At 71.1% G+C, this 113,401-nt stretch carries 95 protein-coding genes, 1 tRNA gene and 2 pseudogenes (2 of these 98 cut by a window edge); 38 read left to right on the top strand and 60 right to left on the bottom strand.

What is annotated here, in order from left to right; genetic code table 11:
- Positions 1-614 carry the 3' portion of a response regulator gene (locus tag ACQEU8_RS24240; protein WP_114020508.1) on the top strand. It extends 58 nt beyond the left edge of the window, so only the last 614 of its 672 coding nucleotides appear in the window; its start codon lies off the left edge, out of view; the stop codon is at positions 612-614.
- A gap of 127 nt (positions 615-741) precedes the next feature.
- Here the strand turns inward: ACQEU8_RS24240 and ACQEU8_RS24245 are convergent, their stop codons facing one another.
- The 3 genes from ACQEU8_RS24245 to metH all read right to left on the bottom strand — a co-directional run bounded on the left by ACQEU8_RS24245 (position 742) and on the right by metH (position 7,134).
- A complete protein-coding gene (locus ACQEU8_RS24245; protein WP_433104499.1) occupies positions 742-2,337 on the bottom strand; it encodes an ABC transporter substrate-binding protein in 1,596 nt (531 codons plus the stop codon).
- A gap of 417 nt (positions 2,338-2,754) precedes the next feature.
- Positions 2,755-3,456, bottom strand: a complete 702-nt coding sequence (locus ACQEU8_RS24250; protein WP_433104501.1) for an HAD family hydrolase — start codon at positions 3,454-3,456, stop codon at positions 2,755-2,757.
- Positions 3,457-3,612: 156 nt separating this feature from the next.
- Entirely contained in the window at positions 3,613-7,134 is a 3,522-nt protein-coding gene (gene metH / locus ACQEU8_RS24255; RefSeq protein ID WP_433104503.1) for a methionine synthase, read from the bottom strand.
- Positions 7,135-7,352: 218 nt separating this feature from the next.
- Here metH and ACQEU8_RS24260 point away from each other — a divergent pair, with 218 nt between their 5' ends.
- The 6 genes from ACQEU8_RS24260 (at position 7,353) to ACQEU8_RS24285 (ending at position 13,544) form a co-directional block, all read left to right on the top strand.
- On the top strand, positions 7,353-8,117 hold the full coding sequence (locus ACQEU8_RS24260) for an IclR family transcriptional regulator (protein ID WP_433104505.1): 765 nt from the start codon (positions 7,353-7,355) through the stop codon (positions 8,115-8,117).
- A gap of 352 nt (positions 8,118-8,469) precedes the next feature.
- On the top strand, positions 8,470-9,243 hold the full coding sequence (locus ACQEU8_RS24265) for an MIP/aquaporin family protein (RefSeq protein ID WP_433104507.1): 774 nt from the start codon (positions 8,470-8,472) through the stop codon (positions 9,241-9,243).
- A gap of 52 nt (positions 9,244-9,295) precedes the next feature.
- Positions 9,296-10,840, top strand: a complete 1,545-nt coding sequence (glpK, locus tag ACQEU8_RS24270; RefSeq protein WP_433104510.1) for a glycerol kinase GlpK — start codon at positions 9,296-9,298, stop codon at positions 10,838-10,840.
- Positions 10,841-10,845: 5 nt separating this feature from the next.
- Positions 10,846-12,453 carry an FAD-dependent oxidoreductase gene (locus tag ACQEU8_RS24275; protein WP_433104512.1) on the top strand — a complete coding sequence of 536 codons (1,608 nt, stop codon included), beginning with the start codon at positions 10,846-10,848 and terminating at the stop codon, positions 12,451-12,453.
- 240 nt (positions 12,454-12,693) lie between these two features.
- A complete protein-coding gene (locus tag ACQEU8_RS24280; protein ID WP_433104514.1) occupies positions 12,694-12,834 on the top strand; it encodes a hypothetical protein in 141 nt (46 codons plus the stop codon).
- A gap of 38 nt (positions 12,835-12,872) precedes the next feature.
- Positions 12,873-13,544 (top strand): FadR/GntR family transcriptional regulator, encoded by a 672-nt coding sequence (locus tag ACQEU8_RS24285; RefSeq protein ID WP_433104516.1) that lies wholly within the window; start codon positions 12,873-12,875, stop codon positions 13,542-13,544.
- A gap of 40 nt (positions 13,545-13,584) precedes the next feature.
- Here the strand turns inward: ACQEU8_RS24285 and ACQEU8_RS24290 are convergent.
- The 4 genes and pseudogenes from ACQEU8_RS24290 to ACQEU8_RS24305 form a co-directional block, all read right to left on the bottom strand.
- A pseudogene (locus tag ACQEU8_RS24290) lies at positions 13,585-14,151 on the bottom strand (amidohydrolase family protein); the annotation flags it as partial.
- Between the two features lie 33 nt (positions 14,152-14,184).
- Positions 14,185-15,213 carry an aldo/keto reductase gene (locus ACQEU8_RS24295; protein ID WP_433104518.1) on the bottom strand — a complete coding sequence of 343 codons (1,029 nt, stop codon included), beginning with the start codon at positions 15,211-15,213 and terminating at the stop codon, positions 14,185-14,187.
- Positions 15,210-16,001: an SDR family NAD(P)-dependent oxidoreductase gene (locus tag ACQEU8_RS24300; RefSeq protein ID WP_433104520.1), complete on the bottom strand. Its 792-nt coding sequence runs from the start codon at positions 15,999-16,001 to the stop codon at positions 15,210-15,212. The genes ACQEU8_RS24295 and ACQEU8_RS24300 overlap by 4 nt, the downstream gene beginning before the upstream one ends.
- A complete protein-coding gene (locus ACQEU8_RS24305) occupies positions 15,998-16,210 on the bottom strand; it encodes a hypothetical protein (protein ID WP_433104522.1) in 213 nt (70 codons plus the stop codon). The genes ACQEU8_RS24300 and ACQEU8_RS24305 overlap by 4 nt, the downstream gene beginning before the upstream one ends.
- Positions 16,211-16,468: 258 nt before the next feature.
- Here ACQEU8_RS24305 and ACQEU8_RS24310 point away from each other — a divergent pair, with 258 nt between their 5' ends.
- Positions 16,469-17,449 carry a PAC2 family protein gene (locus ACQEU8_RS24310; RefSeq protein ID WP_433104524.1) on the top strand — a complete coding sequence of 327 codons (981 nt, stop codon included), beginning with the start codon at positions 16,469-16,471 and terminating at the stop codon, positions 17,447-17,449.
- 87 nt (positions 17,450-17,536) lie between these two features.
- On the opposite strand, the gene mshC is transcribed toward ACQEU8_RS24310, so the two are convergent.
- From mshC to ACQEU8_RS24330, 4 genes are all read right to left on the bottom strand, one after another.
- The gene (mshC, locus tag ACQEU8_RS24315; protein WP_433104526.1) at positions 17,537-18,766 is read right to left on the bottom strand and encodes a cysteine--1-D-myo-inosityl 2-amino-2-deoxy-alpha-D-glucopyranoside ligase; all 1,230 of its coding nucleotides are present in this window, start codon (positions 18,764-18,766) and stop codon (positions 17,537-17,539) included.
- Positions 18,767-18,824: 58 nt separating this feature from the next.
- Complete coding sequence (locus ACQEU8_RS24320; protein ID WP_433104528.1) at positions 18,825-19,769, bottom strand: SCO1664 family protein; 945 nt, start codon at positions 19,767-19,769, stop codon at positions 18,825-18,827.
- Positions 19,733-20,323 (bottom strand): DUF3090 domain-containing protein, encoded by a 591-nt coding sequence (locus ACQEU8_RS24325; protein WP_433104530.1) that lies wholly within the window; start codon positions 20,321-20,323, stop codon positions 19,733-19,735. The genes ACQEU8_RS24320 and ACQEU8_RS24325 overlap by 37 nt, the downstream gene beginning before the upstream one ends.
- Positions 20,324-20,397: 74 nt before the next feature.
- Positions 20,398-21,114: a histidine phosphatase family protein gene (locus tag ACQEU8_RS24330; RefSeq protein WP_433104532.1), complete on the bottom strand. Its 717-nt coding sequence runs from the start codon at positions 21,112-21,114 to the stop codon at positions 20,398-20,400.
- 67 nt (positions 21,115-21,181) lie between these two features.
- On the opposite strand from ACQEU8_RS24330, the gene corA reads away from it, so the two are divergent.
- Positions 21,182-22,174 carry a magnesium/cobalt transporter CorA gene (corA, locus tag ACQEU8_RS24335; protein ID WP_433108679.1) on the top strand — a complete coding sequence of 331 codons (993 nt, stop codon included), beginning with the start codon at positions 21,182-21,184 and terminating at the stop codon, positions 22,172-22,174.
- 13 nt (positions 22,175-22,187) lie between these two features.
- On the opposite strand, the gene ACQEU8_RS24340 is transcribed toward corA, so the two are convergent.
- Together ACQEU8_RS24340 and ACQEU8_RS24345 are read right to left on the bottom strand one after the other, a co-directional pair.
- Positions 22,188-22,979: a ferritin-like domain-containing protein gene (locus tag ACQEU8_RS24340; RefSeq protein ID WP_433104534.1), complete on the bottom strand. Its 792-nt coding sequence runs from the start codon at positions 22,977-22,979 to the stop codon at positions 22,188-22,190.
- 334 nt (positions 22,980-23,313) lie between these two features.
- The gene (locus ACQEU8_RS24345) at positions 23,314-24,369 is read right to left on the bottom strand and encodes an LLM class F420-dependent oxidoreductase (protein ID WP_433108681.1); all 1,056 of its coding nucleotides are present in this window, start codon (positions 24,367-24,369) and stop codon (positions 23,314-23,316) included.
- Positions 24,370-24,455: 86 nt separating this feature from the next.
- Here ACQEU8_RS24345 and ACQEU8_RS24350 point away from each other — a divergent pair, with 86 nt between their 5' ends.
- Both ACQEU8_RS24350 and ACQEU8_RS24355 read left to right on the top strand, forming a co-directional pair.
- Positions 24,456-25,514, top strand: coding sequence for an aldo/keto reductase (locus tag ACQEU8_RS24350; RefSeq protein ID WP_433104536.1), 1,059 nt, complete (start codon positions 24,456-24,458; stop codon positions 25,512-25,514).
- Positions 25,511-27,640, top strand: a complete 2,130-nt coding sequence (locus tag ACQEU8_RS24355) for a helix-hairpin-helix domain-containing protein (RefSeq protein ID WP_433104538.1) — start codon at positions 25,511-25,513, stop codon at positions 27,638-27,640. The genes ACQEU8_RS24350 and ACQEU8_RS24355 overlap by 4 nt, the downstream gene beginning before the upstream one ends.
- A gap of 45 nt (positions 27,641-27,685) precedes the next feature.
- On the opposite strand, the gene ACQEU8_RS24360 is transcribed toward ACQEU8_RS24355, so the two are convergent.
- Complete coding sequence (locus ACQEU8_RS24360; RefSeq protein WP_433104540.1) at positions 27,686-28,549, bottom strand: hypothetical protein; 864 nt, start codon at positions 28,547-28,549, stop codon at positions 27,686-27,688.
- Positions 28,550-28,596: 47 nt separating this feature from the next.
- On the opposite strand from ACQEU8_RS24360, the gene ACQEU8_RS24365 reads away from it, so the two are divergent.
- Positions 28,597-28,785, top strand: coding sequence for a DUF5703 family protein (locus ACQEU8_RS24365; protein ID WP_055498790.1), 189 nt, complete (start codon positions 28,597-28,599; stop codon positions 28,783-28,785).
- Between the two features lie 162 nt (positions 28,786-28,947).
- On the opposite strand, the gene ACQEU8_RS24370 is transcribed toward ACQEU8_RS24365, so the two are convergent.
- The 3 genes from ACQEU8_RS24370 to ACQEU8_RS24380 all read right to left on the bottom strand — a co-directional run bounded on the left by ACQEU8_RS24370 (position 28,948) and on the right by ACQEU8_RS24380 (position 31,830).
- Positions 28,948-29,928, bottom strand: coding sequence for a chaplin (locus tag ACQEU8_RS24370; protein WP_433104542.1), 981 nt, complete (start codon positions 29,926-29,928; stop codon positions 28,948-28,950).
- A 169-nt stretch (positions 29,929-30,097) separates the two neighbouring features.
- Positions 30,098-30,331 carry a chaplin ChpH gene (gene chpH / locus ACQEU8_RS24375; RefSeq protein WP_433104544.1) on the bottom strand — a complete coding sequence of 78 codons (234 nt, stop codon included), beginning with the start codon at positions 30,329-30,331 and terminating at the stop codon, positions 30,098-30,100.
- 182 nt (positions 30,332-30,513) lie between these two features.
- Positions 30,514-31,830, bottom strand: coding sequence for a M20/M25/M40 family metallo-hydrolase (locus ACQEU8_RS24380; RefSeq protein ID WP_433104546.1), 1,317 nt, complete (start codon positions 31,828-31,830; stop codon positions 30,514-30,516).
- A gap of 139 nt (positions 31,831-31,969) precedes the next feature.
- Here ACQEU8_RS24380 and ACQEU8_RS24385 point away from each other — a divergent pair.
- A tRNA-Leu gene (locus ACQEU8_RS24385) sits at positions 31,970-32,054 on the top strand.
- Between the two features lie 641 nt (positions 32,055-32,695).
- Here ACQEU8_RS24385 and ACQEU8_RS24390 read toward each other — a convergent pair.
- From ACQEU8_RS24390 to ACQEU8_RS24410, 5 genes are all read right to left on the bottom strand, one after another.
- Positions 32,696-33,028, bottom strand: a complete 333-nt coding sequence (locus ACQEU8_RS24390) for an alpha-lytic protease prodomain-containing protein (RefSeq protein ID WP_433104548.1) — start codon at positions 33,026-33,028, stop codon at positions 32,696-32,698.
- Between the two features lie 370 nt (positions 33,029-33,398).
- Positions 33,399-35,042 (bottom strand): glycoside hydrolase family 13 protein, encoded by a 1,644-nt coding sequence (locus tag ACQEU8_RS24395; protein ID WP_433104550.1) that lies wholly within the window; start codon positions 35,040-35,042, stop codon positions 33,399-33,401.
- 52 nt (positions 35,043-35,094) lie between these two features.
- The gene (locus tag ACQEU8_RS24400) at positions 35,095-35,928 is read right to left on the bottom strand and encodes a carbohydrate ABC transporter permease (RefSeq protein ID WP_433104552.1); all 834 of its coding nucleotides are present in this window, start codon (positions 35,926-35,928) and stop codon (positions 35,095-35,097) included.
- Positions 35,925-36,992, bottom strand: coding sequence for a carbohydrate ABC transporter permease (locus tag ACQEU8_RS24405; RefSeq protein ID WP_433104554.1), 1,068 nt, complete (start codon positions 36,990-36,992; stop codon positions 35,925-35,927). The genes ACQEU8_RS24400 and ACQEU8_RS24405 overlap by 4 nt, the downstream gene beginning before the upstream one ends.
- Positions 36,993-37,003: 11 nt before the next feature.
- Complete coding sequence (locus tag ACQEU8_RS24410; protein ID WP_433104556.1) at positions 37,004-38,260, bottom strand: ABC transporter substrate-binding protein; 1,257 nt, start codon at positions 38,258-38,260, stop codon at positions 37,004-37,006.
- Positions 38,261-38,659: 399 nt separating this feature from the next.
- Here ACQEU8_RS24410 and ACQEU8_RS24415 point away from each other — a divergent pair, with 399 nt between their 5' ends.
- Complete coding sequence (locus ACQEU8_RS24415; RefSeq protein ID WP_433104558.1) at positions 38,660-39,727, top strand: LacI family DNA-binding transcriptional regulator; 1,068 nt, start codon at positions 38,660-38,662, stop codon at positions 39,725-39,727.
- 49 nt (positions 39,728-39,776) lie between these two features.
- Here ACQEU8_RS24415 and ACQEU8_RS24420 read toward each other — a convergent pair whose 3' ends face one another.
- Positions 39,777-41,912, bottom strand: a complete 2,136-nt coding sequence (locus ACQEU8_RS24420) for an amylo-alpha-1,6-glucosidase (RefSeq protein ID WP_433104560.1) — start codon at positions 41,910-41,912, stop codon at positions 39,777-39,779.
- A 133-nt stretch (positions 41,913-42,045) separates the two neighbouring features.
- Between ACQEU8_RS24420 and ACQEU8_RS24425 the strand changes: the two genes are divergently transcribed.
- Together ACQEU8_RS24425 and ACQEU8_RS24430 are read left to right on the top strand one after the other, a co-directional pair.
- Positions 42,046-43,098 (top strand): LacI family DNA-binding transcriptional regulator, encoded by a 1,053-nt coding sequence (locus ACQEU8_RS24425; RefSeq protein ID WP_433108683.1) that lies wholly within the window; start codon positions 42,046-42,048, stop codon positions 43,096-43,098.
- 321 nt (positions 43,099-43,419) lie between these two features.
- Positions 43,420-44,337, top strand: a complete 918-nt coding sequence (locus ACQEU8_RS24430; RefSeq protein WP_433104562.1) for a hypothetical protein — start codon at positions 43,420-43,422, stop codon at positions 44,335-44,337.
- A 116-nt stretch (positions 44,338-44,453) separates the two neighbouring features.
- On the opposite strand, the gene ACQEU8_RS24435 is transcribed toward ACQEU8_RS24430, so the two are convergent.
- Positions 44,454-46,745: a prolyl oligopeptidase family serine peptidase gene (locus ACQEU8_RS24435; RefSeq protein ID WP_433104564.1), complete on the bottom strand. Its 2,292-nt coding sequence runs from the start codon at positions 46,743-46,745 to the stop codon at positions 44,454-44,456.
- A 595-nt stretch (positions 46,746-47,340) separates the two neighbouring features.
- On the opposite strand from ACQEU8_RS24435, the gene ACQEU8_RS24440 reads away from it, so the two are divergent.
- Positions 47,341-48,192, top strand: coding sequence for a hypothetical protein (locus ACQEU8_RS24440; protein WP_433104566.1), 852 nt, complete (start codon positions 47,341-47,343; stop codon positions 48,190-48,192).
- 38 nt (positions 48,193-48,230) lie between these two features.
- Here the strand turns inward: ACQEU8_RS24440 and ACQEU8_RS24445 are convergent, their stop codons facing one another.
- The 3 genes and pseudogenes from ACQEU8_RS24445 to ACQEU8_RS24455 all read right to left on the bottom strand — a co-directional run.
- A complete protein-coding gene (locus ACQEU8_RS24445) occupies positions 48,231-48,953 on the bottom strand; it encodes an HAD-IA family hydrolase (protein ID WP_433104568.1) in 723 nt (240 codons plus the stop codon).
- A gap of 41 nt (positions 48,954-48,994) precedes the next feature.
- Positions 48,995-49,435 carry a zinc-binding dehydrogenase gene (locus tag ACQEU8_RS24450; protein WP_433104570.1) on the bottom strand — a complete coding sequence of 147 codons (441 nt, stop codon included), beginning with the start codon at positions 49,433-49,435 and terminating at the stop codon, positions 48,995-48,997.
- A gap of 230 nt (positions 49,436-49,665) precedes the next feature.
- Positions 49,666-50,220, bottom strand: a pseudogene (locus ACQEU8_RS24455) (alcohol dehydrogenase catalytic domain-containing protein); the annotation flags it as partial.
- Positions 50,221-50,328: 108 nt separating this feature from the next.
- On the opposite strand from ACQEU8_RS24455, the gene ACQEU8_RS24460 reads away from it, so the two are divergent.
- The 9 genes from ACQEU8_RS24460 (at position 50,329) to ACQEU8_RS24500 (ending at position 59,912) form a co-directional block, all read left to right on the top strand.
- Positions 50,329-51,408 (top strand): YncE family protein, encoded by a 1,080-nt coding sequence (locus tag ACQEU8_RS24460; RefSeq protein WP_433104573.1) that lies wholly within the window; start codon positions 50,329-50,331, stop codon positions 51,406-51,408.
- Between the two features lie 660 nt (positions 51,409-52,068).
- The gene (locus tag ACQEU8_RS24465; protein WP_433104575.1) at positions 52,069-53,616 is read left to right on the top strand and encodes a sensor histidine kinase; all 1,548 of its coding nucleotides are present in this window, start codon (positions 52,069-52,071) and stop codon (positions 53,614-53,616) included.
- 3 nt (positions 53,617-53,619) lie between these two features.
- Positions 53,620-54,021, top strand: coding sequence for a roadblock/LC7 domain-containing protein (locus ACQEU8_RS24470; protein ID WP_433104577.1), 402 nt, complete (start codon positions 53,620-53,622; stop codon positions 54,019-54,021).
- A complete protein-coding gene (locus ACQEU8_RS24475; protein WP_433104579.1) occupies positions 54,021-54,368 on the top strand; it encodes a DUF742 domain-containing protein in 348 nt (115 codons plus the stop codon). Before ACQEU8_RS24470 ends, ACQEU8_RS24475 begins: the two co-directional genes overlap by 1 nt.
- Positions 54,349-54,969: a GTP-binding protein gene (locus ACQEU8_RS24480; RefSeq protein WP_433104581.1), complete on the top strand. Its 621-nt coding sequence runs from the start codon at positions 54,349-54,351 to the stop codon at positions 54,967-54,969. Before ACQEU8_RS24475 ends, ACQEU8_RS24480 begins: the two co-directional genes overlap by 20 nt.
- Positions 54,966-56,510 (top strand): cytochrome P450, encoded by a 1,545-nt coding sequence (locus ACQEU8_RS24485; protein WP_433104583.1) that lies wholly within the window; start codon positions 54,966-54,968, stop codon positions 56,508-56,510. The genes ACQEU8_RS24480 and ACQEU8_RS24485 overlap by 4 nt, the downstream gene beginning before the upstream one ends.
- Before the next feature lie 370 nt (positions 56,511-56,880).
- Positions 56,881-58,056: a selina-4(15),7(11)-diene synthase gene (locus ACQEU8_RS24490; RefSeq protein ID WP_433104585.1), complete on the top strand. Its 1,176-nt coding sequence runs from the start codon at positions 56,881-56,883 to the stop codon at positions 58,054-58,056.
- Between the two features lie 37 nt (positions 58,057-58,093).
- Positions 58,094-59,440 carry a cytochrome P450 gene (locus ACQEU8_RS24495; protein WP_433104587.1) on the top strand — a complete coding sequence of 449 codons (1,347 nt, stop codon included), beginning with the start codon at positions 58,094-58,096 and terminating at the stop codon, positions 59,438-59,440.
- 190 nt (positions 59,441-59,630) lie between these two features.
- Complete coding sequence (locus ACQEU8_RS24500) at positions 59,631-59,912, top strand: hypothetical protein (protein WP_433104589.1); 282 nt, start codon at positions 59,631-59,633, stop codon at positions 59,910-59,912.
- Between the two features lie 286 nt (positions 59,913-60,198).
- On the opposite strand, the gene dnaK is transcribed toward ACQEU8_RS24500, so the two are convergent.
- From dnaK to ACQEU8_RS24515, 3 genes are all read right to left on the bottom strand, one after another.
- Positions 60,199-62,091, bottom strand: coding sequence for a molecular chaperone DnaK (dnaK, locus tag ACQEU8_RS24505; RefSeq protein ID WP_433104591.1), 1,893 nt, complete (start codon positions 62,089-62,091; stop codon positions 60,199-60,201).
- 150 nt (positions 62,092-62,241) lie between these two features.
- A complete protein-coding gene (locus ACQEU8_RS24510; protein WP_433104593.1) occupies positions 62,242-62,982 on the bottom strand; it encodes a L,D-transpeptidase family protein in 741 nt (246 codons plus the stop codon).
- Positions 62,983-63,173: 191 nt separating this feature from the next.
- Positions 63,174-65,234, bottom strand: coding sequence for a phosphocholine-specific phospholipase C (locus ACQEU8_RS24515; protein ID WP_433104596.1), 2,061 nt, complete (start codon positions 65,232-65,234; stop codon positions 63,174-63,176).
- 340 nt (positions 65,235-65,574) lie between these two features.
- Here ACQEU8_RS24515 and ACQEU8_RS24520 point away from each other — a divergent pair, with 340 nt between their 5' ends.
- Complete coding sequence (locus tag ACQEU8_RS24520) at positions 65,575-66,879, top strand: FUSC family protein (RefSeq protein WP_433104598.1); 1,305 nt, start codon at positions 65,575-65,577, stop codon at positions 66,877-66,879.
- 94 nt (positions 66,880-66,973) lie between these two features.
- On the opposite strand, the gene ACQEU8_RS24525 is transcribed toward ACQEU8_RS24520, so the two are convergent.
- Complete coding sequence (locus tag ACQEU8_RS24525) at positions 66,974-68,428, bottom strand: amidohydrolase family protein (protein ID WP_433108685.1); 1,455 nt, start codon at positions 68,426-68,428, stop codon at positions 66,974-66,976.
- A 234-nt stretch (positions 68,429-68,662) separates the two neighbouring features.
- Positions 68,663-70,408, bottom strand: a complete 1,746-nt coding sequence (locus ACQEU8_RS24530; protein ID WP_433104600.1) for an AMP-dependent synthetase/ligase — start codon at positions 70,406-70,408, stop codon at positions 68,663-68,665.
- 216 nt (positions 70,409-70,624) lie between these two features.
- Here ACQEU8_RS24530 and ACQEU8_RS24535 point away from each other — a divergent pair, with 216 nt between their 5' ends.
- Positions 70,625-71,734: an AraC family transcriptional regulator gene (locus ACQEU8_RS24535; RefSeq protein ID WP_433104602.1), complete on the top strand. Its 1,110-nt coding sequence runs from the start codon at positions 70,625-70,627 to the stop codon at positions 71,732-71,734.
- Positions 71,735-71,854: 120 nt separating this feature from the next.
- Entirely contained in the window at positions 71,855-73,051 is a 1,197-nt protein-coding gene (locus tag ACQEU8_RS24540; RefSeq protein ID WP_433104604.1) for a lipase family protein, read from the top strand.
- 108 nt (positions 73,052-73,159) lie between these two features.
- Here ACQEU8_RS24540 and ACQEU8_RS24545 read toward each other — a convergent pair whose 3' ends face one another.
- Both ACQEU8_RS24545 and ACQEU8_RS24550 read right to left on the bottom strand, forming a co-directional pair.
- Positions 73,160-73,669, bottom strand: a complete 510-nt coding sequence (locus tag ACQEU8_RS24545; RefSeq protein ID WP_433104606.1) for a phospholipase A2 — start codon at positions 73,667-73,669, stop codon at positions 73,160-73,162.
- 310 nt (positions 73,670-73,979) lie between these two features.
- Positions 73,980-74,498, bottom strand: a complete 519-nt coding sequence (locus ACQEU8_RS24550; RefSeq protein ID WP_433108687.1) for a TetR/AcrR family transcriptional regulator — start codon at positions 74,496-74,498, stop codon at positions 73,980-73,982.
- Between the two features lie 222 nt (positions 74,499-74,720).
- On the opposite strand from ACQEU8_RS24550, the gene ACQEU8_RS24555 reads away from it, so the two are divergent.
- Positions 74,721-75,881, top strand: a complete 1,161-nt coding sequence (locus tag ACQEU8_RS24555; protein ID WP_433104608.1) for an FAD-dependent monooxygenase — start codon at positions 74,721-74,723, stop codon at positions 75,879-75,881.
- A 105-nt stretch (positions 75,882-75,986) separates the two neighbouring features.
- On the opposite strand, the gene ACQEU8_RS24560 is transcribed toward ACQEU8_RS24555, so the two are convergent.
- The 3 genes from ACQEU8_RS24560 to ACQEU8_RS24570 all read right to left on the bottom strand — a co-directional run bounded on the left by ACQEU8_RS24560 (position 75,987) and on the right by ACQEU8_RS24570 (position 79,058).
- Positions 75,987-76,256 carry a hypothetical protein gene (locus tag ACQEU8_RS24560; protein ID WP_433104610.1) on the bottom strand — a complete coding sequence of 90 codons (270 nt, stop codon included), beginning with the start codon at positions 76,254-76,256 and terminating at the stop codon, positions 75,987-75,989.
- Between the two features lie 116 nt (positions 76,257-76,372).
- The gene (locus ACQEU8_RS24565; RefSeq protein WP_433108689.1) at positions 76,373-77,650 is read right to left on the bottom strand and encodes an APC family permease; all 1,278 of its coding nucleotides are present in this window, start codon (positions 77,648-77,650) and stop codon (positions 76,373-76,375) included.
- A 421-nt stretch (positions 77,651-78,071) separates the two neighbouring features.
- Entirely contained in the window at positions 78,072-79,058 is a 987-nt protein-coding gene (locus ACQEU8_RS24570) for an ATP-dependent DNA ligase (RefSeq protein ID WP_433104612.1), read from the bottom strand.
- Positions 79,059-79,351: 293 nt separating this feature from the next.
- Here ACQEU8_RS24570 and tdh point away from each other — a divergent pair, with 293 nt between their 5' ends.
- The 3 genes from tdh to ACQEU8_RS24585 are packed head-to-tail and all read left to right on the top strand — an operon-like array spanning position 79,352 to position 82,530.
- A complete protein-coding gene (tdh, locus tag ACQEU8_RS24575) occupies positions 79,352-80,380 on the top strand; it encodes an L-threonine 3-dehydrogenase (protein ID WP_433104614.1) in 1,029 nt (342 codons plus the stop codon).
- Positions 80,381-80,416: 36 nt separating this feature from the next.
- A complete protein-coding gene (locus tag ACQEU8_RS24580) occupies positions 80,417-81,634 on the top strand; it encodes a glycine C-acetyltransferase (protein ID WP_433104616.1) in 1,218 nt (405 codons plus the stop codon).
- Entirely contained in the window at positions 81,631-82,530 is a 900-nt protein-coding gene (locus tag ACQEU8_RS24585) for a LysR family transcriptional regulator (RefSeq protein ID WP_433104618.1), read from the top strand. Before ACQEU8_RS24580 ends, ACQEU8_RS24585 begins: the two co-directional genes overlap by 4 nt.
- Before the next feature lie 53 nt (positions 82,531-82,583).
- Here ACQEU8_RS24585 and ACQEU8_RS24590 read toward each other — a convergent pair whose 3' ends face one another.
- The 8 genes from ACQEU8_RS24590 to ACQEU8_RS24625 all read right to left on the bottom strand — a co-directional run bounded on the left by ACQEU8_RS24590 (position 82,584) and on the right by ACQEU8_RS24625 (position 92,510).
- Positions 82,584-83,327: a uracil-DNA glycosylase gene (locus ACQEU8_RS24590; RefSeq protein ID WP_433104620.1), complete on the bottom strand. Its 744-nt coding sequence runs from the start codon at positions 83,325-83,327 to the stop codon at positions 82,584-82,586.
- 283 nt (positions 83,328-83,610) lie between these two features.
- Positions 83,611-85,176, bottom strand: coding sequence for a serine/threonine-protein kinase (locus tag ACQEU8_RS24595; RefSeq protein ID WP_433104622.1), 1,566 nt, complete (start codon positions 85,174-85,176; stop codon positions 83,611-83,613).
- On the bottom strand, positions 85,169-85,954 hold the full coding sequence (locus ACQEU8_RS24600) for a serine/threonine protein kinase (RefSeq protein ID WP_433104624.1): 786 nt from the start codon (positions 85,952-85,954) through the stop codon (positions 85,169-85,171). The genes ACQEU8_RS24595 and ACQEU8_RS24600 overlap by 8 nt, the downstream gene beginning before the upstream one ends.
- A 136-nt stretch (positions 85,955-86,090) precedes the next feature.
- A complete protein-coding gene (gene dgoD / locus ACQEU8_RS24605; protein ID WP_433104626.1) occupies positions 86,091-87,239 on the bottom strand; it encodes a galactonate dehydratase in 1,149 nt (382 codons plus the stop codon).
- 3 nt (positions 87,240-87,242) lie between these two features.
- A complete protein-coding gene (locus ACQEU8_RS24610; RefSeq protein ID WP_433104628.1) occupies positions 87,243-88,085 on the bottom strand; it encodes a carbohydrate ABC transporter permease in 843 nt (280 codons plus the stop codon).
- Positions 88,082-89,014: a carbohydrate ABC transporter permease gene (locus tag ACQEU8_RS24615; RefSeq protein ID WP_433104630.1), complete on the bottom strand. Its 933-nt coding sequence runs from the start codon at positions 89,012-89,014 to the stop codon at positions 88,082-88,084. The genes ACQEU8_RS24610 and ACQEU8_RS24615 overlap by 4 nt, the downstream gene beginning before the upstream one ends.
- Complete coding sequence (locus ACQEU8_RS24620; RefSeq protein WP_433104632.1) at positions 89,014-90,339, bottom strand: ABC transporter substrate-binding protein; 1,326 nt, start codon at positions 90,337-90,339, stop codon at positions 89,014-89,016. The genes ACQEU8_RS24615 and ACQEU8_RS24620 overlap by 1 nt, the downstream gene beginning before the upstream one ends.
- A gap of 131 nt (positions 90,340-90,470) precedes the next feature.
- Positions 90,471-92,510 (bottom strand): beta-galactosidase, encoded by a 2,040-nt coding sequence (locus tag ACQEU8_RS24625; RefSeq protein ID WP_433104634.1) that lies wholly within the window; start codon positions 92,508-92,510, stop codon positions 90,471-90,473.
- 221 nt (positions 92,511-92,731) lie between these two features.
- On the opposite strand from ACQEU8_RS24625, the gene ACQEU8_RS24630 reads away from it, so the two are divergent.
- Positions 92,732-93,463: a FadR/GntR family transcriptional regulator gene (locus tag ACQEU8_RS24630; protein WP_433104636.1), complete on the top strand. Its 732-nt coding sequence runs from the start codon at positions 92,732-92,734 to the stop codon at positions 93,461-93,463.
- 19 nt (positions 93,464-93,482) lie between these two features.
- Here the strand turns inward: ACQEU8_RS24630 and ACQEU8_RS24635 are convergent, their stop codons facing one another.
- Positions 93,483-94,544, bottom strand: a complete 1,062-nt coding sequence (locus ACQEU8_RS24635) for an MBL fold metallo-hydrolase (protein WP_433104638.1) — start codon at positions 94,542-94,544, stop codon at positions 93,483-93,485.
- A 152-nt stretch (positions 94,545-94,696) separates the two neighbouring features.
- On the opposite strand from ACQEU8_RS24635, the gene ACQEU8_RS24640 reads away from it, so the two are divergent.
- Positions 94,697-95,671 carry a LysR family transcriptional regulator gene (locus ACQEU8_RS24640; RefSeq protein ID WP_433104640.1) on the top strand — a complete coding sequence of 325 codons (975 nt, stop codon included), beginning with the start codon at positions 94,697-94,699 and terminating at the stop codon, positions 95,669-95,671.
- Positions 95,668-96,576 carry a serine hydrolase gene (locus ACQEU8_RS24645; RefSeq protein ID WP_433104642.1) on the top strand — a complete coding sequence of 303 codons (909 nt, stop codon included), beginning with the start codon at positions 95,668-95,670 and terminating at the stop codon, positions 96,574-96,576. The genes ACQEU8_RS24640 and ACQEU8_RS24645 overlap by 4 nt, the downstream gene beginning before the upstream one ends.
- A gap of 14 nt (positions 96,577-96,590) precedes the next feature.
- On the opposite strand, the gene ACQEU8_RS24650 is transcribed toward ACQEU8_RS24645, so the two are convergent.
- From ACQEU8_RS24650 to ACQEU8_RS24660, 3 genes are all read right to left on the bottom strand, one after another.
- Positions 96,591-97,781 (bottom strand): cytochrome P450 family protein, encoded by a 1,191-nt coding sequence (locus ACQEU8_RS24650; RefSeq protein WP_433104644.1) that lies wholly within the window; start codon positions 97,779-97,781, stop codon positions 96,591-96,593.
- A gap of 228 nt (positions 97,782-98,009) precedes the next feature.
- On the bottom strand, positions 98,010-99,023 hold the full coding sequence (locus tag ACQEU8_RS24655) for a SigB/SigF/SigG family RNA polymerase sigma factor (protein WP_433104646.1): 1,014 nt from the start codon (positions 99,021-99,023) through the stop codon (positions 98,010-98,012).
- A gap of 247 nt (positions 99,024-99,270) precedes the next feature.
- The gene (locus ACQEU8_RS24660) at positions 99,271-99,501 is read right to left on the bottom strand and encodes a DUF6480 family protein (protein WP_433104648.1); all 231 of its coding nucleotides are present in this window, start codon (positions 99,499-99,501) and stop codon (positions 99,271-99,273) included.
- Between the two features lie 101 nt (positions 99,502-99,602).
- On the opposite strand from ACQEU8_RS24660, the gene ACQEU8_RS24665 reads away from it, so the two are divergent.
- Entirely contained in the window at positions 99,603-100,373 is a 771-nt protein-coding gene (locus ACQEU8_RS24665) for an IclR family transcriptional regulator (protein WP_433104650.1), read from the top strand.
- On the top strand, positions 100,373-101,230 hold the full coding sequence (locus ACQEU8_RS24670; RefSeq protein ID WP_433104652.1) for an SMP-30/gluconolactonase/LRE family protein: 858 nt from the start codon (positions 100,373-100,375) through the stop codon (positions 101,228-101,230). The genes ACQEU8_RS24665 and ACQEU8_RS24670 overlap by 1 nt, the downstream gene beginning before the upstream one ends.
- Before the next feature lie 125 nt (positions 101,231-101,355).
- Here ACQEU8_RS24670 and mmsB read toward each other — a convergent pair whose 3' ends face one another.
- The 11 genes from mmsB to ACQEU8_RS24725 form a co-directional block, all read right to left on the bottom strand.
- Positions 101,356-102,603: a multiple monosaccharide ABC transporter permease gene (gene mmsB, locus ACQEU8_RS24675; RefSeq protein WP_433104654.1), complete on the bottom strand. Its 1,248-nt coding sequence runs from the start codon at positions 102,601-102,603 to the stop codon at positions 101,356-101,358.
- A gap of 8 nt (positions 102,604-102,611) precedes the next feature.
- Positions 102,612-104,192 (bottom strand): multiple monosaccharide ABC transporter ATP-binding protein, encoded by a 1,581-nt coding sequence (gene mmsA / locus ACQEU8_RS24680; protein WP_433104656.1) that lies wholly within the window; start codon positions 104,190-104,192, stop codon positions 102,612-102,614.
- Positions 104,189-105,307 carry a multiple monosaccharide ABC transporter substrate-binding protein gene (gene chvE, locus ACQEU8_RS24685; protein ID WP_433104658.1) on the bottom strand — a complete coding sequence of 373 codons (1,119 nt, stop codon included), beginning with the start codon at positions 105,305-105,307 and terminating at the stop codon, positions 104,189-104,191. Before chvE ends, mmsA begins: the two co-directional genes overlap by 4 nt.
- Position 105,308: 1 nt before the next feature.
- Positions 105,309-106,283 (bottom strand): hypothetical protein, encoded by a 975-nt coding sequence (locus ACQEU8_RS24690; RefSeq protein ID WP_433104660.1) that lies wholly within the window; start codon positions 106,281-106,283, stop codon positions 105,309-105,311.
- A gap of 34 nt (positions 106,284-106,317) precedes the next feature.
- Positions 106,318-107,343 (bottom strand): zinc-dependent alcohol dehydrogenase, encoded by a 1,026-nt coding sequence (locus ACQEU8_RS24695; RefSeq protein WP_433104662.1) that lies wholly within the window; start codon positions 107,341-107,343, stop codon positions 106,318-106,320.
- The gene (locus tag ACQEU8_RS24700) at positions 107,340-108,506 is read right to left on the bottom strand and encodes a mandelate racemase/muconate lactonizing enzyme family protein (RefSeq protein ID WP_433104664.1); all 1,167 of its coding nucleotides are present in this window, start codon (positions 108,504-108,506) and stop codon (positions 107,340-107,342) included. The genes ACQEU8_RS24695 and ACQEU8_RS24700 overlap by 4 nt, the downstream gene beginning before the upstream one ends.
- A gap of 209 nt (positions 108,507-108,715) precedes the next feature.
- Complete coding sequence (locus ACQEU8_RS24705) at positions 108,716-109,096, bottom strand: FhaA domain-containing protein (RefSeq protein WP_433104666.1); 381 nt, start codon at positions 109,094-109,096, stop codon at positions 108,716-108,718.
- Between the two features lie 177 nt (positions 109,097-109,273).
- The gene (locus ACQEU8_RS24710; protein ID WP_433104668.1) at positions 109,274-109,669 is read right to left on the bottom strand and encodes a DUF2795 domain-containing protein; all 396 of its coding nucleotides are present in this window, start codon (positions 109,667-109,669) and stop codon (positions 109,274-109,276) included.
- A gap of 10 nt (positions 109,670-109,679) precedes the next feature.
- Complete coding sequence (locus tag ACQEU8_RS24715) at positions 109,680-110,405, bottom strand: VOC family protein (protein ID WP_433104670.1); 726 nt, start codon at positions 110,403-110,405, stop codon at positions 109,680-109,682.
- 255 nt (positions 110,406-110,660) lie between these two features.
- Positions 110,661-111,671 carry an NADP-dependent oxidoreductase gene (locus ACQEU8_RS24720; protein ID WP_433104672.1) on the bottom strand — a complete coding sequence of 337 codons (1,011 nt, stop codon included), beginning with the start codon at positions 111,669-111,671 and terminating at the stop codon, positions 110,661-110,663.
- Positions 111,672-111,885: 214 nt separating this feature from the next.
- Positions 111,886-113,401, bottom strand: the 3' portion of a protein-coding gene (locus tag ACQEU8_RS24725; protein WP_433104674.1) for an alpha-mannosidase. Its footprint extends 1,262 nt past the window's final position; only the last 1,516 of its 2,778 coding nucleotides appear in the window; its start codon lies beyond the right edge, outside the window — the gene reads right to left on this strand; it ends in the stop codon at positions 111,886-111,888.

Genomic DNA, 113,401 nt, shown 5'->3' on the forward strand with positions numbered 1-113,401 from the left:
TGATCCTGGAGGCCGAGCAGGACCTTGCGGTGGTCGGTGAGGCCGGTGACGGTCTCCAGGCGCTGGATCAGGTGCGGGCGCTGCAGCCGGATGTGGTCCTGATGGACATCCGGATGCCGCGGATGGACGGCGTGGAGGCCACCCGCCGGATCACCGGGCCCGCCAAGGACGGCCCGGCGAAGGTGCTGGTGCTCACCACGTTCGACCTGGACGAGTATGTGGTGGAGGCGCTGCGGGCCGGGGCCAGCGGCTTTCTGCTGAAGGACGCGCCCGCCGGCGAGCTGGTGCAGGCCATCCGGGTGGTGGCGGCCGGCGAGGCCATGCTGGCGCCGAGCATCACCCGCCGGCTGCTGGACAAGTACGCGGGCAAGCTGCCCTCGGGCGAGGAGCCGGTGCCGGACACGCTCCATCAGCTGACGGAGCGTGAGGTGGAGGTGCTGAAGCTGGTGGCGCGCGGGCTGTCGAACGCGGAGATCGCGGCGGACCTCTTCGTGAGCGAGACGACCGTCAAGACGCATGTCGGCCACGTCCTGACCAAGCTGGGCCTACGCGACCGGGTGCAGGCGGCGGTGTACGCGTACGAGAGCGGACTGGTGCGGCCCGGCTCCGCGTAGGGGTGCCCGGCGGCGCTTGCGTACCCCGCAATGGGGCTGCGCTTGCCCACCCTGCGCCCCTGGCGCAGACTGCCCAAGCGCAGTGGGGCGCGCGCCCCCAGCGCCGCCGCCGAACGGCCCCGGCGCGTCAGTCGCTCTGCCCGCGGCCCAGCTCCCACAGCTGGAGTACCGACGAGGAGTTGAGGGTCCATTCGACGCCGGTGATGTCGTCCCGCGCTGCCAGATACTGCTTGCCCTGCCAGAGCGGGAGCACCGGTACGTCCTCGGCGACGATGTCCTGCGCGCGGCCGAAGGCACCCGTGGTGGCGGCGCGTTCGGTCTGTCGGCGGGTCTGCGGAACGATCTCGTCGCGGATCTCGCGGTTGGTATACAGCGAGCCGAGGAAGTTGTCCTTCTCGAAGAAGGGGGCGACGAAATTGTCCGCGTCGGGGAAGTCGGGGTACCAGCCGTAGCCCCAGACCTGGTACTTGCCGTCGGTGGCCGCGGGCCGGAACGTGTCCCACTTGACGGCCTTGGTCCGTACGTCGAAGAGGCCGCTCTCGTTGAGCTGCTCCTTCAGTACGGCGAACTCCTCGGCGGTGGCGTCGCCGTAGTGGTCGGTGGTGTAGGTGAGGGTGAGCTTGACGGGCTTGTCGATGTTCGCGCTGCGCAGGGTGCGCTCGGCCGCGGCCTTGTCGGGCTCGCCGTACTTGTTGAAGAACGAGTTGCGGTGGGCGGGCAGCCCGGCCGGTACGAGGCTGTAGAGCGGCTCGGTGCTGTGGTCGTAGGCGTCCCGCACGATCTTCTTACGGTCGACGAGCTGGGCCATCGCCCGGCGGACGGCCTTCTTGCCCGCGGTCTTGTCGTCGGTGTCGAAGGCGAGGTAGCGGATCTCCTGGCCGGGCTGCTCGACCAGCTCGATGTCCTTGGTCTGGGCGTTGTCGAGCCGGCTCACCTGGCTGGGCGAGACGGTGCGGCCCATGACATCGATATCGCCGGCCTTGAGCGCCTTCTCCATGCCGTCGGCGCCGTCGAAGAAGCGCAGCTCGATCTTGCTGTTGTGCAGCTTGAGCGCGCCGCCGTAGTGCGGGTTCTTGGCGAGGACCGCGGACTTGGAGTCGAGGCTGTCGAGCGCGTAGGGGCCGGAGCCGGTCAGCTGGTCGCCCTTGGTGAGTGAGTCGGCCGGGTAGCTCTGGCTGTCGACGATGGCGGCGGCCGGGGTCGTCAGCTTGTACGGGAAGGTCGCGTCGGGCTTCTTGAGGTGGAAGACGACCTCGTTGTTCCCGTTGGCCTCGACGCGGTCGAGGTTGCTGAAGAGGACGGCGGGGCCGCCCTTGTGGTTGATGCGCTGAAGGCGCTGCAGGGAGAACTCGACATCCTCGGCGTCCAGCGTGTGCCCGTTGGAGAACCGCTGGCCCTTGCGCATGGTGCAGCGGTACTGCTCGTTGGACCCACCGGTGAAGCCGCACTTGGCGGCGGCGTCCGTCACCGGGGTGGTGCCGGTGCGCGGGAGGCGCAGGAGCGTCTGGAAGGTGTTGCGCATCACGCCCCAGGCCGCGACGTCGTACGCCGCTGCCGGGTCGAAGGGGGCCGGCGCGTCCTTGGCGACCGCGAAGTGGTCCGTCGTGCCGACGACGATCGCGTCGCCGTCGGCGCTCCCGCCCTTCTCGGACCCGCACCCGGCGAGAAGCGGCGTGAGCAGCCCGGCGGCAAGCACCGGCAGCACCACAGTTTTACGGTTCATGGTCGACGATCTCCTCGGCCGGCCAGGGTTTGCTGCAGGGGTGGAATGGCCGGTACACCGACATTAATGGTCTACTCCGATCACTTCCGAAGCGCAGGCCACGCAGCGGGTTTCACAGACAGAAACCATGAGCTTCCTGTCCGCTATCCGGACGCGGGAACGAATTCCGCGCCGGGCCACCAATGCGGACACATGGGAAGGACATTTTCCCCACGAGCCCCAGGGGCACCACCCCTCGGCAGCACCATCGAGGGGTCGTACGTGACGAACGTCACTGGACCAATGCGCGCACCGGACACCGGAGTTCAACGTTCTGTTTCCCTCGCGGCAAGACATTCCCAGGCCCGGGCAGCGCGTTTTCCACGCCCCGCGAAATCGAAAGATCCGGCGCGGAGATCGGGCGCGCAAGCAGGTGCTTCAGCGCGCGACCATGATCCGTGAGCGGAGAAATTCGAGATCGACTTCTTCGAGTGAACTCACGATGGTCCGACCGGACTTGGGCTTGATCGGCGCGATCGACGGCACGGCCACGACATGGCAGCCGGCGGCCTCGGCAGCGGCGACACCGGTGGCGGTGTCCTCCAGCACGGCACAGCGGGCCGGGTCGGCGTTCAGTCGGCGCGCCGCGGTCAGATAGGGGTCCGGATGCGGCTTCGTACGGGCCAGCTCGTCCCCCGCGACGGTGAAGGCGAAGTGCTCCGGGCCGATCCAGGTGAGCATGCGGTCGACGACGGTGCGGTGCGAGGCGGAGACGAGCGCCGCGGGAATCCGGTGCGCGGACAGCTCCGCCAGCAGCCTGCGGGCGCCGGGCATCAACGGAACGCCGCGCTCCAGGCGCTCGATGAACTTGGCGTTCAGCAGCACGCTGAGCTCTTCGAGGCCGATGTCGGCGGCAGTGGCCTCGATCAGAAAGCCGGCGCTGCGTGACATGGGCCCGCCGACGACCACGGTGCGCCACTCGTCGCGCAGCTCGTGCCCCAGCTCAGCGAAGGCCTCGACCTCCGCGTCCCACCAGAAGTCCTCGGTGTCGACCAGCGTGCCGTCCATGTCCAGCAGCACGGCCTGGAGCGCGGGCTCTTCACCCGTCAGAGTGGTGACGGCGGGGGATGGACCGGCCATCCGTGGCACCTCCTTGCACGACGACTCCAAAGGGACGACAAGGCCGGCCGCCTCCTCCCGGCGGAACCCCGGCGGAATCCCTGCGGACTCCGGCGGAACCCCGGTGGAAGGGGACGACCGGCCTGTACCGGACCGATCAGTGTATGACCTATACCCTCATCGGGCGTTGAAATATTTGGCCTCGGGGTGGTGCAGCACGATGGCGTCGGTCGACTGCTCGGGGTGCAGCTGGAACTCCTCGGACAGCTCGACGCCGATCCGCTCGGGCCGCAGCAGGTCGGCGATCTTCGCGCGGTCCTCCAGGTTGGGGCAGGCGCCGTAGCCCAGGGAGAAGCGCGCTCCCCGGTACTTCAGGTCGAACATGCCCTGCATCTGGTCGGGGTCCTCGCCCGCGAAGCCCAGCTCGCTGCGGACCCGGGCGTGCCAGTACTCGGCCAGCGCCTCGGCAAGCTGTACGGAGAGGCCGTGCAGCTCGAGGTAGTCGCGGTAGGCGTCGCCCGCGAACAGTTCGGCGGTCTTCTCGCCGATCTTCGAGCCGACGGTGACCACCTGGAGCCCGACCACGTCCGTCTCGCCCGACTCCTCCGGACGGAAGAAATCGGCCAGGCACAGCCGGCGGCCGCGCCGCTGCCGGGGGAAGGTGAAGCGGGTGCGCTCGTTGCCCTGCTCGTCCAGCAGGATCAGATCGTCGCCCTTGGAGTAGCAGGGGAAGTAGCCGTAGACGGCGGACGCCTCCAGCAGGTTCTCCGTCTGCAGCCGCTCCAGCCAGCCGCGCAGCCGCGGCCGCCCTTCGGTCTCCACCAGCTCCTCGTAGGTGGGGCCGCCGCCCTTGCGGGACTCCTTGAGCCCCCACTGGCCCTTGAACAGGGCGCCTTCGTCCAGCCAGGAGGCGTAGTCCTGCTGCTGGAGGCCCTTGACGACGCGGGTGCCCCAGAATGGCGGCTCCGGGACGGGATTGTCGACCGCAACGTCGGAGCGGATGGAGCCGTCGTTGACCTCCGGCTCGGGGATGTCGAGGTCCCGTTTGGCCACCCGGCGCTGCTTGAGCTCGGGCAGCTTGGCGCCGGGGACGCCGCGCTTGACGTCCATCAGGGCGTCCATGAGGCTCAGCCCCTCGAAGGCGTCCTTGGCGTAGCGGACCTCGCCCTCGTAGATCTCGTGCAGGTCCTGCTCCACGTAGGCCCGGGTGAGCGCGGCGCCGCCGAGGATGACCGGGAAGTCGGCGGCCATCTTCCGCTGGTTGAGCTCCTCCAGGTTCTCCTTCATGATCACCGTGGACTTCACCAGCAGCCCCGACATGCCGATCACATCCGCACGGTGTTCGGCAGCGGCGTCCAGGATGGCGCTAACCGGCTGTTTGATGCCGAGGTTGATCACCTGGTAGCCGTTGTTGGACAGGATGATGTCGACCAGGTTCTTGCCGATGTCGTGGACGTCGCCGCGCACCGTGGCCAGCACGATCGTGCCCTTGCCCTCCGCGTCCTCGGCCTTCTCCATGTGCGGTTCGAGGTGGGCGACGGCGGCCTTCATCACCTCGGCCGACTGGAGCACGAACGGCAGCTGCATCTGGCCGGAGCCGAACAGCTCACCGACGACCTTCATGCCCGCCAGCAGCGTGTCGTTGACGATGTCGAGCGCGGGCCGCTCCTCGAGCGCCTCGTCCAGATCGGCCTCCAGGCCATTGCGCTCGCCGTCGATGATGCGGCGCTGGAGACGCTCCTCCAGCGGGAGGGCCGCCAGCTCCTCGGCCTTGCCGGCCTTCATCGACTTGGCGGTGGCGCCCTCGAACAGCTCCATCAGCTTCTGCAGCGGGTCGTAGCCCTCGCTGCGCCGGTCGTAGATCAGATCACGGGCGACGGTGACCTGCTCCTCGTCGAAGCGGGAGATCGGCAGGATCTTGCTGGCGTGCACGATCGCGGAGTCCAGCCCCGCCTTGACGCACTCGTCGAGGAAGACGGAGTTGAGCACGATCCGCGCGGCCGGGTTCAGGCCGAAGGAGATGTTCGACAGGCCCAGGACGGTCTGGACGTCGGGGTGCTTCTGCTTGAGCTGCCGGATGGCCTCGATCGTGTTGATGCCGTCCTCGCGGGACTCCTCCTGACCGGTGCAGATGGTGAAGGTGAGGACGTCGATGAGGATGTCCGACTCGTGGATGCCGTAGTTGCCGGTCAGGTCCGCGATGAGGCGTTCGGCGATGGCGACCTTGTGTTCGGCGGAGCGGGCCTGGCCCTCCTCGTCGATGGTCAGCGCGATGAGCGCGGCGCCGTGCTCGGCCGCCAGTTTGGTGACCTTGGCGAAGCGGGAGTCGGGGCCGTCGCCGTCCTCGTAGTTGACGGAGTTGATGACGGCCCGGCCGCCCAGCTTCTCCAGCCCTGCCTGGATGACGGCGATCTCCGTCGAGTCCAGCACGATGGGCAGCGTGGACGCCGTGGCCAGCCGCCCGGCCAGCTCCGCCATGTCGGCGACGCCGTCCCGGCCGACGTAGTCGACGCACAGGTCGAGCATGTGGGCGCCCTCGCGGATCTGCTCCCGGGCCAGCTCGACGCAGTCCTCCCAGCGGCCCTCCAGCATCGCCTCGCGGAACTTCTTGGACCCGTTGGCGTTGGTCCGCTCCCCGATGGCCAGGTACGAGGTGTCCTGGCGGAAGGGCACCGCCTGGTAGAGGGAGGCCGCCGCGGGCTCCGGCTGCGGTTCGCGCGGCGCCGGCGCACGGCCGCGCACCCGCTCCACCAGCTGCCGCAGGTGCTCGGGCGTCGTACCGCAGCAGCCGCCCACCAGGGAGAGGCCGTAGTCGCGGACGAAGGTGTCGTGCGCGTCAGCCAGCTCCTGCGGGGTGAGCGGGTAGTGGGCGCCGTCCTTGCCCAGCACCGGCAGACCGGCGTTCGGCATGCACGACAGCGGGACGCGGGAGTGCTGGGCCAGATAGCGCAGGTGCTCGCTCATCTCGGCGGGGCCGGTCGCGCAGTTCAGCCCGATCATGTCGATGCCCAGCGGCTCCAGGGCCGCGAGCGCGGCGCCGATCTCGGAACCGAGCAGCATCGTGCCGGTCGTCTCGACGGTGACCGAGCACAGCAGCGGCAGGTTCACGCCCGCCGCCTCCATCGCGCGGCGGGCGCCGATGACGGAGGCCTTGGTCTGCAGGAGGTCCTGGGTGGTCTCCACCAGCAGCGCGTCGGCGCCGCCGGCGATCATTCCCTCGGCGTTCTGCTGGTAGGCGTCCCGAAGGGTGGCGTACGGGGCGTGGCCGAGGGTCGGCAGCTTGGTGCCCGGGCCCATGGAGCCCAGCACCCAGCGCATCCGGCCGTCCTCGGCCTCGAACTCGTCGGCGACGTCGCGGGCGATGCGGACGCCCTTCTCGGAGAGCTCGAAGATGCGGTCGGTGATCTCGTACTCCCCCAGCGCCGCGTGGTTGGCGCCGAAGGTGTTGGTCTCCACACAGTCCACGCCGGCGGCGAAGTACTCCTGGTGCACTGTGCGGATGATGTCGGGGCGGGTCACGTTCAGGATCTCGTTGCAGCCCTCCAGCTGCTCAAAATCCTCCAGCGTCGGGTCCTGCGCCTGGATCATCGTCCCCATCGCACCGTCGGCGACGACGACGCGGGAGGCCAGCGCCTGGCGAAGCGCGTCGGCCCGGGTGGGGGACGAGGATGCGGTCGTGCTGCTCGGCGACGAGGCCATGGAAGAAGCTCCCTGGGATGCGACGGCTGTCGGCTTTGCGCGCCGGTGAGGCAGCGCACCCGGTCAGCGTAGCGGGCGGACGCAAGAGTGCCGGTCGACATTCCGACCATCGGACACTCCCCCGCTCGATCCCGGCTCGATCCCGACTACCACCGCGTCGACATCAAGCGATAGCGTTCGGCATTGTCGAATTCAAGGCAGTAGGTCAGGGAGGACCGATGGCCCGGACCATCCAGTCGCTGGAGCGTGCGGCGGCCGTACTACGGCTGTTGGCGGGCGGCGAGCGGCGGCTCGGGCTTTCCGAGATCGCCTCGGCGCTCGACCTCGCCAAGGGTACGGCGCACGGGCTGTTGCGCACCCTCCAGCAGGAAGGCTTCGTGGAACAGGAGCCGGTCACGGGCCGCTACCAGCTCGGGGCCGAGCTGCTGCGCCTGGGCAACAGCTATCTGGACGTCCACGAGCTGCGGGCCAGGGCCCTGGTCTGGACGGACGATCTGGCCCGCTCCAGCGGGGAGAGCGTCTATCTGGGCGTGCTCCACCAGCAGGGCGTGCTCATCGTGCACCACGTCTTCCGTCCGGACGACAGCCGCCAGGTGCTGGAGGTCGGCGCCATGCAGCCGCTGCACAGCACGGCGCTGGGCAAGGTGCTCTCCGCGTACGACCCGGTGGCGCTGAGCGAGGCGCTGGAGGGGGAGCGGCCGGCGTTCACCGAGCGCACGGTGACCGAGCCGGAGCGGTTCGCGGCGCTACTGGAGACGGTGCGGGCGCGTGGCTGGGCGGCGGACGTGGAGGAGACCTGGGACGGGCTCGCCTCGGTGGCCGCGCCGATCCACAACCGGCGCCGGATGCCGGTGGGCGCGGTGGGCATCACCGGGGCCGTTGAACGGATGTGCGAGGGCGACGAGCTGATCCCCCGGCTGGTCGCGGCCGTACGCGATACGGCCCGGGCGGTCTCCCGCGACCTGGGCGCCCAGCGGTTCTGAGCCCTCGGGCAGGCCGGCGGTTCGGGGTGCTGAGCCCTCGGGAAGGCCGGCGGTTCGCGGTTCTGAGCCCTCGTCCGGCGGCTCGCAGCCGCCGGGCCTGCGGTTCCCGGCAGCCGGGTGCAGCTGCCACACCGTCTGGTGGTCCGGAGGTGCTACCACCGCTGTGTGCCCGCAGGATGACAGGCAGGAGTCATCTGTCACAGCCTCTTGACGAGGCTCTCGCTTAGGAGAAAAGTTGCCGTTCGGCGGTCGACATTGTCGAACACCGGACGATCAACGACCGGCCCGCCCATCCTCTTCCGGCCTCCCGCCGGGAGGTGCCCCATGGACAAAAGGACAAAGGAGTTCGCGGGTGTCCAGCTCCGACATCTTCGCGAGTGAGGTTCTCGGCACGATGGTGCTGGTCCTCCTCGGTGGCGGCGTGTGCGCCGCAGTCAATCTCAAGCGTTCCAAGGCATTCGCAGCCGGCTGGGTCGCCATCGCCTTCGGCTGGGGCTTCGCGGTCCTCACCGGCGCGTACATCGCGCAGTCCTCGGGCGCCCACCTCAACCCGGCCGTGACCATCGCCATCGCCATGAAGGGCGGCAAGGGGGCCACCCCCTGGAGCGACGTTCCGGTCTACCTGGGCAGCGAGCTGCTCGGCGCCATGCTCGGCGCGGTACTGGTCTGGCTCGTCTACTACGCCCAGTTCCAGGCCACCCTCCGGGACAAGGACGCCGTCGAGCTGAAGGACGCGAACCCGGGCCAGGTGCACGGCGTCTTCTTCACCTCCCCCGAGGTGCGCAAGCCGCTGCTGAACTTCCTCACCGAGGTCATCGCCACGTTCGTGCTCATCATCGCGATCCTCACCCAGGGCCTGGTCAAGGACGTCGACGGCACCGTCGGCCTGGGCAAGATGGGCGCCTTGATCACCGCGCTGGTCGTCGTCGGTATCGGTCTGTCGCTCGGTGGGCCCACGGGCTACGCCATCAACCCGGTGCGTGACCTCGGTCCCCGCATCATCCACGCGGTACTGCCGCTGCCCAACAAGGGCGGCAGCGACTGGAGCTATGCCTGGGTGCCCGTGGTGGGCCCGATGGTCGGCGCCGCCATCGCCGCCGGGGTCTACAACCTCGCATGGGGATGAGCCACCGACCCGACCGCCGACCGAACCAACGACGCATCGGAGCAGAAACACCATGAGCGACACCCACAGCACCCACGCCTCCGCACACGGCGGCGGCCCCTTCATAGCCGCGATCGACCAGGGCACCACCTCCAGCCGCTGCATCGTCTTCGACAAGGACGGCCGGATCGTCGCGGTCGACCAGAAGGAGCACGAGCAGATCCTGCCGAAGCCGGGCTGGGTCGAGCACGACGCCGCCGAGATCTGGACCAACGTCCAGCAGGTGGTCACGGGCGCGCTGGAGAAGGCCGGGGTCACCAAGAGCGATGTCCTGGCGCTGGGCATCACCAACCAGCGTGAGACGACCGTCCTGTGGGAGAAGGCGACCGGCAGGCCGGTGCACAACGCCATCGTCTGGCAGGACACCCGCACCGACACCCTCTGCAAGGAGCTGGGCCGCAACGTCGGCCAGGACCGGTTCCGCCGCGAGACCGGACTGCCGCTGGCGTCCTACTTCGCGGGCCCGAAGATCCGCTGGCTGCTCGACAACGTCGAGGGGCTGCGGGAGCGCGCCGAGAGAGGGGAGATCCTCTTCGGCACCATGGACTCGTGGGTCATCTGGAATCTGACCGGCGGCCCGGACGGGGGCAAGCACGTCACCGACGTCACCAACGCCTCCCGCACGCTGCTGATGAACCTGCACACCATGGCCTGGGACGAGAAGATCTGCGCCTCCATCGGCATCCCCATGGAGGTGCTGCCGGAGATCCGGTCCTCGTCCGAGGTGTACGGCGAGGCCACCGGTGAGCTGGCGGGGCTGCCCGTCGCCTCCGCGCTGGGCGACCAGCAGGCGGCGCTGTTCGGCCAGACCTGCTTCGCGCAGGGCGAGGCCAAGTCCACGTACGGCACCGGCACGTTCCTGCTGATGAACACCGGCCACGAGCCGGTCAACTCCTACAACGGGCTGCTCACCACGGTCGGCTACCGCATCGGCGACCAGCAGCCGGTCTTCGCGCTGGAGGGCTCCATCGCGGTCACCGGCTCGCTGGTGCAGTGGATGCGCGACCAGATGGGGATGATCAACAGCGCGGCGGAGATCGAGACGCTGGCCAGCTCCGTCGAGGACAACGGCGGCGCCTACTTCGTCCCGGCGTTCTCCGGCCTGTTCGCCCCGTACTGGCGCTCCGACGCGCGCGGCGTCCTGGCTGGCCTGACCCGCTATGTCACCAAGGCGCACCTGGCCCGCGCGGTGCTGGAGGCGACGGCCTGGCAGACCCGGGAGATTGTCGACGCGATGCAGAAGGACTCCGATGTGGAGCTCGCAGCGCTGAAGGTGGACGGCGGTATGACCGCCAACAATCTGCTGATGCAGACCATCTCGGACGTACTGGACGCACCCGTCGTCCGTCCGATGGTTGCCGAGACCACCTGTCTCGGTGCGGCGTACGCGGCCGGTCTGGCCGTCGGTTTCTGGTCGGACACCGACGAGCTGCGGGCCAACTGGAAGCGCGCCGCTGAATGGACCCCCCGCATGGACGCCGAGACGCGTGAGCGGGAATACCGGAACTGGCTCAAGGCCGTGGAGCGGACCATGGGCTGGATCGAAGAGGAGAACTGAGAGTAATGAACACCTCGCAGAGCGTCCCCACCCTCGGGGCGCACCCGACTGCCGGCAGCAACCCTGGCCGCGCAGAGACCAGAGGGCTGCTCGCGAACGCGACGTACGACCTCCTGGTCATAGGCGGCGGCATCCTGGGCACCTCGGTCGCCTGGCATGCGGCGCAGTCGGGACTGCGGGTGGCCATGGTGGACGCCGGTGACTTCGCCGGCGCCACCTCCTCCGCGTCCTCGAAGCTGGTGCACGGCGGCCTGCGGTATCTGCAGACCGGCGCGGTCAAGCTCGTCGCGGAGAACCACCACGAGCGGCGGGTGCTGGCCAAGGACGTGGCCCCGCACCTGGTCAACCCGCTCACCTTCTATCTGCCCGTCTACAAAGGCGGCCCGCACGGCGCCACCAAGCTGGGCGCCGGCGTCTTCGCCTACTCGGCGCTCTCCGCCTTCGGTGACGGCGTCGGCCGGGTGATCTCCCCCGCGAAGGCCGCCGCCGACAACCCCGCGCTGCGCACGGACAACCTCAAGGCCGTCGCGGTCTACCACGACCACCAGATGAACGACTCGCGGATGGCCGTGATGACCGTCCGCGCCGCCGTGCAGTCGGGCGCCGTGGTCCTCAACCACGCGGAGGTCACCGGGCTGCGCTTCACGCACGGCCGGGTCACCGGTGCGGAGCTGCGGGACCGGATGGACGGTACGGAGTTCGGCGTCAACGCACGGCTGGTGCTCAATGCGACCGGGCCCTGGGTGGACCACCTGCGCAGGATGGAGGACAGCGGTGCCGCGCCGTCCATCCGGCTGTCCAAGGGCGCCCATCTGGTGCTCAAGCGCAAGTCGCCGTGGCGGGCCGCGATGGCCACCCCGATCGACAAGTACCGCATCACCTTCGCCCTGCCGTGGGAGGACCAGCTGCTGCTGGGCACCACGGACGAGGAGTACACCGGCGATCCTGCCGACGTACGGGCCACCGAGTCCGACATCCAGCAGATCCTGGACGAGGCCGCGTTCTCGGTACGGGACGCCGACCTCGACCGCGACCTGATGACGTACGCCTTCGCCGGGCTGCGCGTACTGCCGGGCGGCCCCGGCGGTGTGGAGTCCGCCAAGCGTGAGACGGTCGTCTCCGAGGGCAAGGGCGGCATGCTGTCGGTCGCCGGCGGCAAGTGGACCACCTACCGGCACATCGGCCGTACGGTGCTGAACAAGCTGGAGAAGCTGCCCGGCGGTGCCCTGGCGGAGGACACCGTGCCGGTCAAGGAACTGGTGCGGCGCACCCCGCTGCCGGGCATCGCAAACCCCAACGCGGTCGCGCACCGGCTGCTGGTCGACCGCGAACCGGGCGTCCGCATGGACCCGCTGACTGCCCGTCAGCTGGCCACGCACTACGGCTCGCTCTCCTTCGACATCGCCCGCCTGGTCAACGAGGACCCGTCCCTGGGCGAGCGCATCCACCCCGATGGACCGGAGATCTGGGCCCAGGTCGTCTACGCCCGCGACCACGAGTGGGCGGAGACGGTGGACGACGTCGCCCGCCGCCGGACCACGCTGACGATCCGCGGCCTGGACAACGACGAGGTCCGCGGCCGTATCGAGGAGCTGCTCGCCAAGCGCGGCTGAGCGCTGACGGCACGGCTGAGGGGGCTGGGCCGAGAGGACTGAGCCGAGGGGGGGCTCAGCTGAAGGGGGCGTACGCCGCGCATGGCGTACGCCCCCTGTCCGTTCCCCGCTTTTCCGTTCCCCGCTACACAGTTGTCGCCTCGCTACGGGCCCGTGCTCGCGTGATCACCAGTTCGGCAGCTTCGTAACGGGCCGGTCCCCAGGCCCCGGCCGCGCCGCGATGCGTGGCACCGTCCTGTCATGAACGGGGAAAGAATACGGCCGCCGGGGCCGGAACCGGAGCACGACGGCTTCCTCCCGGCGAAGCGCTGCCCACGCGCCAAGTGGCTGCTCGGCGCGGTCGAGCGGGAGCTGCCCGGGGACGAGACCGGCGGATCATAATGAACACACAGACATCGGATGTTTCGGGGAGGCAGCGCATGGCCGTTACCGATGAGGCGATCGAGAAGATCAAGAGCATGATCGTCTCCGGGGCGCTGGCCCCCGGCGACCGGCTGCCCAGGGAGAGCGAGCTGGCCACCGAGCTGGGCCTGTCGCGCAACTCGCTGCGCGAGGCGGTACGCGCGCTGTCGCTGATCCGCGTGCTCGACGTACGGCAGGGCGACGGCACCTATGTGACCAGCCTGGATCCGAAGCCGCTGCTGGAGGCGATGAGCTTCGTCGTGGACTTCCACCGCGACGACACCGTCCTGGAGTTCCTGGCGGTACGCCGCATCCTGGAGCCCGCCGCCACGGCGCTGGCCGCGACGCGGATCGCGGTGGCGGAGTTGGACGCGCTGGAATCCGGGCTGGACGCGCTGGGCCCGGAGCCGTCCGTTGAGGAACTGGTCGCCGCGGACCTGGAGTTCCACCACCGCATCGTGGCGGCTTGCGGCAACTCCGTGCTGTGCTCACTGCTGGACGGTCTGGCCGGGCCCACCACCCGGGCCCGGATCTGGCGGGGGCTGACGCAGCAGGAGTCCGTCAGCCGCACTCTCGAAGAGCACCGGCAGATCCTCGCCGCCCTGCGCGCCCGCGACCCGGAGGCGGCACGCTCCTGGTCGACGGTGCACATCGCCGGCGTGGAGCAGTGGCTGCGCTCGACGCTGTGAGCCACCGGCGCCGGTACGGCCCAGCAGCCGGCCGTACGGATCAGTGCCGGCGGGGCGGCCGGCCCACGCCGCCGGTTGGTACGGAGATCCCGTACACCCGGGCGGCGTTGCCGCCGAAGACGGCGGCTCGTTCGGTGCCGGTCAGATCGGCGGTGGCCTCCTCGGCGAGTGCGACGACCTCGTCGTAGGAGGCGGCCAGGGTGCATACCGGCCAGTCGGTACCGAAGAGCACCCGGTGCGGGCCGAAGACGTCCAGGACGTGGCGGGCGTAGGGCAGCAGCTGCGTGCGGGTCCACCCGCGCTGGTCGGCCTCGGTGACCAGGCCGGACAGTTTGCAGCTGACGTTGGGCAGTGCGGCGAGGCGGCCGACGAGAGTGGCCCAGGGCTCCCATTCGCCCGCCGCCACCCGGGGCTTGCCCGCGTGGTCGAGGACGAAGTGCAGCTGGGGCAGGGCCTGCGCGGTGGCGAGCGCGGAGGGCAGCTCACGCGGGGTGACCAGCAGATCGTGGACCAGCCCGGCCCGCGCCACCTCGGCGAGCCCACGCCGGACATCGGGGCGGCACAGCCACTCCGGATCCGCCATCCCCTCCGTCTGGTGCCGGACACCGGTGTGCGTCGATACGGGGCACGGCTGGTCCGGTCATGGCTGGTCCTGCTCCTCGGATCGGCTCGGCAGCGGCGTCGGCAGGGGCAGGTCGTCGTCCAGCAGGCCCTCGGCGACCAGTTGCTGCCACAGCGCTGTTGGGATCCGCCGCCGGGTGAGCCGGGCGTTGTCGCGTACCTCCTCTGGTGCGGCGGCACCTACCACTGCTGAGACCACCGACGGGTGCCCGAACGGGAACCGCAGCGCCGCCGCCCGCAGCGGCACCCCGTACCGCTCGCACACATCGGCCATCTGTTGCGCACGTCGCAGCAGTTGCGCGGAGGCGGGCCGGTAGTCGTAGTGCGAGCCGGGACGGGGATCGGCCAGGATGCCGGAGTTGTAGACACCGCCGACGACCACTGCTGTGCCGCGTTCCTCGCACACCGACAGCAGGCCGTCGTCCCAGGCGGACCGGTCCAGCAGCGTCCACCGGCCCGCGCACAGCACCACATCGACGTCGAACTCGGCCACCAGACGGGCGAGTACGTCGCTGAAGTTCATACCGAAGCCGATCCGGCCCACCACGTGCTGGTCACGAAGTTCGGCGAGCGCCGCGAAGCCGGTGGTGCGTACCTCGGGCAGATGGTGCTCGACGTCGTGCAGGAACGCGACCTCGATGTGGTCGGTACCGAGGCGGCGCATGGACGCTTCGAGTGTCCGGTGGATGCCGTCCCGGCTGAAGTCCCATTCGCGGGCGTACGGAGGTGTGTCCACGAACCCCTCCCCCGCGGCCCGTTCGCCGGGGGCGAGCGGGCGCAGTCTGCGGCCCACTTTGGTGGCGAGGGTGTACGACCTGCGCGGTACCCCCGAAAGGGCCCGCCCGAGGCGCTGCTCGGACAGGCCGGCTCCGTAGTGCGGGGCGGTGTCGAAATGCGTACAGCCCGCTTCGAGCGCTGTGTGCACGATGGCGTGCGCCGCTTCCTCGGCCATCGGGGCGCCGAGGTTGCCGAGCTGGGCGCAGCCGAGACCGAGGCGGGCGATACGGGGTTGCCGCCCCGCATCGCCCGCGTGCCGTGCGGGGCTCACCGCGGCCCCGGGCGCAGCCGCAGGCCCTGCATTCCGCCGTCGACGGCGAGGGCCGTACCTGTGACGGCCGAGGCACGCGGGCCTGCCAGATAGGCCACCGCGTCGGCCACCTCCTCCGCGCCGACCAGCCGCCCTGTGGGCTGCCGCGCCTCCAGTGCGTCCCGTTCGGCGGTGGGGTCGTCGGCCCGGCCGAGCAGCCGCCCGACCCAGGGGGTGTCGACGGTGCCGGGGTTGACGCAGTTGACGCGGATGCCCTCGCGTACATGATCGGCCGCCATGGCGAGGGTGAGGGAGAGCACGGCGCCCTTGCTCGCCGAGTAGAGGGCGCGCTGCGGCAGACCGGCGGTCGCGGCGATGGAACACGTGTGGGTGATGGACACCTGGCCGGGGTGCCGGGCAGCGGTGCGCCGCAGATGGGGCAGGGCCGCGCGGTCGGTACGGACGATGCCGAGGAGGTTGACGTCGAGGACCCGCTGCCACTCGCTGTCGTCGTGGTCCTCGACGGTGCCCGCCGCACCGATGCCCGCGTTGCCGACCAGCACCTGGAGTCCGCCGAGTTCGGCCGCCGCCCGGTCGACGGCGGCCCGTACGGCCGCGTCGTCGGTGACGTCCGCCTCCAGCGCCAGGGTGCCCGGTGGCGCACCGGCCGGGTCCAGGTCGAGCACCGCGACGCGGGCTCCGCGCTCGGCCAGCAGGGCGGCGGTGGCGGCGCCGATGCCCGAGGCGCCGCCGGTGACGAGTGCGGGCACGCCCTCGAAGTCCCGGGCGGAGTACGGCTGTCGGCTCATCGCGAGCCCTCCCCTCCGTGCTGCGGGCCGGTGCCGGGCTGCCGGCCCCGGCGGATCCCGCGCGAGCCCCTGACGGCGCCGTCCGGATACCAGCAAGCCGCGAGCGAGCCGGGGTTCATCGCGTCGGAGCCGTCGCGCTGTTCCGAGGTGGGGAAGCGGATGCCGTGGACCTCGACCGCGGTCACGCGGGAGATCGGACCATTGCTCATACATCCGATGTATAGCTGTCCGGCAGCAGCGGCGTCCAGAGGGCCGCTGCGAGGGTACGGATCCGGCACCGGGGTCAGGGGGCGCACGGGTCGTCATTCGGGGGCGTGCGGGGGCTGCGACTCCGGCAACGGCACGGCTTAGGCTGGGGCTCACACGGAACGGCCGTCAGCCGTCCGGGAAAAGTGCTGGCAGCAGCACGAACAGGACCGGCAGCGGCAGGCGACGCACGCTGGGACAGCAAGGTGAGGAGGAGCTGGGTGATCGAGCTGGAGGGGGTTCCCGAGCTGGTCGACCCAGTCATGGTGGCCGCGTTCGAAGGGTGGAACGACGCCGGAGACGCCGCCTCCACCGCGGTCGCGCACCTGGAGAAGGAGTGGAAGGGCGAGGTCTTCGCCGCGCTGGACGCGGAGGACTACTACGACTTCCAGGTGAACCGCCCGCAGGTGTTCATGGACGGCGGTGTCCGCAAGGTCACCTGGCCCACCACGCGGCTGTCCGTCGTCCGCGTGGAGGACGCCGACGGCAAGGGCAAGCGGCGCGATCTGGTGCTCGTACGCGGTATCGAGCCCAGCATGCGGTGGCGCTCGTTCTGCAACGAGATCCTGGGCTTCGCCCACGAACTGGGGGTCGAGCTGGTGGTCGTGCTGGGCGCGCTGCTCGGCGACACCCCGCACACCCGCCCCGTCCCGGTCACCGGCGTGACCTCGGACTCCGATCTGGCGCGCTCGATGAACCTGGAGGAGTCGCGGTACGAGGGCCCGACCGGCATCGTCGGCATCCTGCAGGAAGCCTGCACCCACGCGGGTGTCCCGGCCGCCAGCCTGTGGGCGGCCGTACCGCATTACGTCTCCCAGCCGCCGAATCCGAAGGCGACGCTGGCCCTGCTCAACCGGCTGGAGGACCTGCTGGGCGTCCGTATCCCGATGGGGGAGCTGCCCGAGGACGCCCGCGCGTGGCAGATCGGCGTCGATCAGCTCGCGGCGGAGGACAGCGAGGTCGCCGAGTACGTGCAGTCGCTGGAGGAGGCGCGGGACACCGCCGAGCTGCCGGAGGCGTCGGGCGAGGCCATCGCCAAGGAGTTCGAGCGCTATCTGCGCCGCCGCGACGGGGGCGGCCCCACCGAGGGAGGGACGCCGCCCGGTGCTCCCCCGTACCGGCGGGACCAGGGGCCACCGCCCCCGCCTCCGAAGCCCGGCGGGGAGCCGCCGCGGCCGGACGAGCCCGACGACGACGAATAAGCCCTCCCTCTTCCGGCCGGCACGGCGGGAAGAGGGAGGGCCGTCGATTACAGCGCGGCGCCCCGGTTACGGCGCGGCGCCCCCGGTCTACAGCGCGACGCCCAACAGCGCGTCCACCGTGCGGGACGCCAGCCCCGGTGCTCCCTCGTCGGTACCGCCCCGCGAGTTCTGCTGCTCCGCCCATGCGTCGACCGCCGCCAGCGCGGCAGGGGCGTCGAGGTCGTCCGCGAGGGCGACGCGTACGGACTCCAGCATGGACTCCGCGGGCGGCCCGTCGGGCCGCGAGACGGCCGAACGCCAGCGGGCGAGGCGCTCCTTGGCCTCGTCCAGCACGGTCTCGGTGTACTCCCAGTCGGTCCGGTAGTGATGTGCCAGCAGGGCGAGCCGGATGGCGGCCGGATCGACGCCGTCCCTCCGCAGCCGGGAGACGAAGACGAGGTTGCCCTTCGACTTGGACATCTTCTCGCCGTCCAACCCGACCATCCCCGCGTGCACATACGTACGCGCGAAGGGGAACTCCCCGGTCAGCGCCTGCGCGTGCGAAGCGCCCATCTCATGGTGGGGGAAGGCGAGATCGGAGCCGCCGCCCTGGACGTCGAAGCCCATACCCAGGTGTTCGAGGGCGATGGCCACGCACTCGATGTGCCAGCCGGGGCGTCCGGGTCCGAGGGTGCCGCCGTCCCAGTGCGGCTCGCCCTCGCGGGCTGCCGTCCACAGCATCGGGTCGAGCGGGTTCTTCTTGCCGGGGCGCTCGGGATCACCCCCGCGCTCGGCGGACAGCAGCCGCATCGTCTCGGCGTCGTAGCGCGAGACCTCGCCGAAGTGGGCGTCTGACTCGACGGAGAAGTAGATGTCGCCTTCGAGTTCATAGGCCGCGCCCATGTCGCGCAGCCGTTCGACCAGCGGAACGATCTTGGGGATGGACTCCACAGCGCCGATGTAGTGCTTGGGCGGCAGCATCCGAAGGGCCGTCATGTCCTCGCGGAACAGCGCGGTTTCGCGCTCGGCGAGGGCCGTCCAGTCGATGTTCGTCGCGGCGGCCCGCTCCAGAAGTGGATCATCCACGTCGGTGACGTTCTGTATGTAGTGAACCTGGCGCTTGGTGTCGAGCCACACGCGCTGCACGAGGTCGAACGCGTTGTAGGTCGCCGCGTGCCCCAGGTGGGTGGCGTCGTACGGGGTGATGCCACACACATAGATACGGGCGACAGGACCGGGGGTGAGGGTCACTCGGCCACCGGTCGCGGTGTCGTGGATGACGAGGTCGCGGCCCTGTCCAGGCAGAACGGGGACCTCGGTAGCGGGCCAGGCATGCATGCCTTGAGCCTAACCCGGACTTGTGTTCCTTATCCGGCCGGATGGACGCCGTTCGGAGCTAGACCGGTGGCCAGGGGATCGCGGGCCACTCGCCGCTCGGCAACGGGTGCCGCCCGGAGCTCAGCAGCGCCTCCACCCGCTTGCGCGTGGCCTCGACCTCGGCCTCGGTCAGCAACTGGGAGAGCCGTACGGCCAGTGGCGCGCCCTCGGGGGCGTCCTGCGGCCGAGCGCCGGGGGCCAGCGCGGCGGACAGCGAACGCAGCGCCTCGACGGCCTCGCCGGTCAGCTCCTCGCCGGCCCATCCCCACAGGAGGGTGCGCAGCTTGTCGTCCACGTGGAAGGTGACCCCGTGGTCGATGGCGTACAGCGCGCCATCCGGCCGGGGCAGCAGATGGCCGCCCTTGCGGTCACCGTTGTTGATCACGGCGTCGAGTACGGCGAGCCGCCGGAGCCTGGGGTCGTCGGCGTGCACGAGCAGCGCCGTCCTGCCGTCGCCGACGTCCGCGAAGCCGACCGCCTTCCAGCCCTCGCCCGGCTCGTCACCGTCGACCAGCGCGAGCAGCGGCGCCGGTTCCGCGGCGAGCTCGGTCTCGGAGTCCGGCTCCCCCGCGTCGTCCGCCTCGGCGTCCGGCAGCTCCCCCACCCACGCCTGGCACATGCCCGTGCCGTACGGGCCCTCGCGCAGCACGGTGGCGGGTATCAGGTCCCAGCCGGTGGCGCGGGAGATCTCGTAGGCCGCGACCTCGCGCTGGGCGAGGTTGCCGTCGGGGAAGTCCCACAGCGGGCGCTCGCCGGCGACGGGCTTGTAGACGCACGGCAGGCTGCGGCCCTCGTGCTCGACCGTGCCGAACAGTACGGCGTTGGAGGCGGCCCTGATCCGGCCGTGCACCGTGAGGGTGCCCCGGGCGAGCAGCTCGCGGGTGGCCTCCGCTGCCGGTGCGGTGTCGTTGCCAGGTGGTGTGCCGTTCATTCGCCCCGGCGATATCCGTTCTGGCGCGGACATACGTGTCCCTCCGGGTCGAGCGGCAGACTGCACAGAGGGCACGGCGGGCGGCCCGCGTTGACGACCTCCATCGCCCGCTTGGCGAAGGCGCGGGCCATGCTGCCGCTGATCCGCACCCGGAGCATCGGCGGGCCGTTCTCGTCGTCCTGCAGCAGCCGTTCCTCGGCGTCGGCCAGGTCCTCGTCCTCGCCGGGCTCCAGCTCCACGATGGCCTGCGCCTCGACGACCATCCGCTCGCTCTCGCCGTCCCAGGCAAGGGCCATCGTGCCGACCCGGAACTCCTCCTCGACCGGGGTCTCCAGCGGCGCCGTGTCGTCGACCTCGGAGGGAGCGACGGCGGGAACGGGCGCGCTGCCGCCGGAGCGGCGCACCACCTCGTCCAGCAGCTCGTCGATCCGTTCGGCGAGCGCTTCGACCTGCGCCTTCTCCAAGGCCACGCTGGTGGTGCGGCCTCCTGCACTGGCCTGGAGAAAGAAGGTGCGGCGGCCAGGCAGACCGACGGTACCGGCCACGAACCGGTCCGGCGGGTCGTACAGAAATACCTGACGGGACACGTTCTGCTCCGTTGGTTCGACGGCTTGAGTGGCTTCGGACATCCGCACCCTACTGTGCGTGCCGATCATCGTGCTCAGGCGCTTCCGCCCACAGTCGCGTTCCCCTCCCCGGCACTTCCCTCCGCACTTCCAGTGTCGCCCTCTTCGTCCGTACGGTCCGGTGGCGCGAGGGAGGCCAGCTCCCCGGTGTCCCCGAGTCGCAGCAGGAACGGCCGCAGTGGGGTGTAGGCGATCGCGGTGACCGAGCAGGGGGCGACGGATATCCGCTGGAAGAGATCGAGGTGCATGCCGAGTGCGTCCGCGATGATCGACTTGAGGATGTCACCGTGCGAACACATCAGGTAGACGGCGTCGGCGCCGTGTTCGGCCTCGATCCGCGCGTTCCAGTCGCGTACGGCGTCCACGGCGCGGGCCTGCATGGCGCGCATCGACTCGCCGCCGGGGAAGGCGGCCGCCGAGGGGTGGCGCTGGACGGTGGCCATCAGGGGTTCGTCGTTCAGCTCGGCGAGCTTACGGCCCGACCAGTCGCCGTAGTCGCACTCGGTGATGCGGTCCTCGGTGTGCAGCGGCAACTCGGGGCGGGCCGCGGTCAGCGGCGCGAGGGTCTCCTGGCAGCGGCGCAGCGGGCTGCTGACGGCGGCGGCCAGCGGGATGTCCCGCAGCCGGTCGGGCAGCGCGGCCGCCTGCCGCTGACCGTGCTCGTCCAGGGCGACCCCGGGCGTGCGGCCGGCCAGCAGCCCGTCGGTGTTCGCCGTGGACCTGCCGTGGCGTACGAGGATCAGCGTGGGCATGCCGCAACCCTAAGCGAGGCGCCTCAGGTGCCGCTCTCCGGTTGTGGGACGGCCGGGGAGCGGAAGAATTCGAGGGGTGATCGTCGATTGTGCGCTCTACCGTCACGGGCAGCGCGCGGACCGTCCGGAGGACTTCTCGGCTGCGCTGCGCCAGGCACGGTCCGAGGATGACGCGTTCTTGTGGATCGGCCTGCACGAGCCGACCGAGACGGAGTTCGACCGGGTCACCCAGGCATTCGGTCTGCACCCGCTGGCGGTGGAGGACTCCCTGCACGCGCACCAGCGGCCGAAGCTGGAGGTGTACGCCGACTCGCTGTTCCTGGTGCTCAAGCCGGTCGGGTACGACGAGGCCAGCGGCGAGCTGAGCACGGGCGAGCTGATGGTCTTCGTGGGTGACTCGTTCGTGCTGACCGTACGGCACGGCCAGGCCAACCCACTGGGCTCGGTGCGCAGCCGGCTGGAGGACGAGCCGGAGGTGCTGCGGCACGGCCCGACCGCGGTGATGTACGCGGTCAGCGACACCGTCGTGGACCACTATCTGGAGGTCGCGGCGGCGCTCCACACCGATCTGGACGAACTGGAGGCCAAGGTCTTCTCCCGGGAGAGCCGCGAGGCGCCGGACATGGTGACCCGGATCTACGAGTTCAAGCGGCGCGCGCTGGAGTTCCGCCGGGCGACGCTCCCGCTGACGGACCCGGTGACCCGGCTGACGGGCTCCGGGGTGCCGTTCGTGCACCAGGACTCGCGGCTGTTCTTCCGCGATGTGGCGGACCATCTGTCGCGGGTGAACGAGCAGGTGGAGTCGATCGACCGGCTGCTGTCGGACATCCTGTCGGCGTATCTGGCGCAGATGGGCGTACGGCAGAACGACGACATGCGCAAGATCTCCGCCTGGGCGGCGATGTTCGCCGTACCGACGGCGATCGCCGGCGTGTACGGCATGAACTTCGACCACATGCCGGAGCTGCACTGGCTCTGGGGCTATCCGGCGGTGATCCTGCTGATGGTGACGATCTGCGTGGTGCTCTTCCGCGTCTTCAAACGCCGCAACTGGTTCTGAGCCGGGGCGGATCTCAGGCGTACCCGGGCGCCGCGTCCGCCCGTCCGGTGCCCAGCGCGTCGCGCCGCTCGGGCATCCGCAGGCTGACCATCCGGCGCCAGCCACCCAGCCGCTCCCATACGTACCGGCCGTGGATGCCCAGCGCGAGGAGCCCGAACTTGGCCCCGGACCAGCCCAGGATGCGGGCCATCCGGCTCATGACGGCCAGGCTGACGTCGCGGTAGACCTTGATCTCGGCGAGCGCGCTCTCGCGCAGCAGCGCCTTGATGGTGCGGGCGTGTCCGGCCTCGGCGAGGTTCAGCAGCTCCTCATGGCAGTAGGCGAGGTGGTTGTCCTCGTCCTTGGAGATCATCTTCACCGCGCGGCCGAGGTCCGGATGGTCTCCCGCCACCTTCTTGAGCAGGATCATCTCCTCGGCGGCCCGCTGCTCGGTGACCCGGCTGTGGGCGAGGTAGGTGAGCACGTCGTGCTCGGTCAGCGGCTCGTCGCGGCGCAGCTTCTCGTGCGCCAGACCGATGCCGAGGCCCTCCAGGATCATCGTGTAGTCGGTGTCGTCGGGGATCTCGGCCGCCTCCAGACCGCGCTTGTTCAGCAGCGCCATGAAGATCCGGCCGTGCTTGTCCTCGTCGGCGCCGTGCCGGGCGATCTTGGGCGCGAGGTGCCGCTGGGTCTCGGGGACGAGCAGGGCGATCCGCCCGTTCTCCCAGCCGCCCTGTGCCTCGCCGCTGGCCGCGATGGAGCAGAAGAGCCGGAAGGACTCGTCGTTGTCGAGGATTTCCTGGAACAGACTCCTGGCCGAGAGCATCGCCGCCACCTCCGTGCAGAGTTCCGTACAGCACGACATCCGAGAAGAACGAGTCAAATGCCGCGTACGCGAACAGGCAACAGGTGCGCAGCCGATCTGCGCCGAACGCAGGAGTCGCGCCGTCCGCCCGCGTAACCGCGCGGGCGGGGCCGCGTTGTGCTCCGTGACGGCCGTGGCGGGGTTGACCCCGAGCCCCCACCACGGCCGCAGACTTCTCCGGCGCGTTACGCCTTGCGGGGCCGGGCTTACGCCTTACGGGCGGGCCGCGGCGCACGCCTTACGAACGCTCCCCACGGGCGCCCTCCACGGAGGGCGCCCGTCCTCGCGTCCGGCCCTAGGAGGAGGCCAGCCCGGCCCGCTCCAGGGCCTCGGTACCGGCGCGCAGACTGGCCAGCCGCTCCTCCAGGGAGAAGCCGGCCGGGGCCAGCGACAGCGTCGTCACCCCGGCGTCCGCGTAGGCGCGCATCCGGTCGGCGATCCGCTCGACGGGGCCGATCAGCGTGGTGGAGTCGATCAGCTCGCGCGGGATCGCGGCGGCAGCGCCCTCCTTGTCGCCGGCCAGGTACTTCTCCTGGATCTCGGCGGCCTCCTTCTCGTAGCCCATGCGCTGGGCGAGCTTGTTGTAGAAGTTCTGCTTCCGGCTGCCCATGCCGCCCACATAGAGCGCGGTGTAGGGGCGGAAGAGATCGGCGAGCGCGTCGATGTCGTCGCCGACGGCCATCGGGACGGTGGGACAGACGTCGAAGCCGTCCATGGTCCGGCCCGCGGCCTCCCGGCCCGCGCGCAGATGCTGCAGTGTCGTCTCCTCGGCGTGCTCGGGGGAGAAGAACACCAGCAGCACACCGTTGGCGATCTCGCCGGTCTGCTCCAGGTTCTTGGGGCCGATGGCGGCGATGTAGAGCGGGATCTCCTCACGCTCCGGGTGGACGGTCAGCTTGATCGGCTTGCCGGGGCCGCCGGGCAGCGGGAGCGTCCAGTGCTGCCCCTCGTAGGACAGCCGCTCGCGGGACATGGCGCGGCGGATGATCTCGACGTACTCGCGGGTGCGGGCGAGCGGCTTGTCGAACTTCACCCCGTACCAGCCCTCGGACACCTGCGGCCCCGAGACGCCGAGGCCGAGCCGGAAGCGGCCACCGGAGAGCGAGTCGAGGGTGGCGGCCGTCATGGCGGTCATGGCCGGGGCCCGGGCGGGGATCTGGAAGATCCCGGAGGCCACGTCGATCCGTTCGGTGTGGGCCGCCACCCAGGTGAGCACGGTCGCGGCGTCCGAGCCGTACGCCTCGGCCGCCCAGCACACGTCATAGCCGAGCCGGTCGGCCTCCTGTGCGACGGCGAGGTTGTCCGCATCCATCCCGGCGCCCCAGTAGCCGAGGTTGATGCCCAGTCGCATCCCCATCCCGCACCCACTTCCCTTACTGATCAGTAATGTCCCTGACCCCCGGACTCTAACGCCTGCCACAACTACGCTCAACGCCCATGGAGCGAAGGCACCTCGGCCGCACTGGCCTGCGCGTATCCCGGATCGGACTGGGCACTCTCAGCTGGGCGCGCGGCGGCGGCATCAGCGGCGCGGCCGACCGCGCGGCACGCGGCGGGCAGCACGACGCATACGAGCAGCACGACCAGCACTTCCAGAACGCCGCCGAGCAGCTCAAGACGTTCTGGGAAGCGGGCGGCACGCTGGTGGACACGGCCGATGTGTACGGCGACGGCGAGGCCGAGTATCTGCTGGGACGGCTGATGCGCGACTACGTGCCGCGCCGCGACCTGGTCGTCGCCACCAAGGCGGGCAGCGTGCCGGACCCCGACCGGCGCTTCGACTGCTCGCGCGGCCACCTCCTCGCCGCGCTCGACGCCTCGCTCGACCGGCTGGGCACCGACCATGTGGATCTGTGGCAGGTGCACGCCTACGACCCGTATACGCCGCTGGAGGAGACGCTCCAGGCGCTGGACGTGGCCATCAGCAGCGGACGCGCCCGCTATGCCGGGGTGTCCAACTTCTCCGGCTGGCAGCTCGCCAAGGCGGGCACCTGGCAGCTGGCCGCGCCAGGAGTGCGGCACCCGCTGGCCAGTACGCAGATGGAGTACTCGCTGCTCCAGCGCGGTATCGAGCGGGAGGTGCTGCCCGCCGCGCGGGACCTGGGCATCGGGCTGCTGCCGTCCTCACCGTTGGGCCGCGGCGTACTCACCGGCAAGTACCGGCAGCCCGGCCCCCCGCCTGCCGGATCGCGCGGCGCCTCCGAGCGGCTGGCGCCGTTCGTCGAGCCGTATCTCGACGAAACCGCGGGCCGGATCGTGGACGCGGTGGCCATAGCGGCCGACGGGCTCGCCCTGCCCCCACTCCAGGTGGCCCTGGCATGGGTGCGGGACCGGCCGGGAGTGGTGGCGCCGATCGTCGGCGCACGGACATCGGAGCAGCTCGCGGAGGCTCTGTCAGTGGAGGGCCTTAGTCTTCCTGACGAAATCCGCGCGGCGCTGGACGATGTCTCGGCTCCCGTGCACCGCTATCCCGACCATGACTGGAGCGAGCTGTGAGCAACGACAAGGCAGCCGAACTCCTCGCGGCCGTCCGCGCGGTGGAGAGCGGCGAACGCTCCGCCGCCTCCTTCTTCAACGAGCCTGCGGCGCAGCAGCCCCGGCCGGCGAGGCCGGGAGGGCCCGGTGGGAACACCGGGGCCGGTCGGGGACCGGCTCGCGCGCAGGTGGCGGACGCCCCCGCGCAGGGGGCGGACGGGCAGCAGCCGGGGCGGCCCGGGCTTGGAACCGGGCCGGTCACCGTCCCCGACGAGGTGCGGGCCGTGCTGACGGAGGGCGGGGCGCCCGAGTCGTTGGCGCAGCGCGTGGTGGAAACGCTCGGCGAAGGCGCGGCCGGACTGCTGCGCACCGATCCCTGGCAGCTCCTCGCCGTCCCCGAGGTGCGCCCCGAGCAGGCCGACGGCTTCGCCCGCGCCCTGCTCGGCGACGAGACGGAGCCCGGTGACCCCCGCCGGTCGGTCGCGCTGGTCGGCCATCTGCTGGAGCGCGCGGCGCTGCGGGGTGACACGGTGCTGGCGCCGGACGCGCTGGCCAAGGGCCTGGCCCAGCACGCGGTGCCGGATCCGGACGAGGCCCTGCGGGAGGCCGTCGACGCGGGAGCCGTGCTTGTCTTCGAGGACGCGCTGGACGCGGGTCCGGCCTTCTCCGCCTCCGTGGGCGCTTCCGAGCCGCAGGCCGCGGAAGAGACCGGCGCCGAGGCGGAGCGCCCGGTCAACATCCTGGTGGGGCTGGACCGGTACGCGCTGGCGGAGGAGAGCCTGGCCGACGGACTGGCCCGCATCGCCAGCACCTTCGACTCCGCGGCGACGGCGGGCCAAGCAACGGCGGACGAGCCGGCGGAGGCCGCGGACGCGGAGCCCGGCGAGGGCTGGGCGGCAGCGGCCGAGAGCGCCCCCTCCCCGTCCGCGCGCGAGCTGATCCGCGCCGTGTCCGCGAGCGGGCTGGTCACTCATACGGGTGGCGAGGCCTCCCGCGCCGAGGTCGCCGCCCTGGTCGCCGCCGCACAGCGGATCGGCCTGCGCGCCTGGGCCCTCACCCACACGGACGACGGCCGGGACCGCATGGCCCGCCTCCTCACGGAGGCTCCGGCCCCGGGCCCGGACGACGCCGCCCCGGACCAGGGCGCGGGCGCTGCCACCGTCGCCGGGGTGCTGGCAGCCGCGGAAGGTCCCGGGCGGGACGGGGAGGGAGCGCTCGCCGTCGATCTGCTGGCCGTCTGCGACGCGCCTCAGCTCGACGCGGAGACGGCCGCGGCGCTGCTGGAGTCCCTGCCGGACGGAGCACGGCTGGTGCTCAGCGGAGACCCGGGCGTACTGGGCGCCGCGGGTCCAGGACAGGTGTTCCGGGACCTGATGGCGGCCAGGTTCTGCCCGCACATCGCCTCGCGTACCCCGGACCCGGGCCCGGTGGGCGAGCTGGTCTCCGGCATCGGCATCGGGGAGCTGAACCAGGTGGCGGCGCCCGGCAAGGAGGTCGTGATCGTCCCCGTCGCCGACCCGGGCGAGGCCGTGCACCGGACGGTGCAGCTCGTCGCGGACTCGGTGCCGCGCGCCCTCTCGATCCCCTCCGCCGATACCCAGGTGATCACTCCGGGACATGGCGGCCCGGCGGGGACGCGCGCGCTGAACGCCGCCCTCAAGGAACGGCTCAACCCCGGCCCCGGCCGCTTCGGCGGCTTCGACCCCGGCGATCGGGTCGCCTACTCCCCCGCCCCCGGCCGCACCAGCATCGGCACCGTGGCCTCAGCGGACGCCGATGGCCTCCATCTGACCTGCGCCGACCGCAGTCTGACGGTCCCGCCCGAGCGGGTCCCTGAAACGGTGCGCCACGGCTGGGCGGTGACGGCCCATCAGGCACCGGGCATCCGCTGGCCCGCCGCGGTCGTGGTGCTGCCGGGGGACGCCGCGGGGGCGCTGACCCGGGAGTGGGTCTACACCGCGTTCGGCCGCGCCGAGCGCCATCTGTCGGTCGTACACGGAGCGGGTGACGCGCTCCCCCGCGCGGTGGCCTCGGCCGTCGGCCGGGAGCGTACGACGCGCCTGCGCACCCTGCTGACCGAGTCCGCCCGCGCGGCCGAGGCAGCGCGGGCGGCGGAGTCCGGCGGGACGGAGGAGCCCGGCCGCTGACCCGCGGCCGCCGGGGCGACCGCGGCGGGAGCGGCGGGAGCGGTGCTACCTGCCGCGCCGTCCGGCGGGGGCGCCGCCGTCGGCGTCCTCGTCCTCGTCGGTCTCCTCTTCGTACTCCTCCTCCGCGTACGATTCCTCGCTCTCGTCCTCGTCTTCGCCCTCTTCCTCGTCTTCGTCCTCGCTCCTGGCTTCGAGGAGCAGGTCCTCCTCGTCCTCGTCGAAGACGGAGCTGACGTCGAAGCGGCAGATCACCCGCTGGGGGTCCGCCTGCTCGAAGGGCGCGGACAGCCATTCGCCGGGCTCGGCGGGTTCGTCGACCGCCGTGACCCACAGCGTGGAGTCGCCCTCCTCCAGGCCGAACTCCTTGTGCCGGGTGGCGATCTCGTCCGGCTCGTACTCCCCGAAGAGCACCCCGAGCGCCGCGTGCACACTGTTGCCCGGAGCGGCGCTCTCGACCCGTTCGTCCTCCGCCGAATCCGGGTCCAGCTCGGTGACACGCTCGGCCTGGGCCTGCAACCGCTGCGGCTCGGCGATGACGTAGTCCCGCCGGATCAGCACGCTCAACGCGCTGGGCACTTCCGGCCCGGTGTAGGCGGGCAGACTCTCGCTGCTGGGGATCTCGAACGGGGTGACCTCGTCGTAGACCTCGTACAGCAGCTCGTCATAGGTCTCACCCGCGGCGGCCAGCGCGTCGAAGGCGGCATAGACGGCGGAGTCGAGTTCGGCGGCGTACTGCCCGGCCGACGAGGCGTCCCGCTCACCCGCACCGGCGTCGGCGCCCGCTCCGGCAGGCGCCCGGGACTCCCCCGCGCGGCGCTCGACGGCCTCGAGGTGCCGGTCCAGCGCGGCTTTGACCGCCTCGGCGGCGGCGCGTACGTCGGCAGCGGTGGGCTGCGCAGCATCAGACATAGTGCAGACGCTATCGGCAGACGGGGTCCATACGCACAATAGAGAGGATGCCGGAATACGAATTTCGCGATGTGTACGTCCCTCGGGGCGTGTCCCGTAAGGCTGCGACTCAACTGCTGACCGATCACGCTGAGTACGGACACTGGGAACTGGCCCGGATGCGGCTGTACCCGGACGGGAGCCGCCGGGTGCGGCTCCGCCGCCGCATCATCCGCCAGCTGCGCGCCACCTGGTGACCGGTCGCCGGTGAGAGGCCACGAGGGAGCGGACCCGCTCGGTGCGGGACCGCTCCCTCTGCCGTGCCCTGCCGTGCCTACGGTCTGCCTACGGTTCCGGCCGACGTCCTGGCCGACCCGGACGCCCCCTGCCCGAGCCGGACACCCTGGCCGACCCGCAGGTCAGCGGCGAGCGGCGGGGCGGGAGCGCCGGTAGAGGACGTAGCCCCCCGCGAGCATGCCCGCGCTGAGCGGCACGGCGACGCCGAGCTGCGAACCCGTACCGGTGTGTGCCAGTTCGCCGTCGGCACCGGCAGCGGGCTTCCCGGACGCCTCGGAGCCAGGTACGGCCTCCGGCACGGAAGCGGCATCCACCTCGCCGGTGCTGCCGGGCTGGTTGGACGTGCCCGGGGCAGTGGACTCGCCGGGCCCACCAGACCCCGGGGGATTTCCGGGCTGACCGGGCTTCCCCGGCTGCTGCGGGTCTCCGGGCTGCCCGGGCTGACCGGGGTCACCGGGCTGGCCCGGATCACCTGGCTGACCCGGATCGCCCGGGTCACCGGGATCCCCTGGCTCCCCCGGCTGGCCGGGGTCATCCGGCCGCTCGGGGTCACCCGGGTCCCCCGGCTGCCCGGGGTCACCGGGCTGCCCGGGGTCACCGGGGCCGGGCTTACCGGGGTCCTGCGGTGTGCCGGGCTCCTGCGGATACCCCGGGTCGATCGGCCCCGACCCCGGAGGGTCCGACGGGCCGCCACAGCCGTTGCCGTGCGCCGGGTTGAGCGCGCCCCCGACATCGACGGTGTTACCGCAGGCGTTCACCGGCACATCGACCGGGACCTGCACATTGTTGCCCGAACCGACCCCGGGAGAGCCGTGCGTGGAGCCGCCCGCACGGGCCTCGCGGCCACCCTGCGGGCTGGTGCCGTCGTCGCCGCAGCCGTTGCCGGACGAGGGGTTGGCCACGCCGACGACGTTGACGGTGTTGCCGCAGATGTTGACCGAGACGTTCGCCGGCGCCTGGGCGTTGTTGCCGGAGAGCACCCCCGGCGAGTTCGCGCTGCCACCCTGTGCGCCCGAGTCGGCGAGCGCGGTCCCCCCTGACATCGCCAGGAGGCCGCCCGCGGCGGCCATGGTGAGCAGGCCCTTTCTGGTGCGCTGTCGCATGGTTGTTGGATCCCCTGCCTGTTGATGGCTGTCTGTGACCGGCCAGGGGGAGGCGCACCCGCGCGCCGTCCCGCCCCCCTCAAGACCCAAGGGCCCCGGAGCGCGTGGCGCGTGCTCCGGGGCCGCTCAGATTCATGTGCTCACCGATCGGATCGGATGAGACTTGCTGTCACTTGGCGACGCAGGCGTTGCCGAACGCCGGGTTCAGCAGGCCGACCACGGAGATCGTGTTGCCGCAGGCGTTCACCGGAATGTGGACCGGGACCTGCACGTTGTTGCCGGAAACGACGCCCGGGGAGTGCACGGCGGCACCCTGCGCACCGGAGTCGGCGACGGCCATACCCGCACCAGCCAGCACAAGACCGCTGGTGGCAGCCGCGGCGGCGATGACCTTCTTGATCATTGTTCCTCCTTGTTGGCAATACGGTCCCAGCCGGGGACCGCACTCCCTGTAACGAGGATGGAGGAATCAGGCTACGAACTGACTAGATCATTCACTCGTCCCAGTCGGCTCCGTACAGGTGGCCGATTACCCGATTACCGCCCCGGATCGGTCAACAGCACATCGACGGGTACCCCGCGACCTCAGGCCTGGTCCAGGAACCGGTCCAGTACCCGAACCCCGAACTGCAGTCCGTCGACCGGAACGCGCTCATTCACACCGTGGAACATCCCGGCGAAGTCCAGCTCCGGGGGCAGCTTCAGCGGCGCGAAGCCGAAGCAGCGGATGCCCAGGTCGTCGAAGGACTTGGCGTCCGTACCGCCCGAGAGCATGTACGGCACGGCACGCGCGACGGGGTCCTCCGCGCGCAGCGAGGACTGCATGGCCTCCACGAGCGCCCCGTCGAACGTCGTCTCCAGCGCCTTGTCGGCGTGCACGTCCTCGCGCCGTACCCGCGGCCCCAGCAGCTGGTCGAGATCGGCCAGGAACTCCTCCTCGTGCCCCGGCAGGAAACGCCCGTCGACGTGCGCGGTCGCCTGGCCGGGGATGACGTTGACCTTGTAGCCGGCGCCGAGCTGGGTGGGGGCGGCGGTGTTCTGCAGCGTGGCCCCGATGATCTTCGCGATACCGCCGAGCCGGGCGAGGGTCTCCTCCATGTCCTCGGGGTCGAGCTCGATGCCGAGCGCGTCGGAGAGCTCGTCCAGGAACGAACGGACCGTCTTGGTGACCCGCACCGGGAACTTGTGCCGGCCCAGCCTGCCGACCGCCTCGCACAGCTCGGTGATCGCGTTGTCGTTGTTGGTCATCGACCCGTGACCGGCGGTGCCGTCCACGGTGAGCCGCATCCAGTGCATGCCCTTCTGGGCCGTCTCCACGAGGTACAGCCGCAGGTTCTCGTTCACCGTGAACGAGAAGCCGCCGACCTCGCCGATGGCCTCGGTCACACCTTCCAAGAGATCGGCGTGGTTGTCGACCAGGTGCCGCGCCCCGTAGACGCCGCCCGCCTCCTCGTCCGCGAGGAAGGCCAGCACGATGTCGCGGGGCGGCTTCCGCCCGGTACGCATCCGGTCCCGTACGACCGCCAGCGTCATCGCGTCCATGTCCTTCATGTCGACGGCGCCGCGTCCCCACACGCAGCCGTCGGCGATCTCCCCGGAGAACGGGTGATGCGTCCAGTCGTCGGCGTTGGCGGGCACCACGTCGGTGTGTCCGTGGATGAGCAGGGCAGGGCGGGAGGGGTCCTCGCCGGTGATCCGCGCCACGGTCGAGGCACGGCCCGGGCGGGACTCGATGATCTGCGGCTCCAGGCCGACCTCGGCCAGCTTCTCGGCGACGTACTCCGCCGCCGCCCGCTCCCCGGGGCCCTCGTTGTTGCCGAAATTGCTGGTGTCGATCCGGATCAGCTCGCGGCAGAGATCGACGACCTCGCCCTCGGCGGTAGCGGCACTATCGGCACTCACGCTGCCTCCTCTTCTCGCAGGTAGACCCCCATCCTCCCGCCCACACCCCGGCGCCCCAAGAGCCGGGTGATCGCAGTCCTCATCGGGTGCTAAGGTTTAACCCGTCGCAAGGCCTCCCACCGGCCACGCGGCACACCCGGTCGGGGTGGCGGAATGGCAGACGCGCTAGCTTGAGGTGCTAGTGCCCTTTACAGGGCGTGGGGGTTCAAGTCCCCCTCCCGACACGTACTGGTACCCCACGGGAACCGTTGAGGTCCTGGTCGAGATAGCTCTCGACCAGGACTTTTTGCTGGGTGGGGTCATTTCGCAGGCGGATTCCCAGCCGCTTGTAGAGATCGGTCTTGTCGGTGGGGTCGGCCTGGCGGATGGCCGTGGTGAGGTTCCCGGCTGCTCGGACGAGTGCGGCGATCTCATACCGCGATAGGGGCGTGCCGGGTGACGGCTGCGGCTTGGATGCTCGGAGTTCAGCAGGAACCGGTCCAGGCCGATCCCCTCCCGGCGCCTTACCACCAGCGCGGTCACCACCCCGGCCACCGGGGGCCGTGGGAACGGCTCCGCAGGAATGATCCCGCCCGCTACGCCCGGGAGGTCCAGCGCACCCGCTCTCTGCTCTTCGTCGCTGCGCCCCGGGCCCGCGACAGCTTGGCCATCTCGTGGCACGGGACGCCGAGCCCGTTCCTCGAGCCCTTGCTGGGAAGGAAGAGCTGAACGGCGTCGTCCGGATGACCGCCCGGTCCCGAACCCCAGGAACTCGGCACGCCTGCAAGACACAGCAGCATGACAGATCACTGACTGTCCGACATGACGTAGCGACGTGCGGGCTGGCCGGGTAACTCGTTAGCGCGCTTCGTTTCACGCCAGACGCTCAAGCAGCATCACGCAGACGGGGAGGGGATCGCATGAAGGCCTGGGTTGCCTGATCCGGTCGATGCGTATCGCACCTGGGTGTGCCTCTGCGACCTTGTCGATCCGTTCCCCGGCTGTCGGCGGGCGCTCCGTCGAAGGTCTCGACGGACACCTGGTTGGTGCTCGGATCGGCACCCCACGCTGTATTGCGTATGCTTCCCAGCTCGGCCAGTTCACGGTGAATGGACTCCAACTCAGCCTTGCTGCGTGTGCGGGTCACCCGCTTCGGGCAGGCGCGAGCGGCAGCGCTGGGCGAGCGGCTCGGCGAGGGTTGGGGGAACTGACCGGGCATGGCGTGGTTGCCGTCAGGTCCTGCGGCTTGTGGGCCGGTATCGATCTCGATCCGGCACAGGTGACCGGATGCGTGGCCTGCATGCGACTGCTCGACTGCGGCTTGACCCGCCCCGATCAGGACACAGCTCAGCCGCCGAGACCAGAAGGCCGACCCCAGGACTCAGGGGTGTTGGCCCCGTCAGTCCGTTCGTCGTTCTCTCAGCCAGCACCCCACCACCGACTCCGCCCCGTGCACGAGGCCGCATGGGAAGGACCAGGGCCTGTCCGGTCGGCAGGGAGTGGCACCGGACAGGCCCTGGGGATCGGGATCGCCCGAGTAGGTGGGGGGCGACGGCGGTCGTCGGCAGGCCCCCACCCCTCATAGGCCGCTATACGGCGAGCCAGGCTGCCTGGTCCGGGGCCAGCAGGCCGCCGTCCAGGGGGCCGCTGGTCAGCAGGATGGCGGTGTGGTCGGGGAGGGGGTGTGCCTCGGTCGACAGGTTGACCACGCAGGTGAAGCCCGGGTCGCGGTTGAAGGCGAGGACTCCGTCGGGGGCGTCCAGCCAGGTGAGGGTGCCGTCGCCGAGTGCGGGGTGCTCGCGGCGCAGGTGCAGGGCGGTGCGGTAGAGCTCCAGCATTGACGCCTCGTCGCCGGTCTGCGCTTCGACGCTGTACTCGGCCCAGTCGGCCGGCTGGGGCAGCCAGGGGGCGGCGGGGGCGCCGTCGGGGCTGAAGCCGTACGGCGTGCTCTGCCCGGACCAGGGGATCGGCACGCGGCAGCCGTCGCGGCCGCGCTCGGTGTGTCCTGAGCGCTCCCATACGGGATCCTGCAGGACGTCTTCGGGTAGGTCCTCGACCTCTGGGAGGCCGAGTTCCTCGCCCTGGTAGACGTAGGCGCCGCCGGGCAGGGCGAGCATGAGAAGGGCGGCGGCGCGGGCGCGGCGGATGCCCAGTTCGAGGTCGAGGGGGCCTTCCGGGCGGTAGGTCTCGTTGGCCACCCAGCGCTTGGTCGCCTTGCGGCCGTAGCGGCTGGGGTGGCGTACGACATCGTGGTTGGAGAGGACCCAGGTGGCGGGTGCGCCGACCGCGCCGAGCATGGCGAGCGAGTTGTCGATGACCGCGCGCAGGTCCTGGGGATGCCAACTGGACATGAGGAAGTCGAAGTTGAACGAGGTGTGCAAGCCGTCCTGGCGGACGTAGGCGGCGAGTCGTTCGGGGGTGTCCGTCCACGCCTCGGCGACGAAGGAGCGGTCGCCGTGGAACTCGTCGGCCACCTTGCGCCAGGCACGGAAGATGTCGTGGACCTCGTCGCGGTCCCAGTGCGGGTGGTCGACGTGCTGCCAGGGTTGTCCGCTGTCCGGGTCCCGGCGGGGCGGCAGGTCGGGGAGTTCGGGGTGCTTGATCAGTCCGTGGGCGACGTCGATGCGGAATCCGTCCACGCCGCGGCGGAACCAGAAGCGGAGGATCGACTCGAACTCGGCGTGTACGTCGGGGTTCTGCCAGTTGAGGTCGGGCTGCTGGGGGGCGAACAGGTGGAGGTACCACTCGCCGTCGGGCAGCCGGGTCCAGGCGGGGCCGCCGAAGGCGGAGACCCAGTCATTGGGCGGTTTTGAGCCGTCGGGGCCGCGACCCGGCCGGAAGATGTAGCGATCCCGCTCCGCGCTGCCGGGCCCGGCCGCCAGTGCCGCCTGGAACCAGGCGTGCTGGTCGGAGGTGTGGTTGGGCACGATGTCGGGGATGACGCGGATCCCGTGCTGGTGCGCCTCCTCGATGAGCTGCTCCGCCTCGGCCAGGGTGCCGAAGAGAGGGTCGATGTCGCGGTAGTCGGCCACGTCGTAACCGTGGTCCGCCATCGGCGACTTGTACCACGGGTTGATCCATATGGCGTCGATGCCGAGCGACTTGAGATAGGGCAGGCGGGACCGGATGCCGGCGATGTCGCCGACGCCGTCGCCGTTCCCGTCGGCGAAGCTGCGGATGTAGATCTGATAGATGACGGCGTTGCGCCACCACGGTGCTGCGGTGCCGGGCATGCTGCTGGATACTCCTCGGTCGTTGGGGGTGAGGGCGGCGGGCGCCCGGTGTCTACTTCGCCGCGCCGGCGGTGAGTCCGGCGACGATACGGCGCTGGAAGAGCAGCACCATGACCACCAGCGGGATCGTTACGAGGACACCCGCGGCCATCTGGCTGCCGAACGGCACCTCGTACGTCGTGGCGCCGGTGAATTTCGAGATGATGACCGGCGCGGTCTGCATGCCGGGCTTGTTGGTCATCGACAGGGCGATGAGGAACTCGTTCCAGGCGCAGATGAAGGTGATGATCGCGGTGGTGAAGATGCCGGGTGCGGCGAGGGGGATGATGACCTTGCGGAACGCCTGGCCCCGGGTGCAGCCGTCGACCATGGCGGCGTGCTCCAGCTCGTCCGGCATCTGCTTGAAGAACGCGGTCAGGTTCCACACCGCCAGCGGCAGCGCGAAGGACATGCTCGGCACGATCATCGCCTGGTAGGTGTTGATCCAGCCGATGTCCGTGAACAGCTTCAGCAGCGGGACCACGATCGAGACCACCGGGAACATCGAGGTGGCGATGATCAGCGTGAGGATCAGCCGCTTGAACCGGAACTCCAGCCGGGCCATCGCATAGGCGGTGAAAGTGGCCAGCAGCAGCGCCAGGACGGTGGTGGCTCCGGCGACGATCAGGCTGTTGAGCAGCGCGCGGGTGAAACCCTGGGACGGGCCGAACACCGCCTGGTAGTTCTCGAACGACACCGGGGAGGGAAGCAGCGAGGTGTCGAAGACGTCCGAGGTGCGTCGGAGGCTGGAGACCAGCATCCAGTAGAACGGGGCCAGGCAGTAGGCCACCACTGCCACAACACCCGCGTACAGCAGCCCGCTGCGCCATTTCGCCGTGATGGTCATGCCGTCACCTCCGTACGGCGCAGTGCCGTCAGCCGTCGGCGTGTGCCTCTTCCCTTGGGCTTGCCCGCGCCGCCGTCCCTGTCACCGAGGATGTCGGCCCCGAGCAGCCGGACGAAGGCCAGCGCGATGAGGAGGACGTAGAGGAAGAGGAGCACCGCGTAGGCGGATGCTGGTCCGAAGTGGACGTTGGACGCCTCGTTCTGCGCGAGCATGGACAGGGTTTCCACCGAGTGCTTCTGCGCGCCGATGAGGATGTAGGGCAGGTCGAACATCCGCAGCGCGTCCAGGCAGCGGAACAGTACCGCCACCAGCAGCGCCGGCTTCACCAGGGGAAGCGTCACGTGCCAGAACTGGCGCACGGGGCTCGCTCCGTCGATACGGGCCGCCTCGTACACCTCTTTCGGTATCACTTGCAGGCCGGCCAGGACCAGCAGGCCGATGAAGGGGGCGGTCTTCCACACCTCGGCGACGATGACCGCGACCTTGGCGTGGAAGCCCTCGGTGGTCCACAGGATCTGGTGGCCTATGAGGGCGTTGGCGATGCCGTTGCTGTTGAAGATCCACCGCCACAGCAGGCCGGAGATGGCCGTGGGCACCGCCCAGGGCACCAGGATGCCCGCCCGTACCAGGGCTCGTCCGCGGAACGCCTTGTGCATGATCAGGGCCATCGCCACACCGATCAGCGTCTCGAAGCCGACCGTGACGACGGTGAAGAACGTGGTGTTCCAGAAGGCGTTCCAGAACCGGTCCCCGGCGGCGGTGAAGATGTCGGTGTAGTTCTTCAGCCCGACGAACGGCTCGGTGGCGCTGATGAAGCCGGTCTTGGGGTCCAGGCCCTTCGGCCCGTACAACGACTCGCTCAGCGCCATGATCGTCGGGTAGAGCACGACGATCGTCAGCACCAGCAGCGTCGGGGACACCAGCAGTGCCGCCATCCGCCCCCTGCCGGCGGTCGCCCGGGCCGGCTTACGCATGTGCGGGCGGTTCAGCGGCCTGGACCGGCTGCCGGCCGCGTGGTGTGGTTCCCGCTCGGTGGGTCCGGGCGGGATCTCGGTGTCGACCATGGCCCCGTTCCTCACTTTGCCGCGGACTTCCGCAGGTCCTTCTGCATGTCCTTCAGCGCCTGTTCGCTGCTCTTGCTGCCGGTCAGGGCGGCGTACGTCTCCTGCTGGATCGCCGAGGTCACATCGCCGTACTGCACGACCCGCGGACGCGGCACGGCCCGCAGGATGGACTCCTTGAGCACCGGCAGGTACGGATACCGCTTGATCAGCGCCTTGTCGTCGTACAGGGAGGCATACGGCGGGGCGAAGGCGGCTTCCTTCAGGAACGTGCCCGCGCTCTTCTCGTTGGTGAAGAACTTCATGAAGTCCAGGGCCGTGGCCTTGTTCTTGGCGTGGGACGACAGGGCCAGGTTGTGACCGCCCAGACTGGAGGAGCCGGGCCCCTTCAGGCCGGGCAGCGGCGCGGTTGCGAACTTCTCCGCGATCTTGCTCTTCTTGGCCAGGGAGTGCACATACGGCCAGTTGCGCAGGAAGACCAACTTGCCGGACTGGAATGCCTGGCGGCCGTCCTCCTCCTGATAGGTGATGCCCTCCTTGGGGATCGTCCGGTCCTTGACGGAGTCGACGAGGAAGTCCAGGCCCTTCTTCGCCTCGGGGGTGTCGACGTCCGGCTTGCCTTTCGCGTCGGTGACGTGGCCGCCTGCCGAGTTCACGGCTTCGGAGAAGTTCACGGTCAGGCCCTCGTACTTCTGGAACTGACCGGCGTAGCACGAGATGCCCTTGGCTTCCGGCAGCTTCTTGACCTTGGCGCAGGCGGACTTCATCTCCGCCCAGGTCTTCGGCGGCTCGGCGATGCCGGCCTTCTTCAGCAGGTCCGTGCGGTAATACAGCAGGCCGCCGTCCGAGTTGAACGGGACCGCGTACTGGCCGCCGCGGTACTTCCCTGTCGCCACCACCGGCTTCAGCATCTTCCGGAGCGGGAACTGCTTCTCGGGCAGCTTGTCGATCCACTGGTGGGCGGCGAACTCCGAGGTCCACACGGCGTCCAGGGAGAGCACCGTGTAGGCGTCGGACTTCGTCTCCGCGTTCTGGATCATCTGCTGGCGCTGCGCGTCCGCATCCGTCGGCAGCTGGATGAAGGTGACCTTCTCCTTGGGGTGCAGCTTGTTCCAGCGGTCGAGCATCGGCTGGACGGTGCCGGTGGTGTCCTTGCCGGCCACGTACGTGATCGGGCCCCGGCCCTCGAACGACGTCGCCCCTGCCTGCCCGGAGGCGCCGTCGCCGGACGAGCCGCAGGCGGGGAGGAGGAGCCCGGCGGCAGCGAGCACGGCCGAACACTGAATCGCTCTGGTTGTCCTGGTCTTCACTGTCTCTCCTGGTCGTGCGGAACCGAAGTCACGGCCGGTCTCCCCTCTTGAGGGAGCCGCTGCCGAGATGACTCTGAGATGGCCCTGTTATGAGACCGCGTTGTCACTGCGCGTTGTAGATCAACACCACAGGTCAAAGCAGTGAGGGTCGGCTCGATCAGGCTTGCTTCGACGCCGCTGAGACAACGCTTGCAACGTAGGTGTGCGATTTCCGGAAGTCAATGCGTTACGTCGCGGTAATGGAGTCCGCCGCAAGCGGTGAATGCGCCAATTTTCCGGCAGTTTTTACCGAAATTTCAGCGGTGACAGCGATGTCATCGAAGGCCGCAAGTGCAGTGCTGCTGTGCTACCTTCCAGCTCATGCCACCAGCTCAGCGGCACCCCACGATGGCTGACGTAGCCGAACGGGCCGGGGTCTCCACTTCCACCGTCTCGCGCACCCTGCGCGGTCTGTCCACCGTCTCCCCGGAGGTCCGCGCCCGCGTCGAGCAGGCCGCACGCGAGTTGAACTTCGCCGTGTCGCGGCAGGCCGCAAGCCTTGTCACGGGCAGGACCGGGACCATGGCGGTGCTCGTGCCCACGCTCAACTCGTGGTTCATGGGAGCCGCCCTGTCCAGCCTGGCCCCGCTGCTGCGGGCGGCGGGCATGGAACTGAACGTCTACGTGATGGCCGATCTGGCCGCGCGCACCGCGTTCTTCGAGCGCCTTCCCGCCCGGCGCAACGCCGACGCGCTGCTGGTGTTCTCCTTCGACCTCACCGACGAGGAGACCGCGCGCCTGGACAACCTCGGCATGCCGGTCATCTACGGCAGCCAGCACGTCGACGGCCGCCCGAGCGTCTACGTCGACGATGTGGTCGGCGCCCTGCACGGCACCCGGAATCTGATCAACTTCGGCCACCGCCGGATCGCCTTCATCCAGACGATCGGTGCCAGCGGTTTCTCCTTCAGCTCGAACGAACGACTGCTCGGCTACCAGCAGGCGCTCACCGAAGCGGGCATCCCCCTCGACGACGACCTGGTGGTCGCCACTCTGGCCAGCGACAAGCGCGGCACCGCCGAGGCGCTCGGAAAGCTGCTGAGCCTGCGCGAGCCGCCCACCGCCATCTTCGCCGAACAGGACGAGGTCGCCGTCGCCACCCTGTGGACCCTGCGCAAGATGCAGATCTCAGTGCCCGCCCGCATCTCCCTGCTCGGCTTCGACGACCAGCCCATGGCCGACTGGTTCGACCTGTCCACCGTGGCCCAGTCACCCTCGGACATCGGCCGCGAGGCCGGCGAACTCGCCCTCGCCCTCATCAACGACCCCGACGCGGACCACGAAAAGCACGTCATCCTGCCCACCCACGTGATCCCACGAGCCACGACCGCCCCGCCGCCGGCGCCCCAGGGCGAGCAGAACAACTCCGGCGAGCAGCTGCACGGATGACGAACCCGGCCGGCGTCGGGGTCGAGGAGCTGCCTGCCGGTCATGCCCGTCATCCAGCGTCACCCGTGACCGCTGTCAGCCCTTCCGGCGCCCTCACATGTGTTGTGCCGTCCGCCCTGACGGTGACATCCAGCGGGCCGCCGGCGACCTGGAGTCCCGCCACTGTCAGCGGGCCGTACTCCTGCGCGAAGGCGGGTGCGACCGTCACCGTGCCCGCGGGTACGTCCGCTTCGAGGCCCAGGGCTGATCGGAGCACGAGGACCGACGCGGCCGCCGCCCACGCCTGCGGCCGGCAGGACGCAGGGTAGGGGGCGGGCTGCCTGCCCGCTTGGCTGCCGTGGCCGGCGAAGAGTTCGGGCAGGCGGGCTTCGAAGCCGGCGGAGGCGGTGAGCAGGCCCCCCGCCAACGACGCCGCCGCCTGGGGGAAGCCGGAGCGGACGAGCCCGTGCACGGCGATCGCGGTGTCGTGCGGCCAGATCGAACCGGTGTGGTATCCGTAGGGGTTGAAGCCCACCGACTTGCTGCTCAGCGTGCGCAGCCCATGGCCGGAATCGAGGTCCGGCGCGGTCAGCCGGGCCGCCAGCAGGGCGCTCTCCGCACCGTTGAGCAGTCCCGTGCCGAGCAGGTGGCCGAAGCCGGAGGTCACCGAGTCCATCGGCCGGCCGTCGCGGTCCAGGGCGACTGCCGGGTAGGGGCCTTGGGCGTCCTCCACCCAGAACCGCTGCCGGAAGCGGTCGGCCAACTGCTCGGCCCATTCCTCCCACTCGTCGGCTCCCCCGCGGCCGAAGGCCCGCAGCAGTGCTGCTCCGCCCCGTGCCGCCTCGTACGCGTATGCCTGCACTTCGCACAGGGCGATCGGTGGGGTGGCGAGGCGGCCGTCGTGGTGGCGGATCGCGTCGGCCGAGTCCTTCCAGCCCTGGTTGGCCAGACCCCGGCCGGTGTGGTCGATGTACTTGAGGAAGCCGTCGCCGCCCGCTTCGCCGTGATCACGCATCCAGCAAAGGGCGGACTCGGCATGCGGCAGGAGCTGTTCGACCTCTTCGGGGGCCAGGCCCCAGCGCCACGCGTCGTGCAGCAGGGTGAGCCACAGCGGCGTGGCGTCCACCGTGCCGTAGTAGAGCGGCGGCAGCGAGAGCGTGTCGCTGAACTCGAGTGCGGTGCGCCGTACTTCATGCAGGATCTTGCCCGGTTGCTCCTCGGTCACCGGGTCGACGGCCCTGCCCTGACGCCGCGCCAGGGTGCGAAGTGTGCCGGCGGCCAGCTCTGTACCCAGGGGCAGCAGCATGCGGGCCGCCCATATCGAGTCGCGGCCGAAGAGGGTCAGGTACCAGGGGGCGCCCGCGGCCAGGAACTGGTCGGCACGGCCTCCAGCACCGTCGCCGGAGAGTGGGTCCGTCAGACGCAGCCGGTCCAGATCCGCGACCGACTGCTCCAGCCAGCGGTCGAACAGACGCTCCGCGCTGCGCAGCACGGGTCTGTGCCAGGGCACCTGGTCGGCCGGCGCGGCCGGGAACCGGTCGCCGTCGGCGTAAGCGGCCGTGCAGCCCAACCGCGCCCTCCACGACTGGCCGGGGGCGAGTTCGACGTCGTACGACAGCCGCCCGGCCGCCGCATCCAGCACGTCCGGCGCCGGTGTACTGCGCAGACCTACCGCGAACCGGTCGCGGGACCAGGCCAGTCCGCCCGGCGCCGGCTGGGCGGGTACGGCGCTCGGGACATGGCCGGATTTCACCTGCTCCACCGGCGCGAGATCGGTGGCCGCCTCGACCACAAGCCGGAAGCGGACGTGCCGCGTACCGGCGTTGTCGAACTCGAAGGTTTCCTCCAGGCGGCCGGAGGAGATCGTACGGTGTCGGCGCAGGGCGACGACCGGGTCGGGTGTCGTCTCGCCGATTCCGCGGAGGATCGCCCGGAAGTCCGCCTGGTCGGCACCCGTGAGCCCGCCGGTGATCGGCGCGAGCGCGATGTCTTCGGCGGCGATGGTCAGCCGGGCCAGGGCCCTGCTGTCGCCGTGGTAGAAGCCGTCCGCGCCGCCGTCGAGCTGCCCGTCGGCATGCGAGATCACGAAGCTCGGCGCGCACAGCGTGACGACGCCGTCGTGCAGGAACGGTTGCAGGCCCGCTGTCGCAGAACCGGGTTCCGTGGCCGAGTCGTTGGTGTCCTGGGGCTTGACAGTAGCGTCCAAAAGAGCGGAACCTCTCAGGCATTGGATCGATCCAAGGACACTAATGGCGAGTCCACAGCGCTGACAATCCCCTTTGGATCGATCAAATAGAAGCAGCTTCCACGTTTTGGTCTGATCGATGCCGGAGACCGCGATGCCCCGCTCCACCAGGAATTCATCGGCCAAGGGCGGCCCGGTGACCCTGTCCATGGTCGCCGCTCGGGCCGGAGTCTCCCCGCAGACCGTGTCCAACGCGCTCAACTCGCCGGACCTGCTGCGCCCGGAGACTCTGGAGCGCGTCCGCCGTGCGATCGACGAGATGGGCTACCGCCCGAGCCGCGCCGCCCAGATGCTGCGCACCCGTTCCAGCAAGCTCATCGGTTACGGTGTCCGGCCCTCCCCGCCCGGCACCACGGCCCCGGTCCTGGACCGCTTCCTGCACGCCCTGTCCGAGGCCGCGGACGAGGCCGGATTCCGCATCCTGCTGTTCGCTTCACCTCCTGGCAGGGCGAGCCTGAAAGGCTACGAGGAACTGCTCGACCAGCACCGTGTCGACGGTTTCCTGCTCAGTGACACCGACGAGCGCAACGACCCCCGCCAAGCCTGGCTGGCCGAGCGAGGCGTGCCGTTCGTGGCCTTCGGCCGGATGTGGTCGAAGCGGCAGATCGGCGACTGGGTCGACGTGGACGGCGCATGCGGCACGGATGCGGCCGTGGAGCACCTGATCGCGCTCGGACACCGCAAGATTGCCTTCCTCGGCTGGCAGCGCGGCTCCGGCCTCGGCGACGACCGCGCCGACGGCTGGCAGCGGGCCATGCGGCGGCACGGGCTGCCGACGCGTGGCCGACGGGCGCAGAGCCTCGACGACGTCGACGCGGCGCGCGCCGCCGTCGAACCGCTACTGGACGCGGGCGCCACCGCCGTGGTGGCGGCGAGCGACACGCTGGCGCTGGGCTGCTTCCACGCCCTTCGCGAGCGCGGGGCCACTCCGGGCCGGGACGTCGCCGTGACCGGCTTCGACGACTCGCCAATGGCCGCCGTCCTCTCTCCCGGCCTGACCACGCTCGCCCAGCCGCTGGAGGCGGTCGGCCGGGAGTGCGTCCGGCTGCTGCTGGCGCGGATGTCCGACCCGGCGGCACCGCCCGAGCGGGTCCTGCTGGAGCCGACCCTCGTCATCCGCGACAGCGCACCCGCACCGGACGCCTGAGCCCTCGTCCCGTCCCCTTCAGCGCTTCTCCCTCCACCTGCCCCATCCGGGCCTGCGCTGACGCGCCGGCCCAACCGAGCGCACGACCAGGACAGCCAGTTCAAGTCCCGGACCGCCAGGGTCGCCAACGCCACGTTCACCGACGCCACGACGTACGAGATCCCCGCGCACAGCACGGAGCTCACTCAAGTCCCCGTAGCCAGAAATGCCCTCATCGGATAGGGCGACGCCCGCCATGGTGGCCCTGCCGCCGGTTTGAGGCCGGCCTGTTTGGTTGGCCCGCACTCCCCTGATCCGTCGGGACGGGTGTGCAATGGGCGCATGACGGGTGAGCTGTCGCTGGAGTTGAACTGCCGGACCGGCAGGGCGGAGGACTTCGCCCGGTTGGCCCGTGCCTGGCTGACCGAGGCCAGGGCCGAGTTCTTCCCCGAGTACGAGGCGGGCCTGGCCGCCGAGCCCGCCGCCCGGGGCCCGGACGAGGAGAACCCGAACGCGCCCTGGGGCCAGCCGCACGGGGTGTGCGCGCAACTGCTGGTGCAACGCGGTGCACGTGGACCGAACTTGAGGCAGTCGCGGTACTCGCGGCGGACCTGGCAGCGGCTCCTGTCCGCTCTCGGGTCCTCTCCGCCGTACGCCTGCGTGCTCCTCATGCACCTACTGGACGCACGTGGACACCCGGAGGACTTCGAGCACGCGGTGTCCGTGGAGTTCGAGCGTCTGCCCGACCACCCCGAATGGACCCGCTTCGCCGCCTCTGCCCCTGCCGCGCTGGTGCGCTGGCGGGAATCCGAGGAAGTCCAGCAACGGTGGCTGGATTTCCTCGCCGCCTGGGCGGTCCGGCTGGACGCCGTATACGGGCATCTCACCGACGACGCGGACCCGACGTTCGGTACGGCCCTTGAGCGCATGCTGAATATCTTTCCCGAGGACACGGTGCCGGACAGCGACCGGACGCTGCGCGGTTATTCGTGGGGCACCGTGTGCTCGCCGGAGGTGGCGGCCCGGGTCGGCGGACCGCAGGCGCTGCGCTCGTCGGGCGCCTTTCACGAGGTGACCGAACTCCCCGGCGGCCGTCTGCTGCTCAGGGCGACGCCCAGGTTGGAGCAGTACGCCGGTGACGCCCCGGCCCGCGTCCTGCGCGCCCTCGCGCCCGCGCTGCTCCACGGCAGGACGGGCCGCGAGTACCTCCAGACCTGGATGCGCCTGGCCCCGGACGGCGATGCCGCCGACTACTCCTGACGGTCGGCCAGGCGCAGCGCAGCCGATCGGCGCGTACGGCATGAACGACGAGCCCGGGCTCGGGCACGAGGCGATGGCGGAGAACGGGACGTGCCTGTCCGACGGGCGGCAAGCCATCAAGTGGTGGGCTCAGTTGGTGCAGCGGCAGTAGCGGATGAGGGCGTCGGCGATGGCTCGGGGATGGCCAGTCCGGTGTGTGCGGCCAGGAAGGTGAGGATGTCGGTCTCTTCCTCGTGGGCGCTGCTGAGGGAGGCCGCTGCGTGTCCGCCGCGCAGTTGGCGGCGCAGGAGAACGGGCGCGGCCGGATCCGGCCGACCGGCTGCGGCGTGCTGGAGGGCGGCGCACATTTTGCGCAGGTGTTCGGCGCCGGTGCGCTCGTCGGTCCGGGCCCCGCACAGCAGCACTGCCGGGTACCGGACGCCGGCGCGGACTTGGTGGTAGGGCGACAGCTCCAGCAGGCCGGGCAACTGCTCCGGGTCCGCGGCGGAACCGTACTCATGTGTCCAGGTATGGCCGAGGCCGAAGTGTTCGTAGCGCACCATGTCGCACAACCCGGCCCGCACCACAGCTGCCGCGTACGACTCCGGTTGGCGGGTGAGTGCGGCGGCGACCAGCAGGCCGCCGTTGGAGGTGCCGAACGCTGCCAACTTTTCCGGTGTGGTCCAGCCCTCGCGCACCAGCCAGGCCGCGGCATCGTTGAGGTCGTCGGCGGCGCGCATCCTGCCGCGCGGGCCGCGCCCGGCCGCGTGCCAGGCTGTGCCGCCTTCGCCTCCGCCACGTACGCCGACAGTGACGTGGATGCCGCCTGCCGCCGCCCAGGCGTGCGCGAGCGGCTGGTAGGCGGGGCGCATGGGGGCGCCGAAACCGCCGTAGCCGGTCACCAGCGCGGGACGTGGTCCGCTCTCCACACCACCCCTGGCCAGCATGAAGAGAGTGACCTGGGCGCCGTCGCCGACCCGGATGGTGACCATGCGACAGGTGATGCCCTTCTCCCCCGCACCTTCGCTGACGTGAGTCTCCCCCGCACCCGCCCTGACGTGAGCCGGCCCGAGCCCTGAGTCCGGTCCGGCCATGGGCACGTCACGGTGGCGGTTCCGCCCCGGCCCGTCCCAGGAAGTCGTGCGGCCGGTGCGGGCGTCGTAGCAGTACACCCGTGGTGGGGCGCCGGGATCGGTATAGGTGAACCACGCGCATGGTCCGCCCGCCGGGTCGGCCCGCAGCGCGCTGACCGTACCGGCGCCCGGCAGCGGCACCGCACCGATCTGGTCGCCGTGCGAGGCCCGGTGCACGGTGAGGCGACCGACCGACTGCCCGGTATGCAGCACCAGCAGCACCGGCTCGGCCAGGCCGGGCCCTTCCAGCAGCACACTGTCCTCCAGCACCTGCTGCGGCTGTTCCGCGACCAACTCCTCCCAGTCCGCCAGGCGGTGGCCGGGTCCGAGCGGGGTCCGGGTGACCAGGATCCGCCCGCGTGGGGCGGCGTGATTGGTGTGCAGCCGTGCTGTGCCGTCCGGGTTCAGCCGTACGGAGGCCAGGGCGCCGGTGCCGGATCCGTCCAGGATGCGGTGCCAGCGCGGGGTGTCGGGGTGTGCGGCCGGTTCGGGCGCGAGCCACAGGTCGTTGCGCCCCGCGACGCCTTCGACGACGGAGACCACCAGCCGGATGCCGCCCGGGTCGCTCGTCAGCCCGAAATAGGCCGGTTGGGCCACCTCGGCGCCGAAAACCTCGTCGTCCTCGGCGCTCGGGCGGCCGACGCGGTGCAACTTGACCCGCAGCCCCGCAGGAGGCGCGCCCTCCGGCTCCGGGGTGGAGGTCGGGCCCACGTAGTAGAACGCCTCACCACCGGGCAGCCACGCGACAGGCGAGTGCTTGAGACCCGTAACCGGCTCACCGACCGGGCCGCTGCCGTCAGCCGCGTACACCCGCAGCGCCGTGGTGTCGCCTCCGTCGGCTGCGAACTGGCAGGCGACGCGCTCCCCTTCCCAGGACGGCCGCCACAGCGCCAGCCGGGTCCGGACACCCAACTCCGCTGCCGGGTCGACAACGACCTGGTCGCTGCCGTCGGCATCCAGTGCGTGGAGACGGGCCTGTTCCGCCTGTGGCGAGCGCCGTTCCACGAAGTACCGCCCGGCACGCAAGAGCGGCGCCGACGACCGGTGGAAGCGTCCCGCCGCTTGCAACAGTCCATGCCATGCCGCCCTCCCCTGCCACCCGGCCCGGTGCACGGCGAAATATGCGTCCTGGGCGCCAGCCCATGCACGAGTACGTGCGCTGTCCGCGTCCTCCAGCCACCGGTACGGATCGGCTACGCGGTGGCCATGGATCTCGTCGACGCACACATCACGGGGTGCGGGGGGATTGCCGGTGGGGAGCGCACCGCCCTGGGACTGGATGCGGGTGGCAGTCATCGGATGGCGACCTCGGCTGTCTGTGCTGTCTCTGCTGCCTGTTGAAAAGGAGTGAGCCCGGGGGGCGGAGCCTCCCGGGCTGAAACGGGAACGGGTGGGCCCGGCACTGTGCGCCGGGCCCACCGTCGACGCGACGACTCCTCGTCAGTTCTCGTCGCCCTCATATACGTCGGCGATCCACTGGGGGGTCGGCGCATCCTCGCTGGCGCCCATCCGGGGGTCAGTGGGGTTGGGAAGGAGAACCATTGGAAAGCTCCTTTTTTACGACCGGCCGCCTCTCGGCCGATTCCGAACGGAGAACTATCCGCGACCTTTTGGAAGAAACCGGGAACCACCCTTGAGTGTGGACAAGTGCCCCCTGGAGTGTGGCGTCGGGGCCCAACGGGGTCCGCTTCCGTGCACATCGCGGCATAGTGATGCGGCCGAACAGCCGGGCGGCGCCGCATAGTTCGCGCTGTGGGCGCGCTTGACGGACAGGAGTTTGCTGGAGATGGCGGGCAGCGGTGGAACCGCAGCACAGGTGCGGGACAAGGCACGGGCGCGGGTCGTCGAAAGGCTGGAGCACTTTCCCCGGCAAGGAGCCCATCAAAGAGGTGTGCCTTTCCCGGAACAGGTGAGAGCCTCGTTCGTGGTCACAGCCGTCGTGGACATCATGAAAAGACTCGGCACCCCGAAAGCCGAAATGGAGCTCTACCGCCCGGTCATCCAGTACGTCGAGACCATGGTCCGGATCGCCGACGCCGAAACGGAAGCCGCACAGCATGACGGCCCGGAAAACACCACACCGACCGGGTGGCGAGCCGGTATCGAGGACATTCTCAGCCACTACGGGCTGCGCGATTCCCCCGCCATGGATGAACTCAACCGCATGGCGGCATGGGCCGACCTCGAAATCTCCCTCATGACCGGCACGGTGCTCCCCACCACCGACGCCGTCCGCGCCTCATGCTACGAACGCTGCTCGGACATCACCCTGCTGCTGGCCGTTGCCCACCAACTGGCCGGCCTGACGCTGGGCACTCCACTGGCGCGGCTGCTGCGGCACGTCTTCGCCAACGCCGAAATCCTGGACGACCTGCGCTCCTACGACAAAGACGTACGCGAGGGTGCCTTCAACACCTACCAGAGCCTGGTATGGATGTACGGAACCGAACAAGCCGCTGACCGGCTGCGCTGCGTCCGCGGACGCATCCTCCGCGACCTGCTGACAGATCTGCGGAGCGCCGACACCGCCACCCTGCTGCGCTTCGGCGCTGTCTTCGACCTACTGCCCGCACCGCTGCGGGCTGTCGCAGCTGACGATCGCCTGACGGGCACCGCCGCGCATCTGCCCCAGCGCTACCTGCTGCCCATCGTCCGCAGGCGCCTGTGCGGGACACCGTGGTTCAAGGACAGCCCGATCCCCAAGGCACGCCCCACCGACCCGCCGTGGGCAGCTGCCGACTGATCCCTCGTACGCCGACTCCTACCGCCGTGACACGGGTGTCAGTGGCCGATCTCGTTCGCAATCGGGGCCTCTTCCACGGCGGCGCTGAGTTCGGCCAGCGTGCTGAAGTGGTAATCGGGTACGGCAACCGAGCGTGGGGCGGGTGTGGCACCGGAACCGGCACGGCCCTGACGCCGCTCGATCCAGCACGTCGTATAGCCGAGCCGGCGCGCCACTCCGATGTCGTGGTACTGGCTCTGCGCCACATGCAGCACATCGGACCGGCCGATCCCCAGCACGCTCTGCCGGCCCAGGCAGTAGGCGAACACCTGCGGATCGGGCTTGTTCACTCCGACATCCTCCGCGGTGACCGAATCGTCAAATGGATCCCCGAGCGTGCGGCTCATCGCCCGCGTCGCGGCATTGTCCGCATTGGTCAATGCGACCAGCCGGAATTGGCGATGCAGCGCGGCCAACGCCTCCGGGGCGTCGGGGAAGGCGGGCCATCCCGAGATGGACAGCCGCAGAGGGCTCGGGCTTCCGCGGCCGTCCAGAGCCGGCAATTCGAGGCGCTCCGCCAGCCGCGTCGAGATCGGGTCCAGCATTTGCGTGAACGGCAGCCCCGGTGTGCGCTGTTGCTGCTCGTCCTCCGCGACGCCGAATGCTGCGAGAATCTCCTCGCCGCTCAACGCCGAGCCAGCCGGCCCTGCCACCCGGCGTACGCATTCCACGATGCCGGCCTCGAAGTCGATCAACGTCCCGACGACGTCGAAGGTCAGCACCCGGAATCCGCGCAGAGTTCTCCTCCCGGTTTCGCGCGGGCTCACGGCTCCACCACCAGTTTGCCGACGAAGTCCTTGGACTCGAAGTGCTGCTGCGCGGCCGCGAGTTCCGCCAACGGGTACCGAGCGGCCACCAACGGCCGGAACGCACCACGATCGACCAGGTCGACGACCGCGGCGAAATCCTCGTGTGTGCCGAACGACGATCCGAACAGGGTGAGCTGACGCAGGTAGATCGTCCGCAGGTCGGTCTCGACCATCGGTCCGGCGATGGCACCCGCGACGACGTAACGGCCCAAGGGAGCGAGGACCTGCAGCAGGTCACCGTAGGACGGGCCCGCCACGACATCGGCGACGACGTCGACCTCCTCGATCCCGACCGCGGCCAGCGCCGCGGGGAGTTCGGCGTCCCTGGCGACGACCTCGTCCGCGCCGATCGCCCGGACCGCCGCGTGCTTCGCGGCGCCGACGACCGCCACCACCCGGGCTCCGCGGGCCTTGGCATCTGCACGAGCGACGACCCGACCCCGCCGGAGGCACCGGTCACCAGCACCGTCTCGCCCGTCCGCAGTCCTGCGCGCCCGAGCATGCGCATGGCCGTCGTAGCCGCGGTCGGCAGCGTCGCCAGCTCCGCGAACGACAGCGAACCGCCGACCGCGTGGACGTTCTGCTCCGGCACGGCCACCAGCTCGGCGAATCCGCCGTCGCGCTCGCTGCCGAGATAGTCGGTGGTGACCAACGCGCGCTCGTCACCGTCGTAGATCATCGGGTCGACCAGCACCCGCTCGCCCACCCGTGCCTCCGACACCCCGGCGCCCACCTGGTCGATCTCCCCGGCCACATCGGCGCCCTGAATGCGCGGGAAAGCGAACGACGACCGGCGCCACCCGGTCTGCGCGTCCGGGTCGTCCGACGAGCCATAGGCGCCCTCGCGGGTCCAGATGTCGGTGTTGTTCAGCGACGCCGCCCGTACGCGTACCCGCACCTCACCAGGACCCGGGACCGGATCCGGGACGTCCGTCCGGAACTCCAGCGCCTCCGGTCCGCCGTAGCGCGTCAGCAGTACAGCCTTCATGGTCATCCCCTTCGGTAGACCGATCTGTCTACCTCCAGGAGAACAACCCTCTCCCACGAAGTCAACACACCGGGCGGTATACCTCTGCGCCGTCGCCGCTCCCCGACAGATATCGACCGGTGCGCGGCGAGGGACATGGCCGGGGTTCTGACGCAACCGCCGTGCGGACGGATGGCGTAGCGGGCTGCCCATAGGTGTGATCTCTGAGCGGACAACTATTCGATGATTGATCGCTCGGCCAGAGATGGGACTGTACCGGCATTTTTCCGATCATCGGCCTAGGTGAAGGACTGCCCCGTCATGCGTCTCCCCTCAGCGTCCTCGTCCCATCACGCCGGCCCTCTCCCCCGACCGACGGGCGCAGCCGCGTCGCCCACCGGAACCCGGCGTCGCCGGCGGTTCCGCCTGGCGGTCGGCGCGCTGCTGGTCTGTCTGCTCGCCACGGCGGTACCGGCGGCGCAGAGCACCGTCGGGGGCTCGCCGGCATCGGCGTATCCCATGCGGGTCACCGCGTACGTGGCCAACAGCGGGTCCCGTACGGTGTCCCTGTTCGACACCCGACTCGAACGCCCGGCCGGCACCGCCCAGGTCGGCACGGGGCCCACGGGGGTGAGCGCCGCCCCGGACGGATCGACGGTCTACGTGGCGAACGGCCGGTCGGACAACGTCACCTTCCTCGCCACCGACGGCCGCTCCGTCATCGCGACCGTACCCGTCCAGAAGCGCCCCTTCGCGGCCGTTCCCACCCGGGACGGAGAGCGCGTCCTGGTCGCCAACTTCGGCTCCGACACCGTCTCGGTCATCGACACCGACAGCAAAACGGTCGTCGCCACCACGCCCGTCGCGAGGCTGCCGCACAGCATCGCCACCATCCCCGGCGGCCTGGCGTACGTGACGAACAACGGCGCCAACACGGTCACCGTCCTCAACGCGAACGGCCGGCCGATCACCACCATCCCCGTTGGTGACTTCCCCAGCGGAATCAGCGCCTCGGCGGACGGCGACTACGTCTACGTCTCGAACACCGGATCGGGCACCATCTCCGTCATCGACACCGACAGCAACCGGGTCGTCAGCACCATCCGGGCTGGTGAGGCCCCGCTCGGCAACGCACCGAGCCCGGACGCCTCCCATCTGTACGTCGCCGACTCGGCAGGGGACTCGCTCCTGATCATCGATATTCCGGCGGGACGCGTCACCGACCGGGTGCACGTGGGCGTCACCCCGCAGGGCGTCGCGGTGACCCCGGACGGGCGCCGGGTCTGGGTCACCAACGAGGGCTCCAGCACGGTCTCGGTCGTCGAACCAGCCGTTCCCCGGCTCCGGAAGACCCTGCCCACCGGGCCCGAGCCGGAAGGCATCGCCATCACTTCGCGGTGACCCCCCATTCCTCACCGCCGTTCCCGGCCCGCGCTTTCTCGTGGGCCGGGAACGGGGGTTTTCCGGTGCTGTAGATCCGGGTGATCCGGCCGTTGCCGATCAGCACCCTCGCCGCCGCGCTCTGCTGGGCGCGAAGGAGCGCTCCTGTGCCCGTGTGTTGTTCCGGTGGTTGCGGCGGCTTCGCAATGTCGCCGGGCGGCGTTCAGGTGCCGCCGGTAGACGAGACGGAAGCGCGTTTCCGGGTGTGCTCCGCCGAGCGGAGGTGGTCGATGTGGGCTGACGGGCGGTTCGCAGTCCGCGCCGGGCTGTCGGAGCTGTTGCGGCAACGCCCGTACTCGGCGCCTCGCGGCAGCGAGGGAGACGCTTGTCACACTCACCGATCTCCGTCCGCGCTGCGCGCAGCGGGAACCGCCGGTGGGCGGCGTCCTTCGGGTGGGACCGGGTCGGGGCTGAACGAGGCTCCCATTGTCCGCCGTTGATCGTTTTTGGTTATGCTGCGTCAGCCTCGGCATGACGGAGCCTCACCGAGTTCTCCAGCCCCACGTCTTGACCTGCCACGGGCCCCGGAGGTCGGGGTGAGCCCGTACGGAGGGCCAAGGATGGACTCGTTGCTCCCCCATCGCCTCTTTGCTCAGTCTGTCGATCGATTTGAGGACGCTGATGATGCGCACGGGATCGTCGCCCGGAGGTCAACGGTCCGCACCCCAGTGGTTGTGGTGGCTGCCCACGCTCGCCATGGCCGCCGCCACGATCGCCGCGGCCGTCCAGGTCCCCGGGAGCGCACGGGGGGCGGTCATCGCGTGCGGCATCGTCGGCACCCTCGCCGTGGCCCTCACCGCAGGTGAACTGTCCCGGAGAAGCCGGGCGATGGCGACGCTACAGGCCCAGTACGCGGAGCACCAGCAGATACTCCAGCACCACCTGCGCCAGCAGGAGGCGGCGACCGTGCAGTTGGCCAAGGAGCGACTGCCAGAGGCGGTGGAGCGGCTGCGCCGGGGCGAGTTCGCCGAGAACGTCGTACGTTCCCTGGCGACCGCGGGCCCGGAGGCGGGGCTCGGGGCCGAGTTCCAGGCAGCTCACCACGAGTTGCTGCGCTCCGTGGTCGAGGCGGTACGGGCCGAGGAGTCCCTCCGCGACTCCGCTCAGCGCGGCGTCGTCAACATCGCCCGCCGCGTCCAGGCCGTCGTGCACCGGCAGGCCACCGACCTGCGGGAGATGGAGGAGCGGCACGGCAAGAGCGGGGAGTTCTTCGCGGATCTGCTGCGCCTGGACCACAGCAACGCCCTGATCAGCAGACTCGCCGACACCATCGCGGTGCTCGGCGGGGCCCGGCCGGGCCGGCAGTGGAGCCAGGCGGTCCCGATCTACAGCGTGCTCCGCGGCGCCATGTCACGGATCGCCGACTACCAGCGGGTCTCGCTGCACTCGGTGGCGGAGGTGGCCGTCGCGGGCCGCGCCGTGGAGCCGCTGATCCACGCGCTGGCCGAGCTGCTGGACAACGCCACGTCCTACTCGCCGCCGAGCACGCGGGTTCACCTGACGGCGAGTGAGGTGCACGCGGGCATCGCCATCGAGATCGAGGACGGCGGCTTCGGGCTGAGCGAGGAGGCGCGGGCGCGAGCCGAGCAGATGCTCAGGACCGCCCGTGAGGGCATCGACCTGAACGACCTCGGTGAAGCGCCGCGCCTCGGCCTGACCGTGGTGGGGCGTCTGGCGCAGGAGTACGACTTCCAGGTGTCGCTGGCGCCGTCCGCGTACGGCGGCGTGCGCGCGGTTCTCGTCGTACCCCACGAACTCATCAGCACAGCGCCCGCGAGCGGGCGCGCCCACGGCATCGGTGCCGCCTCCGGGCAGCGCCCCACGCGCCGGTCCGTCCCGTCCGCGTCGTCGGCCACGGATCGCACGCCGTCGGCCGCCGGCCCCGGGGAGCAGGAGCGGATGGACGAGGAGACACCGGAGGTCGTCCAGCGCACGGCCAGCGGGCTGCCGCAACGGCGCAGCCGCCGCGGCCGGTCCGGTACCCGCCCGGCGAGCACCGCTCCCGCGTCCGAAGAGGCCGGGGAGAACGCCGAGGAGAACAAGGCGGCGACGGAGAAGCCCGCACCCGGGATATGGATGGGTGCCTTCCAGGAAGGTCTGTCCGGCAAGCGATCGGAAACGGCTGCCGCCCGGGGAAACAGCGACAATTCGTCGAATGAAGGTGAGTAAGCGATGGTTCGGCAGCCCGACATGGACTGGATGCTCAAGGATTTGGCGGAGAGCATCCCGCAGACCCGCCATGTCGTCCTTCTGTCGTCGGACGGGCTGTGCATGGCGCAGTGCCCACCGGAAAAGGACACGTCCGACCGGTTGTCAGCGATCGGAGCAGGGCTCCAGAGCCTGGCCCGAGCGGCTGCCGAGGAATTCCCGCACAGCAACGGCCGTATGCGGATGGTCGTCATCGAAGTGGACGGCGGTTTTCTTCATCTGATGGCGGCCGGAGAGGGGGCGCATCTCGTCGTGCTGGTCGACGAAGGGGTCGACATGGGCCTTGTGGGGCAGCACATGCGGGACCTCGTCACCCGTATCGGCGCCCACCTCACGAGCCCGCCGCGTGGCGACCGGTCGGCGTGATGACGGCTGATGACGAGTGGGACGAAGGCAGCCCGGAACGGCTGTACGTCCTTACAGGCGGGCGCAGCGGCTCGGAGGAAGCCGGTTTAGATCTGGTGACGCTGATCGTGGCCCGTACCGCGCCGCAGATCGGTATGCAGCCCGAGCACGAGTCCATTCTGCGCGTGTGCCAGTCCCCGCTGTCCGTTGTGGAGATCTCGGCGCATCTGAATCTCCCGGTGAGCATCGTCACGGTGCTGCTCGCGGACCTTTTGGCCGAAGACCGTGTGGAAGCCAGGACACCCACGCCGTCGCTTCCAGATATCGACCTCATCAAGGCGGTGATCCATGGGCTCCAGAATCTCTGAGACGGCGGCCGGACCTCGGAGCGAGGACGCGCTGCCGTCATCGGCCAACTCCGCGGTAAAGATCGTCATCGTGGGCGGATTCGGCGTCGGCAAGACGACCCTGGTCCGCTCGGTGAGCGAGATCCGGCCGCTGACGACCGAGGAGACGATGACGCAGGCCAGCGTCAGCGTCGACGACATCGAGGGCGTCGAGCGCAAGACGATGACGACCGTCGCCATGGACTTCGGCCGCATCAGCCTGAACGACGAGCTGGTCCTGTATGTCTTCGGCACCCCCGGGCAGCAGCGCTTCTGGTTCCTGTGGAACGGCCTGTTCGACGGCGCGTTGGGCGCGGTGGTGCTGGTCGACACCCGGCGGCTGGAGGCGAGCTTCGACGTCCTCGGGCGGCTGGAGGAGTCGCAGACGCCGTTCGTGGTGGCCGTCAACGCGTTCGACGAGGCGCCGTCCTACTCGGACGAGGAGCTGCGCGAGGCGCTGGACCTGCCCGACGACGTACCGCTCCTGGTGTGCGACGCCCGGAGCCGGGAGTCCAGCAAGGACGTCCTGCTGGCGCTGATGCGGTACCTGTATTCCCTCGCCATGACTTCGGAGGCGACGTGACCGAGCAACCTGCCCCTCCCCCGTACCAGCCACCGAAACCGCACGCCCCGTCCCCGCATCCGGCGCCGGGCGGCGCCGCGTCCGCCACGCCGCCGCCCGGCTGCCCCGCGCACGCGGGCGGCGCGGGCGTCCCCGGCGGGCTGCGTCCTCTCTTCGGTCCTGAGGCCGACGCGGATCCCATGGCGCTGTACGAGAAGCTGCGCGCCGAGCACGGCCCGGTGGCGCCGGTGCTGCTGCCGGGTGATGTGCACGCCTGGCTGGTGCTCGGCCACCGGGAGAACCTGGAGGTGGCGCGCACGCCCTCCCTGTTCTCCCGCGACTCCCGCCACTGGCACGCCATGCAGGAGGGCCGGATCGGCCCCGATCACCCGCTGGCGCCGCTGACCGCCTGGCAGCCGCTGTGTGTGTTCGCCGACGGCATGGAGCACCGGCGGCTGCGCCAGGCGCTCACCGACAGCCTGTCGCGCTTCGAGTCGCGCGGTATCCGCCGCTACGTCATACGTTTCACGCACCAGCTCATCGACAGCTTCGAGGGCGCCGGACAGGCCGACCTGGTCCGCCAGTTCGCCGACCAGCTTCCGCTGCGCGTCATCACGCAGCTCTTCGGTATGGAGGAGGAGTACGGGCCGAAGCTGGTCGAGGCCGCCAAGGACATGATCCAGGGCACCGAGACCGCCGTGCAGAGCAACAACTTCATCACCGAGACCCTCCAGCGGCTGGTGGAGCGCAAGCGGACGTCCCCGGCGCACGACGTGGCCTCCAAACTGATCGAGCATCCGGCCCGGCTGACCGACGACGAGGTGCGGGAACATCTGCGGGTGACGCTGGTCTCGGCCAACGAGCCGACGGTGAATCTGATCGCCAACACGCTGCGGATGCTGCTCACCGACCACCGGTTCCGGGCGACCCTGGCCGGCGGGCACACGACCCTGCCCGACGCGCTGGAACAGGTGCTGTGGGACGAGCCGCCGATGACGACGAACATCGGCCGCTGGGCCACGGGTGACACTCAACTCGCCGGCCGGCGGATCAAGGCCGGCGACTTGCTGGTGCTCGGGCTCGCGGCGGGGAACGTCGATCCGGCCGTCCGGCCCGATCTGTCGGTCCCGTTGCACGGCAACCGCTCCCATCTGGCCTTCAGCGCCGGCCCCCACGAGTGCCCCGGCCGGGACCTGGGCCGGGCCATCGCGGACACCGGGCTCGACACACTGCTCTCCCGGCTGCCCGACCTCCGGCTCGCTGTCCCGGAGGAGGAGTTGCGGTGGGACACGGCCCTGATGTCCCGTCGGCTGGTGGCGCTGCCCGCGTCGTTCACCCCGCCTCGCCGGGTCCGCAGGCAGAGCGGGGGCGAGGTGAGTACCGCTGCCAGTCAGCCGCTGCCGCCGCCAGTGGCCGAGCCGTACCGAGAGGCCCTGCCCCCGGTGCAGCCGCGCGTACCGCCGGTGGATACGGGGGCGGTTCCACGGCCTGTCCCCCCGCCGGAGCCGGCTTCCAGGTCCAGGTGGGCGGCCGTGAAGCGGCGGTTGCGGAGCCGCCTGTAGGGCGGGTTGTGGCCTTTCTGGATTCCCGGCGATTTTCCAGTTTCCGCACTCGATTTCCGCCATGGGGAATTCACTCCGTCTCGTACGGGAACGAGCTGGTTTTCGTGAGGAATGTGCCAACTGGGCAGCGCCGGGCCCCCGGGGCGCGAATAGGCTCTTGTGGTGATGGATACATATGAGCCGTAGAGGGTCACACCGCGTCAACCACTACCTGCCGCTTGACGATCCGCTCCTCCGGGGCGGGCCGTGGCATGAGCGCTTGTCGTACGCGCGATGCCGCGACCGGGCCACCGGGCGCGACACCGCCGGGCCTTCTCGAGTGTTCGGGCACGAAAGCGGCGTGGCCGCAGGACGACTGAGGTGATCGACAGTGGAGCACGGGATCTTGGTCCCGCCCGTCTATTCTCCGATTCCCCCCGCGATACACCCCCGGCACGAGCTGATCGACCAACAGACCGCCGAGTGGGCCCGGACCTTCGACATCGGCTCGCGGGAACTCCGCGAGAAACTGATCGGCCACGACATCGGCACCTTCGCCGCCCGTATCCTCCCGGAGGGCGACGAGGAGGTCATCTCGCTCCTCGCCGACTTCATCCTGTGGCTCTTCGGTGTGGACGACGGCCACTGCGAGGAGGGCGAACTCGGCACCGACCCCAAGGAACTGGTCCCGGAGCTCTCCCGGCTGCTGCGCATAGCCCAGAACCCGGAAGCGGCCATGCTCACCGACGACCCCCTGGCCGCCGGGCTGCGCGATCTGCGTCACCGTATGCACCGGCACGCGACCCCCGCGCAACTGGCCCGTTGGGTGGACGCGTTGCGGGAGTACTTCCTGTCGGTGGTGTGGGAGGCGTCGCACCGCAGCAAGGGCACCATCCCCGACCTCAACGACTACACCCTGATGCGGCTGTACGACGGCGCCACGTCCGTCGTGATGCCGCTGCTGGAGATGGGCCACGGCTATGAACTCCAGCCGCACGAGAGGGACAGCACCTCCGTACGGGCTGCCGCGGAGATGGCCTACTTCATCATCACCTGGGACAACGACCTGTTCTCCCACCACAAGGAGTCCCGCGGGCAGCGGTACTACCTCAACGTCCTGCGCGTCCTGGAGCACCACCACGGGCTGAGCCCGGCGCAGGCCCTGGAGGCCGCCGTCGCCCAACGCGACCGTGTCATGTGCCTGTTCCTCCGGCTGCGTGCCCATCTGGCCGCCTCCGCCAGCCCGCAGCTGCGGCAGTACCTGGACAGCCTCACCTCCTTCATCCGGGCCGCGCAGGACTGGGGCATCTCCTCGCGCCGGTACACCACCCCGGACGACCCCGCCGAGCTGCCCACAACGTTCCGGGACACCCCCACCGACGACAGCACCGAACCGCTCGACATCCCCGCCGTCTCCTGGTGGTGGGACGTCGTACCGGAGGGACCGGCGCCGGTCGCCCCGCAACCCGGCCGGCCCCTGGACGGTGGCGCGGCGGTCGGGGTGCCGCATCTCCCCCTCACCGACCGCGTGGCGGCGAGCGCACACCCGCACCGCTCCTACGCCTGACAACAGCAGTCATGAGGGCCGTCAAGAGGAGCATTCAGTGAGCAGCACCGCGTTGCGTGCGATACCCCGGGCCCCCGGACGGGTGCCCCTGATCGGCCATGTCGTCCCCCTCCTGCGCCGCCCGCTGGACTTCATGCAGTCCCTCCGATCGGCCGGTGACCTGGTCCGGGTCGACGTGGGCACCCTCCCCGTCTACTTCGTCACCAGCGCCGACCTCATCCACGAACTTCTCGTCACCAAGGCACGCCATGTGGAGAAGGGCAGGTTCTTCGTCCGGGCACGCGTCCTGGTCGGGGACTCGTTGCCGACCGCTCCCTCGCACATCCACCGGCCGCACCGCCGGCTGATGCAGCCGGCCTTCCACCGGGAACGGATCGCCGAGTACGCGCGAGTGATGGCCGACCGGGCCCGGGCCATGGCCGACGCCTGGATCCCGTACGGGACCATCGCCGTGGACGAGGAGTTGGCGGAGTTCTCGGTCGGGACGCTCGCCGAGACCATGTTCTCCACCGACATCAGCCGCCCCGCCTCCGTGGCCGTCCGCAGGGACGTGCCGATCCTGCTGAAGACGGCACTGCTGCGCGCCGTGACACCGAGACTCCTGGACCGGCTGCCGATCCCGGCCAACCGGCAGTTCGACAAGGCGGCCTTCCGGCTGCGCAAGGTCATCGACGAGGTCGTCGCCGCCTCCCGCGAGCACGGCGACCCCGAGGTCAACGACCTGCTGTCCACCCTGCTCGCTGCGCGCGACAGCGACACGGGAGAAGCGCTCAGCGACCGCGAGGTGCGCGACGAACTGGTCGCCATCATGTTCGCCGGCACGGAGACCACCGCCTCGACCCTCTCCTGGACCTTCCACGAGCTGGCCGCCCACCCCGAGGTCGAGGAGCGCCTCCTCGCCGAGCTCAGCTCCGTCGTCGGGGACCGGCCCGTCACCTTCGAGGACCTCCCCAAGCTGGAGTACACCGACCGCGTGCTGCGCGAGGTCTCCCGGATGCACTCCGTCCCGCTGCTGATGCGCCGCGTCGCCACCCCGATCGAACTCGGCGGCGCCGAGCTACCGGTCGGCACGGAGATCGCGTTCAGCCTCTACGCGCTGCACCGCGACCCCCGGCTGTACGAGGACCCGGAGCGGTTCGATCCGGACCGCTGGCTCCCGGACCGCAGCCGGGACCGGCCGCGGGAGGGCTATATCCCGTTCGGTGCGGGCAACCGGAAGTGCATCGGGGACGGTTTCGCCTGGACGGAGATCGTCATCACGCTGGCCACCGTCCTGGCCCGCTGGCGACTGGAGCCGCTCCCGGGCCACTCCGTACGGGAGGTGGCCTCGGCGGTGGCCCACCCCGACCGGCTGCCGATGCGTGCGGTGCCCAGAGCGGCCTGACGGCGGCTCGGTCGGCCGTCGGCAGTTCGCCGACGGCCGACCGAGCCGGAGGCCGGCCTGCACACGCTCGCCCAGTGCGAATGTGTCACTCGCGCGGGTGGTCGCTCGTTCCGGCATGATCCAGCGGGCGCCTGACGGGCATGTACACGACGGACTGACCTCTACATTTCCGTGTGGAAAGGAGAACGTCGTGATTCAGCGGCTCATCCGCGGCAACGTCAGCGCCGACGGGCACCGCACCGCCGGGCGGGATTTCAAGGTCCTGAAGATGGGGACCGGGAAGTACGCCATTCTGTTCAACGGCGATTTCATCGAGCCCCCCACCGTGACCGTCACGATTCTGGGCGGCGACTGGAACTACGTCGACAACACCCATGTCGCCGAGGTGACGACCGAGCAGGCGATCATCGTCACCGGTGACTACTACGGCAGCCCGGGCGACAGGCCCTTCGGCTTCGTCGCGGTGGACTAGGCCTGACACAGCGGCGGTTCGGCCCCGCACAGCAGCGGTTCCCCGGCAGGGCAAGTGCCGGGGAACCGCTGTGACCGGCAGCATACGCAAATCCGGCATGGGAGGCTGCGCTTGCCCACCCTGCTCCCCCAGACTCCGTCCGGGAGGTACCCCCAGGGCGCAGACCTCCCAAGCGCAGCGCAGGGGAAGGGGGACGCGCCCCGAAGGGGCGCGGGGAACTGCGCGAGCAACCACAACCCGCCCGCACCCCGCAAACAACGGGCAGGGGCACCCCCTCACCGGCGCATCAGTCCGAACCGCGCTTCTCGTCGTCGACGATCTCCGCATCGACGACATCCTCCTCCCCGCCGGTGCCCGCACCGGCGGGACCCGCACCGTCCGGGCCCGGGGCGGCGCCAGGCTGGGCGCCCGCGCCCGCGTACATCGCCTGGCCCAGCTTCTGGCTGACCGCGCTGACGCGCTCCGCGGCGGCACGGATCGCCGCGGTGTTGTCGCCGTCGGCGCCGCCGGCGGACTCCGCCTTCAGCTTCTCCTTGAGGTCCCCGACCGCTGCTTCGACCTCGGACCTGGTGTCCGCGGGGACCTTGTCCTCGTTCTCGGCGAGGAACCTCTCGGTCTGGTGGACGAGGGCCTCGGCCTGGTTGCGGGTCTCGGCCGCCTCGCGCCGCCGGCGGTCCTCGTCGGCGTGCTGCTCGGCCTCCCGCATCATCCGGTCGATCTCGTCCTTCGGCAGGCTGGAGCCGCCGGTGACCTGCATCTTCTGTTCCCTGCCCGTGCCCTGGTCCTTGGCGGAGACGTGCATGATGCCGTTGGCGTCGATGTCGAAGGTGACCTCGATCTGCGGCACTCCGCGCGGGGCCGGCGGGAGCCCGGTGAGCTCGAACATGCCGAGCTTCTTGTTGTACGCCGCGATCTCCCGCTCGCCCTGGAAGACCTGCACATTCACCGAGGGCTGGTTGTCCTCGGCGGTGGTGAAGATCTCCGAGCGCCGGGTGGGGATGGTGGTGTTCCGCTCGATCAGCTTGGTCATCACGCCGCCCTTGGTCTCGATGCCGAGGGACAGCGGGGTGACGTCCAGCAGCAGGACGTCCTTGACCTCGCCCTTGAGCACACCGGCCTGCAGGCCGGCACCGATCGCGACGACCTCGTCCGGGTTGACGCCCTTGTGCGGTTCCTTGCCGGTGAGCTTCTTCACCAGGTCCGTCACCGCGGGCATCCGGGTCGAGCCGCCGACCAGGATCACGTGATCGACGTCGGAGATGTCGATCCCCGCGTCCCGTACCGCGCTGTGGAACGGGCCTTCGCACCGTTCCAGCAGATCCGCGGTCAGCTGTTCGAACTGGGCCCGGGTGAGCTTCTCGTCGAGATGCAGCGGACCCTCGGCGGACGCGGTGATGTACGGCAGGTTGATCGTCGTCTCGGTCGTGGCGGACAGTTCGATCTTGGCCTTCTCGGCCGCCTCACGCAGCCGCTGCACCGCCATCTTGTCCTGGGACAGATCGACGCCGTAGTTGTTCTTGAACTGCTTCGCCAGGTGATCGACGATCCGCTGGTCCCAGTCGTCGCCGCCCAGGTGGGTGTCGCCGGAGGTGGACTTCACCTCGACGACGCCCTCGCCGATCTCCAGCAGCGAGACGTCGAAGGTTCCACCGCCCAGGTCGAAGACGAGGACCGTCTGGTCGTTCTCCTTGTCCAGCCCGTAGGCCAGCGCGGCGGAGGTCGGCTCGTTGATGATCCGCAGGACGTTCAGCCCGGCGATCTCGCCCGCCTCCTTGGTGGCGGTGCGCTGGGAGTCGTTGAAGTAGGCGGGCACGGTGATGACGGCGTCCGTCACCTCGTCCCCGAGGAACGCTTCCGCGTCCCGCTTGAGCTTCTGCAGCACCCGCGCCGAGATCTCCTGCGCGGTGTACTGCTTGCCGTCCACGCTGCCGGACGCCGGGAACCGCCAGTCCGACTCCCCCACGTGCCGCTTCACCGAGCGTGCCGTGCGCTCCACATTGGTCACGGCCTGCCGCTTGGCGACCTCCCCCACCAGCACCTCGCCGCCCTTGGCGAACGCGACCACCGACGGCGTCGTCCTGGCACCCTCCGCGTTCGTGACGACGGTGGGCTCGCCACCCTCCAGGACGGAGACCACCGAGTTGGTCGTACCGAGATCGATACCGACTGCGCGTGCCACCTCAACTCTCCTCTCCTGCGTTCCCACCGTTGCCGCCGTTGCCGCCGAGCACGAAGCGGCTACCCGGACAGTCGGCTGCCCCTTCTTCTTGCATAAAAGTTGAGTCGCTCACTGTCAAGTGGCGGGACGGCACACTTCCCGGCCCCGCCCTCACACCGCCGGTTTGCGGCCCCAGATACGGACCGTGTCGCCGATCCGCATCCACCTCCACAGGTTCTCCGCGTCGTCGTAGCGGAGGTTGACGCAGCCGTGGGAGCCCGGCGGGCTGTAGATGTTCTTCTGCGTACCGTGAAAGGCCTGGCCGCGGCTGAAGTACTGGCTGAACGGCATCTGCTGGCGGTACTCGGCCGAGTAGTCGTGCCGCACCCGGCGCAGGATGCGGAACCGTCCGGTGCGGGTCTCGTACCCCCGGGCGCCGCTGCGGGCGGGCATCGCGCGGAGGACGACCTTGCGCCCCTTGAGCAGCCACATCACCTGGTGGGTCAGGTCGAGACAGGCCACCCTGCCGCGGGCCGGCGGACAGTGCCTGTCGGCCAGCAGCTTCTCGGGGTGCCCCGCCGCCCAGCGCGCGTACAGCGCCCGATAGGTGGCGGGGGACGCGTAGCCGTCCGCCGGCAGCACGCCCTCCTGCTCCTGGAACTGCCGGATCGCCGCGCAGTCCCGCGGCGACTGCTTGCCGTCCACCGGGAGCCCGAGATATCTCTCGACCTCCCGCTGCTGCGGGCCGGCCCTGGTGGAGCACCTCGCTTCCACCTGGGCCGAGCCCTCCCCCGCCGGCTGCGGGGTGAGCGCCTGGGAGGGGACGGCTTCGGCGAGTCCGAGCAGCAACAGCAGCGCGAGGGCGGGCACCTGTGCCTTGCGCGTGGGGAGGAGGAAATTCTTCGCTGCCATGCACGAGCATGTGCCCCCGGTGCCGCCGACGCAGCGCGGAACCCCCCGCTATTCACCGGACCGCCGCACCAGGTTCCGCCTTCCCCCGCCCTCCCGGTGTCCAGTCACGCGCCTTCCCCCGCCCTCCCCGGTGTCCGGTCACGCGCTGGCCCCACCCGGAGCGGTTCCGGGTGGGGCCGGGCGGCGAGGTGTCAGTCCGTCAGTGTGGCCGGGTCGCTGACGCCGGGCTCACCGGTCTCGACGTGACCGGCGAGTCGGCGCTGCCAGCCGGTGTCGGCGTCGGAGGTGACGGTCAGGTCGTACCAGCGCTTGCTCTCCCGCAGGCTCACCGTGCGCACGACCGTGGCACCCGCACGTACCTTGTGGGTCTCCTTGGCTCCGCCGTAGGCGTTGGCCACTGTGAGAGCGCAGTCGGTGTCGCCCGCGTTGGTGAAGGTCAGCTCGATGTCGCCGCTCTTCGCGAGGTGCCGGGCAGTCACCTCAGGGCCCGGCTGCTTGCCCGGCCCCTTGAAGGTGCGCAGGAAGCCGTTCGGGCCGTGTGCCGTCAGGTCGTAGCTGCCGCCGGAGTGGGCGGTGTTCCAGGTGTCGGACAGCTGCTTGCCCGCCTCGGTGCTGTAGGTCCAGGGGCCGTCCGTGCGGTTGGCTGAGGTGACCAGGAAGAAGGCGCCCGCGGACTTGCCGCCGCCGAAGGTGAGGGTGAACTTCCCCTCCTTGGGCTTCGCCGCACCGTCCACCAGCGGCGCGTACGGCAGTGGGCGCGTCGGCCGGGAGCCCGGCTCCTGCTTGGGCAGCACCGGCTTGGCCGGCGGCTTGGGCACATAGTCGTCGTGCCGCTCCTTGTCCGGCGGCTCGTAGGCGTCGGTGTCCGGCAGGTCGGCCGGGTCGGTGTCCTTGAGGGTGAAGTCGAACGCCGAGGTCAGATCGCCGCACAGGGCCCGCCGCCAGGGCGAAATATTCGGCTCGTGCACACCGAAGCGGCGCTCCATGAACCGGAGGATGGAGGTGTGGTCGAACAGTTCGGAGCACACATAGCCGCCGGTGCTCCAGGGGGAGACGACGAGCATCGGCACGCGCTGTCCGAAGCCGTAGGGCCCGGGCGCGTAGCCGGCGACGCCGCCCTTGTAGTAGTCGGGCGCGGTGTCCACGGTGGACCGGCCCTGTGCCGCGGAGGCCGGCGGGTAGGGCGGGACGACGTGGTCGAAGTAGCCGTCGTTCTCGTCGTAGGTGATGAACAGCGCCGTCTTCGCCCATACCTCGGGGTTGGCGGTGAGCGCGTCCAGCACCTGGGCGATGTACCAGGCGCCGTAGTTGGCGGGGAAGTTGGGGTGCTCGGTGAACGCCTCGGGCGCCGCGATCCAGGAGATCTGCGGCAGCTTGTCCGCCTTGACGTCGGCCTTGAGGATGTCGAAGAAGCCGTCGCCCTTCTTGGCGTCGGTGCCGGTGCGGGCCTTGTCGTAGAGCGGGTCACCGGGCTGGGCGTTCCGGTACTTGTTGAAGTACAGCAGCGAGTTGTCGCCGTAGTTGCCCCGGTAGGCGTCCTCGATCCAGCCCCATTTCCCGTCCGCGTCCAGCCCGTCGCCGATGTCCTGGTAGATCTTCCAGGAGATACCGGCCTGCTCCAGCCGCTCGGGATACGTCGTCCAGCCGTACCCCTTCTCCTCGTTGCCCAGCACGGGGCCGCCGCCCTCGCCGTCGTTCCCGGAGTAGCCGCTCCACATGTAGTAGCGGTTGGGGTCGGTGGCGCCGATCATCGAGCAGTGGTAGGCGTCGCAGATGGTGAAGGCGTCGGCGAGCGCGTAGTGGAAGGGGATGTCCTTCCGGGTCAGATACGCCATGGTGCCGGTGCCCTTGGCCGGTATCCACTGGTCGTACTTGCCCTCGTGCCACGCCTGGTGGCCGCCGGCCCAGTCGTGGTTGAGGCCCGCGATGAACTGCATGCCCAGGTTCTCGGCGTCCGGGTGGTAGGGCAGTACGTCCTTGTTGCCGTCGGACTGCTGCCAGACCGTCCGCTTCCCGGTCGGTGCGGCCGGGCGCGGGTCCCCGAAGCCGCGGACGCCCTTGAGGGTGCCGAAGTAGTGGTCGAAGGACCGGTTCTCCTGCATCAGCACGACGATGTGCTCGACATCGTCGATGGTGCCGGAACGGCGGGCCGCGGGGATGGCCGCGGCGCGCTGAATGCTGCCGGAGAGGGCCGAGAAGCCCGCGGTCGCGCCGGCTATCTGGAGGAACCGGCGCCGGTTGAGTTCTGGCATGTCTCTGCTGACCTCGCAGGGCGTGTTCGGAAACGTAGGACGCGGCAGAGTCTTTCAAGAACACCCGCACCAGGGAAGGCCACCTGTATGAACAAGTTGGCAACATCTGGGGACGAGTAGAAGGGCACGCACTCGCGCCACCAGCGAAGACTCGCCGCGAGAGCCGGGCGTGCCGTCGATGCCCTGTGTTCCGTTACCCACGGGAACCAACACCTGTGACCACCGCCACACACCGCCGGGTGAAAAAACGGGCACTCCGCCACCTGCGCGGGCAAACCCGTCGGGAGCACACGGGGGCGCACTATGGCGCCGTGCAGGACGCGGTGAGGGAGAGCCACGGATGACCGAGGAGACGGGTGTGTCCCACGACGACGGCCCCGGAGCGACGTCCCAAAGCGGAGGGGCGTCGCACAGCGGAGCGACGGCGCACAGCAGGGCGGCGTCCCCCGGCAGGTGGGCGCGGGCCGGGCGGTGGCTGGCCCGTGCGAAAGGAACGGCGGGACACGAGCGGCACACGCTGGAGCTCATCGGCAAGAGCACCCTGGCGGCCTCCGCTTCCTGGTTCGTGGCCCACGATCTGATGGCCGCACAGACCCCGGCCTTCGCCCCGTTCTCCGCCGTACTGATCATGCAGGTGACGATCTATCAGTCGCTGCTCCAGGCGCTGCGCTATCTCGCCGCCGTCTGCGCGGGCGTGTGCGTGCAGGGCGCGCTGGGCTTCCTGGCCGGGCCCGATCTGCTGACCTTCGTGCTGGTCGCGCTGATCGCGCTGACCATCGGCCGCTGGCAGCGGCTCGGCTCCCAGGGCACCCAGGTGGCGACCGCCGCGTTCTTCGCCTTCTCCACCTACGTCTCCGCCACCGGCAACCTCCAGCGGATCGAACAGCTCGGCCAGATCCTCGAACTGGTCGGCATCGGCTGCGGGATCGGCGTACTGATCAATGTCACGCTGCTGCCGCCCATGCGCTACCGCGGGGCGGAGGAGGGCATCCGTGCGCTGGCCCACTCGCAGTGCGACCTCATCGGCGACATCCACCCCGCGCTGCGCGAGGGCGACATGGAGGAGGAACGCACCTGGCACTGGCGGCAGCGTGCGGCGACACTGGGATCGCTCGTCAGCCAGGCCCGCTCGGCGCTGCACACGGCGGTGGAGAGCAAGTACTACAACCCCCGGCTGCTGCTTCCCGGCCACACCGCGCCCCAGGACTTCTCCGGCTACCAGGAGCTGATCGACGCGCTGGAGCGGGTCAGCCACCAGCTCACGTCGATGACCCGGACGCTGCACCAGTGGCCGCAGGACGAGAGCGGCGAGGAGTGCCGCGGGTTCCTGCGGGATTACGCCGCGCTGCTGGAGGCGCTCGAACGGATCACCCGGCAGTTCAGCGAGATCGACGAGCACCGGCTCACCAGCCAGTTGCAGGAGCTGTACCGGGCGACGGAGGCGGCGCAGCGGAAGCGCACCGAACTGGTCGAGCGCACGCGCGGTACGTCGCTGCCGTTGGGTGACCCCTCCCGGCCGTACGGGATTCTCCTGGCGGAGGCCACCAGGTTGATGGATGAGGCACAGCACACCTGCGACATACTTCAGCACTCCGTGCGGGAGGCTGCGGAGTCCGGTGAGTTGCGGGAGCGGGCCGTGCGGTGAGGGGGTGCCACTGCCCGACGTTTGCCGGCTGCGGGTGTGTTGTGGCTGGTCGCGCAGTTCCCCGCGCCCCTTCGGGGCGCGTCCCCCGAGCCGCCTAGTCGCCCGGGACCGGGTCTACCCGGCGAATGTCGGCGCGGTGGACCACCTCGCGGCCGACCTCCGCGGCGCGGCGGACCAGGGCTGGGCCGTCCCAGTGTGGGGGCCAGCCGTGCCAGAGGCGGAGTCGGCCGGCGACGACGACCGCGCTGATCTGGTCCCGGTTGGCCAGCCGGACCAGTTCCCACTCCAGGTCCCAGGAGGGCGTGAGCTCGGGGATGTCGAGGTCGACGAGGAGGAAGTCGGCGGCCTTGCCGACCGCGATCTGCCCTGTGGTGGCGCCGAGACCCAGCGCGTCGGCGCTCTTGACGGTGGCGTGGTCCAGCCACAGCCGCCCGGCACCGCACACCGAGTCGCCGGTGTCGATGCCCGAGGTCAGCCGCTGCGCCGTCTCCGCTGCGTCCACCATCCGGAAGCCGTCGCCGCGGGTGCCGTCGGTCCCGGTGCCGAACCGGACGTCGAACGCGGCCATCATGCCCGCCTGGGCCACCGCGTTGCCCTTCCAGGCGCTGGCGACCGGGTTGTAGCTGACGGCGGCGCCGGTGTCGGCGAGCAGCCGCACCTCCCGCGGGCTGAGCAGCGTGGTGTGGGCGCACAGGGTGTGCCGGCCGAGGGCGCCCACATGGTGCAGGTGGTCGAGGGGGCGGCGGCCCACGGACTTGAGGGAGCGTTCGACGGCGGCCAGGTGTTCGTTGACGTGGATCTGGAAGACGGCGCCGGCGTCGGCGCACAGCTGAGCGGTCCGCTTGAGCACCTTCTCGGTGGCGTTCTCGGGGACGGGAATCGCCAGTGAGGGGTGGACGAGCGGGTGCCCGTCCCACCGTTCGAGGTGCTCCTCGCCGCCCTTGCCGTCGGAGACGACCTTGCCGAGCACACACCGGATGCCCGCTGCCTCGGTGCCCTTGGCCAGGGCCGCCACATCGACCGGGGCCCGGGTACCGGCGTCGGCGACGGTGGTGAAGCCACCGCGCAGCGACTCCAGCGCGGCGAGCTTCGCGGCCAGTTCCGCGGTCTCCTCGTCCAGCGCGTGCTCCAGCGGCTCCCAGACCGTCTTGAAGATCTCGGAGGGCTGCCCGAAGGCCTGCGCCTTGCCGAAGCTCTGGGTCAGATGGTGGTGCGCGTCCACGAAGCCGGGCATCAGCAGATGCCCTTCCAGCCGTACGGGATCGAGGTGCGGGTGCGCGGCGGTGAGCCGGGCGGTGCTGCCGATGTCGCGGAAGACGCCCTTTTTCACGAGCACCGCATGGTCCTTGACCACGCCCTTGGGCAGCAGCACCCGGTCGGGTACGAGCAGCAGGGTGTCCTTGTCGAACGCCTCGGGGCCCGGCCCCTTGCCGTCGCCGCGTCTCAGCGGCTGCCGCCCTTGGGCGTGGGCGGACGATGATGCCGTACCAGTGAGGAAGCCCGCCGCTCCCGACGCCCCCGCACCGGCGAGAAACCTGCGCCGGCCCATCTCCTCGTGCCGTATCGCCTCGTTGCTCAACGCGCTCTCTCCTCCGCCTGGCCCGCCAAGAAGGCCCTGACCCTAGAGGAGCCCGCGACGCGGAACAAGACTTCCGGGATGCGAGAAAGCGCAGTACGGCGGGGGTGGCCTCAACTCCTTCACAACCACTTCGCAGTCCGTCACAGGTGCTCCTCGGCGCCCCAGGGGGCACACGCCCGCACTTCGCGGAACAGGCCCGGCCGCTCAGGGCTGCGGCGCCTTGCGGGCGTACAGCGCTTCGATCCGCGCGGCGTGCCGGCGCGCCACCACGCCGCGCCGCACCTTGAGGGTGGGCGTCAACTCGCCCGTACCGACGTCGAAGTCCTCGTCCAGGATCGCGAAGGCCCGGATCCTGGCGGGGCGGGCGGCCTGCGCGTTGGCCGCGTCCACCGCCTCCTGGACGAGCCGGCGCAGCGTGACGTCCCGCGACGGCGGGCCCGTCAGGCCGAGTCGGGCAATCTCCTCCCGGTCACAGGTGATGAGCGCGACCGGGTAGGGCCGGTTGTCGCCGATCAGCACCGCCTGGGAGATCCAGCGCGACTGCTGGAGGGCGAACTCCAGCAACGAGGGGGTGATGTTCTTGCCCGCCGAGGTGATGATGAGGTCCTTCTTGCGGCCGGTGATCGACAGATAGCCGTCCTCGTCCAGCGCGCCCAGATCGCCGGTGTGCAGCCGGCCCTCGGCGTCGAGGATCTCGGCGGTGGCCGCCTCGTTCGCGTGGTAGCCGGGGAAGACCATCGGGCCGCGGGCCAGCACCTCGCCGTCCTCGGCGATCCGCACCTCGCACCCGGCGAGCGGCTTGCCCACCGTGCCGGGGCGGTGCGCGCCGGGACGGCTGAGCGCGATCAGGCCCGCCGACTCGGTCATGCCGTAACCCTCGTACACCGGCAGCCCGCAGGCGCGTAGGAAGTCCCGGGTCTGCGGGGCCAGCGGCGCCCCACCGGAGACCGGGCGGCGCAACCGGCCGCCGAACGCGGCCCGTACGAGGGAGAAGAGGCGCTTCTCGGCCTGCGCGTGCCGGGCCGCCAATTCCTCGGGCACGGGCCGCCCCGCGGCTTCGAGGTCCGCCACCTCGAGACCGGTACGGACCGCCGCGGCGAGGCGCTCGGGACCGTCCGCGCCCTGCCCCTGCGCCAGTGCCGCCACTGTCGCGTGCACCTTCTCGAACAGCCGGGGGACGGACGGCAGATGGGTGGGGGCGACCTCGGCAAGTTCGCCGACGACATCCTCGATCCGGCCGCCGAAGTAGGCCAGGGTGGCGCCCTCCAGCAGGGTGGCCAGCTCGGTGAGCTGCGCGAGGAGGTGGGCCAGCGGCAGGTAGAGGTAGGTGCGGTCGCCGGGGCCGAGGCCGAGGTGCTCGACGGTGGCGTCGCGTACGGCGTTGAAGTTGGCGTGCCGCAGCACGCACCCCTTGGGCGGGCCGGTGGTGCCCGAGGTGTAGACGATGCCGGCGGTGGCCTCCGGCGGTACCGCGCGGGCCCGCTCCAGCAGCGCGTCCAGCGGTGCCGGCCGCTCGTACGGCGCGTCGAGCAGCCGGACGTGCCGCAGCCGGGGCAGCCGGTCGCGCAGCGCCTCGACCCGCGCCGCCTGCGTCTCGTCGCCGCACAGCACGGCGCACGCCCCGGAGTCGGCCAGCACCCAGGCGATCTCCTCCTCGCCCGCCGTCGGGTAGACGGGGACGAGTACGGCACCCGCGGCCAGCAGCCCGAAATGGGCGTAGGTCCACTCGGGGCACGTCTCGGCCAGCACGGCCACCCGCTCGCCGGGTCGTACGCCGAGGCCGAGCAGTCCGCGGCCGATCCGGCGGGCGCGGTCGCGCAGTTGGTCGTAGCCGATGTCGGTCCACGCGCCGTCGCCGTGCCGCCGGAAGCGGAGCGCGGGCAGCTGTCCGTACCGTTCGGCGGTCCACTCGGTGAACAGCGCCAGGGTCTCCGGCCGGATGTCGCTCATCGATGCCGCCTCCGCTTCCGTGTCATGGCCCCTCGCCCGCCGCTTTCCGGTGCCCGGCCGGTGCGTTCAGGGCGGCCGTGCCTCCGGGCCAGTCGGCCGCCCGGTGCCTTCGGTGGCCGACCGGACCTCGACGCTAGGGAACGGCGGTGCGGTGCGGGATGACGGGAAGCGTCAGCGGCACTGACCGCGGCGCTCATCGCCGTTACCGTGCGTTCCATGGTGACCACGGCTGACCGGACTGTGACCGTGCACATCGTGCGGGCCGTGCTGGGCGGCGCCCGCCGGTACGGCATCGACGTCCCCGCCCTGTTGCACACGGCCGGTATCCCGCCGCTGCTGCTGGCGGACGACGAGGCCCGGGTGACCGCCGGTCAGCTGACCTGCGTCATCCACGAGCTGTACCGGCGCACCGGCGACGAGTTCCTGGGGCTCGGCCCGGCGCCCAGCAAGCGGGGCACCTTCGCGATGATGTGCTACGCGGCCGGCGGCTGCCGCGATCTGGGCACCGCCACCCGGCGGGCCATCGGCTTCTACGGTCTCTTCCCGCAAGGCCCGCAGCTGGCGCTGGAGACCGCGCCGACGGCCGGGGGCGGCGGGAAAGGCGCGGAGGCCGGGGACGGCGGGAAGTCCAGGGGCGACGAGGCCGTCTTCGTCGTCCGGGACCGGTTCGCGGCCGGGGACTGCTTCCTCGCCGCCTGTGTGCTGACGATCTGGCACCGGCTCTCCGGCTGGCTGATCGGCCGCCGTATTCCGCTGCGCTGGATCCATTTCGACTGCGCGGCGCCGCCCTACCACCGCGAGTACGCGGCGATGTTCGGCTGCCCGGTCACCTTCGAGGCGCCGCGCACCGCGGCCGGCTTCCCCGCGCGACTGCTGGCCGCGCCCGTCGTCCGAGGTGAGGCGGAGCTGGAGCTGCTGCTGCGCCGGGCCCCGGCTGAACTGCTCACCAGGCGGAAGTACGACACGAGTACGGCCGAGCAGGTACGGCACTGGCTGCGCCAGGCCCTGCACCGCGACATCCCACTGCCCGAACTGGCGGTGATCGCCGAGCGGTTGGCGGTCAGCCCGGCCACGCTGCGCCGTCGGCTCGCCGCTGACGGCACCTCCTTCCAGCAGCTGAAGGACGCCGTACGGCGGGACGCCGCGCTCGGCGCGCTGGCCCAGGGCACGGAGCCGATCGCGGCCCTGGCGGAACGGCTCGGCTTCTCCGAGGACACCGCCTTCCACCGGGCGTTCCGGCGCTGGACGGGGACGACTCCCGGCGCCTACCGGGCACACGCCCGGGCCGCGGGCCAGGCCCGTGCGAGCTCAGGTCAGCGAAGCTGAGCTGCCGGGTCAGCCCCTCGGCCGGCGTACCTGGCTAGATTCCCGCGGTGCCGTGGCGGTTGCGGTCGGGCCCTGCCGTACCCGCCACGGCCTGAGCGCCGGGACGAGTCGGGAGCCGCCATGAACCGTATCCTCCGCAAACTCTCCACCACCGTGGCCGGTTCGGCGGCCGCAGCACTGCTGCTCGCGGCGCTGCCCGCGAACCCCGCCGCCGCGAAGGAGGCACCGGCCGCGGACACCCCGGCCGGGAAGCCGGGCGAGGTGCTCGGCGCCGAGCCGACCGCCTTCCGTCCCCTCCCCGAGCAGCCGACCCACACCCGCGCGTGGCGGATCACCTACTCCTCCACCGACGCCAAGGGCCGGCCGAACCAGGTGTCCGGCACGGTCATCGTGCCCAAGGACGGCAGAAGCGGGCCGCGTCCACTGGTGTCGTACGCCGTCGGCACGGTCGGGATCGCCGACCACTGCGCGCCCTCGGCCAACTTCCCCCGGGGAACCGCCGTCGAGGCCACCCTCATCAACTCCGTGGTGCAGCGCGGCTGGGGCGTCGTGGTGACCGACTACGAGGGGCTGGGCACACCGGGCGACCACACCTACACCGTCGGCCGCGCCGAGGGCACCGCCATGCTGGACGCGGCCCGCGCGGCGCAACGGCTGCCGGGCGCCCGCGAGATGGGCGTCACGCCCGAGTCGAAGGTCGGCCTGATGGGCTACTCGCAGGGCGGCCAGGCGGCCGGATGGGGCGCACAACTCGCGGACGAGTACGCGCCCGACCTGGACGTGGTCGGCACCGCGACCGGTGGCGTACCCGCCGACCTGCTGAAGGTGGCCGACCACAACAACGGCAACATCGGTGCGGGGCTGATCCTGATGGCCGCCATCGGCCAGAACGCCGCCTTCCCCGAACTGGACCTGGACTCCTACCTCAACGCCGAGGGCCGCGGCCTGGTCGACTTCATGAAGACCAGGTGCGTCGCGGTCGACACCGTGGCCGGAGCGTTCAAGAGGATCTCGGACGTGACGGTCAGGAACCCGCTGGACCAGCCGGACTGGCAGCGGGTGCTGCGCTCCTCCGCCCTCGGCGGCAAGGCTCCCGCCGACCCCGTCCACCTCTACCACGGCACGCTGGACGAACTGATCCCGTACGAGGTGGGCCGGGGGCTGCGTAACGACTGGTGCCGGCGCGGTGCGAGCGTGCAGTGGCAGAGCCTGCCACTGCTCGAACACATCGGCAGCGTCTCCCTGGGCGGGCCGGTCGCCACTCAGTGGCTGGCCGACCGCTTCGCGGGCAAACCGGCCCCGGACAACTGCGGGTAGTCGAGTTACCGGGTCGGGGGTGCCCCTGTCCGACGCTCGCGGGCTGCGGGCCTCGTTGTAGCTTGTCGCGCAGTTCCCCGCGCCCCTGACGGGGCGCGGGGAACTGCGCTAGAAGAAGGCCCCGTCGCCGCCGATCTGCACCCCGAGGTAATAAGTCTCGGCCGCGCTGCGGCAGTTGCGGAGGCGCCGATGCTCCGCGTACCTGTCGGCGCAGATCCGCCGCATCTCGGTGCGGAAGCGGCCGTCGATCCAGTTCTTCGTCTTCCGGGTGGGGTCGAGCTTCAGCTCGTGGTTGCGGCCGTAGTTGCGGTATCCGAAGTCGTGCTGGACGCAGGCCGGGCGGAAGACCTCGCGGTAGGGGGTGAGGCCGATCGGTACGGAGCAGCCGTCGGTGGTCCAGTTGAACGGTGCGACGTGGCGGGCCTTCGCGAACTCCCGGTAGCTGAGCTTCATCAGTCGGTCGGCCTGGGCCCGTACGGCGGGGTCGGCCGGGGCAGAGGCAGGCGCCGGGATCGGGACGGGGGCCGCGACAGCGGTACCCGGGGCGGCGGCGGTGCCCAGCATCGTGGAGGCGGTGAGCACTCCGGCGGCCAGCGTGGTTGAGAACTTCGCGCGCATCGTGACCCCCAGGTCTCGGCTCGGAGCGCTGCCGACCTGGAAACGAGCGTCACCCTCGGCCCGGTGCGCTGCTTCCCCCCTCCGGGCGACACGGCGGGCGCCCGGGGAGCGCCGCGCTCCCCGGCGCGCAGTCCGGCAGCCGGGTCGCCGTCCACGCCAGTACGAGACACCCAAGGGCCGCGCACACGGAGTTGCCCACCAGGTCGGGGGCGAGCGGACCGCCGGCGGCGATCAGGACGACGATCGCCACCGAGGCCCCGGCGACGGAAGTGGTAACCGGTCTCCGGTCCGGCCTGTGGGCCGCGAGGGACTACCGCAGCGCGGTCGCGACCAGTCCGCGCAGCTCCTCCTCCGTGACGTCTCCGCCGTTCACCAGGCGGTCGAAGACCAGCCCGTCCACGCAGGCCAGCAGGGTGAGGGTGCGCTCCTCGGGCTCCGTGACCCCCTGCGCTGTCAGAAAGGCGCGTACCGCGTCCCTGGCGGCGTTCTCGCGGGGCAGCAGGATCTCGCGGAGCTCGGGGTGGTGCACGCTCTCGACCGTGCAGGCGTACCGGGCGAGCGTCCGGCGGCGGCCCTCTCCCGTCAGGCGCCGTCGGACGAACCCGGCCAGTGCCGCGGCGAGTTCGTCCGCGTCGCGCAGGGCGGGGAGCCGGCGACCGCCCTCTTCGAGCTCCGCCTGGTCCCGTGCGACCAGCCGGGCGACCAGCGCGGTCAGCAGGGCCTGCCGGGTGCGGAGGTACGCGGAGGTGGTGCCGGGCGGCAGCCCGGCCGCCCGGTCCACGGCGCGGTGGGTCAGGCCCCGCATCCCGCTCTCGGCCAGCACATCGATGGCTGCGTCGGCGAGGACGGCACGGCGGTCGCGGCGGTCGGTGGGGTGCTTGTCGGCAGCACGGTTTTTGTCAGCGCGGTTCTTGTCGGCAGGGCCGTTCTTGCCGGCAGGGCTCTTGTCGCGACGGCTCTCTTGGGCGGGGCTCCTGTTGGGCACCCCCCATTTCTACACCTGTAGAGGCACCCGAGTAATCTCCTTCTACAGATGTAGAAGGAGGCTCCTATGGGACATCGCGCGGTCGTGGTCGGCGGCGGCATCGGCGGACTGGCCGCCGCCGTTGGGCTACGGCGCATCGGCTGGGAGGTGACGGTCGTCGAGCGCGCGCCGGTGCTCGCCGACGCGGGCGCGGGCATCTCCCTGCACGCCAACGGCATGCGTGCCCTGGACGCGCTGGGGGTCGGCGCACCGGTGCGGGAGGCCGCCAGGCCCCAGTACACGGGCGGCACCCGGACCCCGGGCGGCCGGCTGCTGGCCCGGATGGACGGGGCGGCCCTGGAGCGGGAGCTGGGCACGCCGATCGTCGGCATACCCCGCACCGCGCTGCACCGGGCGCTGCGTCAGGCCCTGCCGTCCACGGCGCTGGTGACCGGCCAGGAGGTGCGGTCCGTCGAGGACGACCCGGACCACGACACCGTACGGCTGCCGCTCGGGGACACCGTCCTGCACGCGGATCTCGTGGTGGCCGCCGACGGGGTCGGCAGCCGGCTGCGCGGCGCGCTCTTCCCGCGCCACCCGGGCCCGGTGTACAGCGGCTCGACCGTCGTACGGGCCATCACCGAAGGACCCGTCGATCCGGGCAGCGACTTCGAGCTGACGTGGGGCGAGGGGGCGGAGTTCGGGCATATCGCGTTCGCCGACGGCCGGGCCGAATGGCACGCGGTCCTCACCGCGCCGCCCGGAGTCCGCCACCGGGACACGCTCGCGGCGATGCGGCGCCGGTTCGGCCGCTGGCACGATCCGATCCCCCGGCTGCTGGACGCCACCCGTCCGGAGGCCGTACTGCACCACGACATCAACGAACTGGCCACGCCGCTGCCGCGGTTCGCCGTGGGCCGCGTCGTGCTGCTCGGCGACGCGGCTCACGCGATGACCCCCAATCTCGGGCAGGGCGCCTGTCAGGCGCTGGAGGACGCCGCCGTGCTGGCCGCCGCGCTCGCCGCGGCACCCGATGTGGCGGCGGCACTGGCCCGTTACGACGTCGAGCGGCGCCCCCGCAGTCAGGCGGTCGCCCGCGCCGCCCGGCAGGCCGGCCGACTGGGTCAGCAGCTGTCCCACCCCTTGGCCGTAGCGCTGCGCAACACGGCGATGCGCCTCGCGCCTTCCGGCGCCACGCTCCGTGCCGTACTGCGGCACGCCGACTGGCAGCCGCCGGCCATCGGCTGACGGGGCGGCACCGGTCCGCACCGGCAGGCACCCCGCACCTCGGCGCGCCGAACCGCTCGCTGCGCAGTCGCAGTCGAGCGGTTCGGCGCGGGGTGGCGCCCGGCGTCAGATGAGACCGAGGAAGCCGAGCCCGAGGGCGCCGTCGCGGTTGCCGATCTTCGGCAGCAGGCCGCCTTGGGGACGGCTGCCGTCCTGGGAGTGGGCGCCCGGTGCCGGGGCTGACCCGTTCGCCCCCGGCGCGTGGTCGGCCGGGGCGGACGAGGCCGTTCCCGGCGTGTCGGACGGGGCGGCCTGAGCGACTCCGCAGAGCGGGACCAGGGCGGTCACCGCGAGCGCGGCGATGGTGGTCGCGGTACGTGTGGGGAAGCGGCGCATGGAAGCTCCTTCGGTTCGAATGCTGCGGACGCTGCTTCCACGCTGCACCGAGTGCCCCGGGCGTGCGCGCGGTGCTGGTCCGGACAGGGCAATCGAGCCGCACGGACGGCCCCTCGTCAGTGCCCCGTACGGGCGCCGAGGAGGCGGCGCAGCGCGAAGACGCCGGCGCCGAGGGCCAGCACGGCGGCCCCGGCCACGACCGACGACAGCGGCAGCGCACACGCCAGCGCCAGGCAGCCCACCAGTCCGACCACGGGCACGGCCCTGGGCGGGCGGCCCTCGTCCGAACGGAGGGTCCACGCGGAGGCGTTGGCGACCGCGTAGTACAGGAGCACACCGAAGGAGGAGAAGCCGATGGCGCCGCGTACATCGGCTGTCGCCGCGACCACGGCCACCACGGTGCCGACCGCGAGTTCCGCGCGGTGCGGCACCCCGAAGCGCGGGTGGACCGCCGCGAGTACGGGCGGCAGATGGCGGTCGCGGGCCATGGCGAGCGTGGTGCGGGAGACGCCGAGGACCAGGGCGAGCAGCGAACCGAGCGCGGCGACCGCGGCCCCCACCCGGACCACCGGCGCCAGCCAGTCGGCGCCCGCGGCACGTACGGCGTCCGCGAGCGGGGCGGTGGCGTCGGCCAGCCGCTCGGGGCCCAGCACGGACAGCGCCGCGGCGGCGACGGCCGCGTAGACGACCAGGGCGAGGGAGAGGGCCAGCGGGATGGCGAGGGGGATGGTGCGCCGCGGGTCACGTACCTCCTCCCCCAGCGTGGCGATCCGGGCGTACCCGGCGAAGGCGAAGAACAGCAGCCCCGCCGCCTGGAGGACGCCGCCGGCCGTGACGTCGCCGCCCGGCGCCAGCCGGTCGGCCGCCGCGCCCTCCGCGGTGAACCCGGCGACCACGACGGCGGCGAGGACGGCCAGCACTACGGCGACGATCGCCCGTGTCAGCCAGGCCGTCTTCCGCACCCCCGCGTAGTTGACGGCGGTCAGCGCCACCACCGCGGCCACCGCGACGGCATGCGCCTGCGCGGGCCATACGTACGAGCCGACCGTCAGCGCCATCGCCGCGCACGAGGCGGTCTTCCCGACGACGAACGCCCACCCCGCCAGGTACCCCCAGAACTCTCCCAGCCGCTCGCGGCCGTACACATACGTGCCGCCGGAGGTCGGATAGCGCGCCGCGAGCCGCGCGGAGGACGTCGCGTTGCAGTACGCGACGACTGCGGCCAGCGCGAGGCCGAGCAGCAGCCCGGACCCCGCGGCGTGCGCGGCGGGCGCCAGCGCGGCGAAGACCCCGGCGCCGATCATGGCGCCGAGTCCGATGACCACGGCGTCCGGTACGCCGAGCCGCCGCCGCAACTCGTCCGGGACCTCGGTCCCGGACTGCGGGTCCGCCATCACGCTGTCCTCCCTCTCTGCGCGGACGGCCATGGGGTGCGCCCTCTCTCCGCGCGAACGGCGATGAGCTGCTCCCTCTCTGCGCGGACGGCCCATGGGGTGCGCCCTCTCCGCCCGGACGGCCATGGGTGCGCCGCGTCGTTCGCGACCCCCGGCGACCTTAGCCCGGCCGCCCCGCCACCGAGCACGCCGCACCTCCTTCTCCCCGCGGCGTTCATCTCCCCGCCGCATTCCTATTCCCGCGCCGCTTCTTCCCGCCGCCTCCCTCTTCCCGCCGCAACGGCGAGAAGCCCCACGCACCGGACCGGCGGTGCCAAAAGTCGCCGCACCGCGGCACAGCCTGGCACCGCCGAACACCTACGTCGTGGCTGAGCACCGCTGCGGCGGGAAGAGGGAGCGGCGGCGTACCGCGGATGCGGGGTCAGGTGGTGGGGCCCTCGGGGAAGTGGGGGACGTCCTCGGGGGGCAGCTCCGCGCGGAGGCGCCTCGCTTGGACGGGGTGGCGCCAGCGGCCCGCTTCGAAGGCGACGTCGGCCTCGAACTCGACGACGAGTTCGGGGACGACGCAGCGGTGGGCGAGAATGTCGCGGGTCCCCCAGCCGGAGCGGAACTGCACATCGGTCCAGGGGTGGTCGGGCCCCGCAGGGGTCAGCAGGGGGCCGAGTTCGCGGCGCAGGACGTTGGTGACCGGCGCACTCTGGGCCACCATGAGGAGCTCGCCCTCGGCGTCGTACCGCCCGAGGAGCAGAGCGTCGGGCGAGGTCACAGGACCGGTTACCGCGCCGACCACCGCGTCAGCGGTAGCGCGGGCGCGCAGCTTGCGCCAGCCGCGTTCGCCGGGCCGGTAGGGCTGGCCCAGGCCCTTGACGACCATGCCCTCGACTCCGACCGCGCCCCAGGCCGGGTCGAGCCATTCGCCCGCCCGGTCGGGATCGGTCGTCATCGGGCACAGCGCCCAGGGCGGCTGGAGGTCGAGGCGGGTGAAGACCTCCTCCAGCAGCGCCCGGCGCTCGCGGTAGGGCCGGGCCATGGTCGGCTCGTCGCCGAGCTGGAGCAGGTCGAAGGCGATGAAGTGCGCCGGATGCGCGACGGCCGCGGCCTCGGCGCGGCGCCCGGTGCGCTGGGCCCGCGACTGGAGCGCGGCGAAGTTGACGGCGCCCTCCTCGATCACCACCAGCTCCCCGTCGAACACGGCCTCCTCGCCCAGCTCCGCGGCGGCCCGCAGGATGTCGGGAAAGCCTGGGCCGAGGTCGTTGCCGCGGCGCGACTGGAGGTAGGGCGCGTCGGGGCGGGCGAAGAGGAGTACGCGGTAGCCGTCCCACTTGGCCTCGTACGCGAGACCCGGCGCCCGGGGCGGCACATCGACCGTACGGGCCGTCATCGGGGAGATGGGCGGGGAGAGCCGCATATCACCGAGAGCGCGGGGCGCGGGAGCGGACTTTCTCGGCCATACGTCACATATAGCGCGCAGCGTCGGCCCCCGCGACCGCGAGCGGCGAGGCGACGGCCAAGGCCGCGGCGAGGGCGTGAAGGGAAGCTGCGGGGGCGGTTAAGAAATCCTCGATGGACCCTGGAGGCCCCGTACGGCACATTCGTCCCGGCGGTGCGCTCGCACGGCGCCGCCCCCACCCCCGTTCCAGGGCACAGGGCCTGCGGGCCCTGCTTCGCCCTGCCGTGGCGCGAGACGACAGGAGCCGTGGTGTGAAGGCACTGGTCAAGGAGAAGGCCGAACCGGGACTGTGGCTGGCCGACGTACCGGAGCCCCAGGCCGGCCCCGGCGAGGTGCTGATCAAGGTGGAGCGGACCGGTGTCTGCGGCACCGATCTGCACATCCGCGCCTGGGACGGCTGGGCCCAGCAGGCGGTGACCGCGCCGCTGGTGGTGGGGCACGAGTTCACCGGCGAGGTCGTGGAGACCGGCCGGGACGTGGCCGACGTCAAGCCCGGCGACCGGGTGAGCGGCGAGGGCCATCTGGTCTGCGGCAAGTGCCGCAACTGTCTGGCAGGCCGCCGCCATCTGTGCCGGGCCACTGTCGGGCTCGGCGTCGGCCGGGACGGCGCCTTCGCCGAGTACGTGGCGCTGCCCGCGGAGAACGTATGGGTGCACCGCACACCGGTGGACCCGGACATCGCGGCGATCTTCGACCCGTTCGGCAACGCCGTGCACACCGCGCTCTCCTTCCCGCTGGTCGGCGAGGACGTACTGATCACCGGCGCGGGCCCGATCGGACTGATGGCGGCGGCGGTCGCCAGGCACGCCGGGGCCCGGAACGTCGTGGTCACCGACGTCAGCGAGGAGCGCCTGGAGCTGGCCCGCAAGGTCGGCGCCTCGCTCGCACTGAACGTCTCGGGCGCGAGCATCGCCGACGGCCAGCGCACCCTGGGGCTGCGCGAGGGCTTCGACGTGGGGCTGGAGATGTCCGGCAACCCGGCGGCACTGCGCGACATGCTCGCCAACATGACCCACGGCGGGAAGATCGCGATGCTCGGGCTGCCCGCCGAGGAGTTCGCCGTGGACTGGGCCCGGATCGTCACATCGATGATCACGATCAAGGGCATCTACGGCCGGGAGATGTTCGAGACCTGGTACGCGATGTCGGTGCTGCTGGAGGGCGGTCTCGACCTCGCTCCCGTGATCACCGGCCGGTACGACTACCGGGACTTCGACGCGGCCTTCGACGACGCGGCCGGCGGGCACGGCGGCAAGGTCGTCCTCGACTGGACCAGCTGAGCCCCAACCCGTTCTCACTCCTGGAGACCTGACAGCATGTTCGACTCCGTACGCGACGAGCTGCGCACCACCCTCGACGAGATCACCGATGCCGGGCTGCACAAGCCGGAGCGGGTCATCGGCACCCCGCAGTCGGCCACCGTCGAGGTGACCGGGGGCGGCCGGCCCGGCGAGGTGCTCAACTTCTGCGCCAACAACTATCTGGGCCTGGCCGACCACCCCGAGGTGATCGCCGCGGCGCACTCGGCGCTGGACCGCTGGGGCTACGGGATGGCCTCGGTCCGCTTCATCTGCGGCACCCAGGAGGTGCACAAGGAGCTGGAGTCGCGGCTGTCGGCGTTCCTGGGCCAGGAGGACACCGTCCTCTACTCCTCCTGCTTCGACGCGAACGGCGGCGTGTTCGAGACGCTGCTCGGCGATCAGGACGCGGTGATCTCCGACGCCCTCAACCACGCCTCGATCATCGACGGCATCCGGCTGTCCAAGGCCCGCCGCTTCCGCTACGCCAACCGCGACATGGCCGACCTGGAGCAGCAGCTCAAGCAGGCGCAGGACGCCCGGCGCCGGCTGATCGTCACCGACGGCGTCTTCTCGATGGACGGCTACCTCGCGCCGCTGCCGCAGATCTGCGAGCTGGCGGAGCGCTACGACGCGATGGTGATGGTGGACGACTCGCACGCGGTCGGCTTCGTCGGCGCGGGCGGGCGCGGTACGCCGGAGCTGCACGGCGTGAAGGACCGGGTCGACATCATCACCGGCACCCTCGGCAAGGCGCTGGGCGGCGCCTCGGGCGGCTATGTGGCGGCCCGCGCGGAGATCGCGGCGCTGCTGCGCCAGCGCTCGCGCCCGTATCTGTTCTCCAACAGCCTGGCGCCGGTGATCGCGGCGGCCTCGCTGAAGGTGCTCGACCTGCTGGAGTCGGCCGGTGATCTGCGGGAGAAGCTGCGGGCCAACACCGAGCTGTTCCGCCGCCGGATGACCGAGGAGGGCTTCGAGATACTCCCCGGCGAGCACGCCATCGCGCCCGTCATGATCGGTGACGCCGCCGAGGCGGCCCGGATGGCGGAGCTGCTGCTGGAGCGGGGGGTATATGTGATCGGGTTCTCCTACCCGGTGGTGCCGAAGGGCCAGGCCCGGATCCGGGTGCAGCTGTCGGCGGCGCACTCGACCGAGGACGTCAGCCGGGCGGTCGACGCGTTTGTCGCATCCCGGGCAGAGCTCACGAAGCAGACTGGGGCAGAATCGGTCGCGTGATCGAAGCGCGGCGGCTGCACATCCTCCGTGCGGTGGCCGACCACCGCACGGTGACCGCCGCTGCCGCCGCGCTCTATCTGACCCCCTCCGCCGTCTCCCAGCAGCTGACCGCGCTGGAGCAGGAGACCGGGCACCGGCTGGTCGAGCGCGGCACCAAGGGCGTACGGCTCACCCCGGCCGGGGAGATCCTGCTCTCGCACACCAATCTGGTCCTCGCCCAGCTGGAGCGCGCCGAGGCGGAGCTGGCCGCGTACGGCTCGGGCGCGGCGGGCCGGGTGGACCTGGCGTCCTTCGCCACCGGTATCGGCCTGGTGGTGGCGCCCGCGCTCGCCCGGCTGGCCCGTACGGCGCCCGGGATCCGGGTGCGGGTCCAGGACGCGGAGGGCGACGCCAGCCTGCCGATGGTGCTGGACCGCGAGACCGATGTGGCGGTGGCCGTCGAGTACCGGGGCGCACCCCGCCCGGACGACCCCCGGCTGACGCGGGTGCCGCTGTACGCCGAGCCGTTCGACGCGGTGCTGCCGCGGGGGCACCGGCTGGCGGGGGCCGACCGGGTGCCGCTGGGCGAGCTGGCCGGGGACACCTGGATCGGGCCCTTCCCCGGCAACCCCTGCCATGACGTGGTGGTGCTCGCCTGCGAGCACGCGGGCTTCGAGCCCGGCATGGAGCACTTCTCCGACGACTTCAGCGCCGTCGTCGCGCTCGCCTCCGCGGGAGTGGGCGTGGCCCTGGTGCCGCGGTCGGCGTTGCTGGGCACCGCGCTGGACGGGGTCGCCGTGCAGCCGATCGAGGGCACCGCCCCGACCCGGCGCGTCTTCGCCGCCGTACGGCGCGGCGCTGAGGAGCATCCGCTGATCCGGCCGGTGCTGGACGCGCTGCTCGAGGCCGCCGCCTGAGGCGTGCCCCCGCCTGGGCACCCGTCGACAACACCGCCACCCCCCGCAGCACGTCAACGGATCTCCAGCCCCGCCTCCTCGGCCGCCGTACGCAGCACGTCCCGCAGCATGGCGGGGGTCAGCCGCCCTGTGAACGTGTTGCGCGGGGTGACGTGGTAGCAGCCGTACACGGCCAGCGGCGCGGCATCCCCCTCGGCGGGCGGGAGTTCGACGCGGACGCCGTGCCCGAACGCGGGGCGCGGGCGCGGCACCTGCCAGCCGCCGGAGGCCAGCACCGGCAGCAGGGCCTGCCAGCCGAACGCGCCGAGGGCGACGACGGTACGCACCGTGGGGTGCAGCAGCTCCAACTCGCGGACCAGCCATGGGCGGCAGGTGTCACGCTCGGCCGGGGTGGGCCGGTGCGCGGGCGGCGCGCAGTGCACCGGCGAGGTGAAGCGCACCCCGTGCAGCTCCAGCCCGTCGCCGCGGTGGGTGGAGGTGGGCCGCGAGGCCAGCCCGATGTCGTACAGCGCCGCGACGAGGGCGTCACCGGAGCGGTCGCCGGTGAACATCCGTCCCGTGCGGTTGCCGCCGTGCGCGGCCGGGGCGAGACCGACGAGCAGCATCCGCGCGTCCGGCGGACCGAACCCGGGCACGGGCCGCGCCCAGTACTCCCAGTCCCGGAAGGCGGGGCGTTTGACCCGCGCTGCCTCCTGCCGCCACTCCACCAGCCGCGGGCAGGCCCGGCATTCGGTCAGCACCGCGTCGAGCGTACGCAGATCGGGGGCCCGCGCCGCCTGCCTGCTGGGAAAGCTCATTCGCCGCGCACCCTTCCGCTCCGGCCCGTCGCCCTGACGTTCGTCAGGTACCCGCCTGACCCGCCGTTTCCTAGGGTGGCGCAGCACGGGCCGGTCCGCTGACGAGCGGCGCCGGCCCGTGGCCCGTCGAGCCGAACGGCCCGAACGCGGCGGCCGTGCTGGCCCATGGCCGGCGTGCGGGAGGCAGACGGGCCGTCTTCCGGGGGGCATGGGGGTCGGGTAGCGCGGTGGAGCCTCGCGCAAGCCCGTCCCCCGTGAGGGCGCGCCCGCGCGGTGGCGGGGGTCAGCTGCTGTACTGCTTCAGATAGCGCTCGACGCGGTCGACATGCGGCCGCACCCGCGCCGGGACGCCGCCCTCCTCGATGACCGTACGGGAACTGGTGCGGTAGCCGGCGGCCATCAGCGCGGGCAGGTCGTCCCGCATGCCCTTCTTCTTGTACTGCTGGTCCAGCCAGCACACGAAGTTGGACATCGCCGCGATGGCGTCCGGCGGCGACATATAGCTCTTGTCGCCGTCGCGGTCGCCGTCCGTCGCCCAGCCCTTGAAGACGGACGGCGTCCACATGGCGATGCCGTACTCGTTGGTCTCGGGCCGTCTGGCCTTGGCGTCGAAGCCGCTCTCCGCCTTCAGCATGGCGGCGAGGAAGGCGGGCGTGACCTCCTTCTCGGCGCACCGGAGCGCCGCCTTGGTGATGACCGGACGCAGCTTGCGGGGCACGTCGGAGTCGGCGGGGATCGCGCCGGAGGCGGTGGGCGAGGCACTCGGGGTGTCGCCCCCTGAGGAGGAGGTCCGGTCGTCGTCGGCGCGCAGCAGGGCGACCGAGCCCGCGGCCACGACCGGGACGGCGACGGCGGCCGCGACGATGGTCAGCCGCCGCCTCCTGCCCCCCGGGCGCCCACGGCCGAAGCGCCCCCCGCCGCCGAAGCGGCGCCCCGTCCTGCCGGTGCCCTCCAACTCCCGTACCCGGGCGGCCAGTTCCTCGGCGTCGAGCGTGGCGCGGGAGGCGTGGTCGGGCCCGAGGCAGTCGGCGATCAGTTCCCGCCAGCCGTCCGGGACGCTGTTGTCCAGCCGCAGTTCGGCGTTGCCGCGGGCGTAGGCCTGGGCGCCCAGCGCGCGGGCCCGCGGGGTGGAGCCGGGGAAGGGGTGCAGTCCGCCGGTGAGCACCTGATGGGCCAGCACCCCGAAGGCCCAGATGTCAGCGGTGGGGCGCACCACGCTGTGCCCGCCCTCGCGGTCGGACCACCACTCGGGCGGTACGTGGTCGAGGGAGCCCAGCGGCGGCACATAGGCGTGGGTGCCGTCCAGCTCGACGGTCAGCCCGAAGTCGCCGAGCCACACCTCGCCGCCGGGCCCCAGCAGCACGTTGCCCGGCTTGAGGTCGCCGTGCACCCAGCCGCGTTCATGGATGTGGGCCAGCCCCGCGCTGACACCGGTGAGGATGCGGGCGGCGTCCGGCAGCGGCGCTGGGCTCTCGCCGGAGACGGAGGCCAGCAGCTCTTGGAGGCTGCGCTCGGCGCGGTCCATGACCAGCGCGGTGGCGCCGTCCAGTTCGGGGCGGTCGGCGTCGTGCACGGTGAGCACCTCGCGGGTGCGCACCACGTTCGGGTGGCGGGTCTCCAGGCTGAAGCGGACCTCGCGCCGTACCAGCTCCGCCATGGACTCGCGCTGTCCGGGCGGCAGCAGCTGGGTCGGCAGGAACTTCACCGCGGCCCGGGTGTCGTCGCCCGCGCCGCGGGCCGCGTAGACGACACCCCAACTGCCCGCCCCGATCCGGCCGGTCAGCACCCAGTCGCCCACCCGGTAGCCGGCGGGCAGGTCGATCCGTCCTGCCGCGTCGCCCTCAGCCATGCGCCGCGCTCTCCTTGCGGTCGGTACGTGCGGGGCGCAGCAGCGCGAGGTGTTCTTCGCGTACGAGATCGAAGCGGAGGGCTAGGGCGACGAGTTCGGCGCGTTTGTGGTTGGTGCCGGCGGCGCGTTCGTCGTCCATGCGCAGCCGCAGTTTGACCGTCGCCAGGTACTCGATGTGGTAGTTGACGGCGGACCGTGTCAGGTCCTGGCAGCCCGCCACCGGACGCAGCCGCTCCAGGACCTCGCTGACGCCGGGGATGGCCCCGCTGGAGGGGTCGCGCAGCCGCGGCTCGCACAGGGCGAGCAGCACCAGGAAGTACTTGGAGGTCTGGTCGAGCGCGAACGGGCTCTGGGTGGGCTCTCCCGAGCGGATGCCGACCCCGGTGTCCAGGTACATGTGCTCCGGCGCGAACACCTTGAAGTGCACCTCGCCGTCGCGGGAGGGCAGCACCACGCGGGAGAACTCGAAGGGCACCGGCGCGCCCAGCCTGCCGGGCGCGACCTTGATGTGCTCCCCTGCGCCCTCCATGTTCTCCACCACATAGGTGACGCGCGCGCTGTAGTTGGACAGCCGCCAGTAGTCCTCGGCGGCCGTGATCTGGCCCGCGTGCCGGGAGACGCCGGGGTCGGGCAGCGCGACCTGCACCGGGTCGTCGGGGCCGCCGCGGCCGAAGTCCGCCGTCTCCCCCGGCCCCAGGTGCAGCAGACGCGGCCGATCGGCGAACTCGCCGGTACCCCTTTCTTGCTGGTCCGGCAGTTGCACGATGACCGTGTCCATGATCAGCCTCCCCCTTCTGGCCGCGGGCATCCTATATCGGCCCTGACATTTGTCAGGGACCACGCTGAACGCTCGCCTGCCAGTGTGGAAGGTTTTCAGCCGCAGCCCGAAAGCAGCACCACCCCCCAGGGTGAGCTCACCACTCGGCGAATGAGCCGTCCGGGTGACGCCATACGGGGTTGTGCCAGCTCTCGGCCTTGCTGTCGGCCTCGCGCACAGCCCGCTCGTCGACGGTCACCCCCAGTCCGGGCCCGGTGGGGCGGAGCAGATGCCCGTCGTGGAAGCGGAAGACCTCGCGGTCCACCACGTAGTCGAGCAGTTCGGCGCCGGTGTTGTAGTGGATGCCGATGGATTGTTCCTGAATCAGGAAGTTCGGGGTGCAGAAGGCCAGTTGCAGGCTCGCGGCCAGCGCCAGCGGTCCGAGCGGGCAGTGCGGGGCGACCGCCACGTCCCAGGTCTCGGCGAGTGAGGCGATGCGCCGTACCTCGGAGAGGCCGCCCGCGTGCGAGAGGTCCGGCTGGACGACGGCGATCCCGGCCTGGAGCGCGGGCAGTACGTCCGTACGGGAGAAGAGCCGCTCCCCGGTGGCGACCGGGACGGTGGTCGCCTCGGTCACCCGGCCGAGCAGCCGGGTGTACTCGGGCAGTACGGGTTCCTCGGCGAACATCGGCCCGTACGGCTCCAGGGCGGCCAGCGCCCGGATCGCGCCCGCGACGGAGAAGCGGCCGTGGAAGTCGACGGCGAAGTCGCCGTCGGGCCCGAGTGCTTCCCGTGCCGCCCCGGCCCGGGCCGCCATGGCGTCGAGCGCCGCGGTGGTGGGCAGCCGGTCGGCGCGCCCGGAGGCGTTCATCTTGACGGCGGTGAAGCCGGCCGCCACCTGTGCGGCCACCTGATCGCGCACATCGGCCGGTTCGTCGCCGCCCACCCAGCAGTAGGCGCGGGCCCGCTCGCGCACGGGCCCGCCGAGGAGCTGGTGTGCGGGCGCGCCGTAAGCCTTGCCCGCGATGTCCCACAGGGCCTGGTCGAGACCGGCGACGGCGGAGGAGAGGACGGGTCCGCCGCGGTAGAAGGAGCCCTTGGTCATCAGCTGCCAGTGGTCCTCGATCCGCAGCGGGTCCGCGCCCACCAGGAACTGCTCGGCGACTTCGGCCACGGCGGTGCGTACGGTCTCCGCGCGGCCCTCGACGACGGGCTCGCCCCAGCCGACGAGCCCGCTGTCCGTCTCGATCCGGCAGAAGAGCCAGCGCGGGGGTACGGCGAACGTCTCCACCCTGGTGATCCGCAATTGCTACTCCTTCACACTTCCCTCGGTCAGCCCGGTGCGCCAGTAGCGCTGGAGTACGAGCATGGCGACGGCGAGCGGGATGACGGAGACGAACGCGCCTCCGACGGTGTACTGGGTCAGTTGGGGTACCCGGTCGGCGGCTTCCTTCCAGGTGACCAGGCCGAGGGTGATCGGGTACTTGCGGTCGTCGGAGAGCATCACCAGGGGCAGGAAGTAGTTGTTCCAGATGTGTACGAACTGGAAGAGGAAGACCGTCACCAGCGCCGGTGACATCATCCGCAGCACCACAGTGAAGAAGATCCGCTCCTCCCCCGCGCCGTCCACCCGCGCCGCCTCCAGCAGGTTGTCGGGCACGGCGGACTCGGCGTAGATACGGCACAGATAGACACCGAAGGGGCTGACGATGCTGGGGAGGAGAACACCCCAGTAGGTGTTGGTCAGCCCGATCTTGTTGAACATCAGATACAGCGGCAGCGCCAGCGCCGTGGACGGCAGCAGCACTCCCGCGAGCACACACTTGAAGACGGCCTCGCGGCCCCGGAAGCGGTACTTGGCCAGTGCGAAGCCCGCGGCGGCCGACAGCAGCGTGGCGAGGACGGCGCCGACACCCGCGTAGAAGAGCGAGTTGAGCGCCCAGCGCGGATAGATGTGGCCGTTGTAGCTGAACATCTGCGACAGGTTGTGCCACAGCCGCGGATTGTCGAACCACAGCCCGAAGCTGCCGTAGAGGCTCTCGGTCGACTTGGTGGCCGCGACGACCAGCCAGTAGACGGGCAGCAGGAAGTAGCCGGCGGCCAGCGCGAGGAAGGCGACGAGCAGGATCCGGCCGGGACGGAGAGTTCTCATCGGTCATCCTTCCGCTTGCGGCTGACCAGGCTGAGGAAGCCGAAGGACAGCACCATCGCGACGACGGCGAGGAGCACCGATTTGGCGGCGGCCAGATAGACGTTGGCGTTGGCGAAGGCGTCGAAGTAGGCGCTGAGGTTGGGTGTGTAGTTGTTGGTGACAGCAGGTGCGATCTTCTTGAGGACCAGCGGCTCCGCGAACAGCTGCATGGTGCCGATGATGGAGAAGACGCAGGTCAGGACGAGCGCCGGGCGCACCAGCGGGAGTTTGATGCGCAGCGCGACCTGCCATGGCCCCGCGCCGTCGATCGTGGCCGCCTCGTAGAGCTCCTGCGGGATCGACTTGAGCTGGGCGACGATGATCAGCATGTTGTAGCCCGCGAACTCCCACACGACGATGTTCGCGATGGACCACAGGATGCTGTCGTAGCCGAGGAAGTCCGGCTGGATGCCGATCTTCCCCAGCAGATCGTTGATCGGGCTGATCCCCGGCACGTAGAGGAAGCCCCACAGCAGCGTGGCGATGACGCCGGGAATGCCGTACGGCAGGAAGTAGGTGGCCCGCAGCAGCCCCGCCCAGCGGTCCTTCACCTGGTCGAGGAGCAGCGCCAGAACCAGCGCCAGCAGCAGCATCACCGGCACCTGGACGGCGCCGAACAGCAGCACGCGGCCGAAGCCCTCCAGGAACGCGGTCTGTTCGAGGGCGAGCGCGTAGTTGTCCAGCCCGGCGAAGGTGACCGACGGCTCGCCGAGGCCCAGCGGTCCTGAGCGTTCGACCTTCAGCAGGCTCTGGTAGATCGCGTAGAAGATCGGCAGGATCATCGCGAAGAGGTACACGGCGAGGAACGGGCCGAGGAACGTCCACGCCTTGCGGTCGGGGCGCGCGCTGCGGCGGGCGGGCGGCTTCCGGCTCGTACTGGACGTCGTCATCAGGCGCTCCTCGCGTCCAGGCCCTTGGCCTTGAGATCGTCGACGAACTTGGGCTGGGCGTCCCTGAGCGCGTCCTGGATGGTGCCGTGTCCGGCGATGGAGCGGCCGATGTTGTCCTGAATGTGCGCGTAGGACTGGGTGGTGGTGGGCGAGAAGCGCCAACTGGTGTCCACGTTCCGGTCGGAGACCTGGAACACCTCGTTGTAGACCTGGCCGTCGAAGAACGGGTCCGGCTTGCCCAGCGGCGACTTCTTCAGGTCCAGCTTGGCCGAGGGCCAGCCGTATCCGGCCTCCACCAGCAGCTTGATGCTGGCCGGGTCGGTGTTGAGCCAGTGCGCGAACTTCAGCGCCTCGGCGGGGTGCCGGGTGCCTTGCAGGATCGCGGTGGCGGAGCCGCCCCAGTTCGCCGAGGCGTGCTCGCCGCGCTCCCACTGGGGCAGTTCGGCAACCCGCCACTTGCCCTTGGTGCCGGGCGCGTTGCCGCGGATGAGGGCGTCCTGCCACTGGGCGCCGAGCCAGCTCGCGATCTGGCCGGTCTGCAGGCCCTTGAAGAAGGAGCTCTGCGAGTCCTGGATGGTCGCGACGAGCTTGTCGCGGATCATCCCGTCCCAGAAGTCGGCGACCTCACGGCTCTCCTGGCTGGTCAGGTCCACGATCCAGGTGTCGCCCTCGGTTCGCACCCAGTGGGCGCCGCGCTGCCAGGGGAAGGAGGCGAACCACTGGGCGTTCACGGGCGGAAAGGCGGTGATGTAGGAGCTGCCGCCGCGCTTCTTGATCTTCAGGGCCGCCTGCCGGAACTCGTCCCAGGTGCGGGGCACCTCCAGGTCCCACTTGTCGTACAGGTCGGCGCGGTAGAAGAAGCCCATGGGCCCGGAGCCCTGCGGGATGGCGTAGGTCCGGCCCGCGAAGACGCCCTGCTGCCACTGCCAGTCGACGTAACTGTCCTTGAGCCGGTCGGCACCGTACGCGCTGAGATCGGTCAGGCCGCGTACCAGCATGAACTCCGGCAGCGCGTAGTACTCGATCTGCGCCAGATCGGGCGGATCACCGGCTTTGAGGGCGGCGTGCATCTTCTGGTAGCCGCCGGAGGTGTTGGCGGGCACCGTCTGCACGGTGACATGGATATCGGGGTTCTGCTTGTTCCACAGGGCGGCGGCCTTCTGCAGGGGGACCCAGGTCCAGAAGACGAGGTTCACGCGCCTTCCGCGGGCGCGGGGTGCCTGCTTCGTCATCCGGGCCGCGCCTGCCTGTTCGCCACAGGCGGCCAGCGCGGGGGTGGCCGCCGCGGCAGCTGTTGCCGCCAGGAGTTTTCTTCGGGTGGGCATCCGACCTCCTTGTCAGAGTGCTTCCGAGAGAGGGACCAACCCTTCCCGCCGTACGGCAACCCGCCGTTGGAGAGAGGGCATGCGTCCGACTGCACGTGCGTTGTGGTTGCTCGCGCAGTTCCCCGCGCCCCTTATGGGGTGCCCAGCACCGCGACGCCTCGGGGTGGCAGGGTGAGAGCCGTCGTCGGATCCGTGCCGGGCGCGAGCAGGTTCCGCATACGGTGCGGGAGCGTCACCTCGGCGGGGGCCGTACCGTGGTTGAGCAGGAACAGGTACCGGCCGTCCGCGCCTTCGCGGGCGGTCGCCTGCACTCCGTCGGGCAGGTCCGCGAGCAGCGGCGCCGCGCCGGACTCGGCCCGTACGCGGTCCATGAGGGTGCGCATGACCCCGGGCTCGGGACGGGTGGCCGCGTACCAGGCGACGCCGTTGCCGAAAGCGTGCCGGGTCAGTGCGGGCCGACCGGCCAGTTCGCCGTCGCCGAACTCGGCCACGGCGTGGGCGTCTTCGAGGTCGAGGGCCTCCGACCACAGGTCGGCCCGGCCGCTCAGCTCGCCGCGCAGCGACACGCTCGCGCCCTCGGCCAGCGGCCAGAACTCCTCCACCCGCAGCCCCAGCAGCTCGCGCAGCGGCGCCGGGTAGCCGCCCAGGTGGACGCGGTCGCACTCGTCGGCGATGCCCGTGAAGTACGACACGAACAGGTGACCGCCGTCGCGTACGTACGCGGTCAGCCGGGCCGCGGTCTGCTCGCTCATCAGGTAGAGGTTGGGCACGACGACCAGCCGGTAGCCGGTCAGTTGGCGGTCGGGCGGGACGATGTCGCAGGGCACCCCGGCGCCGAACAGCGGCTTGTAGTGGCGCAGCAGCGTCTCGCGGTGGCTGAGGGCCGAGGAGGGGTGCGAGCCCTGTTCCAGTGCCCACCAGCTGTTCCAGTCGACCAGCAGCGCCACCTCCGCCGTACAGCGGGTGCCAGCGAGCTGCGGCACCGAGGCCAGCTCCTGGCCCAGCGCGCTGATCTCGCGGAAGATCCTGGTGTCGGTCCCGGCGTGCGGCACCATCGCGGAGTGGAACTTCTCGGCGCCGCCCTGGGACTGGCGCCACTGGAAGTAGAGCACCGCGTCGGCGCCCTGCGCCACGGCCTGCCAGCTCCACAGCCGCATCGCGCCGGGCGGCTTGGGGCTGTTGCGGTCCCGCCAGTTGACGGCGCTCGGGGCCTGCTCCATCAGCAGCCAGGGCCGGCCGCCCCCGGCGCAGCGCGTCACATCGAAGGCGGCGGCCGCGTCGATGTGGGTCTCGGCGTCGTACGGCTCCTGGTAGTAGTCCAGCGCGGTGACGTCCTCGTACGCGGCCCAGCGGAACGGGTCGACCGGCTTGTGGTGCGGCATGTGGTTGGTGGTCACCGGCACCTCTGGGGTGATCCGGCGCAGCACCTCACGCTCGGCCAGATAGCACTGGAGCAGCGCGTCGTCGCTGAAGCGGGCGTAGTCCAGCTGCTGGGTGGGGTTGGGGTGGGTGGGTGTCGTACGCGGTGGCTGCACCTCCTCGAAGTCGCCGTAGCGCTGCGACCAGAAGGTGGTGGACCAGGCCGTGTTGAGGGCTTCGACGGTGCCGTAGCGCTCGCGCAGCCAGCGGCGGAAGTCGGCCGCCGACACCTCGCAGTAGCAGACCGGGTTGCTGCATCCGTACTCGTTGCCGATGTGCCACAGGGCCAGCGCCGGGTGTTCGGCGTAGCGGGTGGCGAGCTGTTCGACGAGACGGACGGCGTGCTCCCGGTAGACCGGGCTGGAGGGGCAGTAGTGCTGCCGGGAGCCGGGCCACTTGCGGATGCCGTCGGCGGTCTCCGGCAGGATCTCGGGGTGCTGCCGGGTCAGCCAGGGCGGCGGCGACGCGGTCATGGTGGCCAGGCAGACCTGGATGCCGGCGTCGCCAAGGTTGTCCATGACGCGGTCGAACCAGCCGAAGTCGTAGGCTCCGGGCCGCTGTTCGACCAGTCCCCAGGAGAAGATCCCGGCCGTGACCATGGTGACCCCGGCCTCCTTCATCAGCCGGATGTCTTCCGCCCACACCTCCTCGGGCCAGTGCTCGGGGTTGTAGTCGCCGCCGAAGTGCAGACGGGTGGGCTCGAAGGTGCGGACATCGGTTCGGGTTGCGGAGCGGTGGTCGGCTGCCGTCATGAGTGCTGCGCCCCCTGCGACGAGTCGGATGCCGGGCAGAGCGGGAGACCGTGATGAGGCCGCACCGTACAAGAACTCGTTATTTATGAATAGTTCCTTGACGGCAATCCACTCGGGATCGTGGACTGTCGCGGGGGCGTCGTAAAGTCGTCGCCCAGGTGACATCGGCCCGAACGCAGCAGGAACAGCAGGCGGACCGGGGGATAAAACAGGAGGTCCCGATGGTGGGGTACGCGCCGCGGGGCGTCCACGGCCAGACCGTGGAAGCCCTCGCGCACCGGGTGCTCAGCGGTGCGCTCCGCGAGGGCGCCACCCTCGATCTCGGGGCGCTCCAGAGCGAGTTGGGCGTCAGCCTCACGGCGCTGCGCGAGTCGCTGAAGGTGCTGGCGGCCAAGGGCATGGTCGACGCCCGGCAGAAGCGGGGCACCTTCATCCGCCCGCGCACCGACTGGAACCTGCTGGACGCGGATGTGCTGCGCTGGCAGTTCCAGTCCGCCACCGCCGCCGCGTCCGGCACGGGGCCGCCGCTGCTGCGCGATCTGGACGAGGTACGCGGCATCGTGGAGCCGGCGGCGGTACGGCTCGCCGCCGAGCGGCGTACCGACGCGGATCTCGCTTCGCTGGAGAGGGCCCTGGAGGCCATGTGCCAGGCCGACGACGGCGCGCCCGAGGCCGTCGAGGCGGACCTCGCCTTCCACCGGGCGCTGCTGGCGGCCTCGCACAACGAGTTGCTGGAGCGGATGGAGATGGTGATCTCCACCGTGCGCGCGGCCCGCGACCGCCTCGTCCACGGGCCCGGCCACCACCCTCTCGACCCGGTGCCCAGCCACCGCGCGGTGCTGGACGCCATACGCGCACAGGACGCCGATGCCGCGGAGGAGGCCATGCGCGGGTTGCTGGCGCAGGCCGCGCAGGACGTCGCCCTGCTGCGGGAGCGGGCGCCCGAGGTGTAGGGCGCCCGGCGCGCCGGCCTCAGAGTTCGAACTGCTCCAGGTGACGGGGGTCGACGACACGGGTACCGGCCCCGGCCACCTGCTGGAGCTGGTCGACCACACGGCGGTTCACCGTGTCGTGCACCGCGGGGTCGTCCAGTGCCGTGACCATGTCGTCGTGGTGGCTCGGGACGACGACGCGGGGGCGGCCGAGGGTGCTGACGGCGCGCTCGAAGTAGTCGTGCACAGCGGCGTGCCCGCTGGCACCCAGCACCAGGACGTCCGGCGCGGCGCCCGAGACCTCGCGGGCCGCGAAGTTGGACGTCCCGCTCAGGAACATGACGCTCAGCCGTTCGCCCACCGTCACCTGGTAGCCAAGGGTGCCGCCCTCCACCAGATCGCCCAGCGTGCGGGGCCGGGAGGGGGGTGCGGTCAGGGTGCCGTACGGGTCGAAGCCGTAGCCGCCGAGCTGGCTGTGCAGACTGCGGACCACCTCGACCGTGTAGTCGGGGCGGGACCGCTTGCCGGACGGCTGGAGGGGATGGCGCAGCACCTCGCCGCCGGAGACCACGACCGGGCGGTGCTTGCGCCCCTTGCCGGGGACGCCCATCGCGGTCAGCAGGTGCAGATGTGTCTCGGTGCCCAGCACGTTGATCTCCTTGTCCCGCCAGTCGGGGTGGTCCAGGAGGTACGGCACATCGGCGAGGTGGTCCCAGTGGCCGTGCGTCAGCAGCACGAACTCGGGCGCCCCCGTGAGGTGTTCGCCGAGCACCAGGTCGATGATCCGGTGGTCCACCTCCAGCTTGCGGGTCATATCGCCCCTGCCGTCCGGGCCCTTGTAGGGCTGCCGGGTCAGATACGGGTCGATCAGCAGCCGGTGCCCGTCGAAGGTCAGCTCCCAGCCGGCGATGCCGAGCCAGCGCAGCCGGACGCCGCTTCGCCCCGGGCTGCCGCTGTCCCGCGCCGGGCGCCCGGCGGGCCCCACCGCAGCAGCGGTGGCGGACGCTCCGGTGACGCCGACGGCCCCGGCGGCCATGCTCGTACGCAGCACGCTTCGACGACTCGGACGGCTCTGGGCGGCTGCGGGCTGCTGAGAGGGCATGGCGGTACTCCTTCGCCTCGTGCGGATCTCGTCTGCTGTTCATGGCCCGGGCCCGGGGGAATGGAGTCAAACCCCGGCAGCCGCTTCTGTCGAATACGCTCTCGACCGCGCGCCGATTCGTTCGGCGTATCACCGCAGACCATGGGGGGCGCATGCTGACGGAGCGGCACCTGGAAATCTTCGTCGCGCTCGCAGAGGAAGGGCACTTCGGTGACGCGGCGCAGCGCGTGGGTATCACCCAGCCGCCCCTCTCGCAGGCGCTGCGGCGGCTGGAGGCGCTGCTGGGGGTGCGGCTGTTCGACCGGGAACGCGGGGTCTTCCTCACCGAGGAGGGCGCACTGCTGCTCCCGCACGCCCGCCGGGCCCTCACCGCGCTGGCCGAGCTGCGGGAGAGCGGCGCCAGGGAGGGCGCGGACGGGCAGCGCCTCCGGCTCGGCCTGCCGCCCGAACTGCCGCCCCGGCTCGGTGCGTCCGTCGCCGCCGCACCCGTACGCGCCGGGGTCCGCGGCCGGGTCTCGGTGGTGACGGCACCGACGGCCACGCTGCTGACCGACGTCTCCGCGGGACGGCTCGATCTGGCCGTCGTCCGCCACCCCGCCGTGCTGCACGGTCTGGCCGCCGGGCCGGTGACGCTGCTGCCCACGTGGCTGCTGACACCGGACGACGCCGGTGAAGTCCCGGCGGGGCGGCCGTCGCCGGACGGCGCCGCCGGGCGTGGTGCGCCGCACGGCGTCGCGGGTGAACCGGCGCGGCGCGCGGGCGGTGCGCAACCGGCACGGCTGCTGCCGTACGCCGTCCGGCCGCGCGTCGAGGCGCCCGCGGCGCACGATCTGTTCCTGGACACGCTCGCGGGGCGGGGGCGGCGCGTGGAGACGGTGGTGGTCTCGGACGAACGCGCCGGGCTGGCCCTCGTCGCCGCCGGCCAGGCCGTGCTCGTCACGGCCGATGACACGCTGACGGCCGACGGCGTCGCACGGCAGCCGACCACCGACCCGGCGCTGCCGCTGCGGCTGCGAGTGGTGTGGGACGCCCGGCGGCTGGCCGCCGGGCAGGCGGACGAGGCGGCCGAAGCGCTGGTCTCCGCGCTGGCGTCGGACCGCCGCACGGCCCGCGAGGGGGCCCGATGAGCGCGGCGGCACCCGGCAGGGGCATCGAGCGCACCCTGCGCGAGATGTTCGACGACGCCGGGGTGCGCGGCCGGCTCCACGTCGCCGAACTGCGCCGGCCCGAAGCGCGGGTGAGCGTCGACGCGGACGAGGCCACCTTGATGGGCTCGGTCTACAAGGTGCCGCTGATGGTCGCCTACTGCCGCCAGGTGGACGCGGGCGCACTCGATCCCCGGCAACCCGTCACCCTGCCGCCCGGGGACCGGCTGCCAGGACCCACCGGCATCTCACAGCTGCGCGACGAGGTGACGATGTCCCTGCGCGACCTGATCGTCATGATGATGACGATCTCCGACAACGCGGCAGCCGACGCGGTGCTCCACCACGTCGGCGCCGCGGCCTTCGACGAGACCTGCCGGGACCTCGGCCTCTTCCGCACCCGGCTCAACGACGGCGCCGCCGGCACCCTGGCACGGCTGGTGGCGCAGACCGGTGCGGAGTCGGTGGACGCGGCACTCGCCCGGATCTCCGACAACGACCGGGCGGTGCCGCCGGGGGTCTACGACCCCGCCTGGGCCACCTCGACCACCCCCGCGGAGATGGCCCGGCTGCTGCGCGCCGTCTGGCTGGACGAGGCCGCCGCACCGGGCAGTTGCGCCTTCATCCGCCGGACCATGGGGCTCCAGCCCTGGCAGCACCGGCTCGCGGCCGGCTTCCCGTACGACGAGGTGACGGTGTACGGGAAGACCGGGACATTCGGCGTCATGAGGCACGAGGCGGGGGTCGTGGAGCTGGCGGACGGCCGCGCGTACACGGCCGTCGTCTTCACCCAGGCCGCCCGCGCCGACCGCAGGCTGCCCCGTGCCGACGCGGTCATCGGCGCAACGGCACGCACGGCGGTCGAGCACCTGCGAGGGCAGGAGTAGCCCTCCGCCTTCCGTCAGCGGGTGATCGGCAGCTCGCGGAGCGCGTGGGAGCGGAAGGTGGTCTGCCAGCGCAGTTCGTCGGGGTGTACCGCCAAGCGCAGCACCGGGAAGCGGCTGAGCAGCGCCTCCAACGCCAGGCCGATCTCCATGCGGGCGAGCGGGGCGCCCAGGCAGTAGTGCATGCCCTCCCCGAGGGCCAAGTGCCTGTTGTCGCGGCGGCGGATGTCGAACCGGTCCGGCTCCTCGTAGCGCCCCGGATCGCGATTGGCGGAGGCCAGCGCGAACAGCACCGTGTCACCGGCCGGGATCCGCACCCCGCCGTACTCCACCGGCTCGGTGGGGAAGCGCCGGATCGCCGTCAGGTTCGGATGCGCGTACCGCATCAGTTCCTCGACCGCGTCGGGCAGCAGCGAGGAGTCGCCACGGAGCGCGGCGAGTTGCCTCGGGTGCCGCAGCAGTGCGAGGAAGCCGCCGCTCAGCAGGTGCTGCACATTCTCGATGCCGGCGCCCAGTACGAGGAACGCGAGGGAGCAGAGTTCGTCCTCGGAGAGCCGGTCCTGATCGTCGCGGGCCGCGATGAGCGCGGAGAGGAGGTCGTCGCCGGGCGCGTTCCTGCGCTCGGCCACCAGCCGGCGCAGGAAGTCGTGCATTGCCGAGATCGCCTCGCCCACCTGTCGCGGGCTCTCCATCGCGAGCATCGTCGTCACCCATGAGGCGAACGGCCGCCGGTCCGCCTCGGGCACCTCGAACAGGTCGCAGACGACGGTCAGCGGCAGCGGGGTGGCGAACTCCTGCACCAGATCGGCCACTCCGTCGCTGTCCAGCCGCTCGGCCAGCCCGTCGGCGAGCCGGTCGGCCACCTGCTGGATTCCGGCCCGCATCGCCTCGGCGCGCCGCGGGGTGAAGCCCTGCGCGACGAGGCGGCGCAGGCGTATGTGGTCGTCGTGGTCGAGGTTGAGGAGATTGGCGTCCAGTGCGGGCGGCAGGGAGAAGCCCTGGTAACCGCCCGTGGAGTGGGCCTTGTTGACGGACAGCCGGGCATCGGCGAGGCCCGCGCGTACGTCCTCGTCCCGCGTGACGAGCCAGACCTCCGCCCCGTCGGGCAGCGCGATCCGCTGCGCGGCGGCCTCGTCGCGGAGTTTGTTGTACACCGCGTACGGCATGGCACGGAACGACTCGTCGAATGGCTGCGGCAGTGCCGTCATTTCTCGTCTCTCCGTCAGTTGTGAGCCCGGAGCCGGGGTGCTGCCGCACAGGCTAGAACCGGGGCCCTCCCGTTCTGTTGCCGGGGCCCGCCGTGGGGGTCGCTGACGAGTGCCGTCTGCCGGTGCGTTGTGGTTGCGCGCGCAGTTCCCCGCGCCCCTTCGGGGCGAACCCGAGCGTGCCCGCGAGGGGCGCAGAAATAGGGGTCCCGCGCCACCTTCGGGGCGTAATCAGGCGGCGGCGTTGCGTTCTTCGTCGATTTCCTCGCGGACGCGGCGGCACGCGGCGGCGAGGAGGCGGGAGACGTGCATTTGGGAGACGCCCAGGCGGCGGGCGATCTGGGACTGGGTGAGTTCGCGGAAGAAGCGCAGGTAGAGCAGGCGCTGCTCCCGCTCGGGCAGTCGGCACAGGCAGGACCGGACCGCTTCGCGGTCGACCACGTGGTCGTAGCCGTTCTCGTCCGAGCTGAGGGTGTCCATCAGGCAGATCGCCCCGTCACCCGAGGCGTCCCCGCCACCGGCCTCGGAGGAGACGGGGGCGTCCAGGGAGAGGGAGTTGAAGCACTGGAGGGCTTCCATACCGGTGAGGGTGTCCTCCTCCGAGAGACCACTGTGCGCTGCGAGTTCGGCGACGGTGGGTGACCGTCCGGAAGAGGTCAGCTCCAGCTCCCGCATGCTCGCGCGGACCCGGTTGCGCAGGTCCTGGACGCGGCGGGGGACGTGGATCTCCCACATGTTGTCCCGGAAGTGCCGCTTGAGCTCCCCGTAGATCGTCGGGATGGCGAAGGTCTCGAAGGCGTTGCCCCGGGCCGGGTCGTAGCGCTCGACGGACTTGACCAGGGCGAGCGCGGCGACCTGTTCGAGATCTTCCAGCGACTCGCCGCGGTTGCGGAACTTGCGGGCGAGCCGGTGCGCCATCGGCAGCCAGGCCGTGACCACACAGTCCTGGAGCCGCTGACGCTCGGGGCAGCCTTCGGGCAGCTTCACCAACTCGGCGAAGTCGGCGGCGGTGTCGGGTGCGTCGTGGTGGGTACGACGAGGGCCGTGGGGCCGGGACGAAGCCGCTCCCTCCGACGGAGCCGCCCCCTCCTCGGCTTCCGTGGCTTCCGTTGCGTCCGCAGGGTCCGCGGGGTCTGCGGCTTCCGTGGCGCTCGGGGCTTCCGCGGCGCTCGGGGCGCCCGCGCCCTCGGTCAGGTCGACAGGGGTGGTGCCGTCCTCGGTGGTGCGGAACCGCGTGGTGTTCATGGGCTGCTCACTCCCACGTCTCACATGGGTGCTGTGTAAGACAGGCGAGAAGCGATCCCCCAGTCCGCTTCCGGACAGGATCCGAAGGTGGCGCCGCCGGATCTCCAGCGGCCCGATTTCACCGTGACACAAACCACGCCGCATGGCATCTTCGCAGGTCAGAGCGCTGCCGCCCGCTCGCAGCGGGTGAGCGGACGGCGAACACACCGTAGTCGAAATGCCCCTCTCGTCGGCTACCGGAGGCCGGCTACTGGAGGCCGACGAGGTAGCCCACGAAGAAGACGAGTACGGCCGCGACCACGAGCGCGATCAGAACGACCGGTATCGTGCTCCAGCCCTTGGTCGGGTTGTGCGTCTCCTGCGGACCGGACTCCGACATACAGCCCTCGGCGGGCGGCGTCTCCCCGGGCGGGACCTGTCCGCCCTTCTCCAGACCGGTGGTCCGCTCCGGATCGGGGTCAGGGTTGGCATAGCTCATGCCTTCCGGGTGGACCTCGACGCACTCTCGTACACCTGGGGCACCCCGGATAGACTGTTCGGAGCTTCGATCGACTGGCGAGATCTCGAACAGGAGGAGCCATGGGACGGCTCGTGCCCGCTGTGACCCGGGCGCTCGACATTCTGGAGCTGTTCCTGGAGGGGGACGGCACACTCTCGGCACCCGACATCGTGCGCAAGCTGCGGCTGCCCCGTACCACGGTGCACGAGCTGGTCGGCACCCTGACCGCCCGCTCCTACCTCGTGCCCGTACCGGGCAAGGCGGGCCACTACCGGCTGGGCGTCCGCGCCTACCAGCTCGGCAGCCGGTACGCCGAGCAGCTCGATCTCGCGGCCGAGGGCCAGCAGGTGGCCCGCTCGGTGGCCGAGACCTGCGAGGAGACGGTGCATGTGGCCATCCTGGAGGACACGGACGTCATCTACGTCGCCAAGGTGGACTCCACCCAGGCGGTGCGGATGGTCTCCGCCGCGGGCCGGCGGCTGCCGGCGCACTGCACCGCGGTCGGCAAGATGCTGCTCGCCTCGCTGCCCGCCGACGAGCTCGCAGCGCGGCTGCCGGACGATGCCGAACTGCGTGCCATGACGCCCAACAGCATCACCGACGCCGCGAAGCTGCGTGCGGAGCTGGGCCGGATCGTGGAGCGCGGATTCGCCGTCGAGGAGAGCGAGTCCAACCCGGATGTGAGCTGTGTGGCCGCGCCCGTACAGGACCGCTCAGGCCGGGTGGTGGCGGCGCTGTCCATCTCCGTACCGTTGATCCGGTGGAGCGAGGAACGCCGCGCCGAACTGGCGGAGCTGGCACAGCGCGGCGCTGTACGGTTGTCCGAACGGCTGGGCCACAGGGAGCTGTGATGGGAACAGGGACCGGAGTCGAGACCGCGCTGCGCGCCTCAGCCGAGCTGGGTGAGGGACCGACCTGGGATCCGGCGGCAGGCCGGCTGATCTGGGTGGACATCCTCGGCGCCCGGATCCACGCCTTCGATCCCGCGACCGGCAACCGCACCCTGGTGACCACCGAACAGCACGTGGGCGCGGCCAAGCCGCGCGCGGGCGGCGGGCTGGCCGTCAACCTGCGTGACGGTGTGGGGCTGTACGACGCCGACGGCAACTTCTCCTGGCTGCTGCACGACCCGGTGCCGGGCCGCCGCGGCAACGACGCGGCCGTCGCCCCTGACGGAGCGCTGTGGGCGGGCACGATGTGTTACGACGAGACACCCGGCGGCGGCACACTGGTGCGGCTCGCGGCCGACGGCACCGCCACCACCGTCCTCGACGACGTCACCGTCTCCAACGGCACCGGCTGGAGCCCGGACGGCAAGCTGATGTACTACGTCGACACCCCCACGCGGCGGATCGATGTGTTCGACGTCCGCGAGGGCGGCACTGTCGCCGGCCGCCGCCCGCTGGCGGAGATCGAGGAAGGCGCCGGGTATCCGGACGGGCTGACCGTGGACGCGGACGGGTGCGTGTGGGTGGCGCTGTGGGATGGCGCCGCGGTGCGGCGTTATACGCCGGAGGGGGTGCTGGACCGGGTCGTCGGGCTGCCTGTCCAGCGGCCCACCGCGTGTGCGTTCGGCGGCGCGGGCCTCGCCGACCTCTACATCACCACGGCCCGCGTCGGCCTGAACGAGCCCTCGCCGCAGGCCGGTTCCCTCCTCGTCCTCCCGGACGCGGGCACGGGCCTTGCGCAGCCGCCCTTCGCGGGCTGAGGCCGCACTGGCCTCCATCCCGGCCGGCCACAAGCCACCCCCAGCCCGCAACGCGCAGCCAGGGGCAGCCCTCCCCGGCGAAAGCCGGGGCGTGAGGGCCGCCCCTGAAGCGGGAGAACTGCCGGTCAGCGACCGGCCTTGCGCTTGTTCCAGACGTCGAAGCCGACGGCGGCCAGCAGTACCAGGCCCTTGATGACCTGCTGGTAGTCGGTGCCGATGCCGACGAGGGACATGCCGTTGTTGAGGACGCCGAGGACGAGACCGCCGATGACGGCGCCCATCACCGTGCCGACGCCGCCGCTCATGGAGGCGCCACCGATGAAGGAGGCGGCGATGGCTTCGAGTTCGAAGTTGAGACCCGCCTGCGGGGTGCCCGCGTTGAGCCGGGCCGCGTAGACGCAGCCGGCCAGTGCCGCCAGGACGCCCATGTTGACGAAGACCAGGAAGGTGACCCGCTGGTCCTTGACGCCGGAGAGCTTGGCGGCGGCCTTGTTGCCACCGAGCGCGTAGACGTGCCGGCCGATGACGGCGTTGCGCATCACATAGCCGAGACCGATGAGCAGTGCGCCCATCACCAGCATGACGACAGGTATGCCGTGGAAGCTGGCGAGCGTCAGGGTGAAGGCGATGACGGCGGCGGAGAGGGCCACGCACTTGGCGACCCACAGCCCGGTGGGCAGCACTTCGAGCTCGTACTTCAGCTGCCGCTTGCGGTCCCGGTATTCGCGCAGCAGCAGGAAGACGAGCGCGACGAGGCCGATGACCAGCGTGGGGTTGTGGTACTGGGTGTAGGGGCCCATCTCGGGGATGAAGCCCTTGGCGAGGTTCTGGAAGCCCTCCGGGAAGGGCGAGAGGGACTGGCCCTCCAGGACGATCTGCGTCAGGCCGCGGAAGAGCAGCATTCCGGCGAGCGTCACGATGAACGACGGGATGCCGACGTAGGCGATGAAGAAGCCCTGCCAGGCCCCGGCGACCGCGCCGATCAGCAGCGACAGTATGAGCGCGTACGCCCACGGCATATCGTGTTTGACCATCATCACGGCCGACATGGCGCCGACGAAGGCCACCAGCGAGCCGACGGACAGATCGATATGGCCGGCGATGATGACGATCATCATGCCCATGGCCAGGATGAGGATGTAGCCGTTCTGCTGGATCAGGTTGGAGACGTTGTTCGGCAGCAGCAGCGTGCCGTCCGTCCATATCTGGAACAGCACGATGATGAAGACGAGCGCCGTGAGCATGCCGTACTGGCGCATATGGCCGCGCATGTTCTCCAGCAGCACGGCTCCCGCCGACCGTACAGCGGCCTGCACGGGCGGCGGCGCGTCCTCGGGCTCGGCGGGCGGGGTGGGCTTGGTCGTGGTGGTCATGGCGGGCCTCAGCTTCTGTTCCGGGTCATGTGGCGCATCAGGACTTCCTGGGTGGCGTCCGCACGGTCGATCTCGGCGGTGAGGCGGCCCTCGGCCATGGTGTAGATGCGGTCGCACATCCCCAGCAGCTCGGGAAGTTCGGAGGAGATGAAGAGCACGGCCTTCCCCTGCGCGGCGAGTTTGTCGATGACGGTGTAGATCTCGTACTTGGCGCCCACGTCGATGCCCCGGGTCGGCTCGTCGAGGATCAGCACCTCGGGGTCGGCGTGGATCCACTTGCTGAGCACGACCTTCTGCTGGTTGCCGCCGGAGAGGCGGCCGGTCTGCTCGTGGACCGTGGGGGCCTTGATGTTCATGGACTTGCGGTAGCGCTCGGCCACCGAGGTCTCGTGGTGCTCGTCCACCACGCCGTGCCGCGCCATCCCGGTCAGGGAGGCCAGCGAGACGTTGCGGTTGATGGTGTCGAGGAGGTTGAGGCCATACTGCTTGCGGTCCTCGGTGACGTACGCGATGCCCGCGTCGATCGCGGCGGGCACGGTCTTGGTGCGTACCTCGCGGCCCGCGACCCTTACTGTGCCTGACTCGTACCGTCCGTAGGAGCGGCCGAAGACGGACATGGCCAGCTCGGTGCGGCCGGCGCCCATCAGCCCGGCGATGCCCACGATCTCGCCCCTGCGCACCGTCAGCGAGGCGTCGTCGACGACCTTGCGCTGCTGGTCGACGGGGTGCCGAACCGTCCACCCCGACACCTCCAGGGCGGTGCTGTGCTCACCGTCGTAGGGGGTGCGGTCGGGGAACCGGTGGTCGAGGTCGCGGCCGACCATGCCGCGGATGATGCGGTCCTCGGACAACTCGGGGTTGTCCCCGGGGTGTTCGCGTACGGTCAGCGTCTCGATGGTGCGGCCGTCGCGCAGGATGGTGACGGTGTCGGCGATACGGCGGATCTCGCCCAGTTTGTGGGAGATGACGATGCTGGCGATGCCCTGTTCGCGCAGTTCCAGGATGAGGTCGAGGAGGGTGGAACTGTCCTCGTCGTTGAGCGCCGCCGTGGGCTCGTCCAGGATGAGCAGCTTCACCTCCTTGGACAGCGCCTTGGCGATCTCCACCAGCTGCTGTTTGCCGACGCCGATGTCGGCGACGGGCGTCTGCGGGTTCTCCCGCAGTCCCACCCGCCGCAGCAGTCCGGTCGCCCGCTGCATGGTGGCGTTCCAGTCCAGGAGGCCGCGGGCGGTGCGCTGCTCGTTGCCGAGGAAGATGTTCTCGGCGATGGACAGGAACGGCACCAGTGCCAGCTCCTGGTGGATGATGACGATGCCGCGCTGCTCGCTGGCGCGGATGTCCTTGAAGGCGACCGGCTCGCCCTGGAAGTGGATCTCACCCTCATAGCTGCCGTGCGGATGGACGCCGCTGAGCACCTTCATCAGCGTCGACTTGCCCGCGCCGTTCTCGCCGCAGACGGCGTGGATCTCACCGGGCCGCACGGTGAGGTTGACGTCGCTGAGCGCCTTGACGCCGGGGAAGGTCTTGGTGATGCCCCGCATCTCGAGGACGGGGCGCGCCGGCTCCTCGCTGTCCGCTGCCGGGCTCACTTGAGCTGCCCCTTGGTGAAGTAGCCCTCGTCGATGAGGAGCTGGGTGTTCTTCTTGTCGACGGAGACGGGCTTGAGCAGATAGGCGGGTACGACCTTCTTGCCGTTGTCGTAGTCGGTGGTGTTGTTGACCTTCGGCTTCTTGCCGGTGAGTACGGCGTCGCCCATCTGGACGGCCTGCTTGGCGAGCTTGCGGGTGTCCTTGAAGACGGTCTGGGTCTGGTTCCCGGCGACGATGGACTTCACGGAGGCCAGCTCGGCGTCCTGGCCGGTGACGACGGGCAGCGGATGCTCCTTGGTGTCGTAACCGGCGCTCTTGAGCGCGGAGATGATGCCGATGGACATGCCGTCGTACGGGGAGAGCACGGCGTCCACATCCTCGCTGCCGTAGCTCTTGCTGATCAGGTCGTCCATCCGCTTCTGTGCCACACCGCCGTTCCATGCCGGGGTGTAGCCCTGGTTCATCTTCGTCTGCTTGCTGCGCACGACGAGCTGGCCGGACTTCAGGAACGGCTTGAGCTTCTTCATCGCGCCGTTCCAGAAGTACTTGGTGTTGTTGTCGTCGGGCGAGCCCGCGAACAGCTCGATGTTGTAGCTCTTGTCCGCGTCCTTGTCCGGCTTCTTCAGCTTGAGCCGGTCGAGGATGTACTGGCCCTGGAGCTCGCCGACGCGCTCGTTGTCGAACGACGCGTAGTAGTCGACGTTCTTGGTGCCCAGGATGAGCCGGTCGTAGGCGATGACGGGGATGTTCGCGTCGGCGGCCTGCTTGAGGACGTCGCTGAGGGCCGAGCCGTCGATGGCGGCGATCACCAGCAGCCGGTGCCCCTTGGTGATCATGTTCTCGATCTGCGCCACCTGGTTCTCGACCTTGTCGTCCCCGTACTGGAGGTCGGTCTTGTACCCGGCGCTCCGGAACTGCTCGGCCATGTTCTTGCCGTCGGCTATCCACCGCTCGGACGACTTGGTGGGCATGGCCAGGCCGATGGTGCCGCCCTTGCCCTTCTCTGGCTGGTATCGGCTGCCGCCGCGGGCCTCCTGGCCACAGGAGGTCAGCCCGGCGACGAGCGCGGCGGCCAGCACCGCCGACGCGGCGATACGGCATCTGCGGGTGCGCATGTCAGTTCCCTTCAGGCTCGGTGTGCTCGAAGCGGTGCAGCGGGCCCGGCAGCCGGGAGCCGAGCGGGGACATACCGCCCTCGGCGCCGTGCCGGACCAGCAGGTCCAGGGCGAGCCGGCCGCGGCGTACCCGTTCGCGCGCCGTGTCCAGCACGGTGTCGCGCATATGCCGGCCCGACGGGTAGAGGCCGGGGGCCTTGGCCAGCCCGAACTTCAGATAGAGCGGGGCACCGCGCCGGATCAGCTCGGCCAGTTCGTACATCCGCACATAGCCGCCGAGGTCGTCGGGCGCCTCGATGTACATGTCCATGGGCGCTGCGCTGACCCGCCGGATCTCGGTGAGGTGGTCGAGCGTCAGATCGCTGGGCACGTTCAGCGAGTCGGCGCCGAGCCGCTCGTAGACGGCGTACGAGGCGGGGTTGACCGGGCCGATCAGCGCGGACACCTTCAGCGTGGTGTCGGCGGGGAGGATGCCGGTGGCGCGTGCTCTGTGCAGCGTCCACAGCACACCCTCGTCGGCGACGAGCAGGCAGCGCACGCCCAGTTCGGTGGCGCGTACGGCGTCCTCGACGCAGCCGGCGAGCGCGCTGTGGCCGCGCGCCCGCAGCCCGGCGCCGCCGGAGTCGGTGCGGGTGGCGGCGCCGGTGTCCCAGGTGCCGCGCGGGCCGGTGAACAGGCACAGTTCGATGTCCCGTTCGGCACACGCCTCGACCATCTCGGTGATCTCGGCGTCGGTGAGCATCCAGATGCCGCTGCCCTGACTGATGCGGTGCAGCGGCACGTCGAGCCGCCCGGCCTCCTTGAGGACGACGGCCAGCGCCTCGGGCCCCTCGCAGGAGGGCACCTCGGTGCGCCATCGGCCGCCGTCGGGGAAGGTGTGCGGGGAGGCGTCGGCGGGCTCGGGCCGGGGTGCGGCCAGGCCCAGCGCGCCGAGCGCCGGTTCGCCGGGGAGGCGGGGGGTGGTGCTGGTGGTCACGGGGCTCCTTCGGTACGGGGCGGAGGCCGGGGTTTCAGGGGTGCAGCAGGACCTTGCCGACGGCGGGGTCGCCCTCGGCGACCAGTGCGAGGGCCTTCTCGAACTCGGACAGCGGCAGCCGGTGGGTGACCAGCGGCAGCGGGTCCAGCAGCCCGGCCGAGAACGCGCGCACCGCGTGCGCCCACGCGGCGGGCGGGGCACCGAAGACCGTCGCCACCCGCAGTTGGCCGAGCACGAGCGCGGCCGGGTCGAGTTCCGCTGTTCCGGCGGGCGGGATGCCGGTCAGCACCAGCCGGCCGCCGCGCCGCAGCAGCCCGGCCGCCTGCCGGGCCGCGCCGGGCACGCCTGCCGCCTCGACGACGGTGTCGTAGCCGCCGAGCCCTTCGGTGTCCTGGTGGTGGCGGTAGTCGGTGGCGCCGAACTCGGCGGCGAGCGACGCGCGTTCGGGGCGCGCGCCGACCAGCAGCAGCTGAGCGGGTGAGCCGAGGCCCAGCAGCCGGACGGCGAGCATCCCCAGCGTGCCGTCGCCGACGACGGCCACCCGGTCGCCGGGCCGCACCCGGGCCCGCAGCGCGGCGGCCGCGACGCAGGCGGCGGGCTCCAGCAGTGCGGCGGCCGTCAGATCGGCGTCGTCGGGCAGCGGGTGCAGCAGCCGGGCCGGGAGGGTGAGGGTGGGCGCCATGGCGCCGGGTTCGGTGAACCCGGTCTCGGCGTATCCGGCGGTGCACAGCGTGGTGTCGCCGGTGTGGCAGCGTTCGCACACCTGGCAGTTGCGGAACCCCTCCCCCACCACCTTGCGCCCCACCAGCGAGCCGGGCGCGCCTTCGCCGGTCGCTTCGACCGTGCCCGACCACTCGTGGCCCGGCGTGACGGGGTAACGCGCGTACGGCGCCGGGCGGTTGCCCTGGTACAGCTCCCGGTCGCTGCCGCAGATCCCGGCCGCGTGCACCCGCACCAGCGCCTCTCCCGGGCCGGGCGGGCGCGGGGTGTGCGGGACGAGGCGGGCGGTGCCGGGCGCGTCCAGGACGACGGCGAGGCCGCCGTCCGGGGCGGGGTTCACCGGTCGCCGCCGTCGGGGTTGCGGGTCTCCCAGCCCTCGGCCCACAGGTCGAAGTGGGCGCGCTGCTGGGGGAACTCGGCCGCCGCGTCGGTGTCCAGCTCCACGCCGAGGCCCGGCGCTTCGGAGAGGTGGAAGCAGCCCGTCTCGGGGTCGACCTGCGGCGCGCCCTTGACGACCTTCTTGATCTCCGCGTCGGCGAAGTCGTTGAAGTGCTCCAGGATCTTGAAGTTGGGGGTGGCGAAGCCCATCTGGAGGCTGGCGGCGGTCAGTACGGGGCCGCCGACGTTGTGCGGGGCCACGAGCATGTAGTGGGTCTCGGCGGTGGCTGCCAGCTTGCGGGTCTCGGCGATGCCGCCGAGGTGTCCGAGGTCGGGCTGGAGGATGTCGGCGGCCTGGCTCTCGAACAGCTCCCGGAACTCGATCCGGTCGTGGATGCGCTCCCCCGTCGCCACGGGGATGTCCACCTTGTCGGCAACCTTCGCAAGCGCCTTGAGGTTCTCCGGCGGCACCGGCTCCTCCAGCCACGCCGGGCGGAACGGTGCCATCTCGTGGGCGAGCCGGACGGCGGTGGCGGGCGCGAAGCGGCCGTGCATCTCCAGCATCAGCTCCGCCTCGGGGCCGATGGCATCCCGCACCGCCTCGATGAGGGAGACCGCGTAGCGGGTGTCCTCGTGGGAGAGTTCCAGGTGCCCGGTGCCGAACGGGTCGATCTTCAGGGCGCGGTAGCCGCGCGCCATGACGGCCTTGGCGGCCTGGTGGTAGGCCTCGGGGGTGCGCTCGGTGGTGTACCAGCCGTTGGCGTACGCCTTGACGGTGTCGGTGACGTTGCCGCCCAGCAGCTGCCAGACGGGTACGCCCAGCGCCTTGCCCTTGATGTCCCAGCAGGCCATCTCCACACAGGCGATGCCGGACATCACGATCTCGCCGGCGCGCCCGTAGTCGCCGTACTTCATCCGGCGTACCAGGTCCTCGGTACGGAACGGGTCGGAGCCCGCGATGTGATTGGCCTCCGCCTCCCGCAGATAGCCGATCAACGCGTCTGTGTGGCCCAGCATCCTGGTCTCGCCGACGCCGGTGAGTCCTTCGTCGGTGTGGACCTGTACGTAGGTCAGGTTCCGCCAAGGCGTCCCGACCACATGGGTACTGATACCGGTGATGCGCACGAGAGCCGCTCCTGTGTGTCGTTCTTCGCTACGTTCGAGATTTCGTCACGCGTTCGAAATAGCGATGTGACACTAAGGAGGGCCGGAAAGGGGTGTCAATGGCCGGGACGCGCTTTTCTGTGCGACTTGTTGGTCGGCGTTGATCGACCTTGTTGCGCGGCGTCGGGGGAACGGTGCCGCCCGGCGTCGCGGGCACCTACTGCCCCGCTTCAGGGGCGCGGGGTGATGCTGCTGTGCAGGCGGTAGCGGTGCAGCTCGTTGCCGTCGCGCGGTGGCCGCAGCCGGACGGCGACCGGGCCCGCGAAGCTGAAGTGCCGTTCGGCCGCGTGCCTTCGCACCTCGGACGCCAGCCGCTCGCCGACCGCGCCCGCCTCGTCCGCCAGCCGCGCGTAGGACTCGGCGGGCAGCTCCAACTCGAAGGCGTTGGGCACCACGGTGCGGTCCCGGCCCACGATCACCGCCTTCGCGTCGCACTCGCGGCGCAGTGCCTCGAGCACCTCCACCGGCTCCCCGGCAGGGCGGGGGAACAACCGCCACAGGGAGCCGGAGAGGCGCTCCATCCTGGCCTCGACGTCATGGAAGAACTTCATCGCTCCCCGCTTCCCGCTCCCCACGGCAGGCATGTCCCCCCGAACGGGTGGCGTGCGGGTACGGGCGCGTCGTGGCAGCCCCCGCAGATTCCCCGCGCCCCTGCGGGACGCGGCCCGTCCGGAGCGCGGGGTGCACCCCCGTGCGGAGCGCGGGGCGAGGCCCCGGAGCGGGGCGGCTCAGCTGCGGCGGGTCTCGGTGTGCAGGCCCAGCGCCCGGGCCAGCTCCTGCACATTGGTGAAGCGGGCGTCCGCAGGGAGCCCCTGGGCCATCTCCACGAGCCGGTCCGGAGCGTGCTCGGCACGCAGCGCGTCCAGCACCTCCTCGCGCCCTGTCGGGTACAGATGGCGGCCCAAGTACTGGGCGATCTCGGAGCGCAGTTCGACGTCGCGAGGGGTCATCCCGGCGGGGGTGCCGCCGGTCCGCAGGGCCTGCGGGTCCCGGAAGGGCTCGGGCTGGTCCTCGCCCGAGGGCTCCATCTCGCGCGCTTCCTCGCGGTTGGAGCGCAGCTCGCCGCGCAGCCGCTTCTTGGCCTCGTCGTCCTGCACGGGACCGTTCTTGTCGTTCTCCTGCATGGTGTGCTCCTTAGGTGCTGAGCAGACAGAAGGAGGCTCCCTTGGGGTCACGGAGCGTCGCCGTCCGCCCCAGGGGGCCCGCCTGGGGCGGGGAGGCGACCGCGCCGCCCTCCCGTTCCACGGCACGTACAGCCGCGTCAAGATCGGGTACCCGGAAGTACGGCTCCCATCGCGTCCGGATGGCCGGATCGGGCGGCGACTCCGGTGCCCCGCCGCGCAGCCCGGCCACCGCGTGGCCGTCGACCCTGACGACGATCTCGTCGTACTGCTCCTCGTAGGTGACCCCGTGGCTGGGGTCGCCCATCCAGTCGAAGATCTCGCCGTAGAAGACCGCTGCGGCGAAGGCGTCGGTGGTGTGCAGCTGGAGCCAGGCGGGCGCCGGACCTGAGCCGACCCACCAGGAGGCGGGCCCGTCACCCTGCCAGAGCCCGAACGGCGCGCCCCATCGGTCGGCCGCGATCACGGCACGGCCGCCACCCGCCCGCAGCGGGCCCACCGCGACGGTCGCGCCCCGCTCGGCGATGCGTTCCGCGACCACGTCGGCGTCCTCCACATGGAAGTACACCGTCCAGCGCTCGGCCTCGGGCCCTGCACCCGCGGTCAGCTGGTTGATCCCGGCCACCGGCTGGCTGTCCACCGTGGCGATCCGCGCGTCGGGGCCGGCGTCCGAGGTCACGAAGGTCCAGTTCAGCACCGGTCCGTAGAACTCTTCGGCGGCCCGTTGATCGGGGGTCATCAGACTCACCCAACAGGGCACTCCGCCGACCGAAGCCATGTGTCCGCCTTCCCGCCACGTGGGCATCGTGCGTGCTCCACTCAGGGTACCTAGCGGTGCAGATCGGGCATAACGGACAGCTCCTGATGGAAGCTGCCCCGCCCGTCGGCTGCGGCTCCGCCCGTCGGCCGCGGCCCCGCCCGGTGGGCATGACGATCCGCGCACAGAGGTTCACCCGCTGTGCGGCCTCACGGAACCGTGCCGTCAGACCCGCCGTCAGACGCGGACCAGCATCTTCCCGGTGTTACGGCCGCTCATCAGGCCGAGGAAGGCGTTCACCGCGTTGCCGATGCCGTGCTCGACGGTTTCCCGGAAGGTGATCCTGTTGTCCACCAGCCAACTGCTCATCTCGTCGACGAAGCGGGGGCGTAGAGCGGCGTGATCGCCCACTTCGAAGCCGCGCAACGTGAGCCGTTTCTTGATCACGTCGGCCATGTTGCGCGGCCCTGGCGGCGACTCCGTCGCGTTGTAGCCGGAGATGGCACCGCACAGTGCGACGCGACCGTGCGGATTCAGTACGTCGATGGCGGCTTCCAGGTGGTCGCCTCCCACGTTGTCGAAGTACACGTCTATGCCGGCCGGGGCAGCCCGCGAGACCTGCTCGCGCACACTGCCGTCCTTGTAGTTGAAGGCGGCCGTGAAACCGAGTTCGCTGGTCAGATACTCCGCCTTGGCGTCGGAGCCGGCGCTGCCGATGACGGCCTTCGCCCCGCGCAGCCGCGCGATCTGGCCGGCCACGCCGCCCACCGCGCCGGCCGCGCCGGAGACGAACACCGTCTCCCCCTCGCGCAGCCCGGCGATCTCCGTCAGCCCGACGTAGGCACTCAGACCCGGCATTCCGAGCACGCCGAGGAACGCGGAGTCCGGTACCCCCTCGGCCCACTGCAATCTGGTGAAGTACCCGGCGCCGGCGACGGCCGCGGTGCGCCACCCGAGGTCGCTGAGCACCAGGTCCCCCGGCGCCAGACCCGCGGCTCTCGACTCGACCACCCGGCCGACGGCCCCACCCGTCATCGGCCGGTCCAGCTCGTACGGCGGGATGTCGGCCTCCACGTCAGCGCCCATGAGCGCCCGCATGTACGGATCCATCGAGAGATACGTGTTTCGCACCAGCACCTCACCGTCGCCGGGCCCCGGCAACTCCCGTTCCACCAACCGGAAGTCCCCTGCGCCGGGAATCCCCACGGGCCGAGCCACCAGATGCCATTCCTGTGCGGTACTCGTCATGAACGTCGTCCTCCAGCGCGTGCGGCTCCTCGCCCTCTGCCGCTGACGTAACCAGCACCGGACTACGCGGATTCCGCCGCACGCGGAAGCACCCGGCGGCCGGACCGGGCCACGGTGCCGTATCCGGATGGGCGGGTCGCCGCCAACTGCAGCTCCCCAGCCCGGCGTTCCCGCCAGCTGTAGCAGGCCGCGCAGCATGCGACGGCTTCGTCTCTCAGCGTCCCAGCCGGAACGTGGCGATCTCCCATGGCCGCAGCCGCACCTCGGTGGATCCGCCGTGCACGGTCAACGGTTCGCCCTGTTCCAGCGCGCGGCCGAGCAGGTCGCACCGTACGGCGGCGCGCAGGCCCGGCAGTGCCAGCCGGGCGGTGGCCGGGCGCGGGGTCTGGGCGACGAGCCGTACTTCCAACTCGCCCCCGCGCTGTCGTACGGAGCTGAGGACGACGCCCTCGCCCGACACGGACAGCCCCTCGGCCGCTTCCGGCAGCGGGGTGGCGGCGGGTGCGGTGCCGTGCAGTGCGGCGAACGGGTGCCGGAAGGACTCGGCGGCGGTGTGCACTCCCGTCTCGTGCCACTCACCCGGGTACGGCAGCAACCCGAAGGTCACCGTACGCAGCCCCCGGCACTGGGCCTGTGGAGTGGCGAACTCGCCGCCCGCGGGCTCGTCGCGCCACACATGGCGGTTGCGGGACATCTGCCCGGTGGGTCGCAGCAGCGTCAGCGCCAACTCCCTCCCTTCCTCGACCAGTTCGTACTCGGTGGCGTGCTCCAGCAGCACCGCCGCGCCGCCCGCCGCGACGAAGGCGGAGGCCGGAAAGGTGGGCACGGGCTCCTCGCCGAAGCCGCCCTCCGCGGTCGGGCCCCGCTCGACGACGGCGAACTGGCCCTCCCCGTACGAGGCGTCGGCGCGCCGGGGCAGCGGGACGTGCAGCCGGACGCGGTGGTCGTCGCTGCGGTTGTCGAACGAGACGGCCAGCCGTACGAACGGTTCGTCCGCGCGCAGTTCCACGCGCGTGGTCACCGTCGTCGGCTCGGTGGCGGTGGTGCGGCCGTCGGCGGCGAAGTCACCGGCCACGGGCCAGGCGTAGCGGCGTTCGATCTCGTACGCGCCGGTCAGCGGGCCCTCGGCGACACGGCGGACCGTGACCCCGGCGGGCCGGTCGACCAGCACGTCGTGGGCCGGCGGGGCGTAGTTGTAGGTGTCGCCCAGGTCGCCGCCGTCCACCACACGGCCCACGCCGGTCAGTTCGACTCCGTCAGCGGTGCGTACGGCGAAGGTGCCGTCCTCGGCGAACTCGACGGAGAGCAGGCCGTTGTCGAGTACGCCGTCCACGGTGCGCACCGGGTGCGCGGGCCCGGGAGCCGGCCCCGCGACAGGCCGTACAGCGGTGTGGCCCAGCGCCGGGGCCGGGACCAGCGCGGCGATCCGCTGCCGTGGCTCCGCCTCGACCACCACCCGCCAGTCGCCGCCGTCGCCCCCGGCCTCGGCCAGCGCGGCCTTGACCTCGGCGATGTCGAAGGGCAGTTCGCTCTTCCGGGCGACGGTGAAGTGCAGCAGCCGCTCCTCGGGCTCGACCCGCCAGGCGGTGATCTCCTGGCCGTACAGCTCGCTGCCGTGCACCCGGGCCAGCACGATGGGCAGCCTGGCGGCGGGCACGGTGTCGTCGGCCAGCAGCCGGGGCGCGGTGGCGGTCGGCTGCGCCGGGAAGACGGTGCCGTCGGCCGCGACG

It is taken from the genome of Streptomyces sp. CA-250714 (assembly GCF_050936705.1).
In the GTDB taxonomy this organism is placed as follows: Bacteria; Actinomycetota; Actinomycetes; order Streptomycetales; family Streptomycetaceae; genus Streptomyces.

Excerpts from the sequence above, each read along its gene's own strand:
- ACQEU8_RS24245 (WP_433104499.1), bottom strand. The coding sequence starts at position 2,337 with ATGAACCGTAAAACTGTGGTGCTGCCGGTGCTTGCCGCCGGGCTGCTC.
- ACQEU8_RS24250 (WP_433104501.1), bottom strand. The coding sequence starts at position 3,456 with ATGGCCGGTCCATCCCCCGCCGTCACCACTCTGACGGGTGAAGAGCCC.
- metH (WP_433104503.1), bottom strand. The coding sequence starts at position 7,134 with ATGGCCTCGTCGCCGAGCAGCACGACCGCATCCTCGTCCCCCACCCGG.
- ACQEU8_RS24260 (WP_433104505.1), top strand. The coding sequence starts at position 7,353 with ATGGCCCGGACCATCCAGTCGCTGGAGCGTGCGGCGGCCGTACTACGG.
- glpK (WP_433104510.1), top strand. The coding sequence starts at position 9,296 with ATGAGCGACACCCACAGCACCCACGCCTCCGCACACGGCGGCGGCCCC.
- ACQEU8_RS24275 (WP_433104512.1), top strand. The coding sequence starts at position 10,846 with ATGAACACCTCGCAGAGCGTCCCCACCCTCGGGGCGCACCCGACTGCC.
- ACQEU8_RS24280 (WP_433104514.1), top strand. The coding sequence starts at position 12,694 with ATGAACGGGGAAAGAATACGGCCGCCGGGGCCGGAACCGGAGCACGAC.
- ACQEU8_RS24285 (WP_433104516.1), top strand. The coding sequence starts at position 12,873 with ATGGCCGTTACCGATGAGGCGATCGAGAAGATCAAGAGCATGATCGTC.
- ACQEU8_RS24300 (WP_433104520.1), bottom strand. The coding sequence starts at position 16,001 with ATGAGCCGACAGCCGTACTCCGCCCGGGACTTCGAGGGCGTGCCCGCA.
- ACQEU8_RS24305 (WP_433104522.1), bottom strand. The coding sequence starts at position 16,210 with ATGAGCAATGGTCCGATCTCCCGCGTGACCGCGGTCGAGGTCCACGGC.
- mshC (WP_433104526.1), bottom strand. The coding sequence starts at position 18,766 with ATGCATGCCTGGCCCGCTACCGAGGTCCCCGTTCTGCCTGGACAGGGC.
- ACQEU8_RS24320 (WP_433104528.1), bottom strand. The coding sequence starts at position 19,769 with ATGTCCGCGCCAGAACGGATATCGCCGGGGCGAATGAACGGCACACCA.
- ACQEU8_RS24330 (WP_433104532.1), bottom strand. The coding sequence starts at position 21,114 with ATGCCCACGCTGATCCTCGTACGCCACGGCAGGTCCACGGCGAACACC.
- ACQEU8_RS24340 (WP_433104534.1), bottom strand. The coding sequence starts at position 22,979 with ATGCTCTCGGCCAGGAGTCTGTTCCAGGAAATCCTCGACAACGACGAG.
- ACQEU8_RS24345 (WP_433108681.1), bottom strand. The coding sequence starts at position 24,369 with ATGCGACTGGGCATCAACCTCGGCTACTGGGGCGCCGGGATGGATGCG.
- ACQEU8_RS24350 (WP_433104536.1), top strand. The coding sequence starts at position 24,456 with ATGGAGCGAAGGCACCTCGGCCGCACTGGCCTGCGCGTATCCCGGATC.
- ACQEU8_RS24360 (WP_433104540.1), bottom strand. The coding sequence starts at position 28,549 with ATGTCTGATGCTGCGCAGCCCACCGCTGCCGACGTACGCGCCGCCGCC.
- ACQEU8_RS24365 (WP_055498790.1), top strand. The coding sequence starts at position 28,597 with ATGCCGGAATACGAATTTCGCGATGTGTACGTCCCTCGGGGCGTGTCC.
- ACQEU8_RS24370 (WP_433104542.1), bottom strand. The coding sequence starts at position 29,928 with ATGCGACAGCGCACCAGAAAGGGCCTGCTCACCATGGCCGCCGCGGGC.
- chpH (WP_433104544.1), bottom strand. The coding sequence starts at position 30,331 with ATGATCAAGAAGGTCATCGCCGCCGCGGCTGCCACCAGCGGTCTTGTG.
- ACQEU8_RS24390 (WP_433104548.1), bottom strand. The coding sequence starts at position 33,028 with ATGCCCGGTCAGTTCCCCCAACCCTCGCCGAGCCGCTCGCCCAGCGCT.
- ACQEU8_RS24395 (WP_433104550.1), bottom strand. The coding sequence starts at position 35,042 with ATGCCCGGCACCGCAGCACCGTGGTGGCGCAACGCCGTCATCTATCAG.
- ACQEU8_RS24400 (WP_433104552.1), bottom strand. The coding sequence starts at position 35,928 with ATGACCATCACGGCGAAATGGCGCAGCGGGCTGCTGTACGCGGGTGTT.
- ACQEU8_RS24405 (WP_433104554.1), bottom strand. The coding sequence starts at position 36,992 with ATGGTCGACACCGAGATCCCGCCCGGACCCACCGAGCGGGAACCACAC.
- ACQEU8_RS24415 (WP_433104558.1), top strand. The coding sequence starts at position 38,660 with ATGCCACCAGCTCAGCGGCACCCCACGATGGCTGACGTAGCCGAACGG.
- ACQEU8_RS24425 (WP_433108683.1), top strand. The coding sequence starts at position 42,046 with ATGCCCCGCTCCACCAGGAATTCATCGGCCAAGGGCGGCCCGGTGACC.
- ACQEU8_RS24430 (WP_433104562.1), top strand. The coding sequence starts at position 43,420 with ATGACGGGTGAGCTGTCGCTGGAGTTGAACTGCCGGACCGGCAGGGCG.
- ACQEU8_RS24435 (WP_433104564.1), bottom strand. The coding sequence starts at position 46,745 with ATGACTGCCACCCGCATCCAGTCCCAGGGCGGTGCGCTCCCCACCGGC.
- ACQEU8_RS24460 (WP_433104573.1), top strand. The coding sequence starts at position 50,329 with ATGCGTCTCCCCTCAGCGTCCTCGTCCCATCACGCCGGCCCTCTCCCC.
- ACQEU8_RS24465 (WP_433104575.1), top strand. The coding sequence starts at position 52,069 with ATGATGCGCACGGGATCGTCGCCCGGAGGTCAACGGTCCGCACCCCAG.
- ACQEU8_RS24470 (WP_433104577.1), top strand. The coding sequence starts at position 53,620 with ATGGTTCGGCAGCCCGACATGGACTGGATGCTCAAGGATTTGGCGGAG.
- ACQEU8_RS24475 (WP_433104579.1), top strand. The coding sequence starts at position 54,021 with ATGACGGCTGATGACGAGTGGGACGAAGGCAGCCCGGAACGGCTGTAC.
- ACQEU8_RS24480 (WP_433104581.1), top strand. The coding sequence starts at position 54,349 with ATGGGCTCCAGAATCTCTGAGACGGCGGCCGGACCTCGGAGCGAGGAC.
- ACQEU8_RS24510 (WP_433104593.1), bottom strand. The coding sequence starts at position 62,982 with ATGGCAGCGAAGAATTTCCTCCTCCCCACGCGCAAGGCACAGGTGCCC.
- ACQEU8_RS24515 (WP_433104596.1), bottom strand. The coding sequence starts at position 65,234 with ATGCCAGAACTCAACCGGCGCCGGTTCCTCCAGATAGCCGGCGCGACC.
- ACQEU8_RS24520 (WP_433104598.1), top strand. The coding sequence starts at position 65,575 with ATGACCGAGGAGACGGGTGTGTCCCACGACGACGGCCCCGGAGCGACG.
- ACQEU8_RS24525 (WP_433108685.1), bottom strand. The coding sequence starts at position 68,428 with ATGGGCCGGCGCAGGTTTCTCGCCGGTGCGGGGGCGTCGGGAGCGGCG.
- ACQEU8_RS24530 (WP_433104600.1), bottom strand. The coding sequence starts at position 70,408 with ATGAGCGACATCCGGCCGGAGACCCTGGCGCTGTTCACCGAGTGGACC.
- ACQEU8_RS24535 (WP_433104602.1), top strand. The coding sequence starts at position 70,625 with ATGGTGACCACGGCTGACCGGACTGTGACCGTGCACATCGTGCGGGCC.
- ACQEU8_RS24540 (WP_433104604.1), top strand. The coding sequence starts at position 71,855 with ATGAACCGTATCCTCCGCAAACTCTCCACCACCGTGGCCGGTTCGGCG.
- ACQEU8_RS24545 (WP_433104606.1), bottom strand. The coding sequence starts at position 73,669 with ATGCGCGCGAAGTTCTCAACCACGCTGGCCGCCGGAGTGCTCACCGCC.
- ACQEU8_RS24555 (WP_433104608.1), top strand. The coding sequence starts at position 74,721 with ATGGGACATCGCGCGGTCGTGGTCGGCGGCGGCATCGGCGGACTGGCC.
- ACQEU8_RS24560 (WP_433104610.1), bottom strand. The coding sequence starts at position 76,256 with ATGCGCCGCTTCCCCACACGTACCGCGACCACCATCGCCGCGCTCGCG.
- ACQEU8_RS24565 (WP_433108689.1), bottom strand. The coding sequence starts at position 77,650 with ATGGCGGACCCGCAGTCCGGGACCGAGGTCCCGGACGAGTTGCGGCGG.
- ACQEU8_RS24570 (WP_433104612.1), bottom strand. The coding sequence starts at position 79,058 with ATGCGGCTCTCCCCGCCCATCTCCCCGATGACGGCCCGTACGGTCGAT.
- ACQEU8_RS24580 (WP_433104616.1), top strand. The coding sequence starts at position 80,417 with ATGTTCGACTCCGTACGCGACGAGCTGCGCACCACCCTCGACGAGATC.
- ACQEU8_RS24590 (WP_433104620.1), bottom strand. The coding sequence starts at position 83,327 with ATGAGCTTTCCCAGCAGGCAGGCGGCGCGGGCCCCCGATCTGCGTACG.
- ACQEU8_RS24595 (WP_433104622.1), bottom strand. The coding sequence starts at position 85,176 with ATGGCTGAGGGCGACGCGGCAGGACGGATCGACCTGCCCGCCGGCTAC.
- ACQEU8_RS24600 (WP_433104624.1), bottom strand. The coding sequence starts at position 85,954 with ATGGACACGGTCATCGTGCAACTGCCGGACCAGCAAGAAAGGGGTACC.
- ACQEU8_RS24610 (WP_433104628.1), bottom strand. The coding sequence starts at position 88,085 with ATGAGAACTCTCCGTCCCGGCCGGATCCTGCTCGTCGCCTTCCTCGCG.
- ACQEU8_RS24615 (WP_433104630.1), bottom strand. The coding sequence starts at position 89,014 with ATGACGACGTCCAGTACGAGCCGGAAGCCGCCCGCCCGCCGCAGCGCG.
- ACQEU8_RS24620 (WP_433104632.1), bottom strand. The coding sequence starts at position 90,339 with ATGCCCACCCGAAGAAAACTCCTGGCGGCAACAGCTGCCGCGGCGGCC.
- ACQEU8_RS24625 (WP_433104634.1), bottom strand. The coding sequence starts at position 92,510 with ATGACGGCAGCCGACCACCGCTCCGCAACCCGAACCGATGTCCGCACC.
- ACQEU8_RS24630 (WP_433104636.1), top strand. The coding sequence starts at position 92,732 with ATGGTGGGGTACGCGCCGCGGGGCGTCCACGGCCAGACCGTGGAAGCC.
- ACQEU8_RS24635 (WP_433104638.1), bottom strand. The coding sequence starts at position 94,544 with ATGCCCTCTCAGCAGCCCGCAGCCGCCCAGAGCCGTCCGAGTCGTCGA.
- ACQEU8_RS24640 (WP_433104640.1), top strand. The coding sequence starts at position 94,697 with ATGCTGACGGAGCGGCACCTGGAAATCTTCGTCGCGCTCGCAGAGGAA.
- ACQEU8_RS24645 (WP_433104642.1), top strand. The coding sequence starts at position 95,668 with ATGAGCGCGGCGGCACCCGGCAGGGGCATCGAGCGCACCCTGCGCGAG.
- ACQEU8_RS24650 (WP_433104644.1), bottom strand. The coding sequence starts at position 97,781 with ATGACGGCACTGCCGCAGCCATTCGACGAGTCGTTCCGTGCCATGCCG.
- ACQEU8_RS24655 (WP_433104646.1), bottom strand. The coding sequence starts at position 99,023 with ATGAACACCACGCGGTTCCGCACCACCGAGGACGGCACCACCCCTGTC.
- ACQEU8_RS24660 (WP_433104648.1), bottom strand. The coding sequence starts at position 99,501 with ATGAGCTATGCCAACCCTGACCCCGATCCGGAGCGGACCACCGGTCTG.
- ACQEU8_RS24665 (WP_433104650.1), top strand. The coding sequence starts at position 99,603 with ATGGGACGGCTCGTGCCCGCTGTGACCCGGGCGCTCGACATTCTGGAG.
- ACQEU8_RS24670 (WP_433104652.1), top strand. The coding sequence starts at position 100,373 with ATGGGAACAGGGACCGGAGTCGAGACCGCGCTGCGCGCCTCAGCCGAG.
- mmsB (WP_433104654.1), bottom strand. The coding sequence starts at position 102,603 with ATGACCACCACGACCAAGCCCACCCCGCCCGCCGAGCCCGAGGACGCG.
- chvE (WP_433104658.1), bottom strand. The coding sequence starts at position 105,307 with ATGCGCACCCGCAGATGCCGTATCGCCGCGTCGGCGGTGCTGGCCGCC.
- ACQEU8_RS24705 (WP_433104666.1), bottom strand. The coding sequence starts at position 109,096 with ATGAAGTTCTTCCATGACGTCGAGGCCAGGATGGAGCGCCTCTCCGGC.
- ACQEU8_RS24710 (WP_433104668.1), bottom strand. The coding sequence starts at position 109,669 with ATGCAGGAGAACGACAAGAACGGTCCCGTGCAGGACGACGAGGCCAAG.
- ACQEU8_RS24715 (WP_433104670.1), bottom strand. The coding sequence starts at position 110,405 with ATGACCCCCGATCAACGGGCCGCCGAAGAGTTCTACGGACCGGTGCTG.
- ACQEU8_RS24720 (WP_433104672.1), bottom strand. The coding sequence starts at position 111,671 with ATGACGAGTACCGCACAGGAATGGCATCTGGTGGCTCGGCCCGTGGGG.